The sequence below is a fragment of the Mucilaginibacter sp. A3364 genome (genome assembly GCF_059690715.1).
Genome location: NZ_JCAWED010000001.1, coordinates 576,714 through 692,056 on the forward strand (window position 1 = coordinate 576,714; position 115,343 = coordinate 692,056).

General features: G+C 44.3%; 102 protein-coding genes (2 of these 102 cut by a window edge). 58 read left to right on the forward strand and 44 right to left on the reverse strand.

Going from position 1 to position 115,343, the window contains the following annotated elements; all coding sequences use genetic code 11:
• The 4 genes in view from AC59JT_RS02440 to AC59JT_RS02455 are tightly spaced (at most 19 nt apart) and all read right to left on the reverse strand, a layout consistent with a single transcriptional unit that may run on beyond the window.
• Positions 1-550 carry the 5' portion of an acyltransferase gene (locus tag AC59JT_RS02440; RefSeq protein WP_497395771.1) on the reverse strand. It extends 170 nt beyond the left edge of the window, so only the first 550 of its 720 coding nucleotides appear in the window; it begins with the start codon at positions 548-550; the stop codon falls past the left edge of the window.
• A complete protein-coding gene (locus AC59JT_RS02445) occupies positions 547-1,935 on the reverse strand; it encodes an O-antigen ligase family protein (RefSeq protein ID WP_497395773.1) in 1,389 nt (462 codons plus the stop codon). The genes AC59JT_RS02440 and AC59JT_RS02445 overlap by 4 nt, the downstream gene beginning before the upstream one ends.
• 19 nt (positions 1,936-1,954) lie before the next feature.
• Positions 1,955-2,878: a glycosyltransferase family 2 protein gene (locus AC59JT_RS02450; protein ID WP_497395775.1), complete on the reverse strand. Its 924-nt coding sequence runs from the start codon at positions 2,876-2,878 to the stop codon at positions 1,955-1,957.
• Entirely contained in the window at positions 2,871-4,127 is a 1,257-nt protein-coding gene (locus AC59JT_RS02455) for an oligosaccharide flippase family protein (protein ID WP_497395777.1), read from the reverse strand. The genes AC59JT_RS02450 and AC59JT_RS02455 overlap by 8 nt, the downstream gene beginning before the upstream one ends.
• Before the next feature lie 138 nt (positions 4,128-4,265).
• On the opposite strand from AC59JT_RS02455, the gene AC59JT_RS02460 reads away from it, so the two are divergent.
• The 3 genes from AC59JT_RS02460 to rfbA are packed head-to-tail and all read left to right on the forward strand — an operon-like array spanning position 4,266 to position 6,863.
• A complete protein-coding gene (locus tag AC59JT_RS02460) occupies positions 4,266-5,096 on the forward strand; it encodes a 2OG-Fe(II) oxygenase (protein WP_497395779.1) in 831 nt (276 codons plus the stop codon).
• Positions 5,097-5,136: 40 nt separating this feature from the next.
• Positions 5,137-5,994 carry a dTDP-4-dehydrorhamnose reductase gene (gene rfbD / locus AC59JT_RS02465; protein ID WP_497395781.1) on the forward strand — a complete coding sequence of 286 codons (858 nt, stop codon included), beginning with the start codon at positions 5,137-5,139 and terminating at the stop codon, positions 5,992-5,994.
• Positions 5,995-6,005: 11 nt separating this feature from the next.
• Positions 6,006-6,863, forward strand: coding sequence for a glucose-1-phosphate thymidylyltransferase RfbA (rfbA, locus tag AC59JT_RS02470; protein ID WP_497395783.1), 858 nt, complete (start codon positions 6,006-6,008; stop codon positions 6,861-6,863).
• Positions 6,864-6,989: 126 nt separating this feature from the next.
• Here the strand turns inward: rfbA and miaA are convergent, their stop codons facing one another.
• The 6 genes from miaA to AC59JT_RS02500 all read right to left on the reverse strand — a co-directional run bounded on the left by miaA (position 6,990) and on the right by AC59JT_RS02500 (position 12,725).
• Positions 6,990-7,907, reverse strand: coding sequence for a tRNA (adenosine(37)-N6)-dimethylallyltransferase MiaA (miaA, locus tag AC59JT_RS02475; RefSeq protein ID WP_497395785.1), 918 nt, complete (start codon positions 7,905-7,907; stop codon positions 6,990-6,992).
• A gap of 61 nt (positions 7,908-7,968) precedes the next feature.
• Positions 7,969-8,625, reverse strand: a complete 657-nt coding sequence (locus tag AC59JT_RS02480; protein WP_497395787.1) for an IS1096 element passenger TnpR family protein — start codon at positions 8,623-8,625, stop codon at positions 7,969-7,971.
• A 38-nt stretch (positions 8,626-8,663) separates the two neighbouring features.
• Positions 8,664-10,082, reverse strand: a complete 1,419-nt coding sequence (locus tag AC59JT_RS02485) for a CCA tRNA nucleotidyltransferase (protein ID WP_497395789.1) — start codon at positions 10,080-10,082, stop codon at positions 8,664-8,666.
• 71 nt (positions 10,083-10,153) lie between these two features.
• Positions 10,154-10,720, reverse strand: coding sequence for an L-threonylcarbamoyladenylate synthase (locus AC59JT_RS02490; RefSeq protein WP_497395791.1), 567 nt, complete (start codon positions 10,718-10,720; stop codon positions 10,154-10,156).
• Positions 10,713-11,831 carry a glycosyltransferase family 4 protein gene (locus AC59JT_RS02495; RefSeq protein ID WP_497395793.1) on the reverse strand — a complete coding sequence of 373 codons (1,119 nt, stop codon included), beginning with the start codon at positions 11,829-11,831 and terminating at the stop codon, positions 10,713-10,715. Before AC59JT_RS02495 ends, AC59JT_RS02490 begins: the two co-directional genes overlap by 8 nt.
• 78 nt (positions 11,832-11,909) lie before the next feature.
• Positions 11,910-12,725 carry a 2,3,4,5-tetrahydropyridine-2,6-dicarboxylate N-succinyltransferase gene (locus AC59JT_RS02500; RefSeq protein WP_497395795.1) on the reverse strand — a complete coding sequence of 272 codons (816 nt, stop codon included), beginning with the start codon at positions 12,723-12,725 and terminating at the stop codon, positions 11,910-11,912.
• A 315-nt stretch (positions 12,726-13,040) separates the two neighbouring features.
• On the opposite strand from AC59JT_RS02500, the gene AC59JT_RS02505 reads away from it, so the two are divergent.
• The 3 genes from AC59JT_RS02505 to AC59JT_RS02515 all read left to right on the forward strand — a co-directional run bounded on the left by AC59JT_RS02505 (position 13,041) and on the right by AC59JT_RS02515 (position 16,558).
• Complete coding sequence (locus AC59JT_RS02505) at positions 13,041-14,351, forward strand: glycoside hydrolase family 140 protein (protein WP_497395797.1); 1,311 nt, start codon at positions 13,041-13,043, stop codon at positions 14,349-14,351.
• A 329-nt stretch (positions 14,352-14,680) separates the two neighbouring features.
• Positions 14,681-15,976 (forward strand): biosynthetic peptidoglycan transglycosylase, encoded by a 1,296-nt coding sequence (locus AC59JT_RS02510; RefSeq protein ID WP_497395799.1) that lies wholly within the window; start codon positions 14,681-14,683, stop codon positions 15,974-15,976.
• Positions 15,977-16,144: 168 nt separating this feature from the next.
• The gene (locus AC59JT_RS02515; protein WP_497395801.1) at positions 16,145-16,558 is read left to right on the forward strand and encodes an RNA-binding S4 domain-containing protein; all 414 of its coding nucleotides are present in this window, start codon (positions 16,145-16,147) and stop codon (positions 16,556-16,558) included.
• Between the two features lie 176 nt (positions 16,559-16,734).
• Here the strand turns inward: AC59JT_RS02515 and AC59JT_RS02520 are convergent, their stop codons facing one another.
• The gene (locus AC59JT_RS02520; RefSeq protein ID WP_497395803.1) at positions 16,735-17,205 is read right to left on the reverse strand and encodes a nucleoside deaminase; all 471 of its coding nucleotides are present in this window, start codon (positions 17,203-17,205) and stop codon (positions 16,735-16,737) included.
• 458 nt (positions 17,206-17,663) lie between these two features.
• On the reverse strand, positions 17,664-18,266 hold the full coding sequence (locus tag AC59JT_RS02525; protein WP_497395805.1) for an OmpH/Skp family outer membrane protein: 603 nt from the start codon (positions 18,264-18,266) through the stop codon (positions 17,664-17,666).
• Between the two features lie 241 nt (positions 18,267-18,507).
• Here AC59JT_RS02525 and gyrB point away from each other — a divergent pair, with 241 nt between their 5' ends.
• The 3 genes from gyrB to AC59JT_RS02540 all read left to right on the forward strand — a co-directional run bounded on the left by gyrB (position 18,508) and on the right by AC59JT_RS02540 (position 24,324).
• The gene (gene gyrB / locus AC59JT_RS02530; protein WP_497395807.1) at positions 18,508-20,466 is read left to right on the forward strand and encodes a DNA topoisomerase (ATP-hydrolyzing) subunit B; all 1,959 of its coding nucleotides are present in this window, start codon (positions 18,508-18,510) and stop codon (positions 20,464-20,466) included.
• Between the two features lie 317 nt (positions 20,467-20,783).
• Positions 20,784-23,540: a TonB-dependent receptor gene (locus AC59JT_RS02535; protein ID WP_497395809.1), complete on the forward strand. Its 2,757-nt coding sequence runs from the start codon at positions 20,784-20,786 to the stop codon at positions 23,538-23,540.
• 7 nt (positions 23,541-23,547) lie between these two features.
• Positions 23,548-24,324 (forward strand): GLPGLI family protein, encoded by a 777-nt coding sequence (locus AC59JT_RS02540; protein ID WP_497395811.1) that lies wholly within the window; start codon positions 23,548-23,550, stop codon positions 24,322-24,324.
• 88 nt (positions 24,325-24,412) lie between these two features.
• Here AC59JT_RS02540 and AC59JT_RS02545 read toward each other — a convergent pair whose 3' ends face one another.
• The 3 genes from AC59JT_RS02545 to AC59JT_RS02555 all read right to left on the reverse strand — a co-directional run bounded on the left by AC59JT_RS02545 (position 24,413) and on the right by AC59JT_RS02555 (position 33,665).
• A complete protein-coding gene (locus AC59JT_RS02545) occupies positions 24,413-25,864 on the reverse strand; it encodes a PQQ-dependent sugar dehydrogenase (RefSeq protein WP_497395813.1) in 1,452 nt (483 codons plus the stop codon).
• Positions 25,865-25,979: 115 nt separating this feature from the next.
• Positions 25,980-28,280, reverse strand: coding sequence for a translocation and assembly module lipoprotein TamL (gene tamL / locus AC59JT_RS02550; protein WP_497395815.1), 2,301 nt, complete (start codon positions 28,278-28,280; stop codon positions 25,980-25,982).
• 255 nt (positions 28,281-28,535) lie between these two features.
• Entirely contained in the window at positions 28,536-33,665 is a 5,130-nt protein-coding gene (locus AC59JT_RS02555) for a translocation/assembly module TamB domain-containing protein (protein ID WP_497395817.1), read from the reverse strand.
• 204 nt (positions 33,666-33,869) lie between these two features.
• Between AC59JT_RS02555 and dnaE the strand changes: the two genes are divergently transcribed.
• The 4 genes from dnaE to AC59JT_RS02575 all read left to right on the forward strand — a co-directional run bounded on the left by dnaE (position 33,870) and on the right by AC59JT_RS02575 (position 41,114).
• On the forward strand, positions 33,870-37,454 hold the full coding sequence (dnaE, locus tag AC59JT_RS02560; protein WP_497395819.1) for a DNA polymerase III subunit alpha: 3,585 nt from the start codon (positions 33,870-33,872) through the stop codon (positions 37,452-37,454).
• A 527-nt stretch (positions 37,455-37,981) separates the two neighbouring features.
• Positions 37,982-38,302, forward strand: a complete 321-nt coding sequence (gene trxA / locus AC59JT_RS02565; protein WP_497395821.1) for a thioredoxin — start codon at positions 37,982-37,984, stop codon at positions 38,300-38,302.
• Between the two features lie 70 nt (positions 38,303-38,372).
• A complete protein-coding gene (locus tag AC59JT_RS02570; RefSeq protein WP_497395823.1) occupies positions 38,373-39,293 on the forward strand; it encodes a DUF58 domain-containing protein in 921 nt (306 codons plus the stop codon).
• Positions 39,294-39,644: 351 nt separating this feature from the next.
• Positions 39,645-41,114, forward strand: coding sequence for a glycoside hydrolase family 130 protein (locus tag AC59JT_RS02575; protein WP_497395825.1), 1,470 nt, complete (start codon positions 39,645-39,647; stop codon positions 41,112-41,114).
• 235 nt (positions 41,115-41,349) lie between these two features.
• Here AC59JT_RS02575 and AC59JT_RS02580 read toward each other — a convergent pair whose 3' ends face one another.
• From AC59JT_RS02580 to AC59JT_RS02630, 11 genes are all read right to left on the reverse strand, one after another.
• On the reverse strand, positions 41,350-42,360 hold the full coding sequence (locus AC59JT_RS02580; protein ID WP_497395827.1) for a glycosyltransferase family 4 protein: 1,011 nt from the start codon (positions 42,358-42,360) through the stop codon (positions 41,350-41,352).
• Positions 42,357-44,642 carry a glycosyltransferase family 4 protein gene (locus AC59JT_RS02585; protein ID WP_497395829.1) on the reverse strand — a complete coding sequence of 762 codons (2,286 nt, stop codon included), beginning with the start codon at positions 44,640-44,642 and terminating at the stop codon, positions 42,357-42,359. Before AC59JT_RS02585 ends, AC59JT_RS02580 begins: the two co-directional genes overlap by 4 nt.
• Positions 44,643-44,890: 248 nt before the next feature.
• A complete protein-coding gene (locus AC59JT_RS02590; RefSeq protein WP_497395831.1) occupies positions 44,891-46,090 on the reverse strand; it encodes an aspartate aminotransferase family protein in 1,200 nt (399 codons plus the stop codon).
• 121 nt (positions 46,091-46,211) lie between these two features.
• A complete protein-coding gene (locus AC59JT_RS02595; protein ID WP_497395833.1) occupies positions 46,212-47,204 on the reverse strand; it encodes a DUF2341 domain-containing protein in 993 nt (330 codons plus the stop codon).
• Positions 47,205-47,259: 55 nt separating this feature from the next.
• Complete coding sequence (locus tag AC59JT_RS02600; protein ID WP_497395835.1) at positions 47,260-47,805, reverse strand: hypothetical protein; 546 nt, start codon at positions 47,803-47,805, stop codon at positions 47,260-47,262.
• The gene (locus AC59JT_RS02605) at positions 47,792-48,709 is read right to left on the reverse strand and encodes a hypothetical protein (RefSeq protein WP_497395837.1); all 918 of its coding nucleotides are present in this window, start codon (positions 48,707-48,709) and stop codon (positions 47,792-47,794) included. Before AC59JT_RS02605 ends, AC59JT_RS02600 begins: the two co-directional genes overlap by 14 nt.
• Positions 48,710-48,759: 50 nt before the next feature.
• On the reverse strand, positions 48,760-49,320 hold the full coding sequence (locus AC59JT_RS02610; protein ID WP_497395839.1) for an RNA polymerase sigma factor: 561 nt from the start codon (positions 49,318-49,320) through the stop codon (positions 48,760-48,762).
• A gap of 127 nt (positions 49,321-49,447) precedes the next feature.
• Positions 49,448-49,909: a thioredoxin-dependent thiol peroxidase gene (gene bcp, locus AC59JT_RS02615; protein WP_497395841.1), complete on the reverse strand. Its 462-nt coding sequence runs from the start codon at positions 49,907-49,909 to the stop codon at positions 49,448-49,450.
• Entirely contained in the window at positions 49,909-51,621 is a 1,713-nt protein-coding gene (locus AC59JT_RS02620) for a M23 family metallopeptidase (protein ID WP_497395843.1), read from the reverse strand. The genes bcp and AC59JT_RS02620 overlap by 1 nt, the downstream gene beginning before the upstream one ends.
• Positions 51,622-51,713: 92 nt before the next feature.
• The gene (locus AC59JT_RS02625) at positions 51,714-52,325 is read right to left on the reverse strand and encodes a fumarylacetoacetate hydrolase family protein (protein ID WP_497399323.1); all 612 of its coding nucleotides are present in this window, start codon (positions 52,323-52,325) and stop codon (positions 51,714-51,716) included.
• Between the two features lie 132 nt (positions 52,326-52,457).
• Positions 52,458-52,949, reverse strand: a complete 492-nt coding sequence (locus AC59JT_RS02630; RefSeq protein WP_497395845.1) for a T9SS type A sorting domain-containing protein — start codon at positions 52,947-52,949, stop codon at positions 52,458-52,460.
• 192 nt (positions 52,950-53,141) lie between these two features.
• Between AC59JT_RS02630 and AC59JT_RS02635 the strand changes: the two genes are divergently transcribed.
• Positions 53,142-55,112 carry a KUP/HAK/KT family potassium transporter gene (locus AC59JT_RS02635; protein ID WP_497395847.1) on the forward strand — a complete coding sequence of 657 codons (1,971 nt, stop codon included), beginning with the start codon at positions 53,142-53,144 and terminating at the stop codon, positions 55,110-55,112.
• Here AC59JT_RS02635 and AC59JT_RS02640 read toward each other — a convergent pair whose 3' ends face one another.
• The gene (locus AC59JT_RS02640) at positions 55,113-55,367 is read right to left on the reverse strand and encodes a SemiSWEET transporter (protein WP_497395849.1); all 255 of its coding nucleotides are present in this window, start codon (positions 55,365-55,367) and stop codon (positions 55,113-55,115) included. It abuts the gene before it with no gap.
• Positions 55,368-55,400: 33 nt separating this feature from the next.
• Positions 55,401-57,089 carry an amino acid permease gene (locus AC59JT_RS02645; protein ID WP_497395851.1) on the reverse strand — a complete coding sequence of 563 codons (1,689 nt, stop codon included), beginning with the start codon at positions 57,087-57,089 and terminating at the stop codon, positions 55,401-55,403.
• Positions 57,090-57,166: 77 nt separating this feature from the next.
• Between AC59JT_RS02645 and AC59JT_RS02650 the strand changes: the two genes are divergently transcribed.
• Entirely contained in the window at positions 57,167-57,823 is a 657-nt protein-coding gene (locus AC59JT_RS02650; protein WP_497395853.1) for a phosphatase PAP2 family protein, read from the forward strand.
• A gap of 48 nt (positions 57,824-57,871) precedes the next feature.
• Here AC59JT_RS02650 and AC59JT_RS02655 read toward each other — a convergent pair whose 3' ends face one another.
• The 4 genes from AC59JT_RS02655 to yihA all read right to left on the reverse strand — a co-directional run bounded on the left by AC59JT_RS02655 (position 57,872) and on the right by yihA (position 62,349).
• The gene (locus tag AC59JT_RS02655; RefSeq protein WP_497395855.1) at positions 57,872-58,531 is read right to left on the reverse strand and encodes a hypothetical protein; all 660 of its coding nucleotides are present in this window, start codon (positions 58,529-58,531) and stop codon (positions 57,872-57,874) included.
• 166 nt (positions 58,532-58,697) lie between these two features.
• On the reverse strand, positions 58,698-60,398 hold the full coding sequence (locus AC59JT_RS02660; RefSeq protein WP_497395857.1) for a M3 family oligoendopeptidase: 1,701 nt from the start codon (positions 60,396-60,398) through the stop codon (positions 58,698-58,700).
• A 345-nt stretch (positions 60,399-60,743) separates the two neighbouring features.
• A complete protein-coding gene (locus tag AC59JT_RS02665; protein WP_497395859.1) occupies positions 60,744-61,604 on the reverse strand; it encodes a UbiA-like polyprenyltransferase in 861 nt (286 codons plus the stop codon).
• A gap of 121 nt (positions 61,605-61,725) precedes the next feature.
• Positions 61,726-62,349, reverse strand: a complete 624-nt coding sequence (gene yihA / locus AC59JT_RS02670; protein WP_497395861.1) for a ribosome biogenesis GTP-binding protein YihA/YsxC — start codon at positions 62,347-62,349, stop codon at positions 61,726-61,728.
• 151 nt (positions 62,350-62,500) lie between these two features.
• On the opposite strand from yihA, the gene AC59JT_RS02675 reads away from it, so the two are divergent.
• From AC59JT_RS02675 to AC59JT_RS02805, 27 genes are all read left to right on the forward strand, one after another.
• Positions 62,501-62,989 (forward strand): VOC family protein, encoded by a 489-nt coding sequence (locus AC59JT_RS02675; protein WP_497395863.1) that lies wholly within the window; start codon positions 62,501-62,503, stop codon positions 62,987-62,989.
• A 153-nt stretch (positions 62,990-63,142) separates the two neighbouring features.
• Positions 63,143-63,640 carry a GNAT family N-acetyltransferase gene (locus AC59JT_RS02680; RefSeq protein WP_497395865.1) on the forward strand — a complete coding sequence of 166 codons (498 nt, stop codon included), beginning with the start codon at positions 63,143-63,145 and terminating at the stop codon, positions 63,638-63,640.
• Between the two features lie 3 nt (positions 63,641-63,643).
• On the forward strand, positions 63,644-64,132 hold the full coding sequence (locus tag AC59JT_RS02685; protein WP_497395867.1) for a MarR family winged helix-turn-helix transcriptional regulator: 489 nt from the start codon (positions 63,644-63,646) through the stop codon (positions 64,130-64,132).
• Positions 64,132-64,626: a GNAT family N-acetyltransferase gene (locus tag AC59JT_RS02690; protein ID WP_497395869.1), complete on the forward strand. Its 495-nt coding sequence runs from the start codon at positions 64,132-64,134 to the stop codon at positions 64,624-64,626. Before AC59JT_RS02685 ends, AC59JT_RS02690 begins: the two co-directional genes overlap by 1 nt.
• Positions 64,627-64,833: 207 nt before the next feature.
• Positions 64,834-65,565: a bifunctional demethylmenaquinone methyltransferase/2-methoxy-6-polyprenyl-1,4-benzoquinol methylase UbiE gene (gene ubiE, locus AC59JT_RS02695; RefSeq protein WP_497395871.1), complete on the forward strand. Its 732-nt coding sequence runs from the start codon at positions 64,834-64,836 to the stop codon at positions 65,563-65,565.
• Positions 65,562-66,296 (forward strand): type IX secretion/gliding motility protein PorT/SprT, encoded by a 735-nt coding sequence (gene porT / locus AC59JT_RS02700; RefSeq protein WP_497395873.1) that lies wholly within the window; start codon positions 65,562-65,564, stop codon positions 66,294-66,296. Before ubiE ends, porT begins: the two co-directional genes overlap by 4 nt.
• 76 nt (positions 66,297-66,372) lie before the next feature.
• A complete protein-coding gene (locus AC59JT_RS02705; protein ID WP_497395875.1) occupies positions 66,373-67,131 on the forward strand; it encodes an SDR family oxidoreductase in 759 nt (252 codons plus the stop codon).
• 72 nt (positions 67,132-67,203) lie between these two features.
• Entirely contained in the window at positions 67,204-67,653 is a 450-nt protein-coding gene (locus AC59JT_RS02710; protein ID WP_497395877.1) for a GatB/YqeY domain-containing protein, read from the forward strand.
• 111 nt (positions 67,654-67,764) lie between these two features.
• Positions 67,765-68,532: an alpha/beta fold hydrolase gene (locus AC59JT_RS02715; RefSeq protein WP_497395879.1), complete on the forward strand. Its 768-nt coding sequence runs from the start codon at positions 67,765-67,767 to the stop codon at positions 68,530-68,532.
• A 2-nt stretch (positions 68,533-68,534) separates the two neighbouring features.
• A complete protein-coding gene (locus tag AC59JT_RS02720) occupies positions 68,535-69,197 on the forward strand; it encodes a CBS domain-containing protein (RefSeq protein WP_497395881.1) in 663 nt (220 codons plus the stop codon).
• A gap of 85 nt (positions 69,198-69,282) precedes the next feature.
• On the forward strand, positions 69,283-70,161 hold the full coding sequence (locus AC59JT_RS02725; protein WP_497395883.1) for an NAD kinase: 879 nt from the start codon (positions 69,283-69,285) through the stop codon (positions 70,159-70,161).
• 8 nt (positions 70,162-70,169) lie between these two features.
• Positions 70,170-70,955 carry a type IX secretion system protein PorG gene (gene porG, locus AC59JT_RS02730; protein ID WP_497395885.1) on the forward strand — a complete coding sequence of 262 codons (786 nt, stop codon included), beginning with the start codon at positions 70,170-70,172 and terminating at the stop codon, positions 70,953-70,955.
• Between the two features lie 274 nt (positions 70,956-71,229).
• Entirely contained in the window at positions 71,230-71,970 is a 741-nt protein-coding gene (gene uppS, locus AC59JT_RS02735; RefSeq protein ID WP_497395887.1) for an undecaprenyl pyrophosphate synthase, read from the forward strand.
• Positions 71,971-72,033: 63 nt separating this feature from the next.
• Positions 72,034-74,583 carry an outer membrane protein assembly factor BamA gene (gene bamA / locus AC59JT_RS02740; protein ID WP_497395889.1) on the forward strand — a complete coding sequence of 850 codons (2,550 nt, stop codon included), beginning with the start codon at positions 72,034-72,036 and terminating at the stop codon, positions 74,581-74,583.
• Positions 74,584-74,597: 14 nt separating this feature from the next.
• A complete protein-coding gene (locus AC59JT_RS02745) occupies positions 74,598-75,128 on the forward strand; it encodes an OmpH/Skp family outer membrane protein (RefSeq protein WP_497395891.1) in 531 nt (176 codons plus the stop codon).
• Between the two features lie 49 nt (positions 75,129-75,177).
• Entirely contained in the window at positions 75,178-75,690 is a 513-nt protein-coding gene (locus AC59JT_RS02750) for an OmpH/Skp family outer membrane protein (protein WP_497395893.1), read from the forward strand.
• Between the two features lie 152 nt (positions 75,691-75,842).
• Positions 75,843-76,676, forward strand: a complete 834-nt coding sequence (gene murI, locus AC59JT_RS02755; RefSeq protein ID WP_497395895.1) for a glutamate racemase — start codon at positions 75,843-75,845, stop codon at positions 76,674-76,676.
• Positions 76,677-76,796: 120 nt separating this feature from the next.
• Positions 76,797-77,867: a complex I subunit 1/NuoH family protein gene (locus tag AC59JT_RS02760; protein ID WP_497395897.1), complete on the forward strand. Its 1,071-nt coding sequence runs from the start codon at positions 76,797-76,799 to the stop codon at positions 77,865-77,867.
• Between the two features lie 81 nt (positions 77,868-77,948).
• The gene (locus tag AC59JT_RS02765) at positions 77,949-78,539 is read left to right on the forward strand and encodes a 4Fe-4S dicluster domain-containing protein (protein ID WP_497395899.1); all 591 of its coding nucleotides are present in this window, start codon (positions 77,949-77,951) and stop codon (positions 78,537-78,539) included.
• Complete coding sequence (locus tag AC59JT_RS02770) at positions 78,536-79,087, forward strand: NADH-quinone oxidoreductase subunit J family protein (RefSeq protein WP_497395901.1); 552 nt, start codon at positions 78,536-78,538, stop codon at positions 79,085-79,087. The genes AC59JT_RS02765 and AC59JT_RS02770 overlap by 4 nt, the downstream gene beginning before the upstream one ends.
• Entirely contained in the window at positions 79,084-79,389 is a 306-nt protein-coding gene (gene nuoK, locus AC59JT_RS02775) for an NADH-quinone oxidoreductase subunit NuoK (RefSeq protein WP_497395903.1), read from the forward strand. The genes AC59JT_RS02770 and nuoK overlap by 4 nt, the downstream gene beginning before the upstream one ends.
• A gap of 4 nt (positions 79,390-79,393) precedes the next feature.
• Positions 79,394-79,918, forward strand: a complete 525-nt coding sequence (locus tag AC59JT_RS02780) for a hypothetical protein (RefSeq protein ID WP_497395905.1) — start codon at positions 79,394-79,396, stop codon at positions 79,916-79,918.
• Positions 79,919-79,921: 3 nt separating this feature from the next.
• Entirely contained in the window at positions 79,922-81,985 is a 2,064-nt protein-coding gene (locus AC59JT_RS02785; protein ID WP_497395907.1) for an NADH-quinone oxidoreductase subunit 5 family protein, read from the forward strand.
• A 5-nt stretch (positions 81,986-81,990) separates the two neighbouring features.
• The gene (locus AC59JT_RS02790) at positions 81,991-83,598 is read left to right on the forward strand and encodes a complex I subunit 4 family protein (RefSeq protein WP_497395909.1); all 1,608 of its coding nucleotides are present in this window, start codon (positions 81,991-81,993) and stop codon (positions 83,596-83,598) included.
• 4 nt (positions 83,599-83,602) lie between these two features.
• A complete protein-coding gene (locus tag AC59JT_RS02795) occupies positions 83,603-85,111 on the forward strand; it encodes an NADH-quinone oxidoreductase subunit N (protein ID WP_497395911.1) in 1,509 nt (502 codons plus the stop codon).
• Positions 85,112-85,373: 262 nt separating this feature from the next.
• Positions 85,374-86,681 carry an ammonium transporter gene (locus tag AC59JT_RS02800; RefSeq protein WP_497395913.1) on the forward strand — a complete coding sequence of 436 codons (1,308 nt, stop codon included), beginning with the start codon at positions 85,374-85,376 and terminating at the stop codon, positions 86,679-86,681.
• Positions 86,682-86,902: 221 nt separating this feature from the next.
• Positions 86,903-88,810 (forward strand): amidophosphoribosyltransferase, encoded by a 1,908-nt coding sequence (locus AC59JT_RS02805; RefSeq protein ID WP_497395915.1) that lies wholly within the window; start codon positions 86,903-86,905, stop codon positions 88,808-88,810.
• Positions 88,811-88,895: 85 nt separating this feature from the next.
• On the opposite strand, the gene AC59JT_RS02810 is transcribed toward AC59JT_RS02805, so the two are convergent.
• A complete protein-coding gene (locus tag AC59JT_RS02810; protein ID WP_497395917.1) occupies positions 88,896-89,345 on the reverse strand; it encodes a DUF1569 domain-containing protein in 450 nt (149 codons plus the stop codon).
• Positions 89,346-89,380: 35 nt separating this feature from the next.
• Positions 89,381-90,034, reverse strand: coding sequence for a LysE family translocator (locus AC59JT_RS02815; protein WP_497395919.1), 654 nt, complete (start codon positions 90,032-90,034; stop codon positions 89,381-89,383).
• A gap of 171 nt (positions 90,035-90,205) precedes the next feature.
• On the opposite strand from AC59JT_RS02815, the gene AC59JT_RS02820 reads away from it, so the two are divergent.
• Complete coding sequence (locus tag AC59JT_RS02820) at positions 90,206-91,687, forward strand: MFS transporter (protein ID WP_497395921.1); 1,482 nt, start codon at positions 90,206-90,208, stop codon at positions 91,685-91,687.
• Between the two features lie 92 nt (positions 91,688-91,779).
• Positions 91,780-92,241 carry a deoxycytidylate deaminase gene (locus AC59JT_RS02825; RefSeq protein ID WP_497395923.1) on the forward strand — a complete coding sequence of 154 codons (462 nt, stop codon included), beginning with the start codon at positions 91,780-91,782 and terminating at the stop codon, positions 92,239-92,241.
• 299 nt (positions 92,242-92,540) lie between these two features.
• Here AC59JT_RS02825 and cmk read toward each other — a convergent pair whose 3' ends face one another.
• On the reverse strand, positions 92,541-93,215 hold the full coding sequence (gene cmk, locus AC59JT_RS02830) for a (d)CMP kinase (RefSeq protein WP_497395925.1): 675 nt from the start codon (positions 93,213-93,215) through the stop codon (positions 92,541-92,543).
• A 169-nt stretch (positions 93,216-93,384) separates the two neighbouring features.
• Here cmk and arfB point away from each other — a divergent pair, with 169 nt between their 5' ends.
• Positions 93,385-93,795 (forward strand): alternative ribosome rescue aminoacyl-tRNA hydrolase ArfB, encoded by a 411-nt coding sequence (arfB, locus tag AC59JT_RS02835; protein ID WP_497395927.1) that lies wholly within the window; start codon positions 93,385-93,387, stop codon positions 93,793-93,795.
• Here arfB and AC59JT_RS02840 read toward each other — a convergent pair.
• From AC59JT_RS02840 to lon, 3 genes are read right to left on the reverse strand one after another with little or no spacing between them, the layout of a single operon-like run.
• Positions 93,792-94,748: a lipid A deacylase LpxR family protein gene (locus AC59JT_RS02840; protein ID WP_497395929.1), complete on the reverse strand. Its 957-nt coding sequence runs from the start codon at positions 94,746-94,748 to the stop codon at positions 93,792-93,794. The two genes, arfB and AC59JT_RS02840, sit on opposite strands and share 4 nt — an antisense overlap.
• A gap of 55 nt (positions 94,749-94,803) precedes the next feature.
• Positions 94,804-95,457, reverse strand: a complete 654-nt coding sequence (locus AC59JT_RS02845; RefSeq protein ID WP_497395931.1) for a hypothetical protein — start codon at positions 95,455-95,457, stop codon at positions 94,804-94,806.
• A 50-nt stretch (positions 95,458-95,507) separates the two neighbouring features.
• Positions 95,508-97,988, reverse strand: coding sequence for an endopeptidase La (lon, locus tag AC59JT_RS02850; protein ID WP_497399325.1), 2,481 nt, complete (start codon positions 97,986-97,988; stop codon positions 95,508-95,510).
• 347 nt (positions 97,989-98,335) lie between these two features.
• On the opposite strand from lon, the gene AC59JT_RS02855 reads away from it, so the two are divergent.
• Entirely contained in the window at positions 98,336-98,965 is a 630-nt protein-coding gene (locus AC59JT_RS02855) for a tetratricopeptide repeat protein (RefSeq protein ID WP_497395933.1), read from the forward strand.
• Here AC59JT_RS02855 and AC59JT_RS02860 read toward each other — a convergent pair whose 3' ends face one another.
• Both AC59JT_RS02860 and gpmI read right to left on the reverse strand, forming a co-directional pair.
• The gene (locus AC59JT_RS02860; protein ID WP_497395934.1) at positions 98,966-99,460 is read right to left on the reverse strand and encodes a hypothetical protein; all 495 of its coding nucleotides are present in this window, start codon (positions 99,458-99,460) and stop codon (positions 98,966-98,968) included.
• 168 nt (positions 99,461-99,628) lie between these two features.
• On the reverse strand, positions 99,629-101,152 hold the full coding sequence (gene gpmI / locus AC59JT_RS02865; protein ID WP_497395936.1) for a 2,3-bisphosphoglycerate-independent phosphoglycerate mutase: 1,524 nt from the start codon (positions 101,150-101,152) through the stop codon (positions 99,629-99,631).
• Between the two features lie 91 nt (positions 101,153-101,243).
• Between gpmI and AC59JT_RS02870 the strand changes: the two genes are divergently transcribed.
• Positions 101,244-101,636, forward strand: coding sequence for a DUF4783 domain-containing protein (locus AC59JT_RS02870; RefSeq protein WP_497395938.1), 393 nt, complete (start codon positions 101,244-101,246; stop codon positions 101,634-101,636).
• Positions 101,637-101,818: 182 nt separating this feature from the next.
• Here the strand turns inward: AC59JT_RS02870 and AC59JT_RS02875 are convergent, their stop codons facing one another.
• Both AC59JT_RS02875 and AC59JT_RS02880 read right to left on the reverse strand, forming a co-directional pair.
• Positions 101,819-103,978: a TonB-dependent receptor domain-containing protein gene (locus AC59JT_RS02875; protein ID WP_497395940.1), complete on the reverse strand. Its 2,160-nt coding sequence runs from the start codon at positions 103,976-103,978 to the stop codon at positions 101,819-101,821.
• Between the two features lie 126 nt (positions 103,979-104,104).
• Positions 104,105-104,437, reverse strand: coding sequence for a DUF6249 domain-containing protein (locus AC59JT_RS02880; protein ID WP_497395942.1), 333 nt, complete (start codon positions 104,435-104,437; stop codon positions 104,105-104,107).
• A 135-nt stretch (positions 104,438-104,572) separates the two neighbouring features.
• Here AC59JT_RS02880 and AC59JT_RS02885 point away from each other — a divergent pair, with 135 nt between their 5' ends.
• The 9 genes from AC59JT_RS02885 to AC59JT_RS02925 all read left to right on the forward strand — a co-directional run bounded on the left by AC59JT_RS02885 (position 104,573) and on the right by AC59JT_RS02925 (position 112,420).
• The gene (locus tag AC59JT_RS02885) at positions 104,573-105,151 is read left to right on the forward strand and encodes an RNA polymerase sigma factor (protein WP_497395944.1); all 579 of its coding nucleotides are present in this window, start codon (positions 104,573-104,575) and stop codon (positions 105,149-105,151) included.
• A complete protein-coding gene (locus AC59JT_RS02890) occupies positions 105,138-105,620 on the forward strand; it encodes a hypothetical protein (protein ID WP_497395946.1) in 483 nt (160 codons plus the stop codon). Before AC59JT_RS02885 ends, AC59JT_RS02890 begins: the two co-directional genes overlap by 14 nt.
• Positions 105,621-106,164: 544 nt before the next feature.
• The gene (locus AC59JT_RS02895) at positions 106,165-106,845 is read left to right on the forward strand and encodes a DUF4397 domain-containing protein (RefSeq protein WP_497395948.1); all 681 of its coding nucleotides are present in this window, start codon (positions 106,165-106,167) and stop codon (positions 106,843-106,845) included.
• Positions 106,846-107,111: 266 nt separating this feature from the next.
• Positions 107,112-107,612 (forward strand): RNA polymerase sigma factor, encoded by a 501-nt coding sequence (locus tag AC59JT_RS02900; RefSeq protein WP_497395950.1) that lies wholly within the window; start codon positions 107,112-107,114, stop codon positions 107,610-107,612.
• On the forward strand, positions 107,602-108,942 hold the full coding sequence (locus AC59JT_RS02905) for a hypothetical protein (RefSeq protein ID WP_497395952.1): 1,341 nt from the start codon (positions 107,602-107,604) through the stop codon (positions 108,940-108,942). The genes AC59JT_RS02900 and AC59JT_RS02905 overlap by 11 nt, the downstream gene beginning before the upstream one ends.
• Before the next feature lie 106 nt (positions 108,943-109,048).
• A complete protein-coding gene (gene nadC, locus AC59JT_RS02910; RefSeq protein ID WP_497395954.1) occupies positions 109,049-109,894 on the forward strand; it encodes a carboxylating nicotinate-nucleotide diphosphorylase in 846 nt (281 codons plus the stop codon).
• A 119-nt stretch (positions 109,895-110,013) separates the two neighbouring features.
• Positions 110,014-110,661: a glycerol-3-phosphate 1-O-acyltransferase PlsY gene (gene plsY / locus AC59JT_RS02915; protein WP_497395956.1), complete on the forward strand. Its 648-nt coding sequence runs from the start codon at positions 110,014-110,016 to the stop codon at positions 110,659-110,661.
• Between the two features lie 95 nt (positions 110,662-110,756).
• Positions 110,757-111,557 (forward strand): M48 family metallopeptidase, encoded by an 801-nt coding sequence (locus AC59JT_RS02920; RefSeq protein ID WP_497395958.1) that lies wholly within the window; start codon positions 110,757-110,759, stop codon positions 111,555-111,557.
• A gap of 134 nt (positions 111,558-111,691) precedes the next feature.
• On the forward strand, positions 111,692-112,420 hold the full coding sequence (locus tag AC59JT_RS02925; protein ID WP_497395960.1) for a YqjF family protein: 729 nt from the start codon (positions 111,692-111,694) through the stop codon (positions 112,418-112,420).
• Here AC59JT_RS02925 and AC59JT_RS02930 read toward each other — a convergent pair whose 3' ends face one another.
• Together AC59JT_RS02930 and AC59JT_RS02935 are read right to left on the reverse strand one after the other, a co-directional pair.
• A complete protein-coding gene (locus AC59JT_RS02930) occupies positions 112,421-112,963 on the reverse strand; it encodes a hypothetical protein (RefSeq protein WP_497395962.1) in 543 nt (180 codons plus the stop codon).
• Between the two features lie 20 nt (positions 112,964-112,983).
• Entirely contained in the window at positions 112,984-114,258 is a 1,275-nt protein-coding gene (locus AC59JT_RS02935) for an anthranilate synthase component I family protein (RefSeq protein WP_497395964.1), read from the reverse strand.
• 138 nt (positions 114,259-114,396) lie between these two features.
• Between AC59JT_RS02935 and AC59JT_RS02940 the strand changes: the two genes are divergently transcribed.
• On the forward strand, positions 114,397-114,876 hold the full coding sequence (locus AC59JT_RS02940) for a DUF4920 domain-containing protein (RefSeq protein ID WP_497395966.1): 480 nt from the start codon (positions 114,397-114,399) through the stop codon (positions 114,874-114,876).
• A gap of 140 nt (positions 114,877-115,016) precedes the next feature.
• On the forward strand, positions 115,017-115,343 hold the 5' portion of the coding sequence (locus tag AC59JT_RS02945) for a DinB family protein (RefSeq protein ID WP_497395968.1). 192 nt of this gene lie beyond the right edge of the window; the window shows 327 of its 519 coding nt (coding positions 1-327); the start codon lies at positions 115,017-115,019; its stop codon lies off the right edge, out of view.

Sequence of the window (115,343 nt, forward strand, 5' to 3'; positions counted from 1 at the left end):
CAAGCCAGCAATTGTTGCCAATAACTACGGCTTGTTTGGTTACGCCTTGCTCGCGTATGGTTTTATCCAACGCGTCAAAATCATGGTTTTCAGAAAATATCTGTACGTTGGGGCCCATAATTACATCATCGCCAATAGTAACGCCCCCCTGGCCGGCTATGTAGGCCCTGGCACTGATGCCGGTGCGGTTGCCAATGCTTATGCCGGTGCCTTTCTGTGCTATAACGCCGGTACAAAATAATATCGAGTCGCGGGCGATGGAAACATGATCGCCAAGTGTGATGCCGTTATCAGATAGCGCGTTTATGCTTACGTTGTCCTCCAGTATCAAATTTTTACCGGCACTTAGTTGGTAGGCATGGCGTACTTTGACATTCGAGCCAACAAAGACCAATCCTACCGAGCGTTTTAAGAATGGTTTCAATAATAATCCCCTCACTATCTGCCAAAAACGAACGCAGCTTACGCTAAACAGGTCGCGGGCTGAATAGGCACTGTCCCATTTATAGTTGGGGTCGTTTTTAAGGGTGCGTATAACTTTTTCTATCATGCGCCTGCGGGATAAAATTGTTTTGTTTTAGGCCGCATGATCATGCTGATCAATAAGCCTGTTAAAAACCAGTTCATGTAGGATATGTATGACGATGATTCAACTTCCGACGTTAACATGGGTATAAATAAACCTATCTTCATTAGTAAAACGGTAATACATACCTGCCGTTCTTTACCTTTTAAATGATTAAGCCATTTATAACTGGTTTTTACGATCATTACATAAATAAACAGGTATAAAAGTAAGGCAATTATACCAGCTTGTACCCCAATGATGATAAATTGGTTCTCGCCACCTATGTTTTCGCCCAGGGTGCCGGCAACCCGGCCCGATGTACCAAGCCCAAGGCCCAGTGGATGGCCAATCATGGCCTCGATACCTGCTATCCACTCAACTAAGTGCCCCACACTGGATGGATTACTAAAGTCAACCGTATTCATCAGCACTTCTACTAAACCGGTGTTACGGCTTTCAAACCGGGTAAAAAGATAAACCAGGTATATAAAAACAGCTATGCCAACTGCATGAAAACTGTGCATTATCCACCTGGTTTTACTTACATAAGCATACACGTAGATCATTACCACGTAAGCCGCCATAGGCGCCCGCGACAGTGCAAACAGGATAGAAAGCACGGTTGCTCCTAAAGCCATAATGCCCATGCCGGTAAATTTTATTTTATTCCTATCGGTAGTGTACAAACCCATAATAACCGATAGTGCCAGCAAGGTTGCCGCGGCGTGTTCAAGCGGGTTGGCAAAAAAACTGGCAAAGCGTTTGTAGCCACCTTCCGATTCGAAAGTGGTGCTTAAGCCGTATTGTCCGCTGGGTTCAAAATTGAAAAAGTAGTAGCTGTAATCGGCATAGCCGGTCATGGTTTGCAGGTGAAGGTTCATTACAAATTCGGCCAGTACAATAGCGCCTGCAGCGATGGTGAGCAGTATAATGTAATTGAAATATTTCCCTACAAAAACATCTTTCGGGTCAAGCAGCCGGCCGGTAAAATAAACAACAATATAAAACGAGGTGCTTTTAAAGGCCAATAGGCGGTTAACAAAGCTTTGCTCGCCTATGGGTAGCAAGGCGTATAAAAAGGTATAGCCTAAAAAAGCCAGTATGGCATAGTCAATTATATGAAAGCGTGGCCGATATTTAAGACTTAAAATATTGAGCAGCAAAGCCATCAATATCAAAACCTCCTTAAAAAACTGAAATACCGGCATAATGGCCTTCAGCCCCAACAGGAAGGACACTGACATGGCCGTGGTATAAATAGACAGGCCGAATATGATAAACAGTAATACGGCATCGCGCTTACCCTTAAGTATATCCCTAAAGGCTATTGCAAAAGCACTAACAAAAACAATGGGGAAAATAAACATCTGCTACCAGGTACCTGTATTAATATTCAGGCCAAATTAAGTTTTTTGGCTTGAATATGCCATCTTTTAAGCCTTTAATTACAAAGCCGGCCTTTTGCTTGCGGCCACGCAATTTAAAGTAAAGCCACACCGCTAAATAGTATAGCCCGTTAAGCAACAGGTTAACAGGGTATAAAACAGGATTGCCATACCTGCGCAAAAACCAAAACAAATTACGGCAGGTGTAATAATGAATTATGGGGCTTAAGTTCCCTTCCTTTTTTGCGGGTTCCTTTTTGGCAGATACGCCTGCCTCGTGATACATTTTGCAGCCGGGCAGCAAATGCAGATCAAACCCGTTTTGGCGCAGGCGGAAGGATAACTCCACATCCTCATAATACAAAAAGAATTGTTTGTTAAACAACCCGCTTTTTTGCAAGGCGCTGTTGCGTAACAGCATGCAGCAGCCGGTTACCCACTCCACTTTTTTATATTCGCCCGTAAAATCATCAGGTAGGGCGGGGGATGATGTGCGGCCTATTAGTGGGTTAAATTTCCCTTCGCCGTTCCATATTTCGGTTTTGTTGTGTAACCAGTAGATGTTGGGTTGTACGGCGGCGGCGGACGGGTGCTGATTTAAATGTGTGCTGAGTTTGGCAACGATATCCTCATCAACCAAGGTATCGTTGTTCATTACCAGCGAGTAGGTATAACCCTGCTCAATGCTGTACACAAGCGCCCGGTTATTACCTTCGGCGAAGCCTAAATTTTCTTTATTATCTATGTAAATAATATCGGGGTATTGGCTTTGGATGATGGATAGCGACTCATCTGTCGACCCATTATCAGCCACAATAATGTCAAACAAAGCCTCATCGCAATATTGCTGCAGGGAGGCAATGCACGCAATGGTGTGTTGCGGCGTATTCCAGTTAAGCAGGATGATGGCAACAGGTTTACACATAGCTGGCCCTGGTTTTTATGGAATACTCATACAGGCAAAAAGCGCTGCCTTCAATAATAAGCGTAAAGCTGCCTGCAAGGTATATATTGCCCGAGGCCGATACGATAAATGCCGCCGCTGCAGCAATAACGATCAAAACAAGCGCAATTTTAAATATCCGCCAGTTGGCGTTGTTTAAAAGCAGATCAAGCATACTAAAAACATTAATTGCCGATATAATGGGTACCAGGGCCATTATTCGTAATATGATAACAGCGTCTGCATTATGTTCTTTTGATAAGGCGAATATGATAAAGTCGGCCAAAACGATGATGATGATTGCGCCGACAAATGCAAACGCGGCAAACAGGCGTTTGGTTTTACGTCGATAGGAATCCCATAATGATACGCTTTGTTTATATACGCTCACCGCATTAGGATATATAGCATTGGTAACGGTATTCAATAAGTTGCGGCATTGGCCAATAAACCTGTCGCACAAGCCGTATGCGCCTAAAAGCTCTGAGTTGTAAAACTTCAACGCAAAAATAATAACGGATTGCTGCAAATTGGCCGATATGTTATTGGCGGTAAGGTAAAAATTCTCCCGGGCTATTGTCAACAAGCTGGTTTTTGAAGGTAGATGAAAACTTAGTTTTAGCTTCACCGCCAGGTAAACCAATAACCCCAGATAAGTAATGGCATTACCCATCCCTAAAATAAAATTAACCCATGCGGCATCATCGGGACCTTTTATAAAAAAGTACACACCCAATACCGAAGCAACGTTACAGGCCAGGTTACAAATATTAAATAACCTTATTTTTTCAATACCTATATAAAAACATAAAGGGTTAAAAACCTCGGCCAAAACAATGGGTAAGGCCAATACCAGGTAAAGATAGCCATCAATATGCAGCCAGTAACCGGCGGCCAGCAAAACCAAAAACACCAGGAAAATAATAGCCCTGATACACAGGGCGCTATAAAAAACAGAACTCAGTTTTTGGGTATCAGTAAGATTAAAGGCAGTATCCCTGATAGCCGATTGGCCTGTGCCATAATTAATCACCGTAGAGGCCAGCATCGAAAATCTGTAAGCGTACATCATTAAGCCAAAGCGCTCAATACCAATATTGCCCGTTACAATGCGTATGGTGAGCAACAGCAACACCACGTTTGAAATTTGTATGCTGCTTAGATTAAAAAAATTAGCAATAATATTAGTCGACCTTAACTTATTATACGAATTTTTTATGCGTTGCTTCAAATGGAGAATAATTATAAGGCCAAATTTAGTTTAATATAGGTAATTAGCTATGTTTTAAATCTGTAATTTTTAAAACAGATCGTATCCATATAAGTTACGTTATATATTTAATTATCTTCGTGCATCAATATTTACTTTATGGATATTCTAAACCCTGAGATAAAGGACCTTAAACAATTAGGTATAGATAAACGTGCCGAATATTTAAATGCCGAGCCTTTTCCCAGTATAGTATTTGATAATTTTTTTAACGAAGAGTTTTTAAGCCAAATAGCCGACGAGTTTCCCGACCTGTCAAAACAACAGGACGTTAAGGTTTATGATAACCAGAACGAGAAAAAGTACGAGGCTAAAGGCGAAAAATATTTTAGCTATAAAACCAAACTCCTTACTCACTATCTAAACTCACAGCCGGTTTTGGAGTTTTTACAGGAGCTTACCGGGATTAAAGAGACCTTGATACCCGATCCTTATTTTAACGGCGGCGGTTATCATGAAATTAAACCCGGAGGCCTGTTAAAGGTGCATGCCGATTTTAACAAGCACGAATTTATGAAGCTTGACAGGCGCATAAATTTATTGGTGTATTTAAACAAAGACTGGGACGAAAGCTATGGCGGGCATTTTGAACTGTGGGATAAAAAAATGACCCGGGCTTACAATAAAGTTTTGCCTGTATTTAACCGCGTAGCCATATTCTCAACCACCGATTTTTCATACCACGGGCATCCCAATCCGCTTACATGTCCGCCAGATAGAAGCCGCAGATCGCTTGCCCTATATTATTACAGTAACGGGCGCCCAAAAAGCGAAATAAGCGATGTGCCGCACGCCACCCTGTTTATGAACCGCGCCGGAATTAATGATGATGTGACCAAGGATCCTTTAAGTGTAAAAGATATTGTGCGAGATATTACGCCACCCATTATTTACCGAACTATCAAAAAGATAGTGAAAGGCGAAGCGTAAAATAATCATCAGCTCATCGTAATTTTAATAATACTCCTGAATGAAAAATATTGTAGTTTTTGGCGCCTCGGGCCAGTTAGGTCAATGCTTAAAGACTGTTGCTAATCAAAAAGGAATTACCGATATCTACTTCCCGCACGAGTCGGAAGCCAATATTTTAGATATACCGGCGCTGGATAAGGTTTTTGAACAATACCAGCCTGCTTATGCTATAAATTGCGCGGCCTACACCGCTGTAGATAAAGCCGAAGATGATGCAGAGCTTGCCGATAAAATAAATCACGTAGGTGCAGCCAACCTTGCCGGGCTATCAAAAAAACATGGTGCGGCCTTAGTTCATATATCAACTGACTTTGTTTTTAAAGGCGATATTGCCCGCCCGCTTACCGAGGCGGATGAGGCTAAACCCATAAGTGTATACGGACAAACCAAACTGGATGGCGAAAAAGCCGTTGCCGCTGTTTTGAACCAACATTTTATCATCCGTACCGGTTGGCTATACTCTGAGTATGCCAATAACTTTGTTAAAACCATGCTTAAGCTGGGTGCCGAGCGCGACCGGTTAAATATAGTTGCCGACCAGATAGGTACGCCAACTTATGCTATTGACCTGGCCGGTTTTGTTTTAGATGTTATTAGTAAACAAAGCAGTGATTTTGGTTTGTACCATTACAGCAACGAGGGCGTAACATCATGGTTTGATTTTGCGCGTGCGGTTTTTGATATATCGGGTATCCGCGTAAAAGCAAAACCTATACGTACAGATGAGTATCCTACTCGGGCAACCCGCCCGGCTTATTCGGTAATGGATAAAAGCAAGACCAAACAAACATTTAACATTGAAATACCGTATTGGAGAGATAGTTTGATACAGTGTATCGAAAAACTTAACTCGTAATAGCAGCATACATGAAAGGAATAATTTTAGCAGGCGGATCTGGCACAAGGCTTTACCCCATAACAAAGGCAATAAGTAAGCAGTTAATGCCTATATATGATAAGCCGATGATTTACTACCCTTTATCGGTTTTAATGCTGGCGGATATTAAAGAGATAATGATCATTACCACGCCCGAGGATAACGAGAGTTTTAAACGATTACTGGGCGATGGTACCGAATTGGGCTGTAAGTTTGAATACGCTGTACAAGCCGAACCTAATGGCCTTGCACAGGCCTTTGTAATTGGCGAAAAATTTATTGGTAATGATAAGGTTGCCCTGGTATTGGGCGATAATATTTTTTACGGGAGTGGTTTCAGCAAACTGGTGCAAAGCTTCAACAATGTAAACGGCGCGGCCGTTTTCGCATACCCTGTGGCCGATCCGGAACGTTACGGCGTGGTGGAGTTTGATAATGATTTTAAGGCGATATCGATAGAAGAAAAACCTGCGGCGCCAAAATCAAACTACGCGGTACCGGGATTGTATTTTTACGACAACACCGTGGTTGAGATTGCCAAAAACCTTAAACCATCTGCCCGCGGCGAATACGAAATAACCGATGTAAACAAGGATTACCTGCAAAAAGGCACCTTACAAGTTGGCGTTATGGACAGAGGCACCGCCTGGTTGGACACAGGTACCTTCGATTCATTAAGCGATGCCAGCGAGTTTGTACGTGTAATTGAAAAACGCCAGGATACTAAAATTGGCTGTATAGAAGAAATTGCCTACCGCATGGGTTTCATCACTAAAGAACAATTAGCCGAGATCGCCAAAAAATATATCAAAAGCGGTTACGGGCAGTATTTGTTGAAGCTGGTTTAAGAAACCTGATAAAAACTCCGTCATTGCGAGCGATAGCGTAGCAATCCCCTATAGAAAAGTATAGCGTAAACCTGTCTATCGGGGATTGCCTCACTCGTACCTCGTTCGCAATGACGTTATAGTTTGCTAATATTTTATTAGTTCGTCCACCTTCTCCGGCGTAACTTCTTCCGGTGCCAGCCAATGCATTTCCTTATCTTTCCTGAACCAGGTTAACTGCCTTTTAGCAAAGTTGCGGGTGTTTTGTTTAATCAATTCAATAGCACGCTCAAGACTGATATTACCATCGAAGTGATCAAACAATTCGCTGTAGCCAACCGTGTTTAAGGCGTTTAAGTGCCGATAGGGTAGCAACGATTTCACTTCAGCTATCAAGCCCGCTTCCACCATCAAGTCAACCCTGCGATTTATTCTGTCATACAAAATCTCGCGAGGAAGATCCAAACAAATCTTTACGGATTTGAATGAGCGTGTATTTGTTTTTGCTTTACGATAAGAAGAGAAGGGGTTGCCCGTTGTTCTGTACACCTCCAAAGCACGTATAATACGTTGAGGGTTGTTTACATCGGCTTCGCTGTAATATACAGGGTCTACCGCTTTTAGCTCTTCCTGTAAAGGCTCAATGCCCTTTGCTTCAAACTCATTATTAAGCTGCCCGCGTATACCGGCATCGGCCTGCGGTATGTCATCAAAACCTTCGCATAAAGCCTTAATATAAAGTCCCGATCCGCCAACTAAAATAACAACATCATGCAGCTTAAACAGTTCATCCAATAAGGCAAGTCCCTGCTTTTCATAATCGCCCACCGAAAAAGGCTCGATTATGCTATGCGAATCAATAAAGTAGTGCTTTGCCGCCGCTAGTTCATCAGCATCGGGTTTGGCGGTGCCGACAGACATCTCGCGGAAAAACTGCCGCGAATCGGCCGATACAATAACCGTGTTATAATGCTGTGCCAGGCGTATAGCCGCAGCCGTTTTGCCCGAAGCGGTAGGCCCGGCAATTACCAGGAGGGCTTTGTTAGTCGATAGTCCATGGTCCATGGTCAATAGTTTTTTGGTTTGATACTATGGTCTATTGACCATGGACTATCGACTTTAAAAATTAATAATCGTCTCGTGATGATGAGCGGCTGTCTTCCTCGTAATTGTCGTCATCGGCAAACTCATTGCCAAATTCATCTTCTTCCTCCTCCTGTTCATCGCTGCTAACGGCTTCGCCGGTTTCGTCAACCTCGCTAAAGTCATCGGTATCTTCCTGGTTCATGCCCATTTCATTCAGGAAGTCGAAATCATCTTTTTCACCCGCAACTGATGCGGCTGCAATAGCTGCTTCGGCTGCGCCGGGAACAAACTGGCGCGGTGCCTCGCCAACAGATTTTACAATGGCAGGATAGGTAACGCCGGGAGTTTCGTCCAGGATGATCTTCACCAGTTCAACATGAAAATCAAACGGGCGATCGAAGTTAAATATGTAGTAAAATTTTTGATGCGGATCATCAATACGGCTGCTAAGCTTTACTTTTTCCATCAAAGCCACACCGCGGTCTATACGGCGTTGGTTGGGCAAATAGGTAATCTCTTCGCCTTTAATCCACTGGTCATTACTGATGTAGAAGGAAGACGGAAATTCGCCGTTATAGCCGGTTGATTTGTGTATCGCTTTATGTAGATCTTCAAACGTTTGATTTGATCTTATGTCGATGTCGCGTGAAACATCGTCATAATCTTCAAATGTAATCTTGAATCTGTATAGTGCCATTTTTGTGCTCGTAGATTTTTTTTGGTAAAAATAATATTTTAATTGATGATTGTGTTTGCCACAACTTTTAAGCCAATTTCTTCGCCGGCCTTTATAGTAAAGCTAATTGCCTCATCGCGCGAGTTCGGAATATCGCCTTCCAGTATCGCTTCGCGTATTTTATTTTTTATAATTCCAACCTCGCGGCCCTCTTTAAGCCCGAATAGCTGCATAATATCTGTACCTGTTACCGGCGGCTGCCAGTTGCGTATGCTGTCGCGCTCCTCAACATCTTTTAATTTTTGTTGAACCAGCTCAAAATTGTTGCGGTACTTTTTAACCTTGTATTCGTTTTTGGTGGTAACGTCTGCTTTACACAACAGCATCAGGCCCTCAATATCATCGCCCGCCTCAAATAACAAACGCCTCACCGCCGAATCAGTAACGATGGATTGCGACAGCACAATAGGGCGTAAATGCAGCTGCACCAGCTTTTGCACCAGCTTCATTTTTTCGTTAAGCGGCAATTTTAGCTGCGCGAATATTTTAGGCACCATGCGGGCTCCGCGATCTTCATGACCATGGAAAGTCCAGCCGTGGCCTTCTTCAAAGCGCTTGGTGGCAGGTTTGGCAATGTCATGCAGTATGGCGGCCCAACGTAGCCAAAGGTCGTCTGTAGTTTCGCAAATGTTATCTAATACTTGCAGGGTATGGTAGAAATTATCCTTATGGCCCTTGCCGTTAATGTACTCAACGCCATAAAGCGTTACCATTTGGGGGAATATTTTATGCAGCAGGCCTGTATCAAACAAATAATTAAAACCGATAGAAGGTTTTGGGGAGAGGATGATCTTGTTCAGTTCATCCGTAATGCGTTCCTGCGAAACAATGCCAATACGATCGACATTGTTTTTGATCGCCTCGACGGCAATTTCGTCTATCTTAAAATCCAGCTGCGTGGCAAACCTGATGGCCCGCATCATACGCAACGGATCATCCGAAAAGGTTTCGATGGGGTTGAGCGGTGTGCGGATGAGTTTGTTCTCCAGGTCCACAATGCCGTTGAAGGGGTCGATGAGTACACCGTACGTGTCCGGATGTAAAGATATGGCCAACGCGTTGATGGTAAAATCGCGACGCTTTTGGTCATCTTCCAGTGTGCCGTCCTCAACGATCGGCTTCCTCGAATCGCGACGATAGGACTCGCGCCGCGCGCCAACGAACTCTACTTCCAGATCATGATATTTTAAGGAGGCGGTGCCGAAGTTTTTGAACACGGCCAGTTTAACATTGAGTTTGGCGGCAATTTTTTCGGCAAATTCGATACCATTACCTATAACTACAATATCAATATCTTTAGATGGGCGCTCCAGGAAAATATCGCGCACAAAGCCACCTATGGCAAAAATTTGCAGGTTGCAATCGCCGGCAATTTTTGATAGTATTTTAAATACCGGGTGTTTCAGGTGTTGTTTCATCCGCGCTTATTCCCTTGTGGAACGGGGCAAAATTAAGGAAATTATTTTTGGTGACGACCCAAAACCAGCAACTAGCGCCTCAAAAACTCAAACTGCCCGCCTGGCGATAAGCGCATAATGGTTGATGGCGTTTTAATTTCTTTGCTATGCTGATCAATATCAACCACATAGTCAACTCCATCAATAACCTCCTGGTCTATCTGCGAAAAATATTGCGGCGAAGGTTTACCACTTATATTTGCCGACGTAGATACCAATGGTTTACGCAATCGCTGGATCAAACCCTGGCAAAACGGATGATCAACCACGCGGATACCCACACTACCATCTCCCGATATTAGTGCCGGCGAAATATTGCGTGCGCCGGGCATTACCAGGGTAAGCGGGTTTTCGGCGTATTCGATCAGGTTATAAGCCAGTTCGGGCACTTCCTGCACATAGCTGGCCATTTTGTTATCTGTATCCAGCAATATGATCATGCTCTTGGCTTCGTCGCGCTGTTTAAGGCGATATATTTTTTGCACGGCTTCGGTATTGGTGGCATCGCAGCCTATGCCCCAGATGGTATCGGTAGGGTATAGGATGATGCCGCCTTCTTGTATAACTTTTAAAGCTTTGGCTATTTCGTCTTTAAGCATGGTTGATGGTTTTATATAAATTCATGAGTTGGGTGGCCAGTTTTTTATCTTCAAAATTGGCAGCGTACTGTAAGCCCTGGGTAATCATATGTTTGGCTAAGGTTTCATCGTTTAATACACGGTTTATTTGGTTTGCCAAAGCTTGATCATCATCAGGATTGACATATAGACTGTCCGGTCCACCGGCCTCTTCCAGGCATGAGCCGGTTGCGGCTACTACAGGTGTGCTGCAATTTAGGGCTTCCAGTATGGGTATGCCAAAGCCCTCGTATCTGGATGGATATACAAATACTTCGGCAAGTTGATATACGGCAGGCAGATCGGCAAATTCAACATTGTGAAGGAACAATACTTTTTCCGCCAGGTTATTGGCTGCCAGATATTGCTTTACCTCATTTAAATACTTTGTCGGTCTGCCCACGACAACTAAGGGTACATCAATATCCCGCATTGCTTTGGCTAACACCATCAGGTTTTTACGCTCCTCTATGGTACCAACGTTCAGAATGAATTTCGCAGGCAATGCGTACTTTTTAACTACAGCCTGCTTTATCGCTTCGCTTTGCGAAACCATAAACGCCGGGTCGCAGCCCTGGCATATTACCTCAATTTTTTGTGGGTCGATGCCGAGTAACGCTACAATATCATCCTTGGTCTTTTGGCTAACTGCGATCACCTTGTCGGCAACGGTACATGCTTTTTGAACTTTGAGCCGGTAAATATTCCTGCTCACCCAACCAAAATATTGCGGGTAACGCATAAATATCAGGTCGTGCACGGTAACTACCGATTTGATCCCGCTTTCGCGAATGCCCAGCGGAAGCTCATTACTCAGGCCATGGTAAATTTCCACCTCATCGCGCAGGAGATCTTGCACAATACCTTTGCTACGCCACCAGGCGGTAATAAGCTTACCTGTTGGCGCTACAGTTTTGATATTGCTAAACTGCTGCAGAAAATCAAGCCGGCCATTGGGTTTAGCCTTTGGCGTGTACAGAAAATATTGATTGGAAGGATAAGCTTCGGCAATGCCTTTAATTAACCAGCGGCTATAGTTACCTAAGCCGGTTGAGTTTAAGAAAGCGCGTTTTGCATCAAATCCTATCTTCATGTTGTGAGATTTGAGATTTGAGATATGAGAAGTGAGACATTAATCTCATATCTCAAATCTCAATACTCATATCTAAACTTATACCGCTACGTTATTTTCGCGTAAGGCATCGTTTAGTGATGTCTTCTTGTCGGTTGACTCTTTGCGGGTGCCGATGATCAGGGCGCAAGGCACCTGGTAATCGCCGGCAGGGAATGATTTGGTATAGCTACCCGGGATAACTACCGAACGCGCCGGAACGCGGCCTTTATACTCAACAGGGGTGCTGCCGGTAACATCGATAATTTTGGTTGAGGCGGTTAACACTACGTTTGCACCCAGTACGGCTTCACTTTCTACGTGAACACCTTCAACCACTATAGCGCGCGAACCCAGGAAACAATTATCCTCGATAATAACCGGGGAAGCTTGTACAGGTTCCAACACACCACCAATACCAACGCCGCCACTTAAGTGAACATGCTTGCCGATCTGCGCGCATGAGCCTACGGTAGCCCAGGTGTCAACCATGGTACCTTCGTCAACATAGGCGCCAATGTTTACATAGCTTGGCATCATGATAACGCCTTTGGCCAAAAACGCACCGTAACGGGCACTGGCACCGGGCACTACACGCACACCACTTGCTTTGTAATTGGTTTTAAGCTTCATTTTGTCATGGAACATAAACGGACCGGCTTTCACCTCTTCCATAGCGCGGATTGGGAAGTACAATATCACTGCCTTCTTGATCCACTCGTTATTGTGCCAGCGGTTACCGATCAATTCGGCAACGCGCATTTCGCCTTTGTCGAGGCGCTCAATAACGGTCTCGATGGCATCCATATATTCAGGGTAATTTAACAGGTTCCTGTCCTCCCAGGCTTGTTCAATGAGTTTTCTAAGATCTTGCATTGGTAATTTAAACTTTGCAACAAATTAAAGAAAATTGTTTGAGATATGAGATGTGAGACGTGAGATATGAGACAATCAACGTTAAAATCATCGTTAATCTCAATACTCAAATCTCACGTCTCGCATCTAGCAGTGTAGCGCTGTATGCGTAGCACGCTACACTGCTACACCTGGTGTAGCGCGCTACAGCGCTTGTTATCAGGGCTTTGAATTTTTTGGTGGCGGTGTTTTGTCAGTACGGGGCGCTACACAATTTTGCGGATGAGCGTTATAAAAACCTGCTGAATTATTATCTTGCTTCTATATCAGCCAATTATGAAGAAACTTTGCCTGTTTATAGCCCTGCTTTTTAACCAGCATGTTGCTAACGCCCAGTTTACGGTGAGCGAGAATAAGCACTACCTGCTAAAAGACGGTAAACCATTTTTTTGGTTAGGCGATACCGCCTGGGAGATATTCGCCAAGCTAACCCGTGAGGAAGCCGACCGCTATCTTACTACACGCGCCAGGCAGGGTTTTACGGTAATACAGTGCGTGGTTGCCGGGCTCGATTCTGTAAGTACGCCCAATGTTTATGGCGAGGCGCCACTGTTCAATAACGATCCGCTGAAACCCAATAACAAGTATTTTGAGCATGCCGACTACATCATTAACAAAGCTACCGAGCTGGGCCTTAACATCGCTTTGTTTCCAACCTGGGCTGCCGGGCCGCAGCGTTTTAATGAGCAGAACGCGGCAGTTTATGGCGAATGGATTGCCAGGCGCTACAAAAAGTACAACAACCTGGTTTGGGTGTTAGGGGGCGACAATCCACCCACCACCATGCCCGTGCCGGTATGGCGGGCAATGGGTAAGGCTATTATGAAGGTTACCGGCGGCAAAGCCATGATCAGTTACCATAGCTGGCCCAACCAGTTGGGCAGCGCGCAGTGGTTCCGTAACGAAAATTGGTTTACTTATAATATGTTTCAAAACGGGCATTGCCGCGATGAGGCTATTTATGATAAAATAACAGACTCGTACAAAGCTACACCTACCATGCCGGTTATTGACGGCGAACCGTTGTATGAAGATCACCCGATATGTTTCCGCGCAGGCGATTTGGGTATTTCAAGCGCGTATGATGTGCGTAAGTACGCTTACCTCGACCTGTTTGCCGGAGCCTTTGGGCATACTTATGGTTGCCACCCCGTTTGGCAAATGTATTCGCCCACGCATCCGGGCATTAATAACCCGCATTTTTACTGGTACGACGCGCTGGAGCTTCCCGGCGCCAAGCAGATGAAACATGTGCGACGATTGATGGAATCACACCCCATAACCGATCGTGTGCCCGATCAGTCTGTATTAGCCGACCCGAACACCCCCGCCTCCGAACGTGTACAAGCTACCCGCGGCGCCGATTATATTTTTGTATACACAGCTGCCGGCCGGCCCTTCACCGTTAAAACATCAGCCATTAGAGTGGGGAAACTAAGAGCCCGCTGGTTTGATCCGCGTGATGGTAAGGTGACGGAGATAGATTTGAGTAAGGTGATTGATTTTAAATTTGCGCCGCCCCGTAAAGGGTATGGGTATGATTGGGTGTTGGTTTTGGATGATGCGAAGAAGGGGTATAAATTGTAGCGTTTCGTTCGCCCTACCCACTCGTCATTGCGAGGAACGAAGCAATCTCTGCGTCGGATAAGGCCGGCTGGAGAGGTTATTACGCACGTATCTTAACTCGCTCATTCGGCGCGGCGATTAGTTACTCTCTTCACTTGTTCAAAGAAAGTAATCAAAGAAACTCGAGCAAAGCTGATGGCTGTCCCGCACAGGCCAGGCCCACCGGCGGCCGGCCTTTGCAAACCTTTGCGCCTATTGTTATTAGGACTTTGCACAGCATTTTATTGAATTATAAATAATTCCTACATTAGGTAAGTAATTTTGACTAATCGTCTGGCTAGATAATCACCTTGGAAAGTAAAGCGGAACAATACTACCCTACATATAAATCAGCAGATAGGGATGTTTTATTGATCGAATTTGAGGAGGCTCAGAAAATTGCGAATGGTCAAACCAAGGTTTATGGGCAAGTAACAAATATTCTACTTGCTGTTGCAACCTTTACTTTCCCTTTTTTCCTAAATGATAATGATAAAAATAGTGACAAGGTTAAAAATTTGTTTGACCTAAATTCAACAGCTTTTGCCTTTGTACTGTTTTTATTTGGAGCTATTATTTTAAGATACTTTGTTGATTTGCAAAAGCAGATTACAATAAACGCGAGAAAAGTCGTGACGCTTAGGACACTGTTGGGACTTGATTACGGACATATTCATTTAACTCTCCCAAATTGGAGAGTTGAGGGAGCTACAAACCCATTTGCTATCAAATATTTTAATGGTTGGCTGGTGTTTAAGACTATGCCATATTGGTTAATAACTGTTACTGTAAATGTAATTTGGTGGTTGTCAGTAAAAGGGAAATCATTAATAGATATACCAATATTAGAATATCATTTCTTATTAAATTGGCATATAGGGAATGTCGTCATCGTTATTGCGTATACCTTGATTTTCAGACATAACTTAAATGATCGACATGAGACAACCTATTTGAACTTGACGAAATTTGTATTTTCTGTGCTTAGGCTGAAATTCGTTGATAATTTTGAGTATATAATATATAGAGCCAAGTTGTCGTATATTGAATTAGATAGGCTTAAAGTTAACTATGAACCTTTGCTTAAGATTTTAATTGATGTTGAAGATGGCAGATATTATAAAAATAGCGGGTTTTCAGTTAAGTCATTGATCCGTGGCGCATTGAGTAGGTTTGCTTTTTTTCGAAAAAAGTATGGGTACATTGAGCATGGGGGATCGACTATAACAATGCAATTAGCCAGATCTTTATTTATTCCATCCAACCAAAATAAATATTTAAGAAAGCTCGCTGAGATATCTTTATCAATTTGGTTAAATAAGCAATTCGATAAAAAAGAACTTCTGAAGTTATACGCTTCTTCCGTAAGATATGAGAGAGGGGTTTTAGGGCTTGCTAATGCGATAAAGTATTTTTTTGGCGACTTAAAAGATAAAGAATTAACGAACGAAGAAGCATTTTTTTTAGTGGAGCGCCTGTCGAATGTAAGCTCGACTGTTAACCGGACTAGAATAAATTACCTAACTAGAAGATTAAGCCAGCCAATTAACGCCAATGAATTGGCGCTCATTTACGATAAACAAATCGGAGACGGTCGCTTGCGTTAATGATTAACTTTTGCTTACTGGTCTTTATTGAGTAACTGCGCCTCCGCGGCGAAGAGCGGGGCAAGCCATGTGAGTGAGGGGCCTGAACAAAGCGCTTAGCTCACGTAGAGATTGCTTCGTTTCTCGCAATGACGATTTTGGGTAAATTCCGTATTTTTGCCTTTCATTATGCCCGAAAAAGAAAAACTCCGAATAGATAAATACCTGTGGTCCATCCGCATGTTTAAAACCCGTTCGCTGGCTACTGATGCCTGCCGGGCCGGGCGTGTAAAGCTGGATGGCAATAATATTAAACCCGCGCATGAAGTAAAAGTGGGGGAGACTTACCAGATATCAAAAGGTCCCGACAGGAAAATAATCAAAGTATTAAGCCTGCTGGAAAACCGCGTTGATGCCAAAAAAGCCGTTGAGCACTACGAGGACCTTACCCCGGTTGAACAAACGGCCGGCTTTAAATCCATGTTTCATGCGCCGATGCTGAAGCGGGATAGGGGGGCGGGAAGGCCGACAAAACGTGATAGAAGAGAAGTTGATGGGTTGCAGGAGGGGTATTTTGAAGGTAAAGAGGAGACGGAAGAATAACACACGCACACACGTCATAGCGAGCGTTAGCGTAGCTATCCCCGAGCGCTTAGTCACCTTTCTGTAGGGGATTCCGACGCTCGTTCCTCGCTCGGAATGACGTGCGGGATGCTAGTCTCGCGCCAGCCACAAAATCAAAGCCCTCCCCCTCGGGGAGGGTTGGGAGGGGTTATGGGTCAATACTCCGCCTTCCCCTCAAACTCGCTCCACAGTTTAAACGTACCCAAAGCTTCATCGCGCAGTAATTGCACTGCGGGGAGTTTGCGTTGGTCCATCGACTTGTCAAGCTCCTCATAAATAAACTGATCATCAAAGCCAATTTCGGCAGCATCGTGCTTGGTGTTGGCGTAGTAAATTTTATCAATGCGGGCCCAGTATATGGCGGCCAAGCACATGGGGCAGGGTTCGCAGCTACAGTATATTTCGCAGCCTGCTAAACTATAGTTTCCCAGTTCCTGGCATGCCAGCCGTATGGCGCTTACCTCGGCATGGGCAGTTGGATCGTTAGTAGGTACCACGCGGTTACCGCTGCGGGCCACCACCATACCATCTTTTACAATAACGGCACCAAACGGGCCGCCGGCATTTTCTTTCACATTATGGTCGGCAAGGGCAATAGCCATGCGCATGTAGTCTTCGTGTTGCATTTTAGTATTGAGTAGCTAGTATCAAGTATCAAGATATATATTTAACCATGGGCGCGACATCTTGTTTATCCGCCAGAATAAAAAAACTTTCCGTTTCAGCAGGGTCTCCTGAATAGGGACCCTGCGTCGGGGTTGACCGGCATCGCAGGTTCCTCTCCGAGAGACCCTGCTGAGACGAAACTTACCAATACACACACCTACACATGCACGTCATAGCGAACGTAGTGTAGCTATCCCCTAGCGCTCAGTGACCGTTCTGTCGGGGATTCCGACGCTCGTACCTCGCTCGGAATGACGTGCAGGGTGGAGGCCGCCCGCCACAAATCAAAAGCCCTCCCCCTCGGGGAGGGTTGGGAGGGGTGAAAAACAAAACCCCGACCATAAGCCGGGGTTTTAAATATGTTTATTGAAGCGCCAGGCATCTGCATATCTGCACATCCCCGCATCCGCACATCAAATTATTTTTTGTCTTTCGCGTAAGCTTCGTTCAAACGTTTAATAACGTCGCCGGTTACGTCTAAAGCAGCATCGCCGTAAATAACGGTTGGGTTAGCTTTTGAGTAGGTTAAAACCAGTTTGTAACCTTTTTCTTTAGCGTAGGTTTTAGCAAAATCAGCAATTTTATCATACAGCTTGTTGTTTTCGCTGCCCTGCTCGTTCTGGAATTCGGCACCTGCGTTTTGCGAGTAAGTTTGCAATTGTTGTTGCTCGCGGGCTAAACGCTGCTCGGTAGCCTGGCGCTGATCGGCCGCCATAGTTTGCGCGTTTTTTTGATACTCCGCAACCTGGCGTTGAAAGCTTTGGCCTTTAGCAGCCAGGTCGCTTTGCGTGGCTTTGCCTTTATCTTCCAGGCGTTTGGTAACATCACGGGCATATTCGTATTTAGCTAATACGGTGTCCGAGTTTATAAATACTATAGTTTCGGCATTGGCAGCAGCAGCCGTTGTGGCGCCAGTGGTAGTAGTGGTTGCAGCAGGTTTGTTGTTATTGCAGGCTGCAACGGTTGCTGCAACGGCCAAACCCAAAGTAATTTTTGTTAAAATAGAACCTGAAGTTTTCATTAATATGGTTTGTTTTGTTGGTTTTGATGATCGCTCCCGGCCCTTCATTTCAGCAGCACGCAGGTCATCAGTTTTTTAATTAAATTTCCACAAATATAAACTTTCAACCTAACTATCCTAATATTAATAATCGGAGTTATTAACTACATTCAAGTTACCAACAATGGTAAAAATGTGCGGCAAATTTCGTATTTTTGTATGTTAAGATCTTTTTTAAAAAGGCGATTGTTGCTAACCAAATATGAGCGAAGAAAATTTAGACAAATCCAACTATTCGGCGGATAATATACAGGTTTTAGAAGGTTTAGAAGCGGTGCGTAAGCGCCCATCCATGTACATTGGCGATACCGGCGTTAAAGGTTTGCACCACCTGGTTTATGAGGTGGTTGATAACTCGATAGATGAGGCCCTGGCCGGTCATTGCGACACCATTAACGTGACCATACACGAGGGTAACTCCATTACTGTTGTTGATAACGGCCGTGGTATCCCGACAGGTATCAATACTAAAGAACAAAAATCGGCGCTTGAAATTGTAATGACCGTATTACATGCCGGTGGTAAGTTTGATAAAGACACTTACAAGGTATCGGGCGGTTTGCACGGTGTGGGTGTTAGTTGCGTTAACGCGCTATCTATCCACATGAAAACCGTGGTACACCGCGAAGGTAAAATATTTACCCAGGAGTACTCGGAAGGTAAGCCTTTGTTCGAGGTGAAGGAGATAGGCGTATCTGACAAAACAGGTACCATACAAACTTTCCAGCCGGATGCTACCATATTCACCATGACCACCGAGTATAAGTTTGATACTTTGGCGGCCCGTTTGCGTGAGTTGGCTTTCCTTAATAAAGGCATTCGCCTAACACTAACCGACGAGCGTGACGTTTTGGAGGATGGTTCATTCCTGAGCGAAGAGTTTTACTCTACCGGTGGTTTGAGCGAGTTTGTTAAGTTTTTGGATGGTACCCGTACCTCTATCATACCCGAGCCAATTTATGTTGACGGTATAAAACAAGGCATACCTGTTGAGCTGGCTTTGCAGTATAATGATACTTATAGCGAGAACGTTTTCTCGTATGTAAATAATATTAATACCCATGAGGGCGGTACACACGTTGCGGGTTTCCGCCGTGGTTTAACCCGTACCTTAAAAAGCTATGCCGATAAAGAAGGTTTATTAAAAAACCTGAAGGTAGAGATAACCGGTGATGACTTCCGTGAGGGCTTAACGGCTATTATCTCGGTAAAAGTACAAGAGCCTCAGTTTGAGGGCCAAACCAAAGGCAAGCTGGGTAACAACGAAGTAATGGGCGCGGTTGACCAGGCCGTAGGCGAAATTTTAGGTAACTATCTTGAGGAGCACCCTAAAGAGGCCCGCATGATAGTAAACAAAGTAGTACTGGCCGCTACGGCACGTGCCGCGGCGCGCAAGGCCCGCGAAATGGTGCAGCGCAAAAGCGTGATGAGTGGCTCGGGTTTACCGGGCAAGCTATCAGACTGTGCCAACAGCGACCCGGCATTATGCGAGATATACCTTGTCGAAGGGGACTCGGCGGGTGGTACTGCCAAGCAGGGCCGTAACCGCGAATACCAGGCTATTCTTCCGCTACGCGGTAAAATACTGAACGTAGAGAAGGCTATGGAGCACAAGATATACGAGAACGAGGAGATCAAAAACATGTTTACCGGCCTGGGCGTAAGCCGCGGTACACCTGAGGATGATAAGGCCTTAAATATAACCAAGCTGCGCTACCACAAAATAGTGATCATGACGGATGCTGACGTGGACGGTTCGCACATTACCACGCTTATCCTTACGTTCTTCTTCCGTTACATGAAAGAGCTGATAGAGGCAGGTTACGTATATATTGCATCGCCACCACTGTACCAGGTTAAAAAGGGCAAAGAAGCCATTTACGCCTGGAACGATGAGCAACGCGACATTGCTATACAAAAACTAAAAGGTGCGGGTAAAGAAGAAAGCGTAAACGTACAACGTTACAAAGGTTTGGGTGAGATGAACGCCGAGCAGCTTTGGGAAACCACCATGGACCCTGCCCGCCGTACCTTGAAAAAAGCCACTATTGAAAACGCTGCCGAGTGCGACCACACCTTCTCGATGCTGATGGGTGACGAGGTAGCACCACGCCGCGCCTTTATCGAGAAAAACGCGAAATACGCGAGAATAGATACGTAAGAGGATTTCGAATTTCGAATGTTCAATTTCGAATTTTGAATGTCTGATAATTAAAGCCGCCTTTAAACAGGGCGGCTTTTTTGCTTAATGCACCTGCGCGCGCCGGCCTGTCATCCTGAGCTCCGTCGAAGGGTGAGCGTAAAGGCCCTTGTCCACATGCTTCGAGTGCTTCAGCATGACACCAGTTTGTTTGTTGCGCCTCTGGCTTTTTCTGCCTTTAAAGCTTTATAACAAACTATTTACAATGTTAAATTTTGTTAAACCGATGTATTACTAAAATTTTAGTTATACATTAGTCTTAACCTTAAACCCATGTTATGAGACTAACCATCTTCACAATTTTTATTGTCTTGGTATCTGTTTTTTCTGTGCGGGCGCAAACTACCTATACGGTAAAGGGCTCCACTATTGATACCGTTTTAAAAACCCGTTTAACCACAACGGTAACTATCCTAAACGCAAAGGATTCCATTTTGCGAAAGTTTACCCATTCGGCACCCGATGGCTCGTTTTCCATGAGCGGCTTACCCGCGGGCAATTACCTGTTGCTGGTAACCTACCCAGACTATGCGGATTACATTGACGGCTTTACGCTTGACCCGGCCAGGAAGGAGTATGATTTTGGCAACATCAGCATGAGCCCTAAGTCGCGCATTTTGCAGGAGGTGATCATCAAAGGCAAAGCCAGCCTGCTTAAACTAAAAGGCGACACCACCGAGATCAACGCCAAGGCGCTGGTTATCCAACCCAACTCAAAAGTAGAGGACTTGTTAAGGCAGGTGTCGGGCATGGAGGTTGATAAGGATGGCAAGATAAAATACCAGGGCGAGGCCATTAATAAGGTACTGGTAGACGGCGAGGAGTTTTTTGGCGACGACCCCACACTGGTTACCAAAAACATCCGCGGCGATATGGTGGATAAATTCCAGATATACGATAAAAAAAGCGACCAGGCCACCTTTACGGGTATTGACGACGGTATAAAAACCAAAACCCTTAACGTTAAGCTTAAAGAGGATAAAAAGAAAGGCGTTTTTGGCAAAGTGATAGCAGCCGGCGGCACCAAAGGTTTTTACGAGGGCCAGGCCATGTATAACATGTTCAGGGCTAAAAGTAAATTTTCGGTATACGGCATTACCTCCAACGATGGTAAAATGGGCCTTGGTTTTGCCGAAAGCAGTAAACTGGGTACAACCAGTAACGTACAGGTAATGGATGGCGGCGGCATAGCCATATTTGGGGGCGGCGATGATATGGACTATTATAATGGTCGTGGTTTGCCTACAGCCCGCTCAGGTGGCGCACATTATGATGGCAAATGGAATAACGATAAAGAATCTATCAATGCCAATTATAAAATTGGTTCGGTAAACCTGTATACCGAGCAAGACGGTACTTCGCAAACCAACTACGGTTCGGTTATAAAAAATACCGTGTCGGGCGATAAGACCGATAACAACTCTTTCCGTCAAAAACTGGATGCAACCTATCAAAATACGCTGAGCCCAACGGCCAACTTAAAGGTTGACATAAGCGGCAACATCAGGAACACCGACAGGCAAAGCAATTCGGCAAGCACGGTTACTGATGGTGACGGTAACCTGTTAAACAGGCGTACGGATAATAACACCAGCAACGGAGAGGCAAAAGCTATTACCACAGGTGTATTTTACAGCAAAAAACTTAAAAAAGACGGCCGTACCTTTTCATGGGACGTCAACCAAACCTACAGTGAGAACCGTAGCACTGCTTACCAAAGGACTGAATTGTTTGTAGCTTCAACCGCTACAGATAGTTTGACCGACCAGTACAAACCCACTTTTTCAAAAAGTTTTGTATTAAATAACAGCATAACCTACACCGAGCCGCTTTCAAAAAAATTCGCGCTTACGGTTAACTATGGTATGCAAATAAATAACAGCTCGCAGGATCTGCTGTCGTACAACGCGTCTGCACCGGGTCAATACAATATCCTCGACCCAACAGTTAGTAACAGCTATACCCTTAACCAGCTTGCAAACCAGGTAGGCCTTAATTTTAACTACCACACGGCAAAAACCTTGTTAATATTTGGTACCAACGCCGCGGCGGTAGGGTATAAGCAGGTAAACCAGTTTAACGGCAACGTGTTTCATCGCAATTTTATAAACTGGCGCCCGTCAGTAAGGTATCAGTATAAAATAACTACCTCAAAAACCCTTAACATCAATTACAACGGTAGTAACACGCAGCCAACCATTAACCAGATACAACCCCTACGCTCAAATGCCGATGTAACAAACATTACGGTAGGTAACCCTAACCTGCGCCCAACTTTTAACAATAATTTAAATGTGTCATACAGTGCTGTGCAGCAGTTAAAAAACCAGTTTTTTTCAATGTCGGGTAATTTCGGGTACGTAACCAATCCTATAGTTTACCGCACTAGTTATGATGCTACAACCGGTAAATCTGTTAACCAGTTTGTTAACCTGGCAGATAAGGCACAGATCAATTACGGTGCCTTTGCCTATTTTAACCGGCCGGTACTGGGGATGAGCGGAGGCTTGAATGTTAGTACCAACGGCAATATAAGTTACAGCTATATTGGTAACGACCTGCGAAAAACCGTAAACACCAGCTATAATTTTGGTATTAATGGCGGTAAGTATAAAGCAAACAAGTATAGCATCAGTTTTAACGGCGGGCCTAACTACACGTTTAGCAAAACAGAGGGTTCAACCATAAATGCCAACGCGGCGGGTGCCAATGGCTTTGTTTATGGCCAGCTGTTCCTGCCGGCTTCATTCCAGTTAACCACAAACTTAAATTACAACTACCGGGCTAAAACCGAGCAGTTGCCATCGCAGTCTGTAACTAACTGGACCGCTACTTTTGGCAAAACCTTCCTCAAAGAGAAAAACCTGAAGGTTGACCTGAGCGCCAATAACATTCTTGACCAAGTGCAAATATTCCGGAACCAAAGTGCCAACGTGATAAGCCAAACTAACTATAATACCATCCGCAGGTATTTTTTACTAACCGTAAGCTGGGATTTTACCAAATTCGGCACCTCAACTGATGATAAAAAATAGACGACCCATGAAAACCATCATAGCATTATTTATCAGCTTATTTACCTGCGGAACTATATTCGCGCAGCAAAAAGCCATAAAAAGCGGCACTATTGAGTACGATAGAAGCCTGAACACCTTTGCCATAGGCCAACAAATGCTGAATCAAAACGGCGGCACATTTCGCGACCTGATGAGCCAGGCGTTTGATCAGTTTAAAAAAACAAAGCCACAGTTTTTGGTAAGCAAAAGCAAACTGGTGTTTAATAACAACAAATCATTATTTACCCCCGAACCACCTACAGAGGCCCCGGCTGTTTTTATGAACCCGCCGCTTACCAATCAGATCAATACCGTTTACACGGATGGAACGGCCAACAAACGCGTAATACAAAAAGACGCGGTAGGCGAAACTTTTTTAGTGACCGACAGTGCCAGCAAAATTGTATGGAAACTTACCGATGAAACCCAGGAAATAGCCGGCTACACTTGTCGTCGCGCGAATGGATTGATATTAGACTCGGTATATGTAGTGGCTTTTTATACTGATAAGATATGGATGAGCGGCGGTCCTGAATCATTCTCGGGTTTACCGGGTATGATATTAAAACTGGCCCTGCCCAAAGAACACGTTATCTGGACGGCCATCAAAGTAACTGTTGCCGATGTGCCTGAAGCTACCATCGTTCCGCCTAAAAAAGGGAAACCCCAAACCGGCAAAGAATTATTTAAAATGTTAAAAGAATTTACCGACAAACGCGGCGGAACAGCCGGTAACCAGATGTTAAAGATATTTGTGCTGTGACGATTCTGCAGAGCAAAAAAGCCGCCCTCTTTCGGGGCGGCTTTTTTGTTGATGTGTAGAGACGCATTTTGCGTCTACCGGATGCATTCTAATTCCGTGTAGATGTCAACTTCCTGTTTGCGATGATATAATTCGCCAGTTTATCAATATCAGCTTTGCTGATGGCGCCGTTCCAGGCGGGCATGCCTTTGTCCAACACGCCGTTGGTTATGGTTTTGATGAGGGCTGCTTTAGTAGCGCCATGTACCATTTTAGCGCTAAGCAGGCTTGGTCCTTTATCAGTACCGCGCAATTTGGCATCGTGGCAACTGGCACACATTTGTTGAAACAGGATAGCCGGCGTTGTTTTAACAGGCGTTTTTTGCGCTACGGTATTGGCTATGATCTTCTCTGAAGATAGCGCCACATTTTTACTTCCCGCTGGACGAAGGCGCAATACCATATCATCACCCGGGCGGGGTTTGCCTTCGCCGGGATCTACCATGGAGGTGGAGAAATACAGGTAGCCATCCGGTCCCTGCGCCACGCAGCGTATGCGGCCGAAATGTTTTTTAAACAACATTTCCTGGTTTACTATTTTATCTCCGTCGAGGGTTACTTTCAATATGCCCTCGCCGCGCAGGCAGGCTACCAGTAGGCGGTTTTTAAGATCAGGGAACTTGTCGCCGGTGTAAAATATGGTGCCGCTGGGGCCTATGGATGGGCTGAACTCGGCGATAGGGGTGATCATGCCCCCGCGGGTTTGTTGGTGGTGAATAAGCGGCCAACCATAGTTTTGACCTTTGCGGATAATATTGATCTCGTCACCCCCGGTAGGCCCATGCTCGGTAGCGAAGATGGTGTTGCTGCCGGGTTGGAACGCGAAGCCCTGCGGGTTGCGGTGACCGTAGGTAAATACATCCTTTTTAGCCGTGTCGTTATTAATGAAAGGGTTATCAGGCGGGATACTGCCATCATCGTTCACCCTTAAAATTTTACCGTTGTAGGTTTTCAGATCCTGCGACAGGATAGCCTGGTCGGCATCGCCGGTGGTGATGTAGAGCTTACGGTCGGGGCCGAAAACCAGGCGGCAGCCGGTGTGGTTTTGGTTGGCAGGTATACCATCGCGAATTACTAAAGGTTTCAGCAACGTATCGCTCCTGAACTCGTAACGCACTATCTGCAGGCGGATGCCGTTACCTTCGTTATAATTATTGGCCATATAGATGTAACGGTTAGTTGCAAAATCAGGGTGAAGTACCAAGCCAAGCAAACCGGTTTTATTGCGCTGCGGAATGTCGCGCACCACAAAAGCAGGTTTATCCGCCAGTTTACCGTTACGGTAGATGCGCAACTTGCCACTACGTTCGGTAAACAGCATGGTGTTATCCGGCAGGAAAAGAATTTGCCAAGGCACCACCAGGTTTTTAGCCAGCGTATCCACCTGGTAACCCAAAGTATCAGCCAAAGGAATATTGTCGCTGCTTTTTTTGTTACCTACAAAAGCGCTTAACGCAACTGCGAACAGGCCCAGGGCCATCAGCCATTTACTATTTTTCATAACCAATTTTGTATCATAAACTTAACAAAAAAAGCGATGAAAATTTCACCGCTTTAAGTATCATTAAATCAATAATTACTCACTCATTCACTAAATCCATCCTTCACTCATTAAATTAAAACGGATATCCTATCGCTAAGTTAAACACCAGATTCTGGCTGCGCCAGGCGCTGCTACCGAAATCGATTTGATTGATCACCCAGCGCTGTCCGTCGGGCAACCATGGTTTGCGCAGCGGGAAGCCCAGGTCGGTACGTAATACCAGCACCGTTGCGTCAAAGCGTAAACCTACACCGGCATCCACCGCCAGTTCTTTAAAGAAAGTTTTGCCAAAGGCTGCGCCCGGCAGGCCCGCCTGCGATTTTACGTTCCAGATGTTACCGGCGTCAATAAATACCGCGCCGCGTACGATGCTGAATAGTTTTGGTCGCCACTCTACGTTAGCTTCCAGTTTAATATCGCCCGATTGATCTGGCAGGAAGCCGTTCTTTGAACGCAAGCTATCCGGGTAGTAGTAAGTGCCCGGGCCTAATGATCGTGCCCTAAAACCTCTTAAACTGTTTGTACCGCCGATAAAGAACTGTTGGGTGTATGGCAGCAGGGTGGAGTTGCCATAAGGCACACCCACACTGGCAATAGCACGGAACGCGAAGCTGCTGCCAGGACCGGTTTTATGGTAAAAGCGGAACTCATTCTCCAGTTTAAAATACTGGTTAAACGGCGTGCCGAATATATTGCGCACTTTACCTGCCAGCGTATCGGCGCCGGTTATTAAACCCGTTAATGCGGCCGACCAGCTAATTTTAGCGTTCCAGAAAAAAGTGTTCTGGCGCCATTCGTCCATTGTATTGGTGTAAGTATAGCTGTAGCTTGGGCCAAAAGTTAATTGTTTATCAATTACGTGGGCCAAAGCAGGGTTGCCGTTGCTGGCTATGCTGTCGCGATATTCCTGGGTTACGTTGTGCGGCCTTACATAAGTGATGTTGATCAGGTTTAGATCATGCTGGCGTTTTGGATCTGATTTCCATGAGTAACCGAACGAACCGTTAAACGAGTGCAAGGTATACAGCTGCGTACGGTTAGTAATGGTAAAGCCCAGTGTTAAGTTGGTATGTGGTATGTAAGCGTTATCCTGCCTAAACTCCACCGGGCTTATAAAACGCGGCCATGATAAAGTACCTGTAGCGCCTAATTGGTATACATTATAGCCGCTGCTTTGGCCCGAGTATTGTACATCGGTACTTCCAAATACGCCCAGGGTTAAAGTCTCGGCACCTTTAAAAGCGTTACGGTTCCGCCAGTTAATATTTACCTGTGTACCCAAATAGTTGGCCGATGTGGTTCTGCCTAACACATCCAATTGCAACGATTTTTTAGGGTATTTAGTCAGGAAGTAATACACATCCAGTTTTGATGAATCTTTGGATACATCCTCAAACCTGTTCTTTACATATTTAAACGGACCGAGGTTAACGAAACGGTTCAAGCTGTTGTTATGTTCGGTACGGTTATAAACTTCGCCCGGTTGCAGTAAAACCGTGTTTTTAAAAGCCATAGGGCGGATGGTTTTACGCGGGTCGATAACATTGTACCAACGATATTTTTCAGCCGAATCCAACTTTAACGAAGTATCGCGCAGGGTATAGCTAGGGTAAACGTAAATGTTGTTAATGGTGTAAATGCGTTTGGCCTTATCGGCGGTTTCGTTTTTAACCTTCATGGTCAGGTCAACCTTATGGTCGCCCACCGTACTATCCACGCGGATGATCAGGTCCTCGGCCGAGAAATAATAAAAACCTTCTTCCTTTAAACGAGCATCAATACGCAGGCGCTCGTTTTTGATCACGTCCAGGTTATACTTGTCTCCAACTTTTAACAATGATTTTTTGGAGGTTCCGGCAACGGCGGTATCCAAACTTCCTTTATCGGTAGGGAAGGTAAGGTTCCTGATCTGGTAAGCTGGTCCGGTTAGTACAGAGAATACCGCCTTAGCCGTTTTGTTTTTGCTCACGGTATCGCCACTTACCTGCGCCTGGAAATAGCTAATGTTTTGCAGGCGATTGGTCAACACAGCGCTGTTTTTTTCCAAATCGACAGCGCTAACCAACACAGGCGGTTCGCCAAACTTGGTGTTCAGCCAGTGCTTTAAACCTTTTTGTTTGGTGGTGCGGGTTTTATTGTAGATCCACAATTTTATGCGCAGGCCCAGTATAGAACCATTTGGTTTTGGGCGAAGCAGTTCTTTTAGTTCGCCCTCGATTACTTTCTTGTCGCTTTTGCTTACCGTAGCGTTGGTATCAATAACTTTTACCTCGCCGCCGGTATATAGTTTTTGCCCTGCAGGCAAAAATTTGGTGTTACTGCAGGCCTGTAGTACCAGCGTAAGTATGAGTAGGTATGTTAGTTTTTTTATCATGGGTTAACCCTTTGTAATTATGTATATCAACGTGGGGTGGTTGTCACCCTGAGCTCCGTCGAAGGGGGGAGCGCAGAGGCCTTTGCCCACATGCTTCGACAGAGCTCAGCATGACACCCGGCGCGCACTGTTGTTTGTTTCTTTTGTTCGTAAGCGGGGGTATGTCACCCTGAGGCACTCGAAGAGTGGGGGCAAAGGCCCACCGCGCATGCTTCGAGTGCCTCAGCATGACACCCCCTTGTTCGTTATAACGTATTAATTCGCTTTCACCGAGTCGGCCGCTGTTTTGGCATCCTGGCTTTTTTCTATTTGTTCTTCTTTTTTCTCGCGTTCTTCTTTTTGCTCCTTGTAGCGTTTACGCGCTTCTCGGTCTTCACGACTGCGGCGGAAGATCTGGATAAAGCGGTTATAATCCACCGTCAGCGTAAAGCCTACGCCGGTTTCGATGATCTGGCCCTGTATAACCACAAACTGCTCGCGGCGATAAGCGCGTAACATGTAACGTCCGTCCTGACTTAACTTATAATTCACCGAAAGGTTTCCGGCAATGTTATTGGTCTTCTCGCCGGTTTGTGCGCCTTCCAGGTTAAAGTTATTGCCTACGGTCACGGTTAGGCGGTCATTAAGGAATCGTTTAGATAGGCCCACGTTCAGATCGGTTCGGTTAGTGGCGGTGCCCGATGAGTAATCTTCGCCGGATGATAAACCGAAATCCAGGTCGACACCAGCTATCAGGTTGCCAGCCAGTTTGTTTAACTGGTCGCTCAGTAAACTGCTCACACTACTTCGTATTGCGCCGTTAACTCCACCGCCGCCGCCCTGGCTTTGCAGCGGGTTTTGGCCAATAAAGTGGCCCAGCACCAGTACGCCCAGCACTTGTTTATTTAATTCGTTAGGGTCTTGCCGTACCTGGTTCAGGCGGGTGTTAACGGTGCTTATTACCGTAGGCGATACGGTGTAAGTGCTATCCGGCAATACAATGTCAAAAGTAATTTCTGGTTTCAGCAACTCGTTACGCAGGTTCAAATTTACGTTGAACGGTAATTTTTGTTTGTACTGCACCGCGTTTTCAGAACCGGCCAGCTGGTCGGCTACCAAATCAATTGGCGGTACGTTGGCAACGTAAATAGCCGTCAGGTTAATATTGGCGCTGGTTGGGTCGCCGGTCCAGGTGATAGTGCTGCCGCGTTTAAAGTTGAATTTACGGTTGACCGACGCGTATGATAGGGCATATGAACCTTCTTCCACGGTATAAGTTCCCGTCAGGTTAATTTTACCGCTCTTATCAATGCCACCGTTTAAACTGGCCGCGCCGCGCAGGTGCACCACGTCGCCGTTACGTTCGTCTATCACAATGTGAAATACGGCGTTTTTACTTACATTAATATTTGCCGATACGTCCATGCCGGTAACGTCCGATTTTTTGAGTGAATCCAGTTGTCGCGCCAGCAAAATAGAGTCGAGCTTCGGTGTATCCTCGTCATAAAACTCAACTACGCCTTTTCTGTCCTCGATACCCGGGTCGGTGCCCGGCAGTACAATGGTCATGTCGGTTTTATCATTTACGGTCAAGGTCGCATCAACAACGGGTGAGGTTTGCGTACCGCGAATTTTGATATCTGTATTGATATACAGCTTACCGTAGAATAGTTTGTTATCTGCCCGGGTAGAGTTAACCACGCGGAAGTTTTCGGCGTGAATATCCAAACCGAATTTAAAGTCGGTAAAGGTTTTGGTGTAGAGTGTACCCGATACGATGGCTTTGTTGCTGGTAGAATCAACCATCGTGAAATCTTTAAAATAGATGCCCTCCTCGTTAAAGGTGATGGTTTCGCGCGGCATGGTGAAGTAGGAGTTGAGCATCGAAACGTTAAAACCAACCTGGTTAAAGTTTACATCGCCCCGCACCACAGGCGCGCTTGGTGTGCCGGTTATTTTCAAGGCGCCGGTAATATTACCCTTCGCGTTGCGGATGGCGCCAAAGCTAAAGCCTTCAATACTTTTCATGTTGAGGTTGACGATGGCCAGGTTCAAATCCATGCGACTGGTTGGCGCGGTATAGTAAAGGCCGGTCAGATCAACCTGGTTACCCTTGCCGGTAATGCTCACATTGGCAGCGTAGGCATCAGCCGTTTGGTTATTTACTTTTAGGGCGATGTTGCCCACGGTATCGCCTTTAAAGCTGAAGTCGGTAACGTTCATATCCGCCGTAAACTTCATGCTTTTATCCAGATCGCTAATGCGGGCATTGCCGTTGATAACGCCACCTACCTGCAGCGAATCCTGCTGGGCCATGGTGGTGATGGTTTCTATCTTAAAGTTTTGGAAGTTTACCGTAATAGGCGAGTTTAACTGCGGCGAAGAGCTGTTAATGCTCAGCACCTGGTTGGCATTGGTCAAATTCACATTTCGCGCCAGCAAACCTTTATTGCCAAATTGGAGAGCATTGTCGGGGTTAACCGTCCAGGCCACATAGTTTAGCAATAAGCCGTTTTGCACAAAGCTAAACTGGTATTGATTTGGCAATGCGCTAAATACGCCGGCAATGCGGTAGCGTTCTTTTTTGGCAATATCGCGCACCTGTAAGCTGATGTTTAGCTTATTATTCTGCGCGTTACCGGTAATGCTGGTATTGAGCAGATCTATGCTTGAAGATGCTTTGATCTCATCAGCGGTAATGCTGTAGTTAAGCGCATTGTTAGCCGTGTTTAGGCCCAGTTTAAAATTGTTGACCACGTTTGTACCGTATACAATTTTGCTGGCCCCGCCGTTCACCACAAACTCACCACTCTGACTGTTAAAACGGCCGCTGAGATTGATGGGGTCAAGCTGTTTCAGGTCGGGCAGGAACTGGGTAAGCAGCGGCGTTTTCACCACGCGCAGTCTAAAGGTAAATTGCTGCGGCGGGTAAGCCGGTTTTTTTGCCACGGTAGTAGCTACGCCGGTGCTGGCCAGGTTCATGTCAAAGTATTTGTTGATCATGTCCTGCATGGCAGCGCCAATTTGCGTTAACTGGTATTTACCGGCCAGTTTAGCGCTGGCGATAGGCGTTTTTAAGCGTAGTGTACTACTATCGGCATTGGCGGTTGATACAATGCTGATGGTATCCATCTTAATGCGCTGATCTTTATTAACCACCAGCAGGTCAGTTATGTTGATAGTGCCATTCAAATAATCCGGATCTGCCGTAGGCACATCGGCCACAATTTTACCATGTAAGCGCAGCGGATCTTTGCTGAAATGCAGTTTTTGCAGATCGATACTATCCAGTAAAATGTTGCCCTTAACCGATGGATATTTTTTATTCAGGTTGGCCGCCAAATCGATATTGAAGTTGATGTTCGGATCCTTCATGCGGGCCACAGCGGTGTAGCTACCGTTAACGGCGGTACCTTTCATTACCAGGTTTTGGTAGTTGTAACCGTTAACGTAAGCGCTGGCTAGATCACCATTAAATTGCAGGCTTGCGGTTTTTGGGTCGATACCGCGTCCTTTAACATTAGCCGACATAGTGATCATCCCCACAGTTTGCGGTTGCTTGGTTAAAGCACCAACGTTTAGTTTATTGGCTTTGATATTAGCGGTGTAAGTAGCCGCTTTTTTATTGTTGCCGTTTTTAAGCGTAGCGACCAAATCCACCGCGCCATAACTTGAGCGCAGGTTTAGTTTGGTGTTGAAAGTATACATGCTGCCTTTAAAGATGCCTTTCAAATTCATTTGAGCCGGCACACTTACGTTTGCCGGGATGGTGCCTTTGGGAACAAGTTTGTTGATATCTGCTGCGCTGGTGTTAAAGTCTTGCAGGTTTACATCAAAGTAGGCTTTATTCATGTCCGGCAATCCGCGCAGTTTGGCGGTGGCTTTGATGTGGGTATTGCCCAGGCCGCGCACTTCAAACTCGGGGATGTTCAGGTTATCTACCCGGCCGTCAATCCTTCCATTTAAAGTAAATACCGCGTTTGGCGAACTTTTAAATGGTTCCATGCTGCTCATGGTTGGCATTAGTAGCAGAACATCTTTAAGCGCTATTTTGCTGCCGTTCAGGTTAGCTTTGATGCCCAGTTTGCCGGGATCTTTGCTTAATGATTCGATAGACGGGTAGGTAACTTCCAGCTCTTTTTGGATAACGGTGCGTGGGGTTTCCAGTAGCAGGTCTTTTAAGTAAGCGCTTTTTGGTCCGTATAAAAATTCGGTGTGAAATTTATTGATGGCCAGGCCGCTTTTCTCGTTAAATGTAAACTTGTTCACCTTACCCTTAATGGTATCCGGGCTGTAGGACAAGTCCTGAATATCAGCATTCAAGCCATGAATATCCATGTGCGCGTAGTCCAGTCCTTTTTTAATCGGCGCCTGTGCGTCATTATCAAACTTAATATCATTATTACTGAATTTGATGCTGCCCAAAGTAGCCCGCCAGGCACTTTTGTTAGGGTTTGACGCCAGCGTATCCAGTTTCTTAATAGCCTTATCAACCGCCTTGGCTACCGTTTTTGGTTTGGCGAAAACTAAAGCGGCTTTGGTATCATTCAGTTCGATGGTTTTGATGCCTACGTTTTGGTTTTTGAGGTCGATCTTGTCCATATCAACCAGTAACTTGCTCAGGTCAACATTGGCGGTCATTTCGCTGCTGCGGTAGTCAACTTTTATTTTTTGCAGATCGATGGTGCCTAGCGAAAGATCAAGGTTTAAAGGCGTAGTAGCCGTATCAACCGCGGCCACCTGCGCTATGCTCGAGCCCGCCGGCGTTTGGATAACCTTAGCGTATACGCCCGAAAGGGTGATCTTAGGCACGGTAAACTTCATTTTTTCCAGGTCGAAATCCTTAACCCGGGTATCAAAGTGGCCGAGGATGAATTTAACATCATTACCGGTGGTGAGATCCTTATAGGTAACATTAATGCGGTCAAGGATGATCTTATCCAGCGAGAACTTCATGGTGGAGGTGGTGTCCTCGGGCTTCGGTTCTTTTTTCTGTTCGCCGGCAAAGGCTTTAATAATATAGTCGAAGTTGAAGGTGCTATCCGCCCCGCGGTAAATTTTGGTGGTGATGCCCTGCAGGTTTATTTCGTTTATCTCTACCTGGCTTTTCAGCAATTTCAACATGCTGATGTCTACTTTCAGCTTGTCGCCCGCTATAAGGGTGTCTTTTTTCTGATCTTCAAAATAAACGTCCTCCAGCACCAGCATTTTAGGCAGGCCCAGGCTAATGTGGCCAATCTCAACCTTAGTATGAATTTTATTTTCTAAGAAAGTAACCGCTTTGTTTTTAACGAAGTTTTGTACGGCGGGTATCTGTATTAAAACCACCACAAGCAACACCAGGATGATGACACTTGCAATTATCCACAAGATGGTTTTTAAAGCTATACGTCCAAATTTTCCCAATTTTATATGTATTTCAAAGGTTAGTGCTGCGCAAGAGTCAAGATGCAAGAATCAAGAGTCAGGACTCTTTGGAGCGGAATTTAATAGCATCTTGGCTCTTGAATCTTGGTTCTTGATTCTCAAAACCTACTTTTCAACACATTAACCTACCAACTTGTTTTTTGGTAACTTTGTATTTCTCCACTTTTTAAGGATTTTTTTACGATGCCGGAATTTTCGCACTTACACGTACATACCCAGTTTTCCTTGCTTGACGGTGCTGCCGATATATCAAAACTATATAAAAAGGCGGCGGCGGATGGCATGAAAGCCCTGGCTATTACCGACCACGGTAATATGTTCGGCGTGTTTAAGTTTGTGGCCGAAGCCGGCAAGCATAACGTAAAACCCATAGTAGGCTGCGAGTTTTATGTGGTGGACGATCGCCATCGTAAGCAGTTTACCAAGGAGAAAAAGGACGTGCGCCGTCACCAGCTTTTCCTGGCTAAAAATCCCGAAGGTTATAAAAACCTGGTGAAGCTGTGCAGCTATGGCTACATGGAGGGCCTTTATAGCAAATGGCCGCGTATTGATAAGGAGCTGATACTAAAACACCACAAGGGCCTTATTGCTACCACCTGCTGTATTGGTGCCTCGGTACCGCAAACCATATTAAAAGGTACGCCCGACGAAGCCGAAGCCGAATTTAAATGGTGGCTTGACCTTTTTGGCGAAGATTACTACATCGAGCTGCAGCGTCACGAGATCCCCGAGCAGGAGATCATTAACCAGCAACTGCTTAAATACGCTAAAAAGTACAATGTAAAGGTTATATGTTCAAACGATTCGCACTACGTGGATCAGCAGGACAGTAACGCTCACGATATTTTGCTGTGTGTTAACACCGGCGATATGCAAAGCACGCCTATAGCTACCGATGAAGAAGGTGGTAAGGGCTACCGCTTTGGTTTCCCTAATGACCAGTTTTATTTTAAAACACAGGCAGAGATGGGGCAGCTGTTCCATGATATTCCTGAATCGTTAGATAATACCAACGAGATCGTAGATAAGGTAGAAACGCTGAAACTAAAGCGCGACATCTTGCTGCCCAACTTCGTTATCCCCGACGAATTTAAAATACACACCACTGCCGATGCCGATACGCTTAACCAGTGGGAATATTTAAAGCACTTAACTTTTACCGGCGCTAAGGAGCGCTATATCGATATAACACCCGAGGTTGAAGAGCGTATCAATTTTGAACTGTTCACCATACGCACCATGGGCTTTGCCGGCTACTTTTTAATTGTGGCCGACTTTATCAAGCATGGGCGAGATATCGGCGTGTTTATCGGTCCGGGCCGTGGTTCGGCAGCGGGGTCGGTGGTGGCCTATTGTACGGGTATAACCAATATCGACCCGATGAAGTACAACCTCCTGTTCGAGAGGTTCCTGAATCCCGACAGGAAATCAATGCCCGATATTGATACCGACTTTGACGACTCTGGTCGCCAAAAGGTTATTGATTATGTGGTTGAAAAATATGGCAAGAACCAGGTAGCGCAGATCATCACCTACGGTTCTATGGCCGCCCGTACCAGTATCCAGGACGTGGGCCGGGTGTTGGATATGCCACTAAGCGACGTTACTGCGATCAAAAAGCTGGTGCCCGATACTTTAGGCATCAACCTGAAGCAAGCTATTGAGCAGGTACCCGAACTACAGGAGATATACAAATCAACTGATCTGAAAGGCGTTGTTCTTCGCGAAGCGGAAAAGCTGGAAGGATCGGTACGTAACACCGGTGTGCACGCGGCGGGAATCATCATCGCGCCGTACGACTTGACGGACATTGTTCCGGTCGCGACAGCAAAAGACTCTGACCTGCTGGTTACCCAATATGATGGCCGTGTAATTGAAGATGCCGGCGTTATCAAGATGGACTTTTTGGGCCTTAAAACCCTTACCATATTAAAGGACGCGCTAAAGCTCATTAAGCAAAATCACGGTGTAGAAATTGATATTGACTACATCCCGCTTGATGATCAGGAAACTTTTGAACTTTACCAGCGTGGCGACACTAACGGTACTTTCCAGTTTGAGAGCGACGGGATGCAAATGTACCTGCGCGAGTTAAAGCCCGATAAGTTTGAAGACTTAATTGCCATGAACGCCCTTTATCGCCCGGGGCCGATAGAGTATATACCCAACTTTATCAGTCGTAAACACGGCCGTGAAGAAATTACGTTCGATTTGGACGACATGGAGGAATATCTGGGCGAAACCTATGGTATTACCGTGTACCAGGAACAAGTGATGCTTCTGTCGCAAAAACTGGCCGGCTTTAGTAAAGGCGATGCCGACGTTTTGCGTAAAGCCATGGGTAAAAAGCAAATTGAGGTGTTGAACAAAATGGAGGCGCAGTTTATGGACGGTGCCATGGCCAAAGGGCACCCCAAAGATAAGCTAACCAAAGTTTGGACTGACTGGAAAGCATTTGCCCAGTATGCGTTCAACAAGTCGCACTCTACCTGTTATGCTTTTGTGGCCTATCAAACCGCTTATTTGAAAGCGCACTACCCGTCGGAATACATGGCCGCGGTATTGAACAACCAGAACAGTATGGAGAAGATCACCTTCTTTATGGAGGAGTGCCGCCGTATGAATATTGAGGTATTAGGGCCCGATGTTAACGAAAGTTATATGGCTTTTACCGCTAATAAGGCGGGTGTTATCCGTTTTGGGTTAACGGGTGTTAAAGGTGTGGGCGAAAAAGCCGTAGAAAGCATTATTGACGAACGTATAGAACGCGGTCCTTACAAATCGGTATATGATTTTGCGCAGCGATCAAACACCCGCAACGTAAACCGTAAGGCTTATGAGAATTTGGTTTATGGAGGCGCTTTTGACAATTTCGGGATTCCGCGCGCACAATACTTCGCCAAATCAGAGAACGTACCGCTTACCGGCGTTGAGCGTTTGATCAAATATTCCAACGATTATCAAAACACGCAAAACAGTTCGCAATCATCATTATTTGGTGGTTCGGTAGCATCCTATATTCCGGAACCACCAATGCCCGAATGTGAGGACTGGGGCCTGATAGAAAAGTTGAAGTTTGAGAAGGAGGTTATAGGTATATATTTAACCGGGCACCCTTTGGACAACTATAAGCTGGAAATGGAACGCTATTGTAACAGTACCATTGCCGACCTGAAAAATATGCAGAAAGCGCGTTCGGGCGAGGGAGGAGAGGACGTTATGTCAGCTTTTGCGGCCCTGCGTAAACGCGGAGAGATAGCCATAGGCGGCCTGGTAGGTAACGCCCAGCATAAAATGACCAAAACAGGTAAGCCCTTCGGCACTTTTGTGTTAGAGGATTATAACGAATCGTACGAATTTGCCCTCTTTGGGGATGATTACGTGAAGTTTAAGGCTTTGATGGTAAACGGTTATTTCCTCCATATTAAAGGTAATATCGAAGAGAAATTCCGCCAGAAGGATAACTGGGATCTGCGCATAAGCACCATGAGCCTGTTATCAGAAATGCGCGATAAATTAACCAAATCATTAACCGTATCGTTAGAGCTGCATACCATTAACGACCAATTATTGAGCGACATTGAGGCGGCAGTAAATAATAATAATGAGCGATACCCGATGAAAAACTGTACCCTGCGTTTTGTTATAAAGGACAGGGAAGAGGCTATGTTGGTAGAGATGCCTTCAAAAACCTACAAAGTAAACCCAAGCGATGATTTGATGGCCGATATTTTTAACATCACCAACATTCCCGCTGTTTTAAATTAAAAAATTTTCGCGTTGAATAACACGTACTTAAAGGCCACAATGGCATTTTGTACAATAAAGCTGTAACGTTTAGATTGAATTAACCGTTAAGGGGTATTTAATAATTCGTTAATACGTTTGCGTTAAAGGTTGTGTTTTGTAACAAATTTGAAACACGGACAACCGCCGAACTGTTATTTGCGTAATTGCATCAATATGGATAAACCGTTTCTACGTTGTTACAAATGTAATCAGCCATATCATTATCGCCTTCCGAGGCCGTGGCTATTTCGTAACATTTTGTTTTTTTTGCCGATCAAAACCTTCTTCTGCGCTAAGTGCGCTAAGGCTCGTAGTTTGTGGATAACCGATAAGGAGAACCGCAAATACCAGGATCCATCTGCCGGATAATCAAAAATTTGTCATTAACCCTGCATGGTGTAAAACTTACGTCATTGTTAGTAATTTCTTTGTCAGATTGTCAGTACGGCACTTGTGGCAAGCTATTTGAATATCCATATTTGTTAAATAATTAAAACATAGAAATCATGGCTTTAGAAATAACCGACGCAAACTTTGACGAATTGGTACTTAACTCAGACAAACCTGTACTTGTAGACTTTTGGGCAGAATGGTGCGGTCCGTGTCGTATGGTTGGTCCGGTAGTAGAAGAAATTGCTAAGGAATACGAAGGCAAAGCAGTTGTAGGCAAAGTAAATGTTGACAACAACCCAGGCATATCAGTTAAATTTGGTATCCGTAATATCCCGGCATTACTGTTCTTCAAAAACGGCGAGATCGTTGACAAACAGATCGGTGCTGTACCAAAATCAGTACTGGCTGATAAATTGAGCAAACAATTAGCATAAGCTATATAATTTAAAGTATTAAAAGCGTTGCAATATATATTGCAGCGCTTTTTTTATTTACTTTAGTGATATGTCGCAGTTAAATGACGATCAGCACGTACGCCAACTAGCCAACCTCGAACTACTGGCCCGCCAGGTGGTTGAAGGCTTTATTACCGGTCTGCATCAAAGCCCTTTTCACGGTTTTTCGGTAGAGTTTGCCGAGCATAGATTGTATAACAGCGGCGAATCTGTAAAGAATATCGACTGGAAGCTATTTGCCCGTACAGATAAGCTGTTTGTTAAGCAGTTTGAAGAAGAAACCAACCTACGCTGTTATTTGCTGCTGGACACCTCATCTTCCATGAATTTCCCGGAAACGGGCACCAGCAAACTGGAGTTTTCTATCTATGCCATCGCTTCGCTGATGTACCTGTTTAAAAAGCAACGCGACGCTTACGGGCTGTGTTTGTTTTCGGACAAGGCCGACTGGCTGAGCCCGGCAAAATCGGCCACAACACACCTTTTTTATTTATATGCCGAACTGGAGAAACTCTTCGCTTCGCCTAAGCAAAACACGGCTACCAATATCACCGAAGTACTGCATTATGTAGCCGACCAGGTGCATCAACGCTCGTTAATTGTTGTTTTTAGCGATATGTTGGAGAATGATCTGAACTCAAATAAAATGCAGGCCTTGTTTGCCGCCATTCAGCATTTAAAGTTTAAAAAACACGAGGTGGTGATCTTCAACGTGAATGATAAACAAAAGGAACACGACTTTAACTTTGATAATCGCCCGCACCATTTTATTGATATTGAAAGCGGTCATGAAGTAAAAGTGCATCCCGGTAAGATCCGCCAGGCCTACCAAAGCTCGCTGCAACACTATAAGCGTGAGCTGGAATTGAAATGCGCCCAATATCATATTGATTTGATCGATGCTGCTATACAGGATGGTTATTATAATATCCTGCGATCATATTTGATTAAGAGGAATAGTATGGTTTAGAAAGTCCGTCATTTCGACCAACGGGAGAAATCTTATACGCCGGACTGGTTGACTGTAGACCTGGTGTATAAGATTTCTCACTCGTACCTCGTTCGAAATGACATAGGTGGGTTGATTAGTACTCCATCACCAAAAAAACAAATTCCCCAAATCAATTTGCAAAACTTTGTGTTTTCCGCCCCAACAGGGTCTCTCGCAGAGGACCCTGCGCTGTGCCAATTATCTGCCGTACGCAGGGTCCTCTGCGAGAGACCCTGCTAAGACTCGTAAGAACTAAGCACTAAATTCAAATTCCCCAAATCAATTTCCAAATCTTTGTGTTTACAATTAAAACGCACATCAATTGTATATATGAAGTTATCCGTCGAGCGTAAGCCAGTAAGGGTTAATCCCGATTCGAAACGAGTTATTGCCAGATTCTTTTTTAACGGAAATGAGCGGGCTAAGGAGGTGTTGGAGCGAGTAATGAGTATAAGCGAGGAAGAAGCGTTCGCTATCATATCGCCGCTTTTGCAGGAATATTCCAAACGGCACAGAAACATCACCCGCGTTTTAAATCGCCACTGTAGCAAGCTCAAGCCTTTTTTTACCGAACTGGCTATTGATTACGATACCCTGACTGTTTACCGCAAGTTGCTGATAGGTTCGTACTTTACGCACGAGTATTCCATCGAATCGGCCGCGTTTTTCAACCCATCCATCATACAGGACCCCGACCAAACCGAATTGACCGAAGGCGAACGCCGGGTTATTATGAGTTTCAGGGCCGTAGGCGAGGGGCACATTTCATCCATCACCTTCCGCCGCGCTTTGATCGATAAAAATAACAACATTACGGTACTACCTGCCGGGAATTATATTGACGAGGCCGAGATCGTAAGGAATGCGGTATACAACAAAAAGCTGTTTTTTGATAAAGCCGCCATCACCCAGATCAATATCGACGTACTGAAAGACCTGGAATCAAAACTGGATCATCACTTTGAGTACTCCAACCTGCGCCGCATCATTCTCGACTCGCAGAAGCTGCAGGAGGATGATATGAAAAGGCTGGAGTATGATAAGGTACTTTGGCTGGCAGACTCATATTACGAAATTGTTTTCTCACTGGATACCGATATCTCCGACAGGGTAATATTTCCGATATCTGAATATGAGCGTAAAGGTATTGAGGATGCCCGCTTTGTAGAGTTTATTAATGATGACGGCAGCTGTGTGTATTACTCAACCTATACGGCTTACGACGGTGCCTTGATCATGCCGAAACTTTTGCAAACTACTGATTTTTATAATTTTAAAATAATGCCACTATATGGCGCTGGTGCCCAGAATAAAAACCTGGCACTGTTCCCACGCAAGATCAACGGTAAATATGCCATGATATCTCGTATTGATGGCTGCAACAATTATATCATGTACTCGGATAAGATCAATATCTGGGAAAAACCGATACTGCTGCAAAAACCTAAGTTTAGCTGGGAGTTTGTACAGATAGGTAACTGCGGTTCGCCAATTGAAACCAAAAATGGCTGGATTGTGATTACCCACGGTGTAGGCCCAATGCGCCGCTATGTGCTGGGCGCAAGCTTACTGAAGCTTGATGACCCGACGGTAGAGATCGGTCGCCTTAGAGAGCCTATATTGATACCTAACAGCGATGAACGCGAAGGTTACGTACCTAATGTTATTTACAGTTGTGGTTCTATCATCAATAACAATAAACTGATCATCCCTTATGGATTGTCAGATTACTCCACCTCATTTGCCGAAATTGATTTAGATGAGTTGATGGCGAAGTTTGAGGAGGATGGGATTGATTAAAGCAGTTTATAATAACGAAAATACCGCCGGTTCAAGCGTCTACGCTTGAACCTTTTTTATACAAGAGCGTCCACGCTCGCGTCGTAATCTTAGATCATGACGCAAGCGTGGACGCTTGCTTTTATTATAAAGATTGTCATCCTGAGCATAGCGAAGGATTTTATACAACATACAAGTACGGCAGGCAACTCGTCGCTTAAATAAGATCCTTCGCTATACTCGGGATGACAAAAGATTATCTTCCCAATATCTGCTTATACAACCCCAAATAATCCCCCACCATTTTATCACACGAAAACTGCGCCGTTGCCCAATCACAACAAACCTTACGACTAATATTATTAAGCTGATTAACTGTAGCTACAGCCTCATCAACCGTATTAACTAGAAATCCGGTCTCCTCATGTTTGATCAATTCAGGCATGGAGCCACGGTTAAAGGCGATAACCGGCGTGCCGCAAAGCATCGCTTCTGCTACGCTTAAACCAAAGGGTTCATCAAAGCTGATGGGGTGTAATAACGCGGCGGCGCTGCTCAGCAACTTGTTTCGTTTTTCGGGGCCGGCGCTGCCTACGTATACTATCTGCTCATCATCCAACAAGGGTTCTATCTTTTCTTTGAAATACCCTTCATCCTGTACAATCCCTGCAATGATGAGTTTACGCTTGCTTTTTTTAGCGATCTCGATAGATTCCAAAGTTCCTTTATGGGGGTGGATGCGGCCGAAGTAAAGCAAATAATCATCGGGTTTATCATTAAACTTAAAATCCTTTGTATCTAAGCCATTGTACACCGTAGCCAGGTATTCAAGCTCAGGACTACGGTCGGCATTGCTGATAGATACGTAGCTGCCCAAATGATTATACTTTTTATAAACCGGGATGATCTTCTGTGACGAAAAGCCATGTATGGTAGTTATCAACGGCGTTTTTACCAACCCCGAATAAGTAAGCGGTAAAAAATCAAAGTTGTTGTGGATGATATCGAACTGCCCGGCCTTCTCCATCAGGTTGCTGATATGGAGGCACTCCAACACCTTGGCATCCTGTGTGCGATCTTCTTCGTAGCCTTGTTCGCAAATGGCATCCAGTTTACCGGCGGTGATCGAATCGCCCGTGGCAAAAAGCGTAACATCAATGCCGAGTTTAATTAAACCCTCGGCAATGTTTGACGCTACTTGTTCCCACGGCCCGTAGTGCCTGGGCGGTGTGCGCCAGGCAACGGGAGCTAAAAGAGCTACTCTCATTTAACCCCGATGAGCTTATGTGATGACGATACTTTGTTGTATTCGTATTCCAGCTCAAAAGCTTCTAGTACCACTAAGTGCGATATCATGTAGGCCAGCGTACTTTCGGCGCCCTGGTTACGGTTAATACCGGTTGATTCCAGTCCGTCGCAACAACCTTTGGTCTCGTGGTCATATAGCGGCGCGCGCAGCGAGTTTTCGCCCAGGAACCATTTGTACGACAGGAACATTTTTTCGATATGCTCCGGCTTACGGAAAATGCGGTAAGCCTGGAAGTGCATCAGCACCATGGCCATGGTCTCAATAGCTTGTTGGTCATATACCGGGAAGGCACCGCCACGTACATACCAGCCATTATTGCCTACAGGGGCCAGGTAGCCGTTTGACAGCGAAACCTTATCCAGGAATTGCATGGTTTTTAAACCAATTTCTTTCAGGCGTTCGTTACCGGTTATTTCGCAGGCGTGTAGCAGTGCCAATGGTAAAATGGCATTATCATAGGTCATGGTATCTTCAAACCATTGCCAATCCGCACTTTGGTTGGCTTCGTAAGCATTAACCAAGGGTTGGGTAAGGCGTGCCATCTCGTTTACCATGCCTTCGTCTGTAGGGTGGGCTTTTAAATAATAAGCGATGCCGATAATGGTATTAGCCATACCACGTAAGTAAGTTAACGATTTAAAGTGCGGTATAGAATGTTGGAAGATCTCGGTAGCAAACTCGCGGTATGAATTGCTTGAAGCGCCATGGATCAAATAGCCCAAACTCCAGATAGTACGACCGAATGAATCCTCAGAACCTACATCATCCAAATACTGACGATTAAAGCTCAAAAAGTTACGGAAGTTACCATCCTCGGTTTGCATGTAGTGAATGTAGCTGAGGTAGATAGGCAGCAGTTCGAAAGCTTCCTTGCTGTTACTGCGTTTGTGCGCCATCAGCGCCATGATCAAAGCACGGGCGTTATCATCCAAACAGTAACCTTCCTTTAAGTTAGGTATGCCGTATTTAGCGTGTTGCACAATACCGGTATCATCCGTTAAACGTAACACGTGCGCCAGGCTGAATTTCGGCATGATCTCGGGATCGACGATACTGTTCTTCAGTATCTTGTCGCGGAAATCGTGCTCGTAAATGGCTTCCTGGGCCACTTTAATATATTCGGCACCTATAACCGGCCAGCGCAGGTGCAGGCCATATTCGTAGGCGTTTTGTTTGATTTCGGCCAATACGCGGTCCTGGTCCAACAGTTCTATTACAATATCCGCCAGTTGCTCTGCATTTTTAAAATCGAACAAGCGGCCTCGGTTATGAGCCAATAATTCGGTAGCATGCCAGTATGGGGTTGATACTACTGCCGCGCCCGCGCCAACGGCGTAGGACAATGTACCGCTGGTTATTTGTGCTTCGTTTAAGTATGGTGTAACGTAAACTTCGGCGGCTGATAGGTATTGGATCAATTCTTCCTCGGCCACAAATTTGTTAACGAAAGCCAGGTTTTGCGCTACGCCCAACTGGTTAGCCAGCGTTTTCAGGTGGTCACGATATTCCTCGCCCGAGTTTTTGATAACGCCCGGGTGCGTGTTACCCAACACCACATAAGTCACGTCCGGGTGATTTTTGACGATCTTCGGCAGGGCACGTACCACGGTTTCCAGACCTTTGTTGCGGCTTATCAAACCGAAAGTTAACAATACACGACGACCTTTAAACGGTGTTAATTTTTTGATCGGATTGTCTTCCGGTGCTTCCAGATCCGGTACACCGTGTTCGATGATCTGGATCTTATCGGCCGGAATATCATAGATCTCGGTCAGGAACTCCACGGCGCGGTGGCTCATCACAATAATGCGCGATGATTGCTCGGCTATTTCACGGATGATGATGCGCTGTACATAGCTGGGATCTTTCAGTACGGTGTGTAATATAGATATCAGCGGTTTCTCTAACCTGTTTATCAGCGGCAAAATATAGATACCGCTTTCGCCACCATAAATGCCAAACTCATGTTCCATAATTACAGCGTCGGCAGTGCTGGTGTTGATATAATTCGCTGCTCGGATATAGTCTTTCTGATGGTTTTGACGAACGATATATTTAACCTCTTCCGGGTATTCATACTCATGCATGTTCTCCGAATCGGTCAAAGCCACCACGTAATCGCCTTTTAGTAAACCGGATCGTTCGGGGAAATTGGCGCCAACGGCGCGCATAAGGTTTTGATTAAACGTAGCGATACCGCACTCGCGCGGAGGATAGGTTGAGATGTAAGCGATTTTCATATTTTTTGGCAATGTTTTATTAGCAGCCATAGCATTTTTCACAGTTTTTGGTAACACCTAGTACGTTGACTATAATAAAGTGCATTTTTGACCAAAAAAGCGGCATTTACATGCTTAGAACGTACTTTTTAATACTATACCCCATAAATGCATAAACCATACCAATTTGATAGGCTTTAAGAATATGATAATCTGTAATCAAGATAGAGTTTACACGATTGTGTCGTATGGTTCAGTAAGCGAGGGACTTATGCCAAAGCAGGCGCATAGTAATTTATAGCTTCTAAAATCACTTCACAGGCTTTTTCAATTTCGGCAGGGGTAATGACGAGTGGGGGAGCCAAACGCATGGCATTGCTGCAATGTAGAAACCAGTCGGTTATTACGCCGTTGGCGATACAGCGGTCTATTATTTTTTTGTTGAGGTCGAAGTCTTCCAGCTCTAAAGCCAGCATAAGGCCTTTGCCACGTATTTGTTTTATGGCGGGATGAACGAGTGATCTGCGTAACAGCGCTTCTTTTTCGGCTACGCCGGAAACAAGATTATCTTCCAACAAAACCTCCAGCGCCGCCAAACCCGCCGCGCAACAAACCGGGTGACCGCCGAAGGTAGTGATATGCCCCAGGATAGGATTCTCCTTCAAAGCACCCATGATCTGGTTAGATGATACAAACGCTCCGATAGGCATGCCGCCACCTAAAGCTTTCGCCAGCAACAAAATATCAGGCACTATACCAAAATGCTCAAAGGCGAATAGTTTGCCTGTACGGCCAAAGGCGGCCTGGATCTCGTCTAATATTAATAAGGTGCCTGTTTCGGTACAGCGTTGGCGCAGGGCCTGCATGTAGGCCAAATCGGGCACTTTTATTCCGGCTTCGCCTTGTATGGTTTCTATGATAACGCAGGCGGTTTCTTTTGTAATTGATTGAAGATCGTCGGGATTGTTAAAACGGATGAAGTTTACACCCGGTAATAGCGGGCGGTAACCTTGTTTGTATTCCTCGTTACCCATAACACTTAGGGCGCCATTGGTACTACCGTGATAGGAGTTAAGGCATGATATAATTTGCGGCCTGCCGGTAAAGCGTTTGGCCAGTTTCAAGGCCCCCTCAACAGCTTCGGCGCCCGAGTTTACAAAGTATACCGATTGCAGATTGTCCGGCAATACGCTCACCAGCTTCTCGGCAAAGCGCACTTGAGGCGTTTGCACAAATTCGCCGTAAACCATCAGGTGCATGTATTTATCTACCTGGTCCTTTATCGCGTCTTTTACCTTTTGATTGCCGTGCCCCAGGCTGCTTACGCCAATGCCTGATATGAGGTCGATAAAAGGCTTGCCTTCGGCATCGTAAAGGTATACTCCTTCGCCACGCTCAAATTCCAATAACAAGGGGAAATTGGTGGTTTGCGCGTTGTTGGCTAAAAATAATTGGCGAAGGGTTAACATGCCACAAAAATACGGTAAATAGACTTACTAAGTTTAATCAGAAATTTAATTGCTTTTTTTAAAGCCTGATTGAGGGCGTCGCCGTTTTAAAACTTCGTAAGTGTGCTGTCTGCTTATCGAATTAATTTTTCTTCTCGTAGCCCATAATAATTTGCATTTGCTTTTGGTCGATATAGGGCATGACGCTTATGAAAGCAAAGTTATCCCAACTATCATTATCCAAAGTGCGCAATGCCAGTTTTGATGAAAATACCGGCGCTGGTGTGCGTTTTAAAATTAAGGTTGAGTTTTCATATTTGCCGCTAACTTTTTCGCCGTCAAACCAAAAATCAATTTTGTGCCATTTATCGTCAATGCCGGGTATCACGGTTTTGGTAACGGGCGGTATCCGGCGACTGGTGATACCTTCCGCATCAAAAAGTTGAAGGTAATTGGTGCCAATGCCGTCAATATCGGTGTAATCGCCAAAGCAGAGCCAATGGTTCCAGCCGCCAATGCCAGCCTGGGTCCAGTGCTGGTCGCCTTTTTCGCGTTGGTATTGGGTACGCACTGCCATTTTATCGGTTAGCATAAATTTGGCGGTTACCTGGCCCAGTTCGCCATCAGTTTCCTTTAGTTTTAACATGCCGTCGCTTTCCTTAACTTCGCCAATAGATACATTGTCCCATTTATCGCTAAAATCGCCATCTTCAAAATCGTCAAAAAACAGGAAGGTGTCGTGGCCGTCGGCCACCGGTTTGGCATCAGGGTTGCCGTAGTGCATATAGATCTCGTTCTGATCTTTGATTAGCAGCGGTATTTTCACCCAGATTATGCTAATGCCGTTCTCGCCATTCCAATCTTCTATCCAGTATGACAGGCCGTTTCCTCTTAGCGATGGATTGCTTGAAAAGCGGAGATCGGCACCATTGGCAGCCATTTTATTGTAATAGTCGCGGTTTACATATACCCGCACCACCGCGTTACGCACCATTTCTTCACCCGTATATTTAATGGTGATCTTACGCGAGTAGGCCCATTTGTTTTGGGTGGCAGACTGAGCGTTTGCTGTAAAGCTGATGGTGATGAGACTGATAAACAGCGCCCATTTGATAAATAAGGTTTTAAGGGCCATTAAGGTTAGTACTAATTCAATAATCGGTTACTATAAAAATAGTAAAATTATTGAATTAGTTACGCGGGCCTCTGTCCTCATTTAGTTTACGTACCAATTCGTCGGAAAACTCACGTTCGCCTTTATATAGCAGGCTAACTTTTTGTGGCGACAGGATCTTAAGGAAAGCATCATTGTAGCGTTTTTTAATATCTACCAGCTGGCTTTCGTATTCCAGATCCTTACGTATTTGCTCGGGGCCGTTGGCCTGCGCATTTGAGTTGTTCAGACGTTTTAAACGCCTTACATTCATGGTTTCACTTTGATATTGCCTGTATACCGGCCAAAAACGCTCAGCCTCGTCATCGGTCAAATTAAGTTGCTTGCCCAAAAAACCTTCCTTAATGTTTTGTATGGCCTGCATTTTTTTACCGCCCAGTTCAGACGGCACAGTATTGCCATTGCCATTATCGCGGAAATTATTAGGGCGATGAAACTGGCGGGTGTTACGGTTATCCTGGAAGCTATTGCGCTGTGCATAAACGTTTAAGCTAACGCATCCAAAAAATAACATAACAAAAATATGTTTAAGCCACTTATCCATCATGTTAAAGGTTTTCATCAACGTATTCTTGTAAAGCAGCATCAAGCTCGGCATTGTTAACTGGTAACGCTTCGGCAGCAACAGTATGCTGGGTTTCATTAGCATCCATACTTATTTGGATATAACCTTGAATATCCTCTGTAGGGATATTTGATAACTCGGTATGCAGGTAAGTTTCGTTATGGTTAGCAACGGTACTAGCCGATGGCCAAAGTATAACGCCCGTACCAACTACCAAAGCAAAACAAGCAGCAGTAGCATATTTAAACGCGCTTGATCGCATAAACCTGACCACGGCACCTTTACGCTGCACAGCTTCCTGCGCTACGGTTTTGTTTAATATTTTACTGTTAAGCTCGTTAAAATAATTAGCCGGTACGGTAAAAGTTTCCTCCTGCTGGTTTAAAGCTTCCTCAACAAAAACGCGACTTTGAATTTGCGCGCTCAGGTTTTCAAAATAGCCTGCAGGTACTTCCATACCATTTTCGGCGCCAATCGTAGCTTCAATATTTATACGGCTTTGTATGTTGCTGCTTAATTGTTCAAAGTAACCTTCGGGCACGGTAAGTCCTGAGGTTTCATCATCAGCAGCTTCAATAGCAATGCGCCCTTTTATGCTGTCGCTCAGTTGGTTAAAATAGCCTTCGGGTACAGTTAATGCAGCGTCAAGGTTATCGATTGCAGAACCAAGCACAACCTGGCTGTTAATGTTATTAGTAAGATTTTCGAAATAGCCATCGGGCACTGTAAAGCCGGTAGCAGGTATTTTATTTTTTAGCTCGTCTAGTTTAACGGCAGCTTTTATATGCTCATCCAACCCCGCAAAATAGCCGGACGGCACTGTAAAAGGGTTAGTTTTGCTAACCTTTTTAAGCGCTGTACAGTCTTCCAGCCATTTTTCGTTATCCATATCCTGTGTCATAGTTCCTGTTAGATGAAATTTAGATGAAATGGTTTAACACTAATTCAAAATTAATTTTCTTCCAGTAATATTGCTTCAATTTTTTTCACCGCCAGGTGGAACGACGCTTTGAGTGCGCCCACACTGGTACCCAACGCGTCTGATATCTCTTCGTACTTCATGTCCTCGTAGTACTTCATATTGAATACCAGTCGCTGCTTTTCGGGCAGGGTAAGTATCGCCTGCTGCAGTTTTTTCTGCGCCGCATCGCCGTTAAAGTAGGTCGAATCGGCCAGGGTTTCTGATAAGTCGTAAGCTACATCATCCAGCGGGATATTATTTTTTGCCTTCTTTTTGTTGAGGAAAGTGATGCACTCGTTACTGGCTATACGGTACAGCCAGGTATACAGTTGCGAATCGCTGCGGAATCCCGCCAGGTTTTTCCAAACCTTAATAAACACGTCCTGTACCAGGTCGTCGGTATCGTCATGGTCTATCACCATGCGGCGTATGTGCCAATATATTTTTTGCTGATATTTGGCAAGCAACAGGTTAAAGGCCTCGTTACGGGTCTTCTCATCCTGAAACTTACTTAATATTACTGCATCTTCAACCTGTGCTGTTGCTGACATGGGCTATAAAAGTTTTTTACCTATAAATAGCTAATAGACGATTTTGTTTGGTAATAGGTGCCAAGGTAATTGAAATTTCGAATTTCGAATGTTCAATTTCGGATTTAAAAATAGAAAATTATAACTATTACCCTAACAGATCCAGTACCTGCTGAGACGATGCCTTGGTATCTACCTTGTCAATTATCTTTTGAATATTGCCTTCGCCATCGATAATGAACGTTTTGCGGATGGTGCCCATGTAAGTTTTGCCGTACATGTTTTTTTCGCCCCAAACGTTGTATGCTTCAACAACCTGGTGATCGGTATCGGCTATAAGCGGGAAAGGCAGACTATGTTTGGTGATGAATTTTTTGTGCGATTTTTCATCGTCGGTGCTCACGCCAATAACCTGGTAACCTTTGCCCTGTAATGATTGGTAGTTGTCCCTAAAATCGCAGGCTTCGGCGGTGCAGCCTGGGGTATCGTCTTTCGGGTAAAAGTATAATATAACGGTTTTTCCTTTATAGTTGGATAATGAAATGTTTTCGCCGTTTTGGTCTTTTGCTGTAAAATCGGGGGCTTTGTCGCCTTCTTGTAATTGTGCCATTACCTGTTAAAAGTTGCTGTGAATTGTGCTGTGTTGTTTTTCCAGTCGCTTACTACAAGCTCAAAGCTGTGCTTGCCGCGGGCGATGCTGTCATCAAAGGTATAAACAAACAGTTTACTTTTATAATCGTGCTCCAGTAAAACCCATTTGCCGTCAATTTTGGCGTTAAAGGTTTTTACCCCCGACAGGTTATCGCTAATACGGAAGGAGATAGTGCGGGCCTTGCTCAAATTGCTGCCCTCGCGAATATTTACCGGCGTAATATGCGGCGGCGCGATATCAAGGGCAATATGATAATCGCCGAAGGCATGCGGGTGAGCCACCACATAACCATTTTCATAACTGCTGGTATCGCAAATTCCGTTGGCGCTTACTACAACAGCTTTATCGGCAAATTTACCCAGGTCGTTATCCGGTTTTATGCGTAACTCGTAATCAAGGTGTATGGGCGTAAAACGGTTATGTATGCGGTAAGTGGCCGAATAGGCGCCGGTTTTGGCCGGAAGCACTGATGTTTGGAAATCAAGGTCATCATACAAATTGAACGGCATTATCGTAACCTTATATTTTTCGCCGATAAACTCGTTTTTCTGATCGCATTTAAAGAGCGTCCCCGTTGGCACAAAAGCGTCTGCCGGTTTTTCAAGCGGTTTTGAGCGAACTTTTATTTTCAGGGTTGATGTATTGCCGGCTACGTCTTTCACCAAATACTCTACATCATGCAGTTCGCTATCATTAAACGTGATAACACCACGGTTTACCGATTGAGGGTACAGCGATATTTTGCTGCCCGGCGGGATAAAGCATTTTTGTATAAAACGGCCCTGTGTTAAAAAAGTGGGATAATCAATATAGGCGTTGATGGCGTGGGTTTGATCAAACGCGAAACGCTCAACAGCGAAGGTGTATACTGTTTTGCCATCCAGTTTTAATTCGATAGAATAGGGGCCGTTGCGGTTAGCTGACGCGCTGTTCATATCGGTAGTGCTTATGCCTAAACCTACATCGCCGCTAACATCCAGTGTTTGCGATATACGGTAATTGCCGGCTGCTCCTATCACGCCAAAAAAGCGATGCGGTGTTTTTTCGCTAAAGGGTTTGTTATCCAGTTGGTAAACCGCCATGGCGGTGATAGCCGGTGGCACCTTATCATCAATAGTTAAACCAAATAACTGAGGGTTGATAGTTTCTTCGGTAACAGCGTCACGCAGCTCAAAATGCAAATGTGGACCTGCCGAAGCGCCTGTATTACCCGACCATGCAACCACCTGTCCTTTATTTACCGGGAACAATAACGGCGGCAATGGGAAATCCACATCATGTTTTTGCTCTTTATATTGCTGGTCGCGGATCAGCTTCGCTATCTCGGGACTAAATTTTTGCAAATGACCGTAAACACTGGTAAAGCCATTGGGGTGCGTTATATAAATAGCATTACCAAAACCACCATACTGCACCCGCAAGCGCGATATATTGCCCACAGCTACCGAATGTACCGGATAACCCACCCGCTGATTGGTACGGAAATCAAGCCCGGAATGGAAATGGTTGGGTCGTAACTCGCCAAAAGTACCGGCCGTGGCAGGCGGCAACTCAATGGGGTATTGAAAAAAATCTTTAGGATAGGTTTTTACCTGTATAGGAGCATCCTGCGCGCAAACGGTAAAGCAATAAAATAGCGGGAGTATTAGGGTAGATAGTATTTTTTTCACTCAGTAACATTGTATTTATAGCCAAAGCAACGAGAGGCTATTTTGTTTTTCATCAATCATTAGCTATAGGTTTAAAACCCATAGCTAATGATTTATTTTACATAAAAATCAATCAGCTTTTGTCCTTCCAGGTATCCTTCTAAATGGTCGCCAACGTTTACTTTGGCTACACCTGCCGGGGTGCCTGTAAAAATAAGGTCGCCTTTTTTAAGAGTAATGTAGCGCGAAACAAAAGCGATAATATACTCAAACGAAAAAAGCAGGTTTTTGGTGTTGCCGGTTTGGCGGGTTTCGTCGTTTACATCCAGGTTGAAGTTTAGATCATACACATCGGCAAACTGCGTTTTTGGCAAAAAGCTACTTACCGGTGCCGAATTATCAAAGCCTTTAGCCAGTTCCCAGGGCAGGCCTTTTTCTTTGTGGCGAGATTGGATATCGCGGGCTGTAAAATCAACACCCAATGCAATTTCTTCATAATAAGCAGCCGCGAATTTCTCGCTGATGTGTTTGCCTTCCTTGCTAACTTTTAGTACTATCTCCAGCTCATGGTGCACATCTTCCGAAAAATCGGGGTGATAGAAAGGTTTATTATCTTTCAGCAGCGCAGTATCAGGTTTCATAAATATTACCGGCGTAGTGGGTACCGGGTTATTGAGTTCCTTAGCGTGTTCGGCATAATTGCGGCCAATGGCGATGATCTTCATGGTATATAATGAGTGAATGAGCGATTGAGTGAATGATGGAATGTTTGAAAGCGGCAAATTAATAATTTAATGAATAAGTTAATCACTCATTCACTCAATCATTCTCCCGATAGCTATCGGGGGCAAACATTATTAAAGTATGGAGATTCGCTTAATAACCGATTCGGTGCCGGCAATTACCCTGATGAAGTAAAAGCCACGGTACAGTTTGTTATTTAAGCTGTAAGTGCGGCTTTGCTCGCCCGGATCAACGCGTTGCGAGAATAGGGTTAATACATCGTTGCCCAGTACGTCAACCATTTTAACGGTTACGTTAGTATTGCGCGATAGGCTGTATTTGACGTTGATCTGATCTGTGGTAGGGTTAGGGAATACTTCCACGCTGCTCAATATTTTATCATCCGGCTTAGGTACGTTCAATTTAACGGTTGAGGTAACGCCCGGTTTTATAGGTGGCAAGGTAAAAGATAATAAAGGCTTTTTAGCTTTCTTTTTTGGGAGAAGGTAATTGATGGTATCAGCTTTTACGCGGTTATGTGTTGCAAAAGCAGGGACACACTTCATGGATACTGCCAACGCAGTTATTAGTACCCATGAATAAATGTAGGTAAGTTTTCTCCTCATACTTTATATCCCATACAAAAGTATAAATAAACAGCGCACCAATTTCAAATTTGATAATTTTGTTACTGTATTTTAACAATTTTTAACAAATTGTGTTTAACCTGTTATACACCTCGCTTATACGTTGTAATTAATTATAAGTTGTATTTGATTTTTTAATAGTTTTGCATCACTTTTTTATAACAGGATATAGTGTCACAACATAAAGATCTGCAAAAACTGTCAGCCGCAGGGCTCCTGATCAGTTTAGGAATAATCTACGGTGATATAGGTACCTCGCCTTTATACGTTTTCAAAGCCATCGTAGGAGAAAATAACGCAATTTCAGAATTATTGGTACTGGGCGGAGTGTCGCTCATTTTCTGGACGCTTACGCTTCAAACCACATTAAAGTACGTAGTAATAACACTGCACGCCGATAACAAGGGTGAGGGTGGTATTTTCTCGCTTTTTTCATTGGTACGTCGTAAAGCCAAATGGCTCATTGTACCCGCCATTATAGGGGGCTGCGCATTATTGGCCGACGGTATTATTACACCACCAATTACCATCTCGTCAGCCATTGAAGGTTTGGTGCCGCAGTTTCCGCATATACCTACCGTGCCGGTTGTTATAGCTATTATAACGGTGTTATTTTTGATACAGCAGTTTGGTTCATCTATGGTGGGTAAGGCTTTCGGGCCTATCATGTTTCTGTGGTTTACCATGATGGGCGTACTTGGGGTTAGCTACGTGGTGCAAGATCCATCGGTGATCAAAGCGCTTAACCCGTATTACGCTTTTAAATTATTAACCAGCGGCGATTACCATGCCTTTATAATACTGGGTGCGGTGTTTCTTTGTACCACCGGGGCCGAGGCTTTATATTCAGACCTGGGGCATTGCGGCCGTAAAAACATACAGGTTAGCTGGATTTACGTTAAAACATGTTTAATATTAAATTACCTGGGGCAGGCGGTTTGGTTGCTACAGCATAAAGGCCAAAAAATCGACTTAAACCTGCATAACCCGTTTTACCAGATCATGCCGCAATGGTTCCTGATATTTGGTATTTGTATAGCTACCATGGCAGCTATTATTGCCAGCCAGGCATTAATATCGGGTTCGTTTACTTTGATTGCCGAAGCGGTGCGACTAAACCTTTGGCCAAAAGTTAAGATCAATTACCCCAGCGAACAGAAAGGCCAGTTATATGTAGCCAGTATCAACTGGTTGCTTTGGGTAGGCTGTATAGGTGTGGTTTTATTATTCAGGCATTCAAGCGAAATGGAGGCAGCTTACGGCTTGAGTATTACAGTAGCTATGTTAATGACCACCATTTTAGTATCACGCTTCCTGATGCGTAAAAAGGTGCCAAGCTATATTGTAGGCATATTTTTAACCATCTACCTTTTAATTGAGGGTACCTTCCTGATGGGTAACCTGAATAAATTTATTGATGGTGGTTGGTTTACCCTGTCAATAGGTTTGGTTTTATTTATGGTGATGTGGGCCTGGTACATTGCCCGTAAAATACGCAACCGCTACGTTAAGTTTGTGGAGATAGAAGACTACTTCAACATCCTAACCGAATTAAGCGAAGACGAAACCGTGCCTAAGTACGCATCGCAACTGGTGTATTTAACCAGCGCTAACTTTAACTCGGAAGTCGAATCAAAGATTATTTACTCCATACTGCAAAAGCAACCCAAACGTGCCGATGTTTATTGGTTGGTACACGTCGATGTGGTTGATGAGCCCTACAAAAAAGAATATGAGGTTGATGTATTGGTACCTAACAAAATGATCCGTATTGACTTTAAACTGGGTTTCCGTATCGAGCAGCAGATCAATGTACTGTTCCGAAAGGTGGTTGAGGATCTGGTAAAGAACGGCGAAGTTGATATTACCAGTACCTATAAATCGCTTAACAAACACAAAATTGTGGGCGACTTTAGGTTTGTAGTTATCGAGAAAGTATTGTCGCGCTCGCATAACCTCTCGTTTTACGAGAAGTTTATTATGGCGGCCTACGGTCAGCTAAAAAGGCTGAGTATATCCGAAGAGCGAGGTTTTGGTTTGGACCTGAGCTTTGTTACGATAGAAAAAGTACCGTTAATGCTTGCCGCACCAGAAGGTATTGAACTGGAACGCGTAGCCGTAACGCATACACACCGCATCTAATTATTTGTATTTGATTTTGTAGGCCAGTATTACACCTGCAAATGCAAAAGTAATGAAGTTGCCTATAATTACCGGTAAGCTTGGTAATAGCAAGCCATAGGCTAGCCATGCTAATGTGCCGATAACGAATATGGTATACATAGCTAATGATATACCCGAAGTATCGCGCGTGCGGATGGTTTGAATAGCCTGTGGCAAAAATGATATGGTGGTGCAAAAGGCGGCCACCAAACCTGTAATTTCAACGTAATTCATTTATCAATAATATGTGATAAGGCTCGCCCGCTATTATTTCTTAGTAGCCAGCGCGCTGTTTTTATAGCTGTAGGTAAAGTATATGATCAACCCAATAACCAACCAGGCCAAAAAGCGGATCCAGCTTTCATACTCCAAAGCGGCCATCAGGTAAAAACAGCTTAACAGTCCCAATACGGGTATTAGCGACAGGTTTTTAACGAATGCTGCAATGGTCAATCCCGCGGCTATTAGCACAAACAAAAAGTATGGGAAGTTATGGTGGATGTTATCGCCATTGAACAGATCCATCAAATCGTTTTTGAAGAATATCACCCCTACAATAAACAATACAGGTGCTATCCATTTAGCATTGATGTATGGCAGCTTAAAACGGCCTCTCTCGGCTTCTTCTTTAGGTAATAGTAATACACCTCCGCAAACCAAAACGAAGGCAAACAGGGTGCCTATACTGGTCAGGTTGGTCACCTCGGTTAAATTCATAAATAATGCCGGAACCGCTACAACTATACCTGTTATAATGGTTGAGAATGACGGCGTATGATATTTAGGGTGAATGCGTGAAAATGCCTTCGGCAACAAACCGTCGCGGCTCATGCTCATCCATATACGTGGTTGTCCCAATTGGAATATTAGCAACACGCTTGCCGTAGCGATAACGGCGCTGATAGATATTACATAACTTATTTTATTCAAACCGACTTTACCGAATACGAAAGCGAGCGGATCAGCCACTTGCAGGTCTTTAAAGTTAACCATGCCGGTTAGCACCAGTGCCACCAATACGTATAGAACGGTACAAATAACCAACGAGTAGATCATACCACGTGGCAAATCACGGCGGGGATTTTCACACTCTTCGGCAGTGGTTGATATGGCATCGAACCCTATGTAAGCAAAGAACACACCTGATACCCCCTTCATGATACCCGCAAAACCATTAGGCATAAACGGATGCCAGTTGGCGGGCGTAACGTAGAAAAAGCCTATAATAATAACCGCTATAACCACCGCTATTTTAAGCATTACCATGGCGTTGGTAGCTTTCTTGGTTTCGCGTATGCCTACATAAACCAGGTAGGTAATAATGATCACGATCAATAAAGCAGGTATGTTGGCAATTAATTTAAAATCGCCCGAGCCGGGTGCTGTTGTCCAGGCGTTGCCTGCGTTGATCAGGTTTTCGGGGATAGCCTGGCCCGCCGCAGTTAATTTTTGTATTTCTTCGTGCGCTTTAAATGCCGAGAAGTAATCCATAGTGAGGTAATGCGGCATATGAATGTTGAAACCTTCCAGCAGGTTAACAAAGTAACCGCTCCATGATATAGCTACCGCGATGTTGCCTATGGCGTATTCCATCAACAGGTCCCAGCCGATTATCCAGGCAATGAGTTCGCCAAAAGAAGCATAAGCATAGGTGTACGCGCTACCCGCTACCGGTATCCGCGACGCGAACTCCGCATAACATAATGCCGAAAAACCGCAGGTGATGGCCGTTAGCACGAATAATATACTTACACCCGGACCGCCATAGAACGAAGCTTCGCCAATGGTTGAAAATATACCCGCGCCAATTACGGCGGCTATACCCATCAGCGTCAGATCCTTAACATTTAATACTTTTTTGAGGTGGGTGCCCGAGTGTTCAGAATCACTGAAACCCGCGGCTACATCAGCCATTATTTTGTTTATCGACTTTTTTCGAAATATGCTGTTCGACATTTATTATTACATTGAGCTAAACCAAACCAAACATAACCATTTTTTTGCAGTGAATAAGTATATGCTTACTTTGCAGCATGAATATCGGCATAAAAGATGTTTTATACAGGGTGCGATGGTTTTTTATCCCTTATATCATTGTACTGGCTACCTGCCTGCTAATTAAGCTCAATTACAGTAAATCCGAGATCTATTACGCGGTAAATTCCCTGTATAACGATACGGTTGATAATGCAGCTCCATATATTACTAACATCGGCAGCGGGTGGTCTACCATCATTTTGGTAGTGATATTGTTGCTGTTTTCTTACCGGAAAGCATTTACACTGGCTACCGCTTATGCAGTTACATCCCTATCAGCCCAGGTATTAAAATTCTTTTTTGCGGCGCCGCGACCAAAACTGTACTTCGAACACGAATTGAGCAAAATACATTTTGTGAAAGGAGTAGAGCAGTTGAGCCTGCATAGTTTCCCATCGGGGCATACGGTTACCATTTTTTCTACCACTATATTAATTACTTATTGGTTGCGTAACCGCTTTTGGGGTTTGCCGCTTTTTTTGCTGGCCGCGATAGTGGGTTACTCGCGGATGTACCTTAGTCAGCATTTTTTTGAGGATGTTACGGTAGGATCGGTACTCGGCGTTATATTGACGGTGATATGGATCCGCTGGGCGGAGAGCCGGGAGTTTTTGAGATCACCCAAATGGGACAGGGGACTGCTAAAAAAATAAGGGCCCACCGGTATTAAACCGATGAGCCCTTTGTCAGGAATTAATTTCTTAAGCTAAAGCCGGCGTTCTGTTTCTGTTGATAAGAAATATTACCAAACCTAATACCAGCAAACCACCGCCGCCAAACAAGGCTATCTGTGCCATTTGCGACATGCCGCCACCGCTTGATAAGTACTGGTCATTACGTTGCAACTCCGGCGATACTTTGATCGAGCTTAAAAAAGTTTTCAACTCTGCACCAATCACCTCGCCACGTGCATCGGGGTAAGCATACTCAAATGTGTAAGTAGCCGGGGTGGTGTACAAAATAACAAAGTGTTTCTTTTGCACATCGCCATTACCCGACGGGTCACTCTGTAAGGTAAATGATGTGGCTTTTAATTTACCTACGGTAGTATCGCGTACGTTTTGGGCGCTTGAGTTTTTGTACTGGCTTCTTACATCCTCAACATAAGTGTTCATTACCTTTTTTAAGTCATTTTCTTTAGCTAATGGCTTGTTGTCTTTAGCGCTTTCTGCTTTAATAACTACCATGTAACCATATTCGCCGTTGGCAGAAATTACTTGCTGGCCAAGCGTATCTTGTTTATTATATGTTTCCGGCATTGATACTGTTACCATGCTATCAATTTGTACCGGCTTTAAATCTTGTCCGAAGGTTGCTATGCTAAATAATAATAGCATTGAGCTAATTATTGTCTTTTTCATACACACTGTATTCCCAAAACCGTACCAAAAACGCTTTTCGGCGCGGGCTTATGACATTGATATGATGCCCATAGCGACAGAAAAAAGGCCACAAAAAAAGCCTGCATGAAATATTGTCATGCTGGCTTTCGGTATTGATTATCAGGTATAAAAGGTGAATTTTTAGCTATAATTTCTCAATTTCGGCTTTCACAAACTCTGCCAATTCTTTAACATATCCGGCGCTGAAATCGAATTTTATGCCGGCAGTTTCGTAAATCTCCTTAATGGTCTTGGTGTATCCTAATTTTAGGGCAGCAAGGTATTGCTCCAAGGCCTTTTCAGGGTTTTCTTTATAGTTTTTCCAAACGGCAATGGCACCTAGCTGGGCCATGCCATACTCAATATAGTAAAACGGTATCTCGAAAATGTGCAGTTGCTTTTGCCATAGGTTAGCTTCGGCTTCTTCAATGCCGGTCCAGTCGGCAAAGCCGGCGCCGAACGGTTCATAGATCTGTACCCAGGCATCGCGGCGCTCGTCTGCAGTATGGTTAGGGTTGGTGTAGATCCAGTGTTGAAACTGATCGACCACAGCTACCCATGGCAGGGTTTTCAATACGTCTATCAATTGATCGCGTTTAGCGCGTTTCAAATCCTCTTCATTATCAAAGAACACATTCCAGTTATCCATCGAGATCAACTCCATCGACATGGAAGCCAATTCGGCCACTTCAGAAGGGCAGTGTTTAAAGTCGTTCAATTCCAAATCGGCAGTCAGGAAGGTATGTACCGCATGGCCACCTTCATGCACCATGGTGGTTAGGTCGCGAAAGCTGTTGGCCGAGTTCATGAATATGAACGGTGCGCCAGTTTCAGACAGCGGATAGTTGTAACCACCCGGAGCCTTGCCCATGCGGCTTTCCACATCAAACAAGTTGTTATCCTTCATGATCTCTAAACGCTCACCCAAATAGCTGTTGATATTGCGGAAGCATTGAATAGATTTCTCGATCAACTCCTCGCCATTGTTAAATGGTTTTAAGGCCGGTTTGCCAGAAGTGTTCACATCCATATCCCATGGGCGCAACTGCTCAACACCTAGCGCCTCTTTGCGTGCCTGTGCATGCTCGCGCAGGATAGGCACTACTTCTGTTTCTATAGCGGCGTGGAAGGCGTAGCAGTCCTGCGGCGTATAGTCAAAGCGGCCCAGTTCCTGGAACTTGTAATCACGATAGTTCTCAAAGCCGGCATTCAAGGCCACTTGGTGGCGCAGCGTACGCAGGTGATCGAACAGCTCGTCCAGCTTACCTTTCTCTTGCAGGCGGCGGGCGGTTATCTTTTCCCAAACCTCCTGGCGTTTGGCACGGTCGGTATCTTTTAACAATACCGAGGCTTGCTCCAAAGTATATTCCTTATCGCCGATGTGTACAGACATAGAGCCGCTTATCGACTGGTACTTCTGCTGCTCCACCTGGATCTGCGTTTGTACCGGGATGTTCTCTTCACGGAATAACTCCAACGACTTTTTAACACCGCGCAGGTATACAAAATACTTATCATGGTCCAACGCGTCGAAGTACTCGCTGGCTACCAGTTTCTTGTTTAGCTCGTTGCTGTATGGGGCCGCTTTAGGCTCAATTTCGGTAGCGAAGTATTGAAAATCGGTAAGCAGTTGCTCGCTGTTGGTATCGCAGGTCATGCGGATATAGCGCCAGGCGAAGTCCTCTTCCAGGGCGGCTTCCAGTTCGCTGCGGTCGCGAAGCCATTGTTCAAGCTCTGCTACTGATGTGATGGGGCGGTTAACCAGGTCCTGGTATATTGGTTCCAGGTTTTCCCATTTAATATTAAGGTCGGCAGGTATATAGGCGCGTGTTTTTTTGTGTATCATTTTGATGTGCAGATATGCGTATATGCAAATGTGCGAATTGTTATGGATGTGCGGAAGTGGGAACGTCTGAAAGGTGTAAAAAGTTTTTTGTGGCGCGACACTTCGCTAAACCGTGATAGGCACACATTGCAAACGAGCGCAAGAACGTTGAGCGGGTGCGCCACTCTTAAAGTGGCGCACTTGGCGCACCTGCTTTTCATTATTGATTGATAATGAGATATTTACTTGAAAAAGCGGCGCACTGTGGCGCAGACTTATAAGTCAGATTTTTTCAGGTTCAAAATGAGGTAATTTGCTGATATACAGGGTAGAAAATAATGCGCCATTTTTCAAGAGCGGCGCACCCTAAAAATGAATCAAAAACGTCCTATCCAATAAAAATAAAACCGCGAATACCACGCTGGCAATACCATTGGTGGTCATGAAAGCGAAATTAACCCTACTCAGATCTGTAGGCTTCACCAACAGATGCTGGTAGATCAGCATCGAACAAAAGAAAACGATACCTATATAATACAGCAAACCCACATTGGTGTAAAACACCGGTAGCATAATAAATATGGCTGATAACACATGCAGAAAGGTAGAAAAGCGCAAAGCGTTTACTTTACCCAGGTAAGCCGGTATAGAGTGCAGGTTTTCGTTACGGTCAAAATCCTCATCCTGCAAAGCATAAATAATATCAAAGCCGCTAACCCAGCATAATACAGCTAGCGAAAAGAATATTGGCAGCAAAGCAAACTCGCCGGTAACCACCAAGTAAGCACCGATAGGAGCCAGGGATAAGCCCAAACCCAATACCAGGTGGCACAATGCGGTAAAGCGTTTAGTAGCACTATATCCTAAAACCACCAGCAAAGCCACCGGCGACAGGTAAAAACATAACGGATTAATAAACCACGTAGTACCAATAAACAACAGGCAATTAACAATAGTAAAAGTTAATGCCGAAGCAGGGCTAATGCGCCCGGCCGGGATATCGCGCACCTTGGTACGTGGGTTTTTGGCGTCGATGTTCCTGTCAAGATAACGATTAAACGCCATAGCCGAGTTACGCGCGAACACCATGCACAACACCATCATCACCAGCTTTTGCCAAACAAAAGGATGGTTGGTAGTAGTCACCGCCAAAAAGAAGCCTATAAAGGCAAACGGCATGGCAAATATGGTGTGTGAGAAAGTTACTAGTGATAGATATTTTTTCATGTATATAATCCCATTTGTCATTGCGAGGAGGAACGACGAAGCAATCTCCGCGGATAGTTATTACGTTTACTTGTCTGCGGAGATTGCCACGCTACGCTCGCAATGACATATTTTGTATTGTTTATTCAAACGTTTTATAATCCGGCACTTCAAAGCCTCGGTTTATTTCATCAATAAAGTTCAGCACCTCATCTCTACCTAATTGGCTTTCGCTGGATGTAATGAAATAAGGCGGAGCCTCTTCAAAGGTAGTAAGCAGCGCTTTTTTAAACTTAGCCACGTTCTGGTCTGTTTTTACGCTCGATTGTTTATCGGCCTTGGTAAATACCAGCACAAACGACAGGCCTTTTTCGCCCAGCCAGTTGCAAAACTCCAGGTCTATTTTCTGTGGCTCAAGGCGACTATCGATCAGCACCATTACACATTGTAGGCTTTCGCGCTTATCCAGGTATTGTTGGATGAATTTGTTCCAGTCGGCTTTTTTGTTTTTGGAAACACGCGCGTAACCATAGCCCGGCAAATCCACAATGTACCAGTTATCATTAATTAAAAAATGATTGATGAGTTGTGTTTTACCCGGTGTTTGCGATGTTTTAGCCAAACCACGTTTGGTGGTAAGCATATTGATCAACGAAGATTTACCCACGTTTGACCGCCCGATAAAAGCGTATTCGGCTTTAACCGGCGGCGGCAGTTTTGATATCTGCGTATTACTGCAAATAAATTCGGCAGACTTTACGTTCATGGGGGCAAAGATAGGTAAATAAAGATTGAAGATTAAAGATTAGTGATTAGGTGATGCTTGAGTAACAATCATAGCAATGCCACTTTTATTACTAATCTTTGATAACCAATCTTTAATCTTTAAATTTGAATGTTTAAACATGTAATTTAAAATGGAACCCTATAAAATACCCGCCCAAACCCGCATAGGCCACGTACACTTAAAAGTGAGCGACCTGCAAAAGTCTTTAGATTTTTATGCCGGGTTATTAGGTTTCGAGATACAACAAATGTATGGTAGCCAGGCGGCCTTTATTTCGGCTGGCGGATACCATCATCATATTGGCTTAAATACTTGGCAAAGCAAGGGCGCGCCGCGTGCGCCGGAATATGCGCCGGGTTTGTTTCATACCGCTATATTATATCCTGAACGTAAAGACCTGGCCGTTATATTACAACGCCTCATCGACGAGAAATACCCGATAAGCGGTGCCTCGGATCATGGCGTATCCGAAGCTGTTTATTTGGATGACCCGGATGGTAACGGTGTTGAATTATATTGGGATAAACCTAAAGAAGAATGGCCCCGCGACGCAGATGGCGAAATTGCCATGGTTACGCAACGATTGGATATTGAAGGGTTGCTGGCGCTGGCGAAGTGACCTCTTCCCAACCCCTCTCCAACGTAGAGGGGCTTTAAATAAAACTTTCTTTGTAATATGTAAGTCAAAGTCCTCTACTTTGGAGAGGATTTGGTAGAGGTTGTTTTGATATTATGTAGTTAACTACGTATTATTGTATATAAATTTATTACCATGGAAAATAATGTCATCATCAAACCTATTTATAACGACTACTGCCCGCAGATAATTGATATTGTACTAACCATACAAAGGCAGGAATTTGGCTTACCCATAACGCTGGAAGATCAACCCGATCTGCATGATGTAGAGGCCAATTACCATGCGGGCGGAGGTGGCTTTTGGGGTGCTTTTGTTGGAGAAGAATTGGTAGGCACTATAGCGTTGATGAACCCGGGACATAACTCGGGCGCTATCCGGAAGATGTTTGTTAAACAGGCGTTCCGTGGTAAAGAGCTTGGCATAGCGCAAAAATTATTGGATACTTTGTTAAAAGACTGCGCTGAAAAAGGAATTACCGATATTTACCTGGGTACGGTACCGCCGCTAAAAGCCGCGCACCGGTTTTACGAGCGCAACGGCTTTACGCGGATAGAGGGCGATGATTTGCCACCTTACTTTCCCCGTATGGCGGCCGATACGATGTTTTATGAACTGCATTTAACAAAATAAGCAATGGGATTAATTGAAGAATCGGGCGCGCTGGCCCTGGCCACCCGCATGCAGCGCCTGGCCGAGCAGATGCGTAAGGATGGCGCGCTTATTTACAAAGCGCATGGGATTGATTTTGAACCCAAACTGTTCGCCATTGTTTACACGCTGCATCATAAAAGGCAATTAAGCGTGGTTGAACTGGCTGCGGAGATTGGCTACACGCACCCTTCAACCATTACCTTATTAAAAGAGCTGGAAAAGCTAAAGCTGGTACGATCATCAAAAGACAAGGCCGACGAACGCAAACGCCTGGTGCAGTTGACCGAAAAAGGCAAGGCACTGGTTGAGCAAATGAAACCGGTGTGGGAGGTGATCACTGCCGCGGCTACCGACCTGATCAATACCCAAAATAACCTGCTCAAAGCCGTCGCCGAGGTGGAACAAGCAATGGAACTACAAAGTTTTTACCAGCGCGCCAAAGCTATCATGGCCGCAAATGATAATAAATAATGAGTATCACAATTAGAAATATAGAATCCGGAGATAACATCGCGCTAGCTAAAATTGTCCGCGCGTCGCTGGAAGAGTTTAATGTGCCAAAACAAGGCACAGTTTATTCCGACCCGACAACAGATGCTCTGTTCGAACTATTTAACCAAACACCCGGCAGCTGCTATTTTGTAGCCGAAGAAAACGGCGAACTCATTGGCGGATGTGGCATTTACCCGACAGATGGCCTCCCTTCCGGCTACGCCGAACTTGTAAAGCTGTATCTCACCGCCGCCACCCGGGGTAAAGGCATTGGTAAAATGCTGATGGAACGCTGTTTTGAAGCGGCTGCCGATCTGGGATACACGCATTTGTATCTCGAATCTTTCCCGCAACTGGCTAAAGCGGTGAGTTTATATGAGAAAACCGGCTTTAAGCCGCTTGATGGGGCCTTGGGTAATTCGGGGCATTTTGCGTGTACGGTTTGGATGGTGAAGGAGTTGGGTGCGAAGTAATACTTCGTTATGCAAGCCAGGCCCGAGCGATTCCCTCCCTCGGGAGGGTAGGGTTTCTAAAAGCGACAAGCAAGCGTGCTAAACCCCTCCCTGCCACCGCGCTTTCCCGCCGCACCCCTCCCAAGGGAGGGAATTGAAATAACAGTTGCCTCCATCAACTATCAACTATGAACCATCCCCCCAATACACTATCTTTGCGCCAACACTATGAGCAAAACTGTAATTCCGTATAACGCTGAGCAGGGCACCAAAAAAGAGCAGGTGGCCGATATGTTTAATAATATATCAAAAACCTACGATTTTTTGAATCACTTCATGTCGCTTGGTATTGATATTATCTGGCGGAAAAAAGCCATCAACGAGTTAAAGAAAGATCAGCCCAAACTGATACTGGACGTAGCTACCGGTACCGGCGATTTCGCTTTCGAAGCATTGTCTATCCTAAAACCTGAGAAAATTGTAGGCGTCGACATTTCGCAAGGTATGTTGGATGTGGCCAAAGAGAAAATAGCCAAACGTGGTTTAGGCGATAAATTTGAGATCCGCCTGGGCGATTCGGAGAAACTACCTTTTGAGGCCGATGAGTTTGACGCGGTTACCGTGGCTTATGGCGTGCGTAACTTTGAAAACCTGGAGCAGGGCCTGGCGGATATTTACCGTGTGCTAAAACCGGGCGGCAAAGCCGTGGTGCTGGAGTTTTCAAAGCCCAAAGCTTTCCCGATAAAACAGTTATATAATTTCTATTTTAACTATATAACCCCGGGCATTGGCAAGCTGTTCTCAAAAGATTCGCGTGCATATTCATACCTGCCCGAGTCGGTAGCGGCTTTCCCTGACGGGAAGAATTTTACTACGCTGATGGATAAGGTGGGTTACAAAAATACCAAAAGCCGGCCTTTGGCGTTTGGTATCTGTTCTATTTACACAGGCGTTAAATGAGGTTAATCCGCTACGTAGCTTTAGTATTGTGTTTATTTGGCAGTGAAAAACTGTTTGCACAAGCGGCCCCGGCCTGGGGTGGCGGTGCCGATGAGCGCGATTTTAGCTTCGGCTTTAGCTTTAGTTACGTAGGCAGTTATTTTAAAATAGATAAAAATCCCGATTGGCGCGCGCCCTACTTCGATGCCGTTAACGGTCAGCTTACCGATTCATTGAATAGCATAAGCGCAGGCAGCGGGCAAGGTTTTGCAGTAGGTTTTTTGGCCCGGCATCGTATTACAGATCATTTAGAGGTGCGTGTTACGCCGGCTCTTATTTTTGCAGATAGAAGTATTAACTACACTTACGCTAATACAGAAGAGAATCGCCTCAAATCCATTCGTACAACCACTGTTGATATCCCGGCGCTGATGAAATTAAAATCCGACCGTATAGGCAACCTGCGAGCATATATATTAGGCGGATTAAAATATTCGCAATCATTAGGCTCAAAAGGCGATGGTGATGCTAGCGCGGCTCCTTTGGAAAAAGCCATTAAAAACGTAAACGGCTATGCCTCATACGAAGTGGGCCTGGGTTTTGATATTTATTTTGAGTTTTTTAAAATGTCGCCCGAGGTGAAGATCGCCAATTCCTTTGGCGATGTATTGGTGCATGATAATGGTCCGTTTACACGGCCAATCAACAAACTAGGTCTGCACACTGTAATGTTTAGCCTGCACTTTGAGTAAAGCGGGTTTTAATTTTACGGATGGTAGGTTTCCGCATAAAAAAGCCTAATTTCGTACCATATTTCACATTTACGCTATGGCAAAAATTGCATTAATTACAGGTGCTACCGCCGGCATTGGCGAGGCTTGTGCCCACTTGTTCGCCCGCGAAAAATATAATTTGATACTTACCGGCAGGCGGGCCGACCGCCTGGAGAAACTGGCTGCCCGTCTCAATAAAAAATACGATGTAGAAGTTGCCGTAAGTGCTTTTGACGTGCGCGACCGCCAACAGGTAATAGATAACCTGGAAGGCCTGCCCGCCAAATGGAAGCGCGTTAACGTACTCATTAACAACGCCGGCCTGAGCCAGGGCCTTGATCCCATACAAAATGGCGACTATGACGATTGGGATACCATGATAGATACCAACGTAAAAGGTTTGCTATATGTAAGCAAGGTAGTAGCCAACTGGATGATCAAAAACGGGCAGGGGCATATTGTAAACATAGGCTCCATTGCCGGTAAAGAAGTTTATCCTAACGGGAACGTGTATTGCGCCACTAAGCACGCGGTTGATGCCCTAAACAAAGGTATGCGTATTGATTTGGCACCGCACGGCATAAAAGTTACCGGCGTGCATCCGGGCGCGGTTGAAACAGAATTCTCGGAAGTACGTTTTAAGGGTGATAAAGAGCGCGCCAAAAAGGTTTACGAAGGTTTTGACCCGCTGGTAGCCGAAGATATTGCCGAAACCATATGGTTCGCGGTATCGCGCCCTAAACACGTTAACATAAACGATCTGCTGGTAATGCCAACAGCACAACCTACGGCGACGAATATTTTACGTAAATAATGTGCAGATATGCAGATGATATCAAATAAATCAAATCCGAAATTCAACATTCGAAATCCGAAATAGAAAATCATGTCATTAATACAACAAATAGATCAGGATATAAAATTAGCCATGCTAGCTAAACAAAGTGAGCGTTTACAGGGCCTGCGCGCTATAAAAGCTGCCTTATTAGTAGCAAAAACAGAAAAAGGTGCTGCCGAAGAAATGACCGGGGAGGCCGAGATCAAGGTTTTGCAGAAGTTGGTGAAACAACGTAAAGAGTCGGCCGAGATTTATAAAACCCAGGGCCGCGATGACCTGTACCAAATAGAAATGGCTGAGATGGCCGTTATTGAGCCGTACCTGCCGCAGCAAATGACCAAATTTGAAGTAGAAGGTTATTTGCAGGAATTGATAGGCCGAATTGGGGCTACATCTATACAGGATATGGGCCGTGTAATGGGTATGGCTAATAAAGAACTGGCCGGCAAAGCCGATGGCCGCACCATATCAGAAGTGGTAAAACAACTATTAGGATAAATGTTGTTATACTTGGTATAACACAAGTATTTTTAGCATATTACAGCGTAATTACTGCAAGCTTATACTTGTTGTAAAGCATTTTAAATTAAACGTTTATAATACATATATATGAATTTCGTGCTTAAAGAGGGACATGGTTTTAGCTACATCGAAGAAGGTGAGGGCGAAACACTGGTATTATTGCACGGTTTAATGGGCGGTTTAAGTAACTGGGAGGTTGTTATTGAAGAGTTCAGTAAAAACTACCGGGTGCTTTTGCCTATACTACCGGTGTATGATATGCCCGTGCTTACCACCGGTGTAAAAACCCTGGCCAAGTTCCTGCATAAGTTTATCAAGTATAAAAAACTGGAAGATGTTACCTTATTGGGTAACTCGCTGGGTGGGCACGTTGCGTTAATATATGTACTGGCCCATCCCGAAATGGTGAAGGCGCTGGTGCTTACCGGCAGCTCGGGTTTATATGAAAATGCTTTTGGTGGTTCGTTTCCGCGCCGCGAGAGTTATGATTTTGTGAAAGAGAAAGTTGAATACACCTTTTACGACCCCGCTGTTGCTACACCCGAATTAATTGCCGAAGTTTATAAAACCGTAAACGACCGTCATAGCGTAATTAGGTTATTAGCCATGGCTAAATCGGCCATCAGGCATAATATGAAAAAGGACTTGCATAAAATTACCATGCCGGTTTCGTTAATATGGGGAAAGAACGACAAGATAACCCCGCCCGAGGTAGCCGAAGAGTTTAACGAGTTGTTGCCCGACTCGGAGTTGCACTGGATAGACAAATGTGGCCATGCCGCCATGATGGAGCATCCGCAGGAGTTTAACCGTTTGTTAAAAGGTTTTTTTGAGAAATTAAAAGCAAGAGGATAAGCATGTTTGCAGCCGAACTGATAACCGACGCGATACCGCCAATTCACACTTCTGACACGGTGCAGAGGGTGATCGATCGTATGGCCGAGTTCCAGGTAAGGCACCTGCCTATTGTTAACCAGGAACAGTTTTTAGGTTTGATTGCTGAAAGTGATTTCCTACCTGAAACCGACCATTCTGTGGCGGTTGGCGCGCTGGGCTTGTCGTTAGTTAATCCTTACGTGCGCGAAGACCAACATATTTATGATGTGATACGGCTGTTTTATGAACAACAGTTAACCATTGTACCGGTGTTGGATATTAAAAATAACTACCTGGGTATGATATCTATCAACACCATGAACAGTTATTTTGCCAAAATAACTTCGGTTTCTGAACCGGGAGGCATTATTGTGCTGGAGATAAGTAACCGTGACAATTCATTGGCGCATATGTCGCAGATCGTAGAGTCTGACAATGCGCAGATACTAAGCTCATACGTGCGTACCTTCCCTGATTCCACACGCATGGAAGTTACCTTGAAAGTAAACAAGCTGGATATATCAAACATCATAGCTACCTTTTTACGTTACGGCTACGATATAAAGGCTACCTTTAATTTTAAAGATCAGAATAATAACGCGATGGATCGTTACGATTCGTTGATGAATTATTTGAATATATAAAGCGGGTCCATAGTCAATAGACGATGGACCATAGTAATAAAGAAAACACACTATCGACCATTGACTATGGTCTATGGCCCAATTTATGAAAATAGCAGTTTACGGCAGGCAGTTTAATGATCAGGCATTGCCTTATATACAGCAGGTATTTGATAGTCTTGCCCAACATGGCGTCAGCATTTATGTACACCACCTGTTAAGCGATTCCCTCATCGGCAAAATAAACAATGTTGATTTTCATGTTTTAAACGAAGGGCAGGAGATAAAAGGCTTTATCGATTTATTTGTAACCCTTGGCGGAGATGGCACCCTGCTGGATATGGTGAGCGTTATCGGTAACTCGGGCATACCTGTTATTGGTATAAACTTTGGCAGGCTGGGCTTTTTGGCCAGTGTAAACAAAAGCGATATCGCGGCAGCAATGCATGCTGTAGTTAACCACCAGTATACGCTGGATAAACGCGGCTTATTAAGTGTTACGTCTGACGAGAACATATTTGGTAAGGATAACTTCGCACTGAACGATATTACCATTCACAAGCGTGATGATTCTGCGATGATCACCATACATATGTTTTTGGATGGTGAGTTCTTAAACTCGTACTGGGGCGATGGTATCATTATCGCTACATCTACCGGTTCAACCGCTTACTCGTTAAGCTGCGGCGGGCCTATTATCTTCCCGCAATCTAACAGCATTGTAGTAAACCCCGTGGCGCCGCATAACCTGAACGTAAGGCCTATTATATTGCCCGATAGCAGCACGCTCACTTTTGATGTAGAATGCCGCAGCGCCAACTATTTAATTTCCTGCGATTCGCGCACTGCGAAAATTGAGAACAAAATGCAGTTTGAGGTTAAAAAAGCCGATTTTGAGCTAAATCTTATCCGCCTGAGTAATGAAAGTTACTTATCAACGTTAAGAAACAAACTATTGTGGGGGCTTGATACCCGCAATTACTAAACTTAATAATGCCCAGGTTTTTAACTTTCATATGTTTACTATTCGCTTTTAACACTGTTTCGGCCCAAAGCTGGGAGGTTGGCGGTTATGTAGGCGGCGCAGGTTACATGGGCGATCTGAATCCCAATAACCCTTTAAAAATATCAGGTGCCGCAGGCGGCGTGTTGGTTAAATATAACTTCGGGCCATACCTTTCGGCTAAGGCGGCCTTTACTTATGGTAGTATTACCGGTGCGGATAGCTTATCAGGAAATCAGCAGTTTAAAAACCGTAACCTGAGTTTCAGTACCGGTTTAAGCGAGTTGAGTTTGGTGGGCGAGCTAAACTTCATGTCGTACGTGCCATCCATCAGCAAAAATATATACACACCTTTTATATATGCAGGGGTAGGCCTGGTAAGCTATAAGCCGCAGGCTATTTACAATGGCCGAACGTACGATCTGCGCGACTACACCACCGAAGGGCAGCAAGCACCCTATGGTACTTCGGCCTTAAGTATCCCGTTCGGTGTAGGTATAAAATATAACATATCGGGCAGGCTCAATTTAATTGCCGATCTGGGTTACCGCGTAGCAAAAACCGATTTTTTGGATGATGTGAGCGGCGTTTACGCTAATAAGGCACTGCTGCCAAACGGTGTATCCCAGGCCTTGGCCGACCGCAGCGGCGAGCGCACGGGTACCTACATTGGCGCTACGGGTAGCCAGCGGGGTGATCTGCGCGCGCATGACACCTATTTGTTTGTAGGTTTTTCGTTAACCTACACCTTTATCACCTCTAAATGCTATTTCTAGCAATTTGTACATCGCTGTTTTTTTATCTGTTTGAGTATAAAACAAGTACAATTTAAAGCGCTGTTGATAATAAGTTTTTCTTTTATAAAAGCATACTAAAAAAGTACAAAGTAAGTTTTACCTTTGTCACCTGAAAAAAAGGTACCGGTTAAAAAATATCTGGTTGGTTTTGTTTAAAAAACAACATAATAAAACGCACGCCAGGCGTGTTTAAATATATTAGCAAACACGTAGCGCAAGTTCTGCAGGGAATATAAGCGCCGGCAAAAACGAAATGGAATATAAGAGTAAGATCGATCTGTTAAGGCTACCGCAGCACATAGCTATTATTATGGATGGTAATGGCCGCTGGGCTAAGGAGAAAGGCAAATTAAGAGTATTTGGTCATCATAACGGCGTAGTATCTGTACGCGATGTGGTTGAAGGTGCCGGCGATCTGGGTGTTAAATACCTTACCCTGTATACCTTTTCATCAGAAAACTGGAACCGCCCTAAGCTGGAAGTTATGGCCATCATGGAGTTAATGGTTACTACCATTAATAAAGAGATAGCCACGTTTATGGAAAACAACGTGCGCTTGAATGCTATTGGCGACCTGAAAATGCTGCCAAAAAAATGTTACGAAGAGTTGACCAGGGCAATGGACACCACGGCAAGTAATACCGGTTTGGTATTAACGCTTGCTTTAAGCTACAGTTCGCGACACGAAATATTAAGTGCTGCAAAAAACATAGCCGCCAAAGTTAAAGCCGGTGAGTTGGACGTTAATGATATTACCGAGGATGTTTTTTCGGATAATTTGTACACGCACAATCTGCCCGATCCTGAACTGATGATCAGAACCAGTGGCGAGTACCGGATAAGCAATTATTTGCTTTGGCAGATAGCCTACGCCGAGCTGTATTTTACACCAAAGCTATGGCCCGACTTTAGGCGCGAGGACCTGTACGAAGCCATTATTGACTATCAAAAACGCGAGCGCCGTTTTGGTAAAACCAGCGAACAGGTTAACTAAATTTTTCCCTTTAACACTTTTTAACAACTGAATAAATTATTTTTAGCCCACTAAAATATACGAATGAATAAATTTCTGTTTGCTATTCTTTTCTCAGTAATAAGTGTTGCTGCAATGGCGCAAGTGCCTACCCGAACGCCTGCGTTTCGCCCTTCGTCTACCACAACGGATACCCTGAACTATAATAACCCTAAAGAGTATATTATTGGCGATATTACAATTACCGGCGCAAAACACCTGGAAAAGGACATTTTGTTACAAATATCAAAAGTAGCTAAAGGCGATAGGATAACCCTGCCGGGCGAAGCTAACGCCAACATTATAAAAGCCATGTATGCACAACAGCTTTTTGATGATGTGCAGTTAAACGTTACTAAAATAAACCTTGATACCATTTACCTTGAAATTGCCGTAGTTGAAAGCCCGCGTCTTTCGCGCCTGCGCTTAACCGGTATATCAAAAGGGCAGATTGACGAGATACAAAAGAAACTAACCGATAAAACCGGGAAAATTGTAAACCAAAACCTGTTAAGCACCATTACAGGTGTTATTAAAAGGTTTTATGGCGAAAAAGGATTCTTAAATGCCGCGGTTAACATTAAACAAAGGCCCGATCCGGGAGATAGCACGAGCGTTATTTTAGACGTAGCTATTGACAAGAAAACCAAGGTGATGATAAACAGCGTTACCTTTGAAGGTAATAAAGCGTTCAAAGCTTCGCAACTACGCAAGTTTTTATCAAAAACCCGTCAGCGTAAATTCTACAACATTTTTGGTTCAAAAAAATTCAAGGAAGACAAATACACCGAGGATAAGCAGACCTTGCTTGACAAGATGATGGAAAAAGGTTATCGTGATGCCGAGATACTGAGTGATTCGGTATGGGCGAACGATTATCATACGGTAAACGTACACATCAAATTGCACGAAGGGCCTAAGTATTACTTTGGTAACATTAAATGGTCTGGCAACGCCAAGTATTCTGACGATATATTAAACCGTATCCTGCGTATTCAAAAAGGAGACGTGTTTAGCGAAGAAACGCTGAGCAAACGCCTTAACGGTGGTGGCCCAAGCGGTGACGATCTGTCGTCGCTATACCTTAACGATGGTTATTTAACCTTTAATTCAGATCCGGTACAAACCCGCATCTACAATGATACTGTCGATCTGGACATCCGTATTTACGAAGGCCCGCAATACACCATTAATCGCGTTAGCATAAAAGGTAACGATGTTACCAACGATAAAGTGGTAATGCGCGAGTTGCGTACCGTACCCGGACAAAAATTTAATAAGCAATTATTGATAGAGAGCCAGCGTATCATCGGTCAGCTGGGTAACTTTGACGATCAGAAAACAGTACCGCGCCCAACCAACGTTAATCCGCAGGATGGTACCGTGGATATTATTTATGACGTAGTTGAAAAACCTTCAGACCAGGTTGAGCTTTCGGGCGGTTTTGGTGGTGGCCAGTTGGTGGGTACCTTAGGTTTAACCTTCAATAACTTCGCTTTGCGTAACCTGTTTAACCTAAAAGCTTACAAACCATTGCCAAAAGGTGACGGGCAGAAATTGAGCATCAGGGGCCAGTCAAGTGGTCGTACTTACCAAAACTACTCGTTCACGTTCTCTGAGCCTTGGCTGGGTGGTAAAAAGCCTATCTACTTTGCATTATCGGCCTACACGCAGTTAAGCTCAAGCGGCCAGTACTATGCTAAAACCGATCCTAACTATAACTACCTGCGCATTGTGGGTGTAGGTGTAACCCTGGGTAAACGTTTAAGATGGCCGGACAACCTGTTCCAGTTAAACTACTCGTTAAACCTTGACCATTATAACCTGGATAACTACGGTGGTTACCTGTTCTCAAACGGTACTTCATACAATATTAAATTGACGCAGGAGCTAAGCCGCGATTCGCGTGATGCGCCTATATTCCCTACGGGTGGTTCAAATTTTAAGTTTACTATACAGGTTACGCCGCCGTACTCGTTGTTTAACGGTATAAACTATAAAATAGCAACTCCGGCCGAGCGTTATCACTTTGTAGAATACTATAAATTTAAATATGACGCGCAATGGTTTACCCGTTTAGCCGGTAAGTTTGTGATCATGTCTCAGGTGCGTTTTGGTTTCCTGGGCCAGTATAACCAGCAGGTTGGCCCATCGCCGTTTGAGCGCTTTAAACTGGGTGGCGATGGTATGCAGAGCTACCAGTTTTTACAGGGTAGCGAGATCATTGGTTTACGTGGTTACGAAAACTTCTCAATCATCCCGCAAGGATCAAACTTAACTTCGGAAACGAACACCGGTAGTGCTATTTATAACAAACTAACGTTGGAGCTTCGTCACCCGTTAATTAATTCGGCATCGGCCACCATATTTATGCTGGGCTTTGTTGAAGGTGGTAACACCTGGAACAAGTTTTCAGACTTTAACCCTTATAACGTAAGGCGTTCGGCAGGTGTGGGTGTAAGGATATTTTTACCTATTTTTGGTCAGTTGGGTCTTGATTATGGCTATGGCTTTGATAAGATCCCTGGTATACCATCTGCCAACAGAGGTCAGTTTAGTTTCTCGATTGCACAGCAAATGGGCGGATTTAACTAATTTGAAGAAATTTAATGAAGAAGATAATTTTATTACTTTGTTGTACGTTCTTAAGTTTCACAGCGGCATTCGCGCAGCGTTTTGCCTGGGTTGATTCGGAGTACATCATGAGCCATATACCTGATTATGTTTCGGCAAAAAAACAATTAGGTGCAAGGTCTGATCAGTGGCAGAAGGAAGTTGATAACCGTTTTCAGGAAGTTGACCGCCTGTACAAAGCCTACCAGGCCGACCAGGTGTTGATGACTGCCGATATGAAGAAACGTAGGGAAGCCGAAATTGTGGACAAGGAAAAAGCAGCCAAAGACTATCAACGTTCAATATTCGGGCCCGATGGCGAGCTTGCTAAAATAAGCGGAGCCACCATGAAGCCGATACAAGACAGGGTAGCCAAAGCTATACAAGCTGTTGCCGAAGGCGAGAATCTGGATATGGTTTTTGATAAGAACAGCGAGATAATGATGCTTTACGCTAATCCGCGATATGATAAAAGCGCCGATGTGATAACACGCCTGGGATTAAAGCCGGGAGTACTTGCTAAATAAATTTATTATCTATATAATCGCACTATAATTAAACACAGAACAAAAAACAATGAAAAATCTATTTAAAGTTGCTTTAGTTGCAGTATGCATGGTTTTGGTGAGCAGCTTTGCGCAAGCACAATCAAAAATTGGCCACATTGACTTCGGCGTAGTTTACACTTCAATGCCCGAGTTCAAAACTATAAATACGCAATTAGACGCGTTCAAAAAAACTTACATTGACCAGTTGGACCTGTTAAGCAAAGACTTACAGACCAAAGGCCAGGAGTATCAAAAAAACTTAGCTACTTACACCCCGGCAATTAAAGCCGCTAAAGAAGCTGAATTAACAGACCTGCAAACCCGCGCTCAAAACTATCAAACTACAGCTTCACAAGCTGTTGAAGCTAAAGGTAACGAGCTAAGCAAACCATTGCTTGATAAAGTTAAAGCTGCTGTTACTGCCGTAGCTAAAGAAAAAGGTTACGCTTACGTAATTGATACATCACAAACTGCTTTATTGGTAGCGCCAGATGCTGACGATTTGTTAGCTGCTGTAAAACTTAAATTAGGCTTGAAATAATTTAAGCTAAACGTCATTTCAGAAAAGCGTTCCGTTGAATACGGAACGCTTTTCTTATTTTAGACCGTTGATTTTTTTTGATTTTGGGATTGCGTTGATTTTTTGACTATCGAAATCACCAATGACTTAATGACCAATGACCCAATGACCCAATGACCAACCCAATAGGTATTTTTGATTCAGGTATAGGCGGTTTAACCGTGTTTCGTTCCATAGCCGAGCAACTGCCGGGGTATGATTATATTTATTTGGGCGATAACAGCCGAGCGCCTTATGGTAACCGTTCTTTTAATACCATACACCAATACACATGGGAATGTGTACAGTGGTTGTTCAAACAGGGGTGTCCACTAATCATCCTCGCTTGCAATACAGCTTCGGCTAAAGCATTGCGTACTATCCAGCAGAAGGATATGGCAGGAATGGATCCATCTAAGCGTGTTTTAGGCGTTATAAGGCCCACGGCCGAGGTTATTGGCAATTACTCTAAAACCAATGAAATAGGCGTGTTAGGTACCAATGGTACGGTGCAATCAGGTTCGTATTTAATGGAGATAGAGAAATTTTTCCCTAACCTGAAAGTGTATCAACAAGCCTGCCCGCTTTGGGTGCCTTTGATTGAGAGCGGCGAATACCAGCGCCCGACGGCTGATTACATCGTAAAGGATTACCTGGATGAGTTAATGGTTCAATCTTCAAATATTGACACGCTGTTATTGGCCTGTACGCATTACCCTTTGCTGATGGATAAGATCAAAGCACAGTTGTCGCCAAACGTAAATGTAATTGCGCAGGGCGATATAGTAGCCGTCAGCCTGGTTGACTACCTGCAACGCCACCCGGAGCTGGAGCAAAAAATAACCAAAGCCGGCACCCGCCGTTTTTTTACTACTGATGATACCGTCGAGTTTGATAACCATGCTTCGCGATTTTTTGAGGCACCGGTTACTTCCTCGCATGTTTCGGTGAGCGAGCTCTCTTGCTAGCCGCTAATATTACACAGCTAATATTTTTTACGTAAATACTACCAAATTAGTCAACTTTATGCTGTTAAGTCTGCGTTAAATTGGCAAGCATTTAGTAAGTTTGCAGCTTTACTATAGGGCTTGAATTTTTATCTCACATATATACTTGTTGGCATTGGCTTATTTTCCTTCGCAGCCCTGTTTGCGTTGTTTGCCGTATATGCTGAGCGTAAAGTATCAGCCTTTATACAAGACAGGCTTGGCCCTACCGAAGTAGGTAAATTCGGCCTCCTGCAAACACTTGCCGATATTATGAAAATGCTGCAAAAGGAGATGATAACTCCCGCTGCGGCTGACAAGCTATTATTTGCCATAGCACCTGCCATTATCTTCCTGGCCGTTTATTTGGGTTTCGCCGCTTTGCCATGGGCACCGGGCATCATCCCATCAAAAATAAACCTGGGTTTGTATTATGTGTTTGCCATTATATCAATCGAAACGCTGGGTATATTAATGGCCGGCTGGGGATCAAACAACAAATATTCTATACTGGGTGCCATGCGTTCGGCCGCGCAGATCATATCGTATGAGATCCCGGCAGGTTTTGCCTTGATAGCCGCGGTTATGATAGCCCAAACGCTCGATTTGCAAACGGTATCAATACAGCAGGGTATACTATCAACAGAAACAACAAAATTTTTAGGTTTTTGGGATGTAAGCCAAACAGGCGGACTGCTGGCCTGGAACATATTCAGGGCGCCGCATTTAATTGTGGCTTTCTTGATCTATTTCATCGCATCACTGGCCGAAAGTAACCGTGCACCCTTTGATATACCCGAGGCGGAATCAGAATTGGTATCGGGCTTCCATACCGAGTTTACCGGTCTGCGTTTCGCGCTGGTGTTTTTGGCGGAGTATTCCATGATGTTCCTGGTATCGATGGTAGGCGTTATCCTATTCCTGGGCGCCTGGAACACGCCGCTGCCTAACATGGGCAGCGTGCAACTGGCAACCTGGACAACCGGTACTTTTTGGGGCATATTTTGGATAGTAACAAAAACGCTTACCCTGGTAGGCATACAGATGTGGATACGATGGACGATACCGCGTTTACGCGTTGATCAGCTGATGAACCTGTGCTGGAAGGTGTTAACACCTGTGGCGTTTGCATGTATGCTGATATCAGGCGTGTGGCGATTGTTAGTGATGTGAGAGTGTAAAGATTAGTTATTAAAGATTAGCACTGCCGATCGGTGAAATCAAAAACAAATCGGTGAAATCAAAATAAATAAAGTGTTTAAAAAAGCTATAAACGGATTTACTACTACCCTGAAGGGACTAACCCTGACAGTGCAGCACCTTTTTGCGTCGAACGCGAAGAGGAAGGTAATTCCTGTAAGCGATAATAACTACTTTAAGCAACTGGAAGGAACCAATACTATTCAGTACCCTAAGCAGTCGCTGCCAAGCCCTGAAGTTGGCCGTTACCAGTTGGATGTCGAGATTGATGATTGTATTGTATGCGACCTCTGCGCCAAGATATGCCCGGTTGATTGTATTACTATTGATTCGATAAAATCTACAACAGGATCTATCGGCGAAACATCCGATGGCTCGAAAAAACTATTGTACGCCGCCCAGTTTGATATTGACATGGCCAAGTGCATGTACTGCGGCTTGTGCACCATAGTTTGCCCCACTGAGTGTATTGTGATGACCAACCAATACGATCGCAGCGTTTTCGAACTAAAAAACCTCAACTACGAGTTTGCCGACATGGCACCCGAAGTAGCCGATGAAAAACGTCGCCTGCTGGAGAACCAGCTGGCCGAGCGCCAGGCAGCCAAACTGGCCGCCATGAATAAAGCGGAGGGTAAAGCATGAGCCTGGTAAAAGTGCTGTTTTATGTAATGAGTTTACTGGTGATAGGATCGGCCGTGTTTGTGGCATCCACCAAAAACCTGGTGCGCAGTATATTTATGTTCTTCATCACCTTGTTTGCTTTAGCCGGTTTGTATGTTTTGGCCCTGGCAGATTTTGTGGCTATTACACAAATTGTGATTTACGTGGGTGGTATTTTGGTGCTGATACTGTTCGCGTTTATGCTATCCGGGAAGGAAACATTAAACACCTTACAGCAACAGAAAAGCAAATTCATCAGCGCCAGCAAAATACCGGGACTAATATTAGCAGTGCTGTTTTTTGCCGTAATGGTAAAAGTGGTATTAAGTATAGGGGCTGATAATCTTCCATGGATAGAGCGGTCAATTATCTCAGGAAATGACATCAAACCCAACACGGTATTGATAGAGAACATCGGTGTAAACCTGATGACCATGTACCTGCTGCCGTTTGAAGCTATATCAATTTTATTGATGATGGCACTTATCGGCGCGGCGCATCTATCACGTAAAGAAGGAGGAGAGGCATGATAACTTTAACCGACTTTTTACTGGTGAGTGCGGCTTTGTTTTGTACGGGTTTGTACATGATCATCACCAAACACAACGCCATACAAATATTGATAGGTATCGAGCTAATGCTAAACGCCGCTATATTAAACCTGGTTGCTTTTGGTAAGTATGACAGGGTAAACAATACCGGGCAGGTATTTGCCTTGTTTGCCATTGTGCTGGCGGCAGCTACAACGGCAGTCGCGCTAGCTATAATATTAAACGTTTATAAGAAGTATAGAACCATTGATCCGGGTAAGGTCAATAATTTGAAGGATTGAGGAAATGAAAGTATTATTTGTTTGGTTTTCTTTTTTCTTTGGGTTTAGTGCTTTTGCGCAAGACAATCTCGCAGATTTGATTTCGCTTAGTAAAAAGAATAATTTGCGGATAACAGTTCTTGATGGTCATGTTATAGATTCCACTGCTCTAGCATCTAAATTAATAGATCCCAAAGAGATTTTACATGCAACATTACTTCGTGATTCATCAGGCATATATAATCATCGTAGTAATGATGGCGTTTTGGTCGTCTTAACTAGAAAATATGCCATCGAACAATATCAAAAGAAATTTAGCGCGTTTTCAAAAGCCTATAAAGACAAAGTTGAGTGGGAGATGAGGCATAACCATAATGACAATGCGATATCCTACATTGCTGTAAACGATAAGAGGAATCTTCTTACAGAAGATGAAAAGATACTTGAACTTTACAATATTCCGGCCACTGAAATTGAAAAAGTTGAATTACAAAAAAAAGAAACTTGTTGCGGTGTGAATGTATCGCTGCATATCAAAAAGAAAAAATAGGAATTGGAAAACTACCTGCCATATCAACACACATTAATTACAAACCTGGCGCTGGCTGCGGTATTGCTGCCTTTGCTTGCTTTTGTAATTAATGTGTGCTTGCCGGGAAAAACCAATAAAGCGGCAGGTTGGATATCAACGCTGGCTATCATTATCAGCTGCGTTTTGGCAGCGATAGTGTTTGGTAAAGTTTGGAACCAGGCCCCAATACATCTTAAAGCAGAATGGTTCACTATTGGCGATAATACTTTATATGCTGGTGTGTTGCTAAATAACCTATCGGCCATTATGCTGCTGCTGGTAACTATAATAGCCCTGCCAGTGCATATTTACAGCACGGCTTACATGAAGCATGATGCGCAATATAAGCGCTATTTTACTTACCTGAGTCTGTTTTGCTTTAGCATGCTGGCTTTGGTAGTGGCTGATAATTTGATCCTGTTTTATGGCTTTTGGGAATTGGTGGGCTTCTCATCATACCTGCTCATTGGTTTTTGGTTTACACGCGATAAGGCTATCATCGCCAATAAAAAAGCATTTATTATGAACCGTATTGGCGATGTGGGTTTACTCATCGCTTTCATGATATTTTATGTACACAGCCATAGTTTTGATATCGACCAATTGTTTGGTGCTTTTGGTCTGATGCAGCAATTCCCGGTTTCGGGCGAGCAGTGGGTAGGAGTTGGCGCTAACCTGCCGGTGTTTTGGCATTATGTGGCCTGTGGGGGGGTATTGTTGGCTGTTGCTGCAAAATCGGCACAATTCCCGCTGCACACCTGGCTGCCTGACGCGATGGAGGGGCCAACCTCTGTTTCGGCTTTAATACACGCAGCTACCATGGTTGCGGCAGGTGTTTTCCTGTTGGGAAGGGTGTATAACTTTTTCCTGCCGGGCGAATTGATGGTAATGGCCGCTATGGGTTGTTTAACCGCTTTTATGGCCGCAACTATCGCGCTTACTCAAAATGATTTGAAACGCATACTGGCCTATTCAACCATATCGCAATTAGGCTTTATGGTGATGGCTATGGGGATAGGTGCTTATGCATCGTCGCTGTTTCATTTAGTTACACATGCCTTTTTCAAATGTCTGTTGTTCCTGGTGGCGGGCATCGTCATCCACGAGATGCAGCATATTAAGGATGATAACAAACTCGACATCGACCCACAAAGTATATTGAACATGGGCGGCCTGCGCAAAAAGCTGCCGCTTACGTTTATTGCGGCTGTTGTTGGTGCGATGGCGCTGATAGGTTTACCGCTTACATCCGGCTTCCTATCTAAAGATGGCATATTAATTCAATCTGTTGATTGGGCCGAGGGTAAAAACATCCTGTTCAAATTGATCCCGTTAGGAGCTATTTTGACTACAGCCCTTACCGCTTTTTACGTAAGCCGACTGGTGGTAAAAGTATTCTTCGGTGAGTTTAAATTAGAAAAATTTCATCCCCACATCCATTACCATATCGGCGATGGGGGATGGCAGTACAAATTGCCGCTGGTGTTTTTGGCCTTGGCTAGTTTGTTTCCCTTGTTCTCGTTAAATCCATTGATTTATGAGCATGCGTGGGTGTTCAGCGGTTTTAATCCCGAGGGAAACCTGGCGCGTGTAAATATCTACCATACTATCATCCCGATAGGGGTAAACATTATAAGTTTGTTTATTATTTACGGTGCTTACGCTGCTTATGTTAAGCGTAATGCATGGTCATCGCCGCAACGGGGCTGGTTGTTCCATTTATCGTATAACCAATGGTACATCGATGCGTTTTATACCCAAGTTGTAGGTGCGGGAGTATTGCTGTTAGGTAAAGGTCTGTCATGGATCGATAAAAACATCCTTGATGGCTTTATTAACGGCGCGGCTAACGCGATGGTAGGTTTAGCCAAAATTGCCGCTTGGTTTGATTATTATGTGATTGACGGAATATCGCGCGTAGCTGCACTGATTGTAAGAATTACCGCTAATTTTGTGCGGTATTTTCAAAGCGGTAAGCTTCAATATTATTTGTTTAGTATGCTGGCTATTGTGCTGGCCCTGTTTATTTTTAAAATACTGATCTGAGCCTGATGAACATACTCACGCTACTCATATTTATCCCCTTGCTGTTTGGCCTCATCATAGCGGTGTTGCCGGCTAGCCTGCGCGATAGTTTTAAATACGTAACGCTGGCAGCTACGCTGGTGCAATTGTGTATGAGCGTTTACCTGTATTTAAACTTTAAAACGGGTGTTGATTTTAGTGGGGTTGTTAACGAAGGCCAATACCAGTTTGTACAAAAACTGCCATGGATCAACCTCGACCTCGGCTCGTTGGGTAAAATGCAGATAGATTATTTTGTGGGGATCGATGGTATTTCTATCACCATGCTTATCATGGCATCGGTGGTAATGGTGATAGCCGCGCTGGCCTCGTGGGAGATCAAGAATAACCTAAAGGGTTTCTTCATTTTGTTTTTGGTGTTGGATATGGCCATTATCGGCGTGTTCTGCGCGCTGGATTTCTTCTTGTTCTATATATTTTATGAGTTGATGTTGCTGCCGCTTTATTTCCTGATCGGGATGTGGGGCGGTGTACGCAGGGAGTATGCGGCTATCAAATTCTTCCTGTATACCTTATTCGGTTCGGTATTTATGTTGCTGGTGATGATAGGTTTGTACCTGTCGGTGACTGATCCTTCAACCGGTAGCCACACCTTTAACATGGTACAAATGATGAACCCGGCCAATTACGGTGCTGATTCTATATTCTCGGTAGTAAGCCAGCAAACCATATTTGGCGTATCAGCCCGGGTGTTGGGTTTTATCATCCTGTTCATCGCCTTCGCCATTAAGGTGCCGGTTGTGCCACTACACACCTGGCTGCCCGATGCGCACGTAGAAGCGCCAACCCCTGTATCTATCATACTGGCGGCTATCCTGTTAAAAATTGGCGGCTACGGTATCATCCGTATCTGTATCAGCATATTTCCTGATGTTGCGGCGTCGGGCGCGTTTTGTTTAGGTTTGCTGGGTGTGATATCCATTTTATACGGGGCCTTAAATGCCCTCGCGCAGCGCGATCTGAAAAAAGTAGTGGCTTATTCTTCCGTTTCGCAAATGGGTTTTGTATTGCTGGGCATAGCCTCGCACACTACCGAGGGGATAAGCGGTGCTATCATTCAAATGGTGAGCCATGGCTTCCTGTCGGCAATGTTGTTCTTCCTGGTAGGCGTGGTGTATAACCGTGTGCACGATCGTGATTTGTATAACTTCCGCGGGCTGGGTAGTTTAATGCCGAAGTATACCATGTTTATTATGATCGCGTTTTTCGCGTCATTGGGTTTACCGGGCTTTTCGGCTTTTATTGCCGAGGCTTTCTCGTTAGCCGGCGCTTTTAAATCACCATCGGTTAACGGCTACTTACCATATTGGATGGCCGCCCTGGGTGCTTTTGGTATATTAACCAGTGCCTGCTACTTTTTGTGGACCTTACAACGCATGTTTTTTGGTGGCTTATCATTAAAAGGCGGCGAAGAATGGAAAGCCAAACTGGTTGACCTTAATGCCCGCGAGATCATTACCCTGTTACCACTGGCATTACTGGTGTTGGCAATAGGAGTAATGCCGTCATTGGTTTTTGGTAAGATCAACGATGCCGTGTTAGCTTTGGTTCACTTTTTACAGCCAGGTAAATAAGGTAATGAACGAACTGATACCTTACATACCAACAGAACTTTCGAATATTTTAAAAGATATCCCGTTCTTTTTGCCTGAAATTTACCTGAGCCTGCTTTTTATCGTAGTACTGCTTGCAGACCTGGTAATTGGTAAAAAATCTGAGCAGATATGTAAGGCTGTTGCTTGTGCAGGTTTATTACTGGCAGTATTTAAAGATATCGAGCAATTACCGCTGGTAAAAGACCAGGTTAAGTTTCTGTTTAGCGGGATGTTGTTGCATAATCATACCTCCATCATTTTCAGGGTCATTATTGACTTATCAGCCATCGTGCTGTTGCTATATTATAGCTGGGATAAAAGACTGGCATCGCACAAGAAAGGACTGGCCGATCTGTATTCCATCACCATAGCATCTATTTTAGGGTTGCACTTGATGGTGATGGCTTCCAACTTGCTTTCAATTTATTTAGCGATAGAAATGGTTTCCCTGGCCTCGTATTTGTTGGTGGCTTATCGTACAGAGAACGCTTTAGGCAGCGAAGCCGGTTTAAAATATGTATTGTTCGGTGCTGCTGCCTCGGCAGTAATGTTATATGGTATATCGCTGCTTTATGGCTTCGCCGGATCAACTGACTTGTTTGATGCCGCTTTTGTTGAGAGCCTTAATCATGTTAACCCGGTGGCTTTAACCTTTCCGTTGGTATTGCTGTTAATAGGTATTGGCTTCAAGCTGTCGTTTGTGCCTATCCACTTTTGGGTGCCCGATGTTTATGAAGGCGCGCCAACACCCGTTACCGCTTATTTATCAACGCTGCCTAAAATAGCCGCTTTTGGATTGCTGATTAATTTGCTTACGCCGTTTATCGCTACCACTAATTTTCAATCTTTCGACTTTGGTTTATATCTATCAGTTATAGGTATAATAACCATGATTGCCGGCAACTTTGCCGCCGTAATGCAAAAAAATGTGAAACGTATGCTCGCCTACTCCAGCATAGGGCACACCGGTTTTGCATTAATGGCTATTGTTACGTTTTCAAGTCAGGGTTTAAACGCGCTGGCTTTTTACCTTGCCGTTTATGTTATTGCCAATATTGGCGCGCTTGCCTTAGTAAGTTACTTTACCGACATTACCGGATCTGAAAATGTAGAAAGTTACAAAGGTTTGGGTGCAAAATACCCTGCAGCGTCGGTTTCTTTCATTATTATCCTTATTTCACTCACCGGACTACCTGTTTCTGCCGGTTTTAACGGAAAATTGCTGGTGTTTTCGGCAGTTTATAGTGTCTACCAGCAAAATCATAGTATTTGGCTGATGCTTTTAACAGCTACCGGCGCGCTTACCACAGTGGTGGCATTATTCTATTACATCAAAATCCCACTGTACCTGTTTTTAAAACGTGCCGATGGGGTGCAAGTAGTTCCCGCTTCGCGGAATCTGCTTATTTTAGCTGTAGCAGTAGCTGTTATGCTGCTATTGTTAGGTATATTCCCCAATTACCTGGCTAATTTACTTACCAAACCCTTTTAAATTCTCGCTACGCTTATCAATTTCTAATATCTGGAAAAAATGCGTCAGATAAATTATTTGATTTATCGCATATCATGTTTTCAGCCAATTTTAACATTGTAATATTCTTAATTTTTGGTGTTTTTTGGGTCTGTATTTTTAATATTTCATAAAAACGAAATATTTTATCCAATTTTTTCAATAAAAGTTTAAATAAATTTCACTTATATATGATTTAAATCATAATTTCAGACGTTTTTTAATTTTATTGATCTAAAATTCCATGAAGCGCTATTTTCCATTTTTAGTTATTGTGTTTATTTTGCTGCTAACCTTCCTTTTTCCGTCGGTTGAAGTGCAAAACGGTCCGGACCCGAACTATGACACCGGCGATATTGCCTGGATGTTAATGTCGACGGCCCTGGTATTGATCATGACACCCGGTTTAGCTTTCTTTTATGGTGGTATGGTTAATAAAAAGAACGTAATATCAACCATGCTTCAAAGTGTGGTATGTATGGTTATCATCACCGTAATGTGGGGCATCTTCGGTTTTAGCTTAGCCTTTGGCGATACCATTGGCGGTGTTATTGGTAACCCTTCAACCTTTTTTATGATGAAAGGTATGCTGAGCAATAATATCTGGAAATCGGCTCCAACCATCCCGTTGATCTTGTTTGCCATGTACCAGCTAAAATTCGCTATCATAACCCCGGCGCTTATTACCGGTGCATTTGCAGAGCGTATGCGCTTTAACTCGTACATCATTTTCCTTTGCTTATTCAGCATATTTATATTCTCGCCATTGGCGCACGCCACCTGGCATCCCGATGGTATTATGGCCAAAATGGGCGTGCTTGATTTTGCCGGTGGTACAGTAGTACACATGTCGGCAGGTTGGGCCGCATTGGCATCAGCTTTATATTTAAAGAAACGTAACGAAGCCAGCCACGCGCCGGCCCGCGTTACCTATGTTATTATAGGTACGGGTTTGTTATGGTTTGGTTGGTTTGGTTTTAACGCGGGTTCGGCCTTTGGTGCAAACCACTTAGCGGTTAACGCTTTGGCTACTAGTACTACAGCATCTGCGGCAGCAGGCTTAAGCTGGATATTTTTTGATATGCTTAAAGGCCGTAAACCGTCAGCCATGGGTACCTGTATTGGCGCTGTGGTAGGTTTGGTTGCTATTACACCTGCTGCCGGATTTGTTTCAATACCTCACTCATTGGCTATCGGTATCATATCTGCCGTGGTAAGTAACCTGGTTGTTGAATGGCGTACCCGCACTTCAATTGATGATACGCTTGACGTGTTTCCTTGCCATGGTGTAGGCGGTATGGTGGGTATGTTGTTAACCGGTGTATTTGCGCATCACAACGTTAACGCGGGCAACGTAACCGGTGACGGTTTGTTCTTCGGCGAAACCCACCTGTTCATGGTGCAGTTAGTTGCTATGGTTGCTTCATCTATATTCGCATTCTTCGGTTCGTTATTATTATTGAAAATAACCGACATGATATCTCCGCTGCGCGTATCAAAAGAAGAAGAAGAGATCGGCCTTGACATTAGCCAGCACGGCGAAAGATTATAATAAGCCTCATACTAAAACAATTATAGCAGAGGGTCGGCTTTTCTTAGCCGGCCCTTTTTTTGTTTTTAGATTTGATGATTTAGTGATTTCCCCGATTAATTACTGCTATTATGACATGATTATTTCAACGTTAATTTTGAATGAATATTAATACTATGTAATGACAATCTGTTGGCTAATCTTAGCAATAAAGTATTAACTTTGCGAGCTCATTCCCAATCATGAGCGATCAGATTAAACATGAATGCGGTGTGGCATTTATCCGCCTTTTAAAGCCACTCTCTTATTATCAGCAAAAATACGGCACTGCGCTGTACGGCTTAAACAAGCTCTATCTTTTAATGGAAAAACAACACAACCGGGGCCAGGATGGCGCGGGCGTTGCTACCATTAAACTGGATGTTGCTCCGGGTAAGCGTTACATCAGCAGGCACCGTTCAATGGCCTCAAACGCTGTGGCTGATATCTTCGAATATATCCAGAAAAAATTTGCCGACATCCAGAAAGAAGCCCCTGAGAAGATGGCCGACACCGAATGGTTAAAAGAGCACGTTAGCTTTACCGGCGAGGTTTTATTGGGCCACCTGCGTTATGGTACACACGGAAAAAACAGTATTGAAAGCTGTCACCCATTTCTGCGCCAAAACAACTGGATGACGCGTAACCTGGTTATTGCCGGTAACTTTAACATGACCAATGTTGATGAGTTGTTACAGCAGCTATACGACCTTGGCCAGCACCCCAAAGAAAAAGCCGATACCGTAACCGTACTTGAAAAAATAGGCCACTTTATTGATACCGAAGTACAAGGCTTGTTTGACCAATACAAACGCGAAGGTATTGATGACAATATGCAGATAAGTAAAATGATAGCCAACGATATGGACGTGGCTAAAATTTTGCAAAAATCTGCCCGTAGCTGGGATGGTGGTTACACCATTGCAGGTATACTAGGCCATGGCGATGCGTTTGTAATGCGTGACCCTTCAGGTATCCGCCCGGCATTTTATTATCAAAATGACGAGATCGTGGTAGCCGCTTCTGAGCGCCCGGCAATACAAACTGCATTTAATATACCAATTGAAGAGATAAAGGAAATAAAACCCGGTCATGCTTTAATTGTGAAAAAAGACGGTAAGATAACCGAGGATATGTTCAGCGAGCCGCGCGAGCGCAAAGCTTGTTCGTTTGAGCGTATTTACTTCTCAAGAGGTAGCGATGCTTCTATTTACCGTGAGCGTAAACAGTTGGGCAGATTGCTTTGTAAGCAGATACTGAACGAAGTAAAACACGACGTTAAAAATACCGTATTCTCCTACATACCTAATACTGCCGAAGTTGCTTTTTACGGCATGGTAGAAGGGGTACACAAGTATATTAAACAATACCAACGCGAACGCCTGCTTAATCGTGCTGACAAGATAAGCGAGGAAGAGCTGACCGAAGTACTGGCTATGGCCCCGCGAGTGGAGAAGATTGCCATTAAGGATGTTAAACTACGTACCTTTATCACCCAGGATGCCGACCGCAGCGAGATGGTAGCCCACGTATATGATTCGACCTACGGTTTGATCAAACGTGGTACTGATACCTTGGTTATACTTGATGACTCGATAGTACGTGGCACAACTCTTAAGCAAAGTATATTAAAAATACTGGATCGTTTAGGCCCTAAAAAGATCGTGGTAGTTTCGTCTGCTCCGCAGATACGTTACCCGGATTGCTATGGTATTGACATGTCCCGCATGGGCGAGTTTGTGGCGTTTGAGGCAGCTATCAGCTTGCTGAAAGAGCAAGGTAAGGAGAACATCATCGTTGAAACTTACCAAAAATGTAAAGACAGCGCCAATTTGCCTAAAGAGCAGGTAGTGAACTATGTAAAAGCTATCTACGAGCCATTTACCGATCAGGAAATATCTGACCGCATAGCACAGATCATTACTCCAAAAGAGATCAATTGCGAGGTTGCCGTATTATACCAAACTTTAGATAACCTGCACACAGCCTGCCCTGATCACCTGGGCGACTGGTATTTCTCGGGCGATTTCCCGACACCTGGTGGCAACAAAGTGGTTAACCGCGCTTTTGTTAACTGGGTTGAAGGTAAAAACCAGCGAGCTTATATGTAAGAAATAAAATGAACATCTAGTATTCGATGTTCGGTGTTAAAAATAGAAAGGCGAAAAGTTCTACACTTTTCGCCTTTTGTATTTGTCACGCACTGAATTGCCTCAAATGATGGTCCAGATGCAACCAGTTCAGTTGCGCCCACTCATGGGGCTTCAGCCGGCCAAGGTAAGGGTGCGGATATTTCCTCAAAGCCGTGGGCCCACGTTGTAGTGACGCTTGTATCAGTGCAATAAATTTCTTTTTTTCATCTTCAAAATTCCGTTCGCCGGTTATTAGTGCTTGTTTAAAGGTGGGGATATTACGGTCAAGTTCGGATGCTTTTAGCAAGCGGCGTTTGGCTATCGCGCCAAAAACTACACCTATCCAATGCCGCACATTTTTTGAGTTGCCAAAGGCGATGTTCACAGGTACCTGGCAATGGGCCATCATTTGGGCCGCGTTCATTTTGCCCCACGCAGCAGGGGTATCACGGGTGATGTTGTTAATACGGGCAATCAGCTCGGCATTGTCGTCCGGGTTGAATATGCTTTTCATGGTAGTGATTAGAATTGAAATTATAGAGTGGTATACTAAGCGCCCGGTGCCGAAAATATATAATGGGTAACCAACCTATCCATCAATATCAGCGAAGCGATAATAAGTGCCACACCGGCCAATATATTTAAGTTGTGCACCATTTTTTCAGAGATCCTTGCGCGCAGCTTATTAGCATAAAAAGCCTTGGTAACATCAAGCCCGAACTGAACTATCAGCACAGTTAAAAACATGATGGCAATGTTAAGCGCACGGTTGCCACCGCTTTCGTGATACGTGGTACTAACAGTACCTATAACAGTGATCCAATGAAAAAGTATGGTTGGATTGAAGATGCACATCAAAAAGCCTTTTAAAAAATAGCCTGTGCGTTTTAGTCCGGTAGGGGCGGTATTGTTGAAATTGATATTGGCTTTTTTAAACAGGTAGTAAACACCCACAGCGAATAGAATAATGCTGCCAACCGCGCCTACAATGGTTTTGGTTTGAGGGGTGATATCAAATAATTGCGAGCCGAACAATATGGCACCAACAAAAACTACATCGCTTGAAACCACGCCCAGCGCAAGGTATACGCCCGCCAGGAAACCCCGTTCAATACTGGTTTTTACCAATGCGAAGAACACCGGGCCGGTAAGAAACGTAAGCACTAATCCAATTCCAATTCCCGAAATGACAGCTTCTATCATTTAGTATTTAGCCTTTATAAAAAATTAGAAGAATGCGAATATGCGATTTTTATCTCTTATTCATGTAAACTTAATACTACATATGTATTAATTAAAATAGTATAACAGTATTTCTAAAAAATGGATTATGTTAGTAGTTCAAAAAATAACCAATTCATCAATACATAAAAAATGGAGCAAAATAATTCAAAAAATTACGGCTCGGCGTTGTATACGCTTGTTACCGTATTTTTCTTCTGGGGCTTTGTAGCAGCCAGTAATGATATCTTAATACCTGTTTTTAAAGACAAGCTTCACCTGGAGCAGTGGCAGTCGCAAATGATATCTTTTGCTTATTATGTTGCTTATACAGTAGGTTCAATTATATACGCTTTCATCTCCGGGCGAATTGGGGGCGATATTCTTAACAAAATTGGTTATAAAAACGGTATTGCTTTGGGCCTGATCATATCAGCTTTAGGAACCCTGTTATTTTATCCTGCCGCTGAATCTGCCTCATTTTATATCATGATAACCGGTTTATTTATAGTTGGCCTTGGTTTCTCGTTACAGCAAATTGCCGCAAACGCACTTGCAGTTGCCCTGGGCGATCCTAAGAAAGGTTCGCAACGGTTAAGCCTGGCGGGCGGAGTAAATAATTTTGGTACCACCATAGGCCCGCTGTTGGTTAGTATAGCAATATTTGGTGATGTGGAAGCCAAATCGGCTATTGCCAGTATTACGGCGGTTAAGTTTCCGTACCTGATCTTGGGCGCTTGCTTTTTGCTCGTGGCACTGATATTCAAATTTTCCTCAATCCCAGATAAAATTGAGGTTGCCGAAGAGACTGACACCCTTAGCACCCCTACCGATGTATCTAATGTAACAACTCAGGGAAAGAAAAAGGGCGCGCTAAACTATTTACAGCTTTCGTTAGGTATGATAGCCATATTTGTGTACGTAGGCGTTGAAGTTTCAACAGCAAGTAATTTGCCCGAGTTTATGAGCAAAAAACTGGGTGTTGCTACAGCCAATATTGCGCCTTATGTATCATTATACTGGGCTAGTTTAATGATTGGCCGCTGGACGGCCTCTATAGGTGCCTTTAACGTTAGCGGTGCAATGCAAAAAGTACTGAACGTTATAGTACCATACGTAGCCTTTGCCGTGTTTTTGGCAGTAAGCAAACTGGCCAAGCATGATATTACACCATTTTATATTTACGGTTTTGTAATTATTGCTATGATAGTGGGCGATATGCTAAGTAAGGGCAATCCTGCCAGGCAGTTGCTTATATTTTCGACAATGGCAATTATTGCTTTGTTTATAGGTATGTTAACATCCGGCATGATCAGTGCTTACGCGTTTATCAGCGTGGGTTTGTTCTGTTCAACATTATGGCCATGTATTTACACGTTGGCGGTTTCGGGCTTGGGTAAACACGCAAACCAGGGTTCGGGTTATTTGATCATGATGATCATGGGTGGTGGTTTCATCAGTTTGCTGCAAGGTTTTGTTGCTAACGACGCTTACCTGGGCATACAATGGTCATACCTGGTTGGTGTAGCTTGTTTTGCGTACCTGGCGTTTTATGCTATTAAGGCAAAAAGCGTACTTAAAGCACAAGGTATTGATTTTGACAACGTGGTAGTAGCCAAAGGCGGAGGACATTAATTTAGTGATTGGAGATTAGTGATTAAAGATTAGTTGATTTTTTGGCTAACCTTTAATCACTAATCTCTAATCTCCAAATACCAATCTCTAATATGAAACCATCCTTCGATACCATATTCATGAAGCTGGCTACCGATCTGGCCCTGCGTTCGCATTGCGTAAAGGCGCATGTGGGGGCTGTTTTGGTGCGCGATACCCGGATCATTTCTATCGGTTATAACGGTCCGCCGGCGGGTACGCATAACTGTGATGAAGAATGGCCCGAAACAGGCTGCGCACGCGACTCAAAAGGCAGCTGCTCACTTGCACTCCACGCCGAGGAGAACGCTATCCTGTACGCCGTTAAAAGCGGTGCTAAGCTGGAAGGAGCTACTTTATATACAACACTTTCACCATGTATCGCCTGCGCCAGGCTTATTTTTTCGGCAGGGATAAAGCAGGTTTACTTCAATAAATCATATGCCCAATACAAAGGTATCCCTAGCGATGAGGGGGTTGATTTCCTGAATAAGTTTGGGGTGCCTACTGTGAAGCTGGAGGAGGAGGTAGTTTGAAATGGGGCTTGGCAGTTACTTTCTACGGTTTTTAGGGGTAATTGTTCTTTACCCGTTTGACCTAATACGTTCTGTAGTTACAGGTAAGAAAATCAAGTCAATTGCTTACATATGGAGCGATAGGCACCATGAGTACTACTATGCATCTGACGACTTACTGCAAAAAATGATAGGGGCTGGGTTGATCATACTATGGGCAGTAGTCATGCATTTTTTTCCATCGATTTTCTATTAGCGGGCGATGCAATCGCTAACCCATATTAAGCACTCGTTGCAAACGAGCGCAAGTTTCCTCTTTTTTACACGATCAACGGCTTCACCAAATCCAGCGCAAACTCTAACTGCTGCTCCTGCGTAAGCGAAGTGTTATCCAGTATAATTGCATCTTCCGCACGGGTTAACGGGCTTTCCTTGCGGGTTGTATCAGCGTAATCGCGGTGGGCAAGACTTTCAAATACTTCTTCCAGGGTAATATTAGGGTTGGCGGGTAAAAGTTCCTTATGGCGGCGCTCTGCACGTATTTTAGGGTCGGCGGTCATAAATAGTTTAACATCAGCGTGGGGGAATACTACCGTGCCAATATCGCGGCCGTCCATCACCACGCTTTTTGATTTGCCCATGCGTTGCTGCTGGCGCACCATTTCTACACGTACATCATGCAGGGCGGCTACGGCGCTTACTTTGTCGGCCACGTGCATCTGGCGGATCTCTTCAGATACGTCCTCGTCGTTCAGTATAATATGGGTTTGGTAATCGCGCGAGTGGAAATTAAGGTGGATATGATCTAATGCTTCGGTAACCTGTTTAGGGTCGTTCACATCCACATTATTGCGCAAAAAATAGAGAGTAACTGCGCGATACATGGCACCGCTATCAGCATAAATAAAATGAAGTTTTTTTGCCAGGGCCTTAGCCAGGGTACTTTTACCGCATGATGAATAGCCATCAATAGCTACTACTATGTTTTTGCTCATATGGGCAAATTTACGAAATATAGTGAGTGGTTGAGTGGGCGAGAGGTTAATTGAGTTTATTTTTTTGTTAAGTGAATAAGCGAGTTAATGGGTGTTAACCGGTTAGTTTTTATTTGTTTAATAACTACTCACGCAGTCAACCCAATCAACCATTCATTATCTTCGCCTCATGAATTTTTCTAAAGCCGATCTGCAAAAAGAAGTAACGTATAAAACATCGCGCAGCGGCGGCGCGGGCGGGCAAAATGTAAATAAGGTATCAAGCAAGGTAGAGGTGTTGTTTGATATTAATAACTCGGCTTTGTTTACTGATGAGGAGAAGGCTTTATTAACTGAAAAACTTCAGCCGCGCTTTAACCGCGATGGATTGGTGCAGGTAATTTGCGATGAAGAACGCAGCCAGTACCTTAACAAAGAAAAAGCGATAGAACGCCTTTGTAACCTGTTGGTGCGCTCGTTACAGAAGCCCAAAGTACGTAAGCCAACTAAAATTAGCCGTGCCGCTAAAGCCGCCCGATTGGACAACAAAAAGCAGCAATCAGCCAAAAAAGAAAATCGCCGTAAAAACTTTGATGTTTAGTTAAAGCGGTACAAGGCAGTTATCGCGCCCCACGAATGCGAAGCGTGGATCATGCCTTTAACGTCGCGGCTGCGGAAATTGGCCGCAATATCAAACACAAAACGGTTTGTTGTAAATGCTACGCCCAGTTTGTTGGTGAAAACGGCACGCTCAATAGGGCGGGTAACTTCCATGCTGCCTGTGACTTCTTTCTTACCTAAGCCGCCTTGTATGGTAGCATCATAGGCCACATAGTTAAACTGCGGCTTATAGTAAAAAAATATTTCGTGCTTATCAGACGCGGCCGCAGCAGGTTGTGCAATGGCACTACTTTGTGTAGCTACCGAGTTAAACAACTGGTTAAAAGTACCCAACCTAAACAACGGGCCTATGCCTGCACCGTTAAAACCGGTACCCAGGTTAGCATATCCGGCGCCGCTTATATCAAAATTAGTAGTACGGAATAAAAGGCGGTTGTACTCGGCGCTTAGGTTAAGTTGTGTGGCATTTTGTATCTGGTATTCCCAGGCAGTAGGCTCATAAAAGCCAAAATTATCATGTACCCATCTTTGCACCTGTTCGGCTTTTGATGCCGGGCCAATTACCCCAACCTGGGCGCTTAGTTTAAGGTTGCTTTCGTTTTTGTATAGTAAGTTTAAATTAACGCCTGCATAAAGGTAGCCTGCTAATGGCCTGTCTATATAAAACTCGTTTGGCACGTTGCCGGCCTGCGGGTTAAATATTTTTTGTCCTATCTCAAATCCTAATATTTTATTGGCTAATGCAGTATTGTTATTGGTTTTTAGTGCCTGGCGGAAGTACAGGTATATACCATCGGTATAATACCTGTCTGATCCTTGTAGCATGTACGAATCATTGTCGGTTTGCAGGCCTGCTTCGGTACGGTGTTGCGCCAGCGCATTGATCGTTATGGCTGTAAGGATCAACTGCAGTAAAAATATTTTAATCTTCATGTCAAAAATTGGTCTGCAAAAATAACAAAAGCTTTCATTGCCAGGTGCTTTGTTGTTATTTAGTTTTTTCGGCAACAGGTTTTGCAACCTTCGGCTTTTTAGCTTTGAAAGTATATCCCACACTTAAGCCTGCTGTTGGCACAAAAAATATGGCGGTGTACAATACGTCGGCGTTAACCCGTACGCTAACGCCGCCTTTTAAGGGTTGATAGCGGTAGCCGACAGTTAAAGTATTAATAAATTTAAACTGATTGCCTGATTTTGCAAATGGAAACAGATCATTTGATGACCTGCCACCACCATTATACATTGCCAAGGTGGTACCGGCACCAAATTCGGCAAAATGACTTTTTTTACCTAGTAGGTAGTTGATCTGCAGTGGCAACATAAAATACTTTTGGACGGAAGGCCCATAGGGCACCTCTTCGGGAGCAAGGTAGAAGCTAATCGAGGTATTTTGAAAATATCCCGCGCCAATGCGGAATCCCCAGCCATCCCTGCGTTTATTAAAGCGCGTATCGTAATTCAAACTCAGCAGCCAACTGGCGCCGGCTACTTCAGCATAAATGCCTTCGGCACGAATTTTTTTCAGCGAATCGATCTTTGCCTTAGCAGATGCGCTGTCAGTGTTCAGCGTTTGGGCTTGTGTAGTGTTGATCCCGGCCTGTATAAAACATACCAAAGCCAATTTTAAATAAATAAATTTCATAAGGTTTAAATATGTCCGAAAGATATTTATTTAAAACTGAAACCGTGTGTTTAATTAGCATCCGTTTTAGCAACATCCACTTTGATAGTCAAATCAATCGGATTGCTCACCTGCTCGTTTAACAAAGCCAGATTAATTACTTCGCGCATTTCGGTTACATAATGGAAACGAAGGTCGGTTATATAGCTTTCTTTTATTTCCAGGATATCTTTCTGGTTTGATTTACAAAGGATGATATCCTTAATGTTTGCACGTTTGGCAGCCAGTATTTTTTCTTTAATACCACCAACAGGCAACACACGGCCACGCAGGGTTATTTCGCCCGTCATAGCCAAATGAGGTTTCACTTTACGTTGTGTAAATGCCGAAGTAAGCGCGGTAAGCATAGTGATACCAGCCGATGGGCCGTCCTTAGGTGTAGCGCCTGCGGGTACGTGTACGTGTATATCCCATTGGTCAAACAGTTTTTGGTCTATATTAAAATCTTTGGCGTGCGCGCGCAGGTAGGCTAACGCTATAGTGGCCGATTCCTTCATCACATCGCCCAAACTACCCGTTAAGGTTACGCGGCCTTTACCAGGGCTTAAGCTGGCTTCTATAAACAAAATATCGCCACCTACCGATGTCCAGGCCAGGCCTGTTACTACGCCGGCAACATCATTATTTTCGTATTGGTCTTTATCAAAAATAGGGGCACCCAGTATTTTCTCAATGTCCTTTTTGCTCACGGTGGTGTTGTACTCTTCTTCCATGGCAATGTTTTTAGCTATGCCACGTACTACCGAGCCTATCTTTTTCTCCAAACCACGCACACCCGATTCACGGGTATAATCTTCGATCACTTTTTCAAGTACATCCGGCTTCAACGTAATATCCTTAGGTTTTACGCCATGGGCCTCGCGTTGTTTAGGCAAAAGGTGTTGTTTGGCTATCTCAATTTTTTCTTCAATGGTGTAGCCGTTCACCTCAATAATTTCCATCCTATCTAGCAAGGCGGGCTGTATGCTGCTCAATGAGTTTGCTGTCGCGATGAACATTACGTTTGACAGGTCGAAATCCATCTCCACATAATGATCATAAAAACTATTGTTCTGTTCCGGATCCAAAACCTCCAGCAAAGCCGATGACGGATCGCCGCGATGATCGCTGCCTACTTTATCTATCTCATCCAAAATAAACACCGGGTTAGCTGCACCCGCTTTTTTGATGGATTGGATAACACGACCCGGCATTGCGCCAATGTAAGTTTTACGGTGACCGCGGATCTCGGCCTCGTCCCTGATACCACCCAAAGCCATACGCACGTATTTACGGCCCAAAGCTTTAGCTATTGATTTACCCAACGAAGTTTTACCCACTCCCGGAGGGCCAACCAAACAAAGGATAGGAGCCTTCATATCATGTTTCAACTTCAGCACCGCTAAATACTCAATAATGCGGCGCTTAACCTTGTCCAAACCAAAGTGGTCCTTATCCAACACTTTTTGGGCGCGTTTAAGGTCGAAGTTATCTTTGGTGAACTCGTTCCAAGGCAGATCAAGCAATAACTCCAGGTAATTTATCTGTATCGAGTAATCTGCCGCGGCAGGGTTAATGCGGGCCAGTTTTTCTAATTCTTTATCAAAATGAGTTTTAACCTCAACGCCCCATTTCTTTTTGGTAGCACGCTGGCGCAGGTTCTCTATTTCCAGGTCGGGCGTATTGCCGCCCAGTTCTTCCTGTATGGTTTTTAATTGCTGGTTGAGGAAGTAGTCGCGCTGCTGTTTATCCAAATCAACACGTACACGGCTTTGAATCTGGTTTTTCAGTTCAAGCAACTGCAGTTCGGTAGTTAAATGGCCCAGCACCAGGTTAGCCATATCGCGGCGGTTGATAACCTCAAGCAATTTTTGCTTGGCAGCCATATCGGCATTCATGTTTGACGAAATAAAGTTCATCAAAAACGATGTGCTTTCAATATTGCGGATAGCAATACCGGCTTCGCTCGGGATGTTTGGCGATAGCTGGATAATGTTCATAGCCATGTCTTTGATAGACGATATCATGGCTTTAAACTCTTTATCTTCTTTGATCTTCGCCTCGCGTTTAAAAGGCTCGATAGTAGCTTTCAGGTATGGCTCTGATTGTACTTCCTCTTTCAGGAAAAAACGTTTTTTGCCTTGCAGGATAACCGTTGTGTTACCATCAGGCATTTGCAGCATTTTGATAATAAGGGCTACGGTACCCACTTTATTTAATTCGTTAAAAGTAGGGTCCTCAACAGCTACATCTTTTTGCGATACAACACCTATCATGCGGCTGCCTTTGTTGGCATCGCGAATTAATTTGATGGATTTATCACGGCCAACGGTAATAGGTATAACTACGCCGGGGAATAATACGGTATTGCGCAAAGGCAAAATAGGCAGTATCTCGGGCACTTCTTCGGCATTCATCTCCTCTTCATCTTCTGACGACATCAGCGGGAAGAATTCCGATTCTTCATTTATTACGGGTAAAGTATTCTTAAAATCAAACGGATCGAAGCTCATCAAGTATTCTTTATAAGTATAAAACGTCACATTGTCAGGCCAATCCAAATAATCAGGCTTAAATGCAGACAAAACAGTAAATACTGTTTAGTGTACGGTATGTTTCAATAGCTATGCCAATATAAGTTAGCTAACTTTTTGGCTGCTTATTGTTTTGATATTGGGCGAATTACAAATTTAAGTATAGTTTGCAAAAGCCGGCTTTTAATGTGCGGATATGAAAAAAAGTCATGCGCAATACAAAGTTAAGTTTTTTGAGAAGTTAAATTTTTTAATAATTTGCAGGCCGCATACAATATTTTAACGTGTTGATAGTTTATGGTATGTAACGCAGCAATTGATTATAAATGAGACTACCGGTAATTGTTTCTTTCCTGTTCTTCTCTTCAATTGAGAGTGCATCGTCTCAAAATGCCTATTTTAAATTAGGGCAGCAGGCGTGGATCGACGGTAATTTCCGTACAGCCATCACTCAACTGGAAAAAGGTTGCCTGATAGATTCAAGCAATGCCAACGCATTGTACATGTTGGGTTACTCATATTATCATAGCAACAACTACAGCAAATCAATAGTAGCGTTTACCAGGCAACTGGCTGTAACACCTACCGATGGCGCTGCCTACTACTATCGTGCCCGTGCCCGTGCCCGCTTAGGTAAAGAAAGTTTGCTGGCTGCCGAGAAAGAGAAACACTTGATAGGCGCCATTTACGATTTTACCAAAGCGATAACCGTTAGCCCTAATGATGCTAAAATTGCCAGCTTTTATCAAAATCGAGCCATCGCTTATCGCGATTATGGTGCGTTTAAACTGGATGCTGCCGGTAAAGGTTATGATAAAGACCGCGGCATAAGCGCCCTGAAAGCCGAAATTGCCGACCTGAAAAAAATATTAGAGAATGATCCCGGCCGCAATGATATCTCCGTTTTGCTTGACGCGGCCAAAGAAAAACTAGGTACCGTTTCGGGACATCACTAGTTAAAACAATCCGGTTATTTTATATTGATTGGTGCCCAGCAGGCGCACATGTTGTAATTTGGATATAACATACGCCGAATCGGGGAAATAGCTTAGCTTTTCGGTAGTTTGATACAGCATGTTTTTGGTTTGGTTGTATACCAGGATCCACTTTACCTTGTTATTGGGTTTGTTAACGATTATTTCGCGGGTTTTTAGCTCCGGGTCTTTGGCTTCATAAATAATTATGTCACCGTTATCTGTCACCTTATAACTTTCGCGCCAGGCAGGTTTATTAATGTCTGATGCGGTGAATAAGCTTAACTCATTTTCCCAATTATTAATGCTTACCTGTTTGCTTTCTTTAGCCTTGTTGTGTTCAACTATTTTGGTAAGGGTTTGGGCCTTTTTTAGCTTAGCGGCTTCGGTTTTAAAGTAACCTTTTAAGTCGAAGTATTTGAGTTTGGTTCCCTCGTCAATATGCTCGGGTTTACAGGATGGGAGAATCACTATCAAAATGACGAAAAAGAGGATTGTGCGCAGTCCAAACTCCCCTCTTGAGAGGGGGCGCGACGGCCGGTGCGGCTGCAGGGGTGTGTTATACGCCATATATTTCTTTTCGTTATAAAACAAAGGACACACTGATAACGTGTGCCCTTTGCTTTTGTATTTTATAATTGGCTGTTACACCAACACATTCCCACTCATTTCTGCCGGTATGGCAACGCCTAATATCTTTAAAATAGTAGGGGCAATGTCGCCTAGTTTACCATCTTTAACGCTGGTTACACCATTATCAATCACAATACAAGGTACCAGGTTAGTGGTATGCGCCGTGTTTGGTGAGCCATCTTCATTGATCATATAATCAGCATTACCGTGATCAGCCAGGATGATGAACGAATAGCCGTTTGCAATGCCTTGCTCAACTACGGCCTGTGTGCAGGCATCGGCAGTTTCGGCAGCTTTAACAACGGCTTCGAAAACACCGGTGTGGCCCACCATGTCGGTATTGGCAAAGTTAAGCACGATCAGGTCTGCCCAGCGGCTTTGCAGCTCCGGAATGATAGCGTCACGAATACCGGCTGCGCTCATTTCAGGCATCAGGTCATAAGTAGCAACTTTTGGCGATGGCACCATCAGGCGCTTCTCGTTATCAAATTCTTTTTCGCGGCCGCCCGAGAAGAAGAACGTTACGTGTGGATATTTCTCGGTTTCGGCAATACGTATCTGGTTTTTACCGGCATCCTGGATAATTTCGCCCAGGGTTTTGGTAAGGTCGTCTTTTGTAAAAATCACTTCCACGCCTACAAAAGTTTCATCATAGGTGGTCATGGTAACATATTTTATGTTCAGCGGGTGCAAATTATACTCAGGGAATGCTTTTTGTGTAAGCGCCAAAGATATTTCGCGGCCGCGGTCTGTACGGAAATTGAAGCAGATCACTACATCGCCATCTTTTATCACTGCCACAGGCTCACCTTCGCCATTGGTTTTAACAATGGGTTCTATAAACTCATCAGTAACATCTTTTAAGTACGATTCTTTGATGCTTTGGGTGATGCTATCGGTAGCCTGGCCAATGCCATGTACCATTACATCATAAGCTTTTTTAACACGCTCCCAGCGGTTATCACGGTCCATAGCGAAGTAGCGACCAATGGCCGATGCCAGTTGCACTTTAGTGCCCGCGATGTGCTCCTCAACCTCGGTAATAAAACCTAAGCCCGATTTTGGGTCGGTATCACGGCCATCTAAAAAGGCGTGTATAAATACCTGGTCCAGGTCAAAAGCTCCGGCAACATCGCACAGTCCTTTTAAGTGTTTTATGTGTGAGTGCACACCACCGTCTGACACCAAACCGATGAAGTGTACCGCTTTGTTATTGTGTTTAGCGTAGTTAAGCGCGTTTTGTATGGTTGGGTTGCTCACCAGTTCGTTATCATCAACCGCTTTGTTAATGCGGCCCAGCTCCTGGTACACAGTACGGCCTGCACCCAGGTTCATGTGGCCAACTTCCGAGTTGCCCATTTGCCCGTCAGGTAAACCTACCGCCATGCCCGAAGCTTCCAGCTTTGAGTTTGGGTAGTTAGCGATAAGCGAATCAAAAAAAGGTGTTTTAGCCGCTATAATGGCATTCGACTGGTCGTTACGGCCGTAACCCCAGCCATCCAGTATAATTAGTGCGAGTTTCTTGTTGTTTTCCACATTGCAAATATAAAATAAGGGTAGTATAGATTATAATTTATGCCCATGCTATTTCGTTAATACTTATCTTTACTTTATTAATAGCCAATTTATGAAGCTCATCTACCTGCCAATATTTGCTTTATTAATGCTGTTTAATCCTACAGCTGCCGATCAGATCGATAAAGTTGCCGAACTCCTGGGTAAAGGTAACGCCCCGGAACTGGCCAAAATGTTTGCCGCCAATATTGACGTACGCGTTGGTACCGAAGAAGATACCTACAGTAAGGCCCAGGCCCAGATCATCATCGAAAAATTCTTTGCCCAAAACAAACCATCAGCTGTAAAAATACTGCACCGGGTAAACTCCAGCGCCAACTATCGCTTCGCGGTTGTGTTGTTGAATACGGATAAAGGCCCTTATCGTGTGGCTTTTAACCTAAAAGGCGATGCCGCCAACATGCAGTTGATAGAGTTACGGATTGAGCCGGATAAAGGAAAATAGTGATTGGTGACTAGTTAATTAGAGATTAGTCATTTTACTCAAAAATAAAAACCCTCCTCCGCCAAGGCGAAGAGAGGGCTAAACCAACGAAGCTACCGATTTATGGAGTTGGGTTAGCAGCGCTTCGCATTAATAACACACACCCAACTAGTCTCTAATTACAAATCAACTAATCACTAACACTACCTCGCCCCATCATCATTATTTATCCCCCGCCTGGCTTTTTTGATATTCTCTTTCAGCCTGCCAAAGTTGTAGTTTAAGCTGGCGTTAAAGCCTCTGAAATATTGCTGGTTGCTTACTACCTGGTTAAAATACTTGCCCGAAGTAGTGGTTACATTGTCCCGGTACTCGGTAAATGGGTTACGCACGGATGCGGAGAACGATAACTTATTTTTGATCAGCTGCTTACTCACGTTAAAGGCCGTGCTGGCAAAACCATTTGTTGATCCTTGTATGCCTGTAGGGTTTCGCCCGGTAATATCCACACTAAAACCTAAGCGCCAGCCATCCTCAAAATTATAGCCGGTTGATGTTGACATGCCGAAGTTGAAAAACTTATTGGTTTTCATTTCACCATCCACCTGGCCATCCATTTCAAAGTAAACCATGTTGATGTTATTGCTGATGTTCCATTTATTGGTGATAGGATAGCTGAAATTGATATTGCTGCCTATGCCTATAATTTTGCCCGCGTTTTTAAAAGTGGTGTAGGAAATGTTAGTGACCGGATCAAGCGTGGTTACAGGCACATCAAAGCCGCTGGCGAAATCATAATAAACCGATACGTTAAGGTTTGCTTTACGCGATAGGTTGAAACCTAAACGTATATCATTGATAACCGAAGCCTGCAAATCCGGGTTACCGCTTGACAGGAAGTTAGGGTTCGACCTATCAACATACGGGTTCAGTTTGTTTATCCCCGGGCGTTTAATCCGCTGACTAAAACCCGCGTTTAAGCTGGTGTTATTCTTCATCGGCAGGTTAAGCGCTACGGATGGCAGCACATTCAGGTAGTTTTGATGTACGTTGGTGGTGGTGCTTATAAAGTCAACATCCATGGTGGTTTGCTCAATGCGTACTCCGGCTTTAACTTCCAGCTTTTTGAACAGTAAAAACTGCCATGTGTTGTAACCTGCTAAAATATTCTGCCTGCTGTTAAATTGGTTTGATAAGGCGCCGTTACGTTCAAACAGTCCGCTTATAGCATTGTATTGGTCAAACTCAAAATCGGCGTTGTTTTTACGGGTGATGCCTTTTAAGCCGGCTTCTACCAATACCTTTTTTACTTGTTGTACATAGTCAACCTGCGCGGTGTGTTCGTTGGCGTAGGTGTTATTGTATTGGTTATAGTTTGGCTGGCTGTAATTTACCCGGTTATTGAAGGCGATGTTTCCCCCGCTGCCATTGTCATATCCCCAATAACGGTAAGAGAAAGTAAGTAAGCGGGTTTTGCTGTTTTTAAAACCGCGTTGGTAGTTTAATGATGCATCGAAACCATCGCCCTGGCTGTTGTTGCTATTGTTAACCATATAAGCCTCGGCAGCCCCTACGGTTTTGTTAAGTGATGAATTTTGAAAGCTGCTGCCACCATTACGGTTGCCGTTTAGGTTTACCTGGCCCGATATCAAGTTAAGCGCATCTATCTCGTAACTCAGGTCGGTACCTATGTAGCCACTTTTGTTGCCGGATGTGGTATTGCCATTTTGTAATAATACACTTGGGTTGGGCCCAATGTTTTCCAACTTTGTATAGGTTGAAGTAACCGGGTTGTCATTCTTGTTCGCCCCACCAAAAACCGAGGCGCCAAATTTACCGGCTTTAATGGTTAATGTTGTGCCTGCACCTATGCCTAAAGGCTGGCGTACGTTGGCATTAAGCGTTCCATTATAACCGTCGGCTATTTTTTTAATGGTGATGATATTGATCACGCCGCCCAAACCTTCTGCGTCAAAGCGGGCGGGCGGGGTAGTGTAAACCTCAATGCGCTGTATGGTTGATGCCGGTATACTGCGCAATACATTTTTCAGATCGCGCTCCAGCATGCTTGATGGTTTGCCGTTTAACAGTATTTTAAAACTGGCATTGCCTTTCAGCAAAACATTTTGGTCGGCGTCCAGGGTTACAAAGGGTAGCTTGCGCATCATTTCCAGCACGTTGCTCACTTTGCTTTCCGGGTCGGCTTGCAGGTCGTAGGTTATACGATCAACCTCTTGTTTAATAATGTTTTTGGTGCCTTTTATGGCAACCTCTTTCAGCGTTTTTTCCTGCGCCAAAAGTTGCGATGTAGCTGTGGTAAGCAACAGGCCGAGGCTTATTTTGATTAAAGTGTTTAGTTTCATATTTATAAATTTTCAGGCAATAAAAAGCCTGCAAGCTGCCAAACGGCACTTGTGATTTTTAAGTGATCAATTTGTTGCTGATGCCTCCCCCTAACAGAAAACAGGGGAAGGGTTAAAATTTAAAGCTTATGATTGCAGCTTTCTGGTGATGAGGAAATTTACTATTAAGCTAATACCGCCAAACAGGAATATCATTGATATGTAGCCAATACCTTCGGGTAGGCCGTTTGTTTCTAACACCCATCCCACTAAAAAGCCTATGGCTATTCCCACTAAAAACATCCCGTATTTAAGGGTGATTAAACCGTAGTTGGTAACGGGGAACGGGTTGGTGCTTAGGTTTTTCTCTAAAATGGTCATACGCTCGCGGTGGCGTGTCATTAAGTAAACATATACCATACCGAACACGGCGGCAAACAGGGTAATGGATACTATGGCGTCTCTGGTAACTTCTTGCATGATTTCTATTTTTTAAAATGTTCTTATTTCTAATTGCTTACCCCATATGACAGGAAACAGCACCATCCGGATACAAAATAATTAAAATTTATTTTTTGTAACCGCCTCTTCGTAAATTCACTCTTATAGGCACACATGGAGCTTGCAAACGACAGGTATTACTTAGACAAGATAGCCAATGGCGATCCATCTGCCTATGCGCACCTGGTTAACCGCTACAAGGATATGGTATATGGTATTGCCATTAAAATACTGCGTAACCACGAGGATGCGCAGGACCTAGCGCAGGAATGCTTTGTAAAAGCCTACCAGTTGTTGCACCAGTTTGAAGGCAAAGCAAAATTTTCGACCTGGTTATATACCATAACCTATCGCGCCGCGGTAACCAAACTAAAAGAGCGCCGGCTGGAAACCATAACCCTGGGCGATGATACCGACGAAATAGCCGGCGACCTGCCCAACCAGTTTGAGCAACTGCAAAGTAAGCAGGTACAGCAACAGGTAAAAGCCGCTATAAATAAACTACCCGAAACTGATGCCCTGCTGGTTACTTTATACTATATAAACGATTTGCCGATAAAAGAGATCGAGGAAATAACAGGCCTGTCAAAACCCAACGTGAAAATTAAACTTTACAGGGCACGTAAGGTATTGGAGCGCGACCTGGCGTTTTTGTTGGATAAAGAAAAGAACGTGAGCAATGAAAAAGACTAAAGACGAGCAATTTAAAAACATCATAAAACTGGCGGCTGAAGAAAATGCTTTGCCGGCTGATTTTACCCAATCGGTTATGCAAACCATCGAAACCGATGCAGCGTGCGAACATGCTTTGAAAGAGGTTTTGCAACTTCATCCGGCTGAAGGCCCGGCTATGGATTTTACAGCCAATATTATGGCGCAGATCAATGCTCAGCCAGCAGCACTAAGGGTTTTCAAACCTATCATTACCCGCAACGCTTGGTACGGCATAGCTGCGGCTGTGGCTTTTTTTGTGGCGATGTTGTTGTTTACCAGTCCGTCAGGAAATACAGCGGGTGATTCTGGTATGGTGGGTTCTGCTATTCAGTATGTTACTGGTATTCCTAATGTATATATGTTAGCTTTTGTGGCGATGGTAGTGTTGGTGTTGGTGGATTATTTTATTACCGATCGGTCTGAGAAAACTGAACTTTCGCAGGCATAGCGGGAGTACGTGAGCAGACTTACGAAGTTTTAAAAACTTCGTAAGTCTAATTCAGACGGCTGTCACCCTGAGCCCCGTCGAAGGGTGTGCGTAAAGGCCTTTGCCTTCATGCTTCGACGGAGCTCAGCATGACACCCCCACGCCCTCGCGTTAGGGATAGGAGCGGATACCGGGCCCCACAGCTGTGGGGACGCTTAAGGCCTGCAGGCGTATGAGCGCATAGCCCGGCCCGCAGGGAACGCCATTATAATGGTACTTCGTTTTAATATCGAACATCGAATGCTGAATATCGAATAATGAAGGTTTGATTTATCTTTTTACACTACTTCAATATCTTATCAATTTATATTATTTAGATAGTTTTATAAAATCTCCTCCCTATTCTATCTTCAAAATCTGTCCACTTATATCACTTCGATATTCGATATTCAGTATTCGATGTTCGATATTTTATAAAATTTCCCACTACTTTGTAGCGAACCTCCTCCTTCCATCGTTATATCATCAAAACATTAAATTAATTACAAAATTCATTTATCGTATTATGAAAGTATTAAGACTATTGGGAGCTGCAGGATTAGTGATGCTGGCAGTTGCAGGATGTAAGAAAAGTGAACCGTTGGAGGACCCTCAACCAGTAGCGGCCATATCGTTTTATAACGCCAGTCCGGATGCACCGGCCGTATCGGTTTACTTAAATGCTAACCGTATAAGCTCCGACTCGTTGAAGTATAAATTTGGCTACGACTATGTGTATGCTTACGCAGGTTCGCGCGAGGTAAGTGCCAACCGTGCCAACGAGAAAAAATTTGCAAAAACGGTACAGCTTGACCAGGGTAAAATTTATTCGGCATTTTTAACCGGTAACTATGCTACAGCCGAGTTTGTGTTATTGCAGGATAGCCTGGTGCAGCCGGCTGCGGGTAAAGCACACATCAGGTTTGTAAACATGAGCGTTGGTGCACCGTCGTTAGATCTTGGCTCAAGCGGTGTAGCTACCCCAATTGTAAACGGCCGTACTTATAAAGCAAACAGCGGTTTTGTTGCTATTGATGCCAACAAGCAATACAGCTTTGTGGTGCGTGATCATGGCTCAACCGTTGATAAAGTTATTTTGCCTTCGGTAAGTATTGTTGCAGGTGGCAGTTATACCGTTTGGGCGCGTGGTATTTACACCGCGACTGATGGTGCTGCCTTAGGTGCCGAGATCACAAGAAATTATTAATAAGCCGGTTGTTAAGCGGTTGATGTTTAATATGCTAGGATTGTTAGGTTGAGTAGCGATATTTGCATCATCAGCAACAACTGTGAGGTATCGGGGTGGTAAAAGGTGAATTGTTTATTTATTCCCGGATTTTATTAATAATAAAAAGGACCATTGCCCCTAACCGGGCAATGGTTAATAATTTATAACAGGTGCTAAAAAAACAGCCGACTTTAAAACAGCTTATTGAAGGATGCGGAAGGAGGGAATATAAAAGCGAAGAGCTTTTGTACAAGACTTTCTATGGCTACCTGTCGGGTGTTATTTACCGCTACATTAAAGATCGGGACAGCATAGACGAACTGGTGAACGATGTGTTTATGCGCATTTTTAAAAAGATAAACGATTTTAGGTTTGACGGCCCGCCCGAAGAGCTAAGCAAAGCTTTTAAAGGCTGGATAGGCCGTATAGCGGCCAATGCCGCTATTGACAGTTTTAGGGCAAAAAAGAGCGTGTTATATGTGGATGATATTGCAGATGAACAGGTGATGCAAATAGCCGTGGAACCAACTGATAATTTAACTTATAAAGCCATAATAGCTTTAATTGACGAATTGCCACCCATACAGCAAATGGTGTTTAACCTGCACCAGATAGAGGGCTTTTCGCACGAAGAGATAGCCGTAAAGTTTGATATACCGGCCAGCACCAGCCGCGTTTATTTAACCCGTGCACGTACCAAACTGATAAACCTTTATCACAAAAGCATGATGACGTATGATGGATAAAGAAGAAAAATTTTTTAGTGGGATAGAGGATGCCCTGCACGCGTACGAGGACGCTTACAAGCCGGGTGCCTGGGAGGCGTTTCAGCAGCAGCGTAAACGCAGGCGCATGGCTGTGTGGTATTACCGCGTAGCGGGTGCCGCAGCGGTGTTGCTATTATTTTCGTACGTAGCCGCGCAGTTTTTTAGTGCAGGCCCTAAGTCGGTGGAGTATACTCAAACTAAGGTTGATCCTCGTCGGCCGCAACAAGTACAGCCCGGGCAACAGCAGTTGCCGGTTGATAGTATGGCACCTGTTATACAGCCTGAGCAGGTGGTAAGGCCTCAAAATTCATTAGCGCAACAAAACATTGTACAAAATAACTCAAACAGTAATAATAGATCAAACAACATAACAAGCAATACCCTAACCCCTATAAAAGAGCCTGCCAACCAACAACAAAACATTCAGCCGGTTACATCAAACCAGCCGATACTTAAGCCGTTAATTACAGATCCGGGTAGCAGCATTATTGCGGCTAACCCTAATACCGCTGTACAAAACGGTAATAACCAGCTCATGCAAAAACCTGTAGTGCCCGATAGCGCCACAGTTAAAACCGCGCCGAATGTTTTGGGAGGCGGTGTAATGGCTCAAAATCAACTAAAGAAAAACGCGCCGGTTACACGCTCGATATATGATAGCCTGGTTAATAGCAAAAACACCAAACCTGCTATAGCCATGGCTAAAAAGGATGGTAAAAACCTAACCTACTCGGTAGTAGTAGCACCTGGTGTGGGTAACCAGAAAGTTAATTTTGGTACCGGCGTTGAGGTAGCTTATAAAATAACTGATAACTTCTCTATCAGCAGTGGTGTGGCTTACTCATCGCTTAACGCTGCGGCTAATGGCAGCGGTTCGCCAACGGCAACATCAACCCGTCAGGTGCAGAATATTAGTTTAGCTATTTCGGGTGTAGAGGTGCCTATCGGTGTTCAATACAAAACCGATAACGGCTATTATGTAAGCGCTGGCGTGGTGGGTATGCAGGTGTTAAGTAACAATATGCAATACAATTACCTGGCGCAGGTTACCGTACCGCAGGCCAGTTATAGCCTGGCAGCAGGCGGCTACGTTGAAACTTTGCGTGCAACCACCGAAGCTAAAACAGAGGATAGCCGTGAAAAGATTAAGAATGTATTGGGCTTTTACATGCTTTCTGTAGGTAAAAAGAAGGCTGTGGGTAATAATCAGCTTAACTTCGGGCCGTTTATCCGTATTCCGTTTGGTGCGGTATCGTCAGAGAATATCAGGCTGATGCAGGGCGGCGTAAGGCTTGGATTTGATTTTTAAACCGCAATTTATAATAGCTGTAACATAGGCCGTTCCACAATTGGCGGTCCGCAAACTTCCACATCCAAAAATTGTTAGTACTTTTGAAGCGCTAAATACATACAGTTTGGACAAGGAACTCATACTACCGTTTATACAAAACGCATTGAACGAAGATGTTGGCGATGGCGACCATACATCACTCTCTACCATCCCGCAAGGCACTACCGGCAAAGCCAAATTATTAGTTAAAGAAGAAGGCATTATAGCCGGCGTTGAGCTGGCCCTGCTTATTTTTAACGAAGTTGACCCCGCCCTTAAGGTAACCGTTTTTATGAATGACGGCGCCGAAGTAAAAGTAAAAGATATTGTTTTAGAGGTTGAAGGCAGCGCGCACAGCATACTTAAAGCCGAGCGTTTGGTGCTGAACTGTATGCAGCGCATGTCGGGCATAGCAACTAAAACCAACCATATTGTTGATCTGCTGGTGGGCACCAATACCAAGGTGTTGGATACCCGCAAAACCACCCCTGGTATGCGTAACCTGGAGAAATGGGCCGTTAAAATAGGTGGCGGCGTTAATCACCGTTTTGGTTTGTATGATATGATCCTGATCAAGGATAACCATGTCGACTACTCGGGCGGCATACGCCCGGCGATCGAGAACGCCCGCCAATACATCGCTGATACCGGCAAAAAACTGGCCATAGAGATAGAAGTACGCAACCTGGAAGAACTGGAGGAAGTACTGGCTACCGGCGGTGTAGACCGTATTTTGTTAGATAATTTTAGGTATGACGAACTAAAACAGGCCGTAAATATCATAGAAGGCCGTTTTATTACCGAGGCATCGGGCGGTATTACTATTGATAACGTGCGCGATTATGCCAATTGCGGGGTTGATTATGTTTCGATAGGCGAATTAACGCATTCGGTTAAGTCGTTGGATTTAAGCTTAAAAGCGGTTAAATAGGTTAATGATTTTTAACGTCTTGTTAAAATTTACTTAATATTTTAAAAACTTCGGGCTATTAACCCATAAAAAGGATTAAACTTGTTAGTGCAATTTTCAATTTATAATATTGCGGATACATGGTAACTGTCTATTCAATTTCTGCGCTTATAGTAGCCTATTTATGCGGCTCGATACCCACAGCAGTATGGATAGGGCAGGCCTTTTATGGTATTGATGTGCGCGAGTATGGCAGCGGTAACGCAGGTGCTACCAACACCTTCAGGGTGCTGGGCAAAAAAGCGGGCATCCCCGTAATGCTGATCGATATTTTAAAAGGATGGACAGCAACAAGTCTTGTTTACCTGATAGGTACCAGCACAACCGGACCTGCAGGGTCTGCGCCGTTTGTTAACCATGAATTGGCTTTAGGTATTGCCGCAGTAATGGGCCACCTGTTCCCCATATTTGCCGGCTTTAGGGGCGGTAAGGGCATAGCTACTTTATTTGGAATGATACTGGCGGTAAACCTGCCGTCGGCGCTGCTATGTGTGTCGATATTTATAGTGGTTTTACTTATTACCCGCTACGTGTCGTTAAGCTCGATCATAGCGGGTTTTATGTATCCGATAGGGGTAACGTTCATATTCCCAACCTATATGAAATCGGTTATCCTGTACGGCATGTGCATGTGTATACTGATATTGGTAACCCACCAAAAAAACATCGAGCGCTTGCTGAAAGGCAAAGAGTCGAAAGTGAATTTCCTCAAGAAAAAAGAAGCTTAATTTCTGCGTAAACATTCTTATACTAAATATGTTAAGCAAATAGTGCCGATGCAATATCTGTACAACAAAAACAAACACACACAACAATACTCAATATGAAAACTCTTAAATTTTTACTTGCTTTTATAGCCGTTACTACCATTTTCGCCTGCTCCACCGTGCCGTTGACCGGACGCCGGCAGCTAAGTTTGGTAGGCGATGCCGAGATCAATCAATCGGCAGCGGCAAGTTATTCGCAGTTATTATCCGATCCAAAAACTAAAGTGGTAGCCAGCGGCACCGATGCCCAGCGTGTTAAACGCATAGGCGGGCAACTGGCCCAGGCTATTGAGCGCTACCTGCAGCAAAACGGCTACGCCAACCAGTACAATTTTACATGGGAATTTAACCTGATACAAAGCGCCGAAGTTAACGCCTGGTGTATGCCGGGTGGTAAGGTGGCAGTTTACAGCGGCATACTGCCCGTAACTAAAACCGACGCCGGCCTTGCCGTTGTAATGGGTCATGAAATTGCCCACGCTATCGCCCGCCACTCGGCCGAGCGTATGTCGCAGGAATTGGCGGCGCAGGCAGGTGGTGCCGCTATTGGCGCTGCTACCAGCCAAAAATCTGCCGCTACGCAGGCTATTATTGGCCAGTTGTATGGCGTAGGTAACCAGTTGGCTTTGCTAAAATACTCTCGTAATCAGGAATCAGAAGCGGATAGATTAGGTTTAACCTTTATGGCCATGGCCGGTTATGATCCTAACGAGGCGGTAACTTTCTGGCAACGTATGGCTGCCCAAAAAACAGGTGGCGCGCCGCCGGAGTTTTTGAGCACTCACCCGTCTGACGCTACCCGTATAGCCAACATACAAAGCCTGATACCGGAGGCGATGAAGTATTATAAAAAGTAATTTTTTAAAAAATAAAGTTCAACACCTGTCATCTCGAGCGTTAGCGAGAGACCTTATACGCCGGACACTTGTCGCTTGTATAAGATCTCTCCCGTCGGTCGAGATGACATTTTTGTTTAATAAGTAAATACAGTATGCCCAACCGCACCTTCCTCAAAGCCAACTGGGAAAACCTGGTGATGATCAATTACGAGGTTGATCCCGAAATACTAAAACCCTACATCCCCGCCGCAACCGAGCTTGACCTGTGGGAGGGTAAAGCGCTGGTAAGTATGGTTGGTTTTATGTTCACCAACACTAAAGTATTGGGCATAAAATGGCCCATGCACGTAAACTTTGAGGAAGTTAACCTGCGCTTTTACGTTCGGTATTTTGATGGTGAGGAATGGAAACGCGGCGCGGTATTTATCAGCGAACTGGTGCCGAAGAACCTAATCGCCCTCATCGCTAATAACCTATACAATGAAAACTATCGCGCTTTGCCTATGCGCAGTTCGATAACCCCGGCGGGGGATGAGCATACCGAATTTTTATACGAATGGATGCTGAACGGTCGCTGGAACAAACTGGGCGCTACCGTAAGCAACACCTACATCGATATTCAGCCCGGCAGTCCCGAGGAATTTATCTTCGAGCATTACTGGGGTTACGGCATCATCAGCCAGGCAAAAACCATGGAATACGAAGTGCAGCACATTAGCTGGCAGGTTGCCGCGGTTAAGGATTTTGTGTTTGATGCCGATGTAGCTGAATTATATGGCGATGCCTTTGTGCCTTTTTTAACCGCTAAACCGGTATCGGCATTTTTTGCTAGTGGTTCGCCAATTAGTGTAAGGATGGGGAAGAAGATTGTGGTGAGATAATTACTTATTATTAAATTGTTTTAAAACGGAGCGCTGCAGATTTTTATCTGGCCAAACCATCAGTCTGTAGTGGTCCTTTCCTTCATTCTCATCAATATCTGCATTTTTAAGGTTTGATGAATAAACTCTTATCCGATAATTGCCGGGCTTTAGTTTTAGTTCTGAAATAAGCGCCGAATTGGGGCAGTCTAAAATTTGTAACACACCGGATTTTATAGTCAACCCACCTTCAACGATATGATCATATTTTGCGAAATCTTCTTTTTGTGGCTGGTTTGTCAAAATGATGATCACACCTTTTATATGGCCATAAGACTGGGTACCCACTCCAATAACACCGTCTTCCAATGCTAGCCTCGAGTCATAAGCCTCTTTAGTCCAAAATTTTGTGGAGCCTGTGTTTTGAGGAGAGCCTTTGTCCACAAGATAAAACTGATTATAATGCGTTGTGAAATTGAGTTTGTGGATTGATGTTTTTGGATTTTGAAATGCAAAACACATTAAGCTGGTAAGAAAAATAAAGGACAGGTGTAAGCGTTTCATCAGTGTAAGATAACCAATGATTATATTGTATACAACCGCTGTCCCAAAACCTCCAGCACCGCTTTGGCCTTTAACAAACACTCATCATATTCCTGCCCTGCATCGGCATGGTAGGTAATTGCACTGCCCGCGTGGAACGACAGGTATCGCGAAGCTGAATTATACAGCAGCGTACGTATCACCACATTAAAATCAAAATCATCATCCGGACTAAAATACCCGATAGCGCCCGAATATACACCGCGTTTACTGCGCTCGTATTGTTCCATCAATCGCATGGCGCTTATTTTTGGGGCGCCCGTCATGCTGCCCATGGGGAAGGTGTTACGGATGGCCTGTATGGCCGATGTGTCACTTTCTAACTCGCATACCACGGTTGATATCATTTGATGTAAGTGGTTGAAGGTATAAATGCCAAATAATTCCTCGGTTTTAACGGTGCCTTGTTTGGCCGACCGGGTAAGATCATTACGTACCAGATCCACGATCATTACGTTTTCCTGCAGTTCCTTGGTTTGGTTGCGCAGGTGTTGTTTTATGGCCTCGTCCTCTTCGGTAGTGGCGCCGCGTTTGGCCGTGCCTTTTATAGGTTGCGATATGAGTTTGTTGCCCCGCTTACCTAAAAAACGTTCGGGCGATGCGCATAAAATGTAATTATCCTTCCATTTATAAAACGAACTGAACGGATTGGGTGATATGGTATCCAACTGTAAAAATACAGCCAGTGGGTTTATATCAGCCTCATCAGCATAAAACTCCTGGCAAAAGTTGGTTACATAAATATCGCCCCGCACAATGTTTTGTTTAATATGGTTTACCGCGTTAATATATTCGTCGCGGGTAAAGCGGGCCTTAAGCGCTACGGTGTTTGCGTTTGTTTGTTCGGTTTTTTGCTGCGCGATACTGGTCCACACAAAATCGGGATCATCGGCGATAATATTTACCTGGTCGCCTTTGATGATGATCAGATACTGCGGGGCGAAAAAATACAGGTCTGGAAAATGCAGGTGATCGGGGTTTGCAGATGACAGCTTTTCGATCTCATTTTTCAGATCATAACCAAAAAAACCGGTTATCCAGCCGGGGTACATGGCCCTGAATTCGGCAAACTCGTTAAAAGCATGACCGGCATTAACGCATATCTCATCGTGCACGCCACAGGCTATCAGGGTATCAAATTTGCTGTAGGGATCGTTAAAATCGTTGGAGTCCAGGTAGCAAGCCGAGCCAAATGTTGCGGCCCATTGCAGTGCCTTGCGTTTAAATTCAGGAAGATCAGCTACCGGTTTTATCACGCACAAAAGTAACCATATCAACCCAAACCTAAACCCTTTGTTTATTTTTAAGCGTAGCGTTAGTAACTATATTTTCAACTATTTAGAATTATTAAAAATAATACCTATTTTTGACGCTATTAACTGTAAATCACTGACATGAAAAAATTATTACTACTTGCATTGGGCCTTAGCTTTAGCGCGTTAACCTATGCACAAGATCAGGACGAAATAACCCCTGCTGCTCCCGGCGTAACTTATGGTAAAACCATTACTGCCGAAAAAGCGGTAACTGCCGACGAACTGAAAGGCTTATTAGCTAAAGACGCTACCTACAGCGGTAAAGTAAGCGGTAAAGTAGTTGAGGTTTGCACCAAAAAAGGTTGTTTCATGAAGCTGGCCAAAACCGATGGCGAAACCATTATGGTACAGTTTAAAGACTACGCCTTTTTTATGCCAAAAAACATTGTAGGTAAAACTGTAGTGGTTGAAGGCGAGGCACAGGTTAAAGAAACCACCGTTGCCAAACTGCAACACTATGCTGCCGATGCAGGCAAAAGCAAAGCAGAGATAGCAAAAATTAAAGAACCTAAACGCGATATGGCTATTATGGCTGAAGGCGTTGTTGTGGTAAACTAATTTTTCGCTTTAAAATATACAGGCCTCCGGTATTCACCGGGGGCTTTTTTATTTATTTTCATTTTTATAAAATACTACTGACATAGGGCTGTCATTACCGTGTGGTTTCTTTGTATCAACAAACAAAACAACAAGAAATCATGAAAATCATCGAAGCATTATTAAAAGAATTAAAAGGCGAAGCAGAAACAACCCGCAAATTTTTGGCACTGGTACCAACCGATAAATTCGACTGGCGCCCACACCCAAAAAGCATGAACCTGCAGCAGTTAACCACACATATAGCCGAGCTACCTGCCTGGGTAACCATGGCACTTACTACCGATGGCCTTGACTTTGCCGCCGTACCTTACGAGCCAAGCACTATTGATAATACACCTGATGTGATCGAGTTTTTTGAGAACAGCTACGCCGACGGCTATGCAACACTGGCCCAATTTGACGAAAGCCGTTTAGACGAGCCATGG

Coding starts and splice junctions, on each gene's coding strand:
- AC59JT_RS02445 (WP_497395773.1), bottom strand. CDS start 1,935: ATGTTTATTTTCCCCATTGTTTTTGTTAGTGCTTTTGCAATAGCCTTT.
- AC59JT_RS02655 (WP_497395855.1), bottom strand. CDS start 58,531: ATGAAAAAGACAATAATTAGCTCAATGCTATTATTATTTAGCATAGCA.
- bcp (WP_497395841.1), bottom strand. CDS start 49,909: ATGGCACAATTACAAGAAGGCGACAAAGCCCCCGATTTTACAGCAAAA.
- murI (WP_497395895.1), top strand. CDS start 75,843: ATGACCAACCCAATAGGTATTTTTGATTCAGGTATAGGCGGTTTAACC.
- AC59JT_RS02855 (WP_497395933.1), top strand. CDS start 98,336: ATGAGACTACCGGTAATTGTTTCTTTCCTGTTCTTCTCTTCAATTGAG.
- AC59JT_RS02880 (WP_497395942.1), bottom strand. CDS start 104,437: ATGCAAGAAGTTACCAGAGACGCCATAGTATCCATTACCCTGTTTGCC.
- AC59JT_RS02570 (WP_497395823.1), top strand. CDS start 38,373: ATGTCGCAGTTAAATGACGATCAGCACGTACGCCAACTAGCCAACCTC.
- AC59JT_RS02930 (WP_497395962.1), bottom strand. CDS start 112,963: ATGAAACGCTTACACCTGTCCTTTATTTTTCTTACCAGCTTAATGTGT.
- AC59JT_RS02525 (WP_497395805.1), bottom strand. CDS start 18,266: ATGAAAACTTCAGGTTCTATTTTAACAAAAATTACTTTGGGTTTGGCC.
- AC59JT_RS02690 (WP_497395869.1), top strand. CDS start 64,132: ATGAGTATCACAATTAGAAATATAGAATCCGGAGATAACATCGCGCTA.
- AC59JT_RS02520 (WP_497395803.1), bottom strand. CDS start 17,205: ATGCAACACGAAGACTACATGCGCATGGCTATTGCCCTTGCCGACCAT.
- porT (WP_497395873.1), top strand. CDS start 65,562: ATGAGGTTAATCCGCTACGTAGCTTTAGTATTGTGTTTATTTGGCAGT.
- AC59JT_RS02590 (WP_497395831.1), bottom strand. CDS start 46,090: ATGTTAACCCTTCGCCAATTATTTTTAGCCAACAACGCGCAAACCACC.
- AC59JT_RS02675 (WP_497395863.1), top strand. CDS start 62,501: ATGGAACCCTATAAAATACCCGCCCAAACCCGCATAGGCCACGTACAC.
- AC59JT_RS02665 (WP_497395859.1), bottom strand. CDS start 61,604: ATGAAAAAATATCTATCACTAGTAACTTTCTCACACACCATATTTGCC.
- plsY (WP_497395956.1), top strand. CDS start 110,014: ATGGTAACTGTCTATTCAATTTCTGCGCTTATAGTAGCCTATTTATGC.
- AC59JT_RS02780 (WP_497395905.1), top strand. CDS start 79,394: ATGAAAGTATTATTTGTTTGGTTTTCTTTTTTCTTTGGGTTTAGTGCT.
- AC59JT_RS02870 (WP_497395938.1), top strand. CDS start 101,244: ATGAAGCTCATCTACCTGCCAATATTTGCTTTATTAATGCTGTTTAAT.
- rfbD (WP_497395781.1), top strand. CDS start 5,137: ATGAAAAATATTGTAGTTTTTGGCGCCTCGGGCCAGTTAGGTCAATGC.
- AC59JT_RS02660 (WP_497395857.1), bottom strand. CDS start 60,398: ATGATACACAAAAAAACACGCGCCTATATACCTGCCGACCTTAATATT.
- arfB (WP_497395927.1), top strand. CDS start 93,385: ATGAATTTTTCTAAAGCCGATCTGCAAAAAGAAGTAACGTATAAAACA.
- AC59JT_RS02705 (WP_497395875.1), top strand. CDS start 66,373: ATGGCAAAAATTGCATTAATTACAGGTGCTACCGCCGGCATTGGCGAG.
- AC59JT_RS02805 (WP_497395915.1), top strand. CDS start 86,903: ATGAGCGATCAGATTAAACATGAATGCGGTGTGGCATTTATCCGCCTT.
- AC59JT_RS02630 (WP_497395845.1), bottom strand. CDS start 52,949: ATGAGGAGAAAACTTACCTACATTTATTCATGGGTACTAATAACTGCG.
- AC59JT_RS02710 (WP_497395877.1), top strand. CDS start 67,204: ATGTCATTAATACAACAAATAGATCAGGATATAAAATTAGCCATGCTA.
- AC59JT_RS02715 (WP_497395879.1), top strand. CDS start 67,765: ATGAATTTCGTGCTTAAAGAGGGACATGGTTTTAGCTACATCGAAGAA.
- AC59JT_RS02770 (WP_497395901.1), top strand. CDS start 78,536: ATGAGCCTGGTAAAAGTGCTGTTTTATGTAATGAGTTTACTGGTGATA.
- AC59JT_RS02795 (WP_497395911.1), top strand. CDS start 83,603: ATGAACGAACTGATACCTTACATACCAACAGAACTTTCGAATATTTTA.
- AC59JT_RS02585 (WP_497395829.1), bottom strand. CDS start 44,642: ATGAAAATCGCTTACATCTCAACCTATCCTCCGCGCGAGTGCGGTATC.
- AC59JT_RS02515 (WP_497395801.1), top strand. CDS start 16,145: ATGCCCGAAAAAGAAAAACTCCGAATAGATAAATACCTGTGGTCCATC.
- AC59JT_RS02895 (WP_497395948.1), top strand. CDS start 106,165: ATGAAAGTATTAAGACTATTGGGAGCTGCAGGATTAGTGATGCTGGCA.
- AC59JT_RS02890 (WP_497395946.1), top strand. CDS start 105,138: ATGAAAAAGACTAAAGACGAGCAATTTAAAAACATCATAAAACTGGCG.
- AC59JT_RS02535 (WP_497395809.1), top strand. CDS start 20,784: ATGAGACTAACCATCTTCACAATTTTTATTGTCTTGGTATCTGTTTTT.
- AC59JT_RS02885 (WP_497395944.1), top strand. CDS start 104,573: ATGGAGCTTGCAAACGACAGGTATTACTTAGACAAGATAGCCAATGGC.
- lon (WP_497399325.1), bottom strand. CDS start 97,988: ATGAGCTTCGATCCGTTTGATTTTAAGAATACTTTACCCGTAATAAAT.
- AC59JT_RS02940 (WP_497395966.1), top strand. CDS start 114,397: ATGAAAAAATTATTACTACTTGCATTGGGCCTTAGCTTTAGCGCGTTA.
- rfbA (WP_497395783.1), top strand. CDS start 6,006: ATGAAAGGAATAATTTTAGCAGGCGGATCTGGCACAAGGCTTTACCCC.
- AC59JT_RS02650 (WP_497395853.1), top strand. CDS start 57,167: ATGAATATCGGCATAAAAGATGTTTTATACAGGGTGCGATGGTTTTTT.
- trxA (WP_497395821.1), top strand. CDS start 37,982: ATGGCTTTAGAAATAACCGACGCAAACTTTGACGAATTGGTACTTAAC.
- AC59JT_RS02800 (WP_497395913.1), top strand. CDS start 85,374: ATGAAGCGCTATTTTCCATTTTTAGTTATTGTGTTTATTTTGCTGCTA.
- AC59JT_RS02580 (WP_497395827.1), bottom strand. CDS start 42,360: ATGAGAGTAGCTCTTTTAGCTCCCGTTGCCTGGCGCACACCGCCCAGG.
- AC59JT_RS02610 (WP_497395839.1), bottom strand. CDS start 49,320: ATGTCAGCAACAGCACAGGTTGAAGATGCAGTAATATTAAGTAAGTTT.
- AC59JT_RS02815 (WP_497395919.1), bottom strand. CDS start 90,034: ATGATAGAAGCTGTCATTTCGGGAATTGGAATTGGATTAGTGCTTACG.
- AC59JT_RS02920 (WP_497395958.1), top strand. CDS start 110,757: ATGAAAACTCTTAAATTTTTACTTGCTTTTATAGCCGTTACTACCATT.
- AC59JT_RS02840 (WP_497395929.1), bottom strand. CDS start 94,748: ATGAAGATTAAAATATTTTTACTGCAGTTGATCCTTACAGCCATAACG.
- ubiE (WP_497395871.1), top strand. CDS start 64,834: ATGAGCAAAACTGTAATTCCGTATAACGCTGAGCAGGGCACCAAAAAA.
- AC59JT_RS02545 (WP_497395813.1), bottom strand. CDS start 25,864: ATGAAAAATAGTAAATGGCTGATGGCCCTGGGCCTGTTCGCAGTTGCG.
- AC59JT_RS02720 (WP_497395881.1), top strand. CDS start 68,535: ATGTTTGCAGCCGAACTGATAACCGACGCGATACCGCCAATTCACACT.
- nuoK (WP_497395903.1), top strand. CDS start 79,084: ATGATAACTTTAACCGACTTTTTACTGGTGAGTGCGGCTTTGTTTTGT.
- miaA (WP_497395785.1), bottom strand. CDS start 7,907: ATGGACCATGGACTATCGACTAACAAAGCCCTCCTGGTAATTGCCGGG.
- AC59JT_RS02450 (WP_497395775.1), bottom strand. CDS start 2,878: ATGTGTAAACCTGTTGCCATCATCCTGCTTAACTGGAATACGCCGCAA.
- uppS (WP_497395887.1), top strand. CDS start 71,230: ATGGAATATAAGAGTAAGATCGATCTGTTAAGGCTACCGCAGCACATA.
- AC59JT_RS02605 (WP_497395837.1), bottom strand. CDS start 48,709: ATGACACAGGATATGGATAACGAAAAATGGCTGGAAGACTGTACAGCG.
- AC59JT_RS02625 (WP_497399323.1), bottom strand. CDS start 52,325: ATGAAGATCATCGCCATTGGCCGCAATTATGCCGAACACGCTAAGGAA.
- AC59JT_RS02925 (WP_497395960.1), top strand. CDS start 111,692: ATGCCCAACCGCACCTTCCTCAAAGCCAACTGGGAAAACCTGGTGATG.
- AC59JT_RS02825 (WP_497395923.1), top strand. CDS start 91,780: ATGAAACCATCCTTCGATACCATATTCATGAAGCTGGCTACCGATCTG.
- cmk (WP_497395925.1), bottom strand. CDS start 93,215: ATGAGCAAAAACATAGTAGTAGCTATTGATGGCTATTCATCATGCGGT.
- AC59JT_RS02460 (WP_497395779.1), top strand. CDS start 4,266: ATGGATATTCTAAACCCTGAGATAAAGGACCTTAAACAATTAGGTATA.
- AC59JT_RS02790 (WP_497395909.1), top strand. CDS start 81,991: ATGAACATACTCACGCTACTCATATTTATCCCCTTGCTGTTTGGCCTC.
- AC59JT_RS02495 (WP_497395793.1), bottom strand. CDS start 11,831: ATGAAGATAGGATTTGATGCAAAACGCGCTTTCTTAAACTCAACCGGC.
- AC59JT_RS02480 (WP_497395787.1), bottom strand. CDS start 8,625: ATGGCACTATACAGATTCAAGATTACATTTGAAGATTATGACGATGTT.
- AC59JT_RS02750 (WP_497395893.1), top strand. CDS start 75,178: ATGAAAAATCTATTTAAAGTTGCTTTAGTTGCAGTATGCATGGTTTTG.
- AC59JT_RS02875 (WP_497395940.1), bottom strand. CDS start 103,978: ATGAAACTAAACACTTTAATCAAAATAAGCCTCGGCCTGTTGCTTACC.
- AC59JT_RS02500 (WP_497395795.1), bottom strand. CDS start 12,725: ATGCAAGATCTTAGAAAACTCATTGAACAAGCCTGGGAGGACAGGAAC.
- AC59JT_RS02845 (WP_497395931.1), bottom strand. CDS start 95,457: ATGAAATTTATTTATTTAAAATTGGCTTTGGTATGTTTTATACAGGCC.
- AC59JT_RS02680 (WP_497395865.1), top strand. CDS start 63,143: ATGGAAAATAATGTCATCATCAAACCTATTTATAACGACTACTGCCCG.
- AC59JT_RS02725 (WP_497395883.1), top strand. CDS start 69,283: ATGAAAATAGCAGTTTACGGCAGGCAGTTTAATGATCAGGCATTGCCT.
- tamL (WP_497395815.1), bottom strand. CDS start 28,280: ATGATAAAAAAACTAACATACCTACTCATACTTACGCTGGTACTACAG.
- AC59JT_RS02490 (WP_497395791.1), bottom strand. CDS start 10,720: ATGCTTAAAGACGAAATAGCCAAAGCTTTAAAAGTTATACAAGAAGGC.
- AC59JT_RS02645 (WP_497395851.1), bottom strand. CDS start 57,089: ATGTCGAACAGCATATTTCGAAAAAAGTCGATAAACAAAATAATGGCT.
- porG (WP_497395885.1), top strand. CDS start 70,170: ATGCCCAGGTTTTTAACTTTCATATGTTTACTATTCGCTTTTAACACT.
- AC59JT_RS02575 (WP_497395825.1), top strand. CDS start 39,645: ATGAAGTTATCCGTCGAGCGTAAGCCAGTAAGGGTTAATCCCGATTCG.
- AC59JT_RS02640 (WP_497395849.1), bottom strand. CDS start 55,367: ATGAATTACGTTGAAATTACAGGTTTGGTGGCCGCCTTTTGCACCACC.
- AC59JT_RS02595 (WP_497395833.1), bottom strand. CDS start 47,204: ATGGCCCTTAAAACCTTATTTATCAAATGGGCGCTGTTTATCAGTCTC.
- AC59JT_RS02600 (WP_497395835.1), bottom strand. CDS start 47,805: ATGAAAACCTTTAACATGATGGATAAGTGGCTTAAACATATTTTTGTT.
- AC59JT_RS02810 (WP_497395917.1), bottom strand. CDS start 89,345: ATGAAAAGCATATTCAACCCGGACGACAATGCCGAGCTGATTGCCCGT.
- AC59JT_RS02505 (WP_497395797.1), top strand. CDS start 13,041: ATGAAGAAACTTTGCCTGTTTATAGCCCTGCTTTTTAACCAGCATGTT.
- AC59JT_RS02685 (WP_497395867.1), top strand. CDS start 63,644: ATGGGATTAATTGAAGAATCGGGCGCGCTGGCCCTGGCCACCCGCATG.
- AC59JT_RS02540 (WP_497395811.1), top strand. CDS start 23,548: ATGAAAACCATCATAGCATTATTTATCAGCTTATTTACCTGCGGAACT.
- AC59JT_RS02820 (WP_497395921.1), top strand. CDS start 90,206: ATGGAGCAAAATAATTCAAAAAATTACGGCTCGGCGTTGTATACGCTT.
- AC59JT_RS02905 (WP_497395952.1), top strand. CDS start 107,602: ATGATGGATAAAGAAGAAAAATTTTTTAGTGGGATAGAGGATGCCCTG.
- bamA (WP_497395889.1), top strand. CDS start 72,034: ATGAATAAATTTCTGTTTGCTATTCTTTTCTCAGTAATAAGTGTTGCT.
- dnaE (WP_497395819.1), top strand. CDS start 33,870: ATGCCGGAATTTTCGCACTTACACGTACATACCCAGTTTTCCTTGCTT.
- AC59JT_RS02485 (WP_497395789.1), bottom strand. CDS start 10,082: ATGAAACAACACCTGAAACACCCGGTATTTAAAATACTATCAAAAATT.
- gyrB (WP_497395807.1), top strand. CDS start 18,508: ATGAGCGAAGAAAATTTAGACAAATCCAACTATTCGGCGGATAATATA.
- yihA (WP_497395861.1), bottom strand. CDS start 62,349: ATGAACGTAAAGTCTGCCGAATTTATTTGCAGTAATACGCAGATATCA.
- AC59JT_RS02745 (WP_497395891.1), top strand. CDS start 74,598: ATGAAGAAGATAATTTTATTACTTTGTTGTACGTTCTTAAGTTTCACA.